98 protein-coding genes are annotated in these 108,898 nt (G+C 62.3%); 57 read left to right on the plus strand and 41 right to left on the minus strand.

Annotated elements, in window-relative coordinates; genetic code table 11:
* Positions 1 to 246: 246 nt before the first annotated feature.
* A complete protein-coding gene (locus tag ACW4LP_RS09435; protein WP_452039442.1) occupies positions 247 to 993 on the plus strand; it encodes an SOS response-associated peptidase family protein in 747 nt (248 codons plus the stop codon).
* Here the strand turns inward: ACW4LP_RS09435 and ACW4LP_RS09440 are convergent.
* Positions 990 to 1,586 carry a TetR/AcrR family transcriptional regulator gene (locus ACW4LP_RS09440; RefSeq protein ID WP_173114840.1) on the minus strand — a complete coding sequence of 199 codons (597 nt, stop codon included), beginning with the start codon at positions 1,584 to 1,586 and terminating at the stop codon, positions 990 to 992. The two genes, ACW4LP_RS09435 and ACW4LP_RS09440, sit on opposite strands and share 4 nt — an antisense overlap.
* 273 nt (positions 1,587 to 1,859) lie before the next feature.
* Here ACW4LP_RS09440 and ACW4LP_RS09445 point away from each other — a divergent pair, with 273 nt between their 5' ends.
* From ACW4LP_RS09445 to ACW4LP_RS09460, 4 genes are all read left to right on the plus strand, one after another.
* A complete protein-coding gene (locus ACW4LP_RS09445; protein WP_455803752.1) occupies positions 1,860 to 4,259 on the plus strand; it encodes a molybdopterin-dependent oxidoreductase in 2,400 nt (799 codons plus the stop codon).
* A 2-nt stretch (positions 4,260 to 4,261) separates the two neighbouring features.
* Positions 4,262 to 4,879, plus strand: coding sequence for a 4Fe-4S dicluster domain-containing protein (locus ACW4LP_RS09450; protein WP_114540571.1), 618 nt, complete (start codon positions 4,262 to 4,264; stop codon positions 4,877 to 4,879).
* A gap of 9 nt (positions 4,880 to 4,888) precedes the next feature.
* A complete protein-coding gene (gene nrfD / locus ACW4LP_RS09455) occupies positions 4,889 to 6,049 on the plus strand; it encodes an NrfD/PsrC family molybdoenzyme membrane anchor subunit (RefSeq protein WP_114549436.1) in 1,161 nt (386 codons plus the stop codon).
* Between the two features lie 397 nt (positions 6,050 to 6,446).
* Positions 6,447 to 7,256 carry a MerR family transcriptional regulator gene (locus ACW4LP_RS09460; protein ID WP_455803753.1) on the plus strand — a complete coding sequence of 270 codons (810 nt, stop codon included), beginning with the start codon at positions 6,447 to 6,449 and terminating at the stop codon, positions 7,254 to 7,256.
* A gap of 102 nt (positions 7,257 to 7,358) precedes the next feature.
* On the opposite strand, the gene thpR is transcribed toward ACW4LP_RS09460, so the two are convergent.
* The gene (gene thpR, locus ACW4LP_RS09465) at positions 7,359 to 7,919 is read right to left on the minus strand and encodes an RNA 2',3'-cyclic phosphodiesterase (protein ID WP_161128104.1); all 561 of its coding nucleotides are present in this window, start codon (positions 7,917 to 7,919) and stop codon (positions 7,359 to 7,361) included.
* Positions 7,920 to 8,018: 99 nt separating this feature from the next.
* Positions 8,019 to 8,879 carry a DegV family protein gene (locus ACW4LP_RS09470; RefSeq protein ID WP_455803754.1) on the minus strand — a complete coding sequence of 287 codons (861 nt, stop codon included), beginning with the start codon at positions 8,877 to 8,879 and terminating at the stop codon, positions 8,019 to 8,021.
* A 177-nt stretch (positions 8,880 to 9,056) separates the two neighbouring features.
* Here ACW4LP_RS09470 and ACW4LP_RS09475 point away from each other — a divergent pair, with 177 nt between their 5' ends.
* Positions 9,057 to 9,983 (plus strand): HipA domain-containing protein, encoded by a 927-nt coding sequence (locus ACW4LP_RS09475; RefSeq protein ID WP_451917825.1) that lies wholly within the window; start codon positions 9,057 to 9,059, stop codon positions 9,981 to 9,983.
* A 17-nt stretch (positions 9,984 to 10,000) separates the two neighbouring features.
* On the opposite strand, the gene ACW4LP_RS09480 is transcribed toward ACW4LP_RS09475, so the two are convergent.
* A complete protein-coding gene (locus tag ACW4LP_RS09480; RefSeq protein WP_451917824.1) occupies positions 10,001 to 10,753 on the minus strand; it encodes an NAD-dependent protein deacylase in 753 nt (250 codons plus the stop codon).
* Between the two features lie 63 nt (positions 10,754 to 10,816).
* Positions 10,817 to 11,785, minus strand: a complete 969-nt coding sequence (gene glsA / locus ACW4LP_RS09485; protein WP_455803755.1) for a glutaminase A — start codon at positions 11,783 to 11,785, stop codon at positions 10,817 to 10,819.
* Between the two features lie 203 nt (positions 11,786 to 11,988).
* Between glsA and ACW4LP_RS09490 the strand changes: the two genes are divergently transcribed.
* Positions 11,989 to 13,353: a DNA cytosine methyltransferase gene (locus tag ACW4LP_RS09490; protein ID WP_161128108.1), complete on the plus strand. Its 1,365-nt coding sequence runs from the start codon at positions 11,989 to 11,991 to the stop codon at positions 13,351 to 13,353.
* 52 nt (positions 13,354 to 13,405) lie between these two features.
* Here ACW4LP_RS09490 and ACW4LP_RS09495 read toward each other — a convergent pair whose 3' ends face one another.
* Entirely contained in the window at positions 13,406 to 14,233 is an 828-nt protein-coding gene (locus ACW4LP_RS09495) for a PmeII family type II restriction endonuclease (protein WP_161128109.1), read from the minus strand.
* Positions 14,234 to 14,405: 172 nt separating this feature from the next.
* On the opposite strand from ACW4LP_RS09495, the gene ACW4LP_RS09500 reads away from it, so the two are divergent.
* Positions 14,406 to 15,056 (plus strand): HAD family hydrolase, encoded by a 651-nt coding sequence (locus tag ACW4LP_RS09500; RefSeq protein ID WP_455803756.1) that lies wholly within the window; start codon positions 14,406 to 14,408, stop codon positions 15,054 to 15,056.
* A 245-nt stretch (positions 15,057 to 15,301) separates the two neighbouring features.
* On the plus strand, positions 15,302 to 16,711 hold the full coding sequence (locus tag ACW4LP_RS09505; RefSeq protein ID WP_455803757.1) for an MFS transporter: 1,410 nt from the start codon (positions 15,302 to 15,304) through the stop codon (positions 16,709 to 16,711).
* Positions 16,712 to 17,021: 310 nt separating this feature from the next.
* Here the strand turns inward: ACW4LP_RS09505 and ACW4LP_RS09510 are convergent, their stop codons facing one another.
* The 9 genes from ACW4LP_RS09510 to ACW4LP_RS09550 all read right to left on the minus strand — a co-directional run bounded on the left by ACW4LP_RS09510 (position 17,022) and on the right by ACW4LP_RS09550 (position 22,402).
* Positions 17,022 to 17,543 (minus strand): hypothetical protein, encoded by a 522-nt coding sequence (locus ACW4LP_RS09510; protein ID WP_455803758.1) that lies wholly within the window; start codon positions 17,541 to 17,543, stop codon positions 17,022 to 17,024.
* Between the two features lie 127 nt (positions 17,544 to 17,670).
* Positions 17,671 to 18,147, minus strand: a complete 477-nt coding sequence (locus ACW4LP_RS09515; RefSeq protein WP_455803759.1) for a GNAT family N-acetyltransferase — start codon at positions 18,145 to 18,147, stop codon at positions 17,671 to 17,673.
* Between the two features lie 96 nt (positions 18,148 to 18,243).
* A complete protein-coding gene (locus tag ACW4LP_RS09520) occupies positions 18,244 to 18,693 on the minus strand; it encodes a zinc ribbon domain-containing protein (protein WP_022741359.1) in 450 nt (149 codons plus the stop codon).
* Positions 18,694 to 19,130: 437 nt separating this feature from the next.
* Positions 19,131 to 19,841: a metallophosphoesterase family protein gene (locus ACW4LP_RS09525; protein ID WP_173114791.1), complete on the minus strand. Its 711-nt coding sequence runs from the start codon at positions 19,839 to 19,841 to the stop codon at positions 19,131 to 19,133.
* Positions 19,842 to 19,880: 39 nt separating this feature from the next.
* The gene (locus ACW4LP_RS09530; RefSeq protein ID WP_173114782.1) at positions 19,881 to 20,300 is read right to left on the minus strand and encodes a GIY-YIG nuclease family protein; all 420 of its coding nucleotides are present in this window, start codon (positions 20,298 to 20,300) and stop codon (positions 19,881 to 19,883) included.
* Positions 20,301 to 20,329: 29 nt separating this feature from the next.
* Entirely contained in the window at positions 20,330 to 21,031 is a 702-nt protein-coding gene (locus ACW4LP_RS09535; RefSeq protein ID WP_173114780.1) for an alpha/beta hydrolase fold domain-containing protein, read from the minus strand.
* 50 nt (positions 21,032 to 21,081) lie between these two features.
* Positions 21,082 to 21,522, minus strand: a complete 441-nt coding sequence (locus tag ACW4LP_RS09540; protein WP_173114778.1) for a hypothetical protein — start codon at positions 21,520 to 21,522, stop codon at positions 21,082 to 21,084.
* 230 nt (positions 21,523 to 21,752) lie between these two features.
* Positions 21,753 to 22,160 (minus strand): hypothetical protein, encoded by a 408-nt coding sequence (locus tag ACW4LP_RS09545; RefSeq protein WP_173114775.1) that lies wholly within the window; start codon positions 22,158 to 22,160, stop codon positions 21,753 to 21,755.
* A gap of 32 nt (positions 22,161 to 22,192) precedes the next feature.
* Complete coding sequence (locus ACW4LP_RS09550) at positions 22,193 to 22,402, minus strand: DUF6440 family protein (RefSeq protein WP_173114773.1); 210 nt, start codon at positions 22,400 to 22,402, stop codon at positions 22,193 to 22,195.
* A gap of 218 nt (positions 22,403 to 22,620) precedes the next feature.
* Between ACW4LP_RS09550 and ACW4LP_RS09555 the strand changes: the two genes are divergently transcribed.
* On the plus strand, positions 22,621 to 23,232 hold the full coding sequence (locus ACW4LP_RS09555; RefSeq protein WP_173114770.1) for a helix-turn-helix transcriptional regulator: 612 nt from the start codon (positions 22,621 to 22,623) through the stop codon (positions 23,230 to 23,232).
* A gap of 74 nt (positions 23,233 to 23,306) precedes the next feature.
* Here ACW4LP_RS09555 and ACW4LP_RS09560 read toward each other — a convergent pair whose 3' ends face one another.
* A complete protein-coding gene (locus ACW4LP_RS09560; RefSeq protein ID WP_114540066.1) occupies positions 23,307 to 23,678 on the minus strand; it encodes a YxeA family protein in 372 nt (123 codons plus the stop codon).
* A 740-nt stretch (positions 23,679 to 24,418) separates the two neighbouring features.
* Positions 24,419 to 25,456, minus strand: coding sequence for a helix-turn-helix domain-containing protein (locus ACW4LP_RS09565; protein ID WP_015760583.1), 1,038 nt, complete (start codon positions 25,454 to 25,456; stop codon positions 24,419 to 24,421).
* A 196-nt stretch (positions 25,457 to 25,652) separates the two neighbouring features.
* Here ACW4LP_RS09565 and ACW4LP_RS09570 point away from each other — a divergent pair, with 196 nt between their 5' ends.
* The 30 genes from ACW4LP_RS09570 (at position 25,653) to ACW4LP_RS09715 (ending at position 57,401) form a co-directional block, all read left to right on the plus strand.
* Entirely contained in the window at positions 25,653 to 26,330 is a 678-nt protein-coding gene (locus tag ACW4LP_RS09570) for an energy-coupling factor transporter transmembrane component T (RefSeq protein WP_015760584.1), read from the plus strand.
* Positions 26,327 to 27,742 carry an ABC transporter ATP-binding protein gene (locus ACW4LP_RS09575; protein WP_086414765.1) on the plus strand — a complete coding sequence of 472 codons (1,416 nt, stop codon included), beginning with the start codon at positions 26,327 to 26,329 and terminating at the stop codon, positions 27,740 to 27,742. Before ACW4LP_RS09570 ends, ACW4LP_RS09575 begins: the two co-directional genes overlap by 4 nt.
* A gap of 50 nt (positions 27,743 to 27,792) precedes the next feature.
* On the plus strand, positions 27,793 to 28,407 hold the full coding sequence (locus ACW4LP_RS09580; protein ID WP_015760586.1) for an MptD family putative ECF transporter S component: 615 nt from the start codon (positions 27,793 to 27,795) through the stop codon (positions 28,405 to 28,407).
* Between the two features lie 38 nt (positions 28,408 to 28,445).
* Entirely contained in the window at positions 28,446 to 32,132 is a 3,687-nt protein-coding gene (locus tag ACW4LP_RS09585) for an ABC transporter ATP-binding protein (RefSeq protein WP_015760587.1), read from the plus strand.
* Between the two features lie 4 nt (positions 32,133 to 32,136).
* Positions 32,137 to 32,520, plus strand: a complete 384-nt coding sequence (locus ACW4LP_RS09590; RefSeq protein ID WP_013978982.1) for a metal-dependent transcriptional regulator — start codon at positions 32,137 to 32,139, stop codon at positions 32,518 to 32,520.
* Between the two features lie 184 nt (positions 32,521 to 32,704).
* On the plus strand, positions 32,705 to 32,935 hold the full coding sequence (locus tag ACW4LP_RS09595; RefSeq protein ID WP_013978981.1) for a hypothetical protein: 231 nt from the start codon (positions 32,705 to 32,707) through the stop codon (positions 32,933 to 32,935).
* Between the two features lie 220 nt (positions 32,936 to 33,155).
* The gene (locus tag ACW4LP_RS09600; RefSeq protein WP_015760588.1) at positions 33,156 to 33,794 is read left to right on the plus strand and encodes a TetR/AcrR family transcriptional regulator; all 639 of its coding nucleotides are present in this window, start codon (positions 33,156 to 33,158) and stop codon (positions 33,792 to 33,794) included.
* A gap of 71 nt (positions 33,795 to 33,865) precedes the next feature.
* Positions 33,866 to 35,659 carry an ABC transporter ATP-binding protein gene (locus ACW4LP_RS09605; RefSeq protein WP_015760589.1) on the plus strand — a complete coding sequence of 598 codons (1,794 nt, stop codon included), beginning with the start codon at positions 33,866 to 33,868 and terminating at the stop codon, positions 35,657 to 35,659.
* Positions 35,631 to 37,406: an ABC transporter ATP-binding protein gene (locus tag ACW4LP_RS09610; RefSeq protein WP_233861616.1), complete on the plus strand. Its 1,776-nt coding sequence runs from the start codon at positions 35,631 to 35,633 to the stop codon at positions 37,404 to 37,406. The genes ACW4LP_RS09605 and ACW4LP_RS09610 overlap by 29 nt, the downstream gene beginning before the upstream one ends.
* 24 nt (positions 37,407 to 37,430) lie before the next feature.
* Entirely contained in the window at positions 37,431 to 38,012 is a 582-nt protein-coding gene (locus ACW4LP_RS09615) for an MptD family putative ECF transporter S component (RefSeq protein ID WP_013978977.1), read from the plus strand.
* Positions 38,012 to 38,707, plus strand: coding sequence for an energy-coupling factor transporter transmembrane component T family protein (locus ACW4LP_RS09620; RefSeq protein ID WP_015760591.1), 696 nt, complete (start codon positions 38,012 to 38,014; stop codon positions 38,705 to 38,707). The genes ACW4LP_RS09615 and ACW4LP_RS09620 overlap by 1 nt, the downstream gene beginning before the upstream one ends.
* A gap of 59 nt (positions 38,708 to 38,766) precedes the next feature.
* Positions 38,767 to 40,146 carry an ABC transporter ATP-binding protein gene (locus ACW4LP_RS09625; RefSeq protein ID WP_233861648.1) on the plus strand — a complete coding sequence of 460 codons (1,380 nt, stop codon included), beginning with the start codon at positions 38,767 to 38,769 and terminating at the stop codon, positions 40,144 to 40,146.
* 266 nt (positions 40,147 to 40,412) lie between these two features.
* Positions 40,413 to 40,829 (plus strand): metal-dependent transcriptional regulator, encoded by a 417-nt coding sequence (locus tag ACW4LP_RS09630; RefSeq protein ID WP_015760593.1) that lies wholly within the window; start codon positions 40,413 to 40,415, stop codon positions 40,827 to 40,829.
* A 446-nt stretch (positions 40,830 to 41,275) separates the two neighbouring features.
* Positions 41,276 to 41,500 carry a helix-turn-helix domain-containing protein gene (locus ACW4LP_RS09635; protein ID WP_015760594.1) on the plus strand — a complete coding sequence of 75 codons (225 nt, stop codon included), beginning with the start codon at positions 41,276 to 41,278 and terminating at the stop codon, positions 41,498 to 41,500.
* Positions 41,501 to 41,563: 63 nt separating this feature from the next.
* Positions 41,564 to 41,797 (plus strand): helix-turn-helix domain-containing protein, encoded by a 234-nt coding sequence (locus ACW4LP_RS09640; protein WP_015760595.1) that lies wholly within the window; start codon positions 41,564 to 41,566, stop codon positions 41,795 to 41,797.
* A gap of 20 nt (positions 41,798 to 41,817) precedes the next feature.
* Positions 41,818 to 42,279, plus strand: coding sequence for a transcriptional regulator (locus ACW4LP_RS09645; protein ID WP_015760596.1), 462 nt, complete (start codon positions 41,818 to 41,820; stop codon positions 42,277 to 42,279).
* A 358-nt stretch (positions 42,280 to 42,637) separates the two neighbouring features.
* On the plus strand, positions 42,638 to 43,030 hold the full coding sequence (locus tag ACW4LP_RS09650; protein ID WP_455803760.1) for an ATP-binding protein: 393 nt from the start codon (positions 42,638 to 42,640) through the stop codon (positions 43,028 to 43,030).
* Positions 43,031 to 43,163: 133 nt separating this feature from the next.
* Positions 43,164 to 43,682, plus strand: coding sequence for a hypothetical protein (locus ACW4LP_RS09655; RefSeq protein ID WP_015760597.1), 519 nt, complete (start codon positions 43,164 to 43,166; stop codon positions 43,680 to 43,682).
* Positions 43,683 to 43,773: 91 nt separating this feature from the next.
* Positions 43,774 to 44,322: a hypothetical protein gene (locus ACW4LP_RS09660; RefSeq protein ID WP_015760598.1), complete on the plus strand. Its 549-nt coding sequence runs from the start codon at positions 43,774 to 43,776 to the stop codon at positions 44,320 to 44,322.
* Positions 44,319 to 46,151 carry a VirD4-like conjugal transfer protein, CD1115 family gene (locus ACW4LP_RS09665; protein ID WP_455803761.1) on the plus strand — a complete coding sequence of 611 codons (1,833 nt, stop codon included), beginning with the start codon at positions 44,319 to 44,321 and terminating at the stop codon, positions 46,149 to 46,151. Before ACW4LP_RS09660 ends, ACW4LP_RS09665 begins: the two co-directional genes overlap by 4 nt.
* 192 nt (positions 46,152 to 46,343) lie before the next feature.
* Positions 46,344 to 46,559, plus strand: a complete 216-nt coding sequence (locus ACW4LP_RS09670) for a hypothetical protein (protein ID WP_015760600.1) — start codon at positions 46,344 to 46,346, stop codon at positions 46,557 to 46,559.
* Positions 46,560 to 46,577: 18 nt separating this feature from the next.
* A complete protein-coding gene (locus ACW4LP_RS09675; RefSeq protein WP_015760601.1) occupies positions 46,578 to 46,985 on the plus strand; it encodes a PrgI family protein in 408 nt (135 codons plus the stop codon).
* Complete coding sequence (locus tag ACW4LP_RS09680) at positions 46,969 to 49,479, plus strand: VirB4-like conjugal transfer ATPase, CD1110 family (RefSeq protein ID WP_015760602.1); 2,511 nt, start codon at positions 46,969 to 46,971, stop codon at positions 49,477 to 49,479. The genes ACW4LP_RS09675 and ACW4LP_RS09680 overlap by 17 nt, the downstream gene beginning before the upstream one ends.
* On the plus strand, positions 49,472 to 51,046 hold the full coding sequence (locus ACW4LP_RS09685) for a C40 family peptidase (RefSeq protein ID WP_015760603.1): 1,575 nt from the start codon (positions 49,472 to 49,474) through the stop codon (positions 51,044 to 51,046). Before ACW4LP_RS09680 ends, ACW4LP_RS09685 begins: the two co-directional genes overlap by 8 nt.
* 15 nt (positions 51,047 to 51,061) lie before the next feature.
* A complete protein-coding gene (locus tag ACW4LP_RS09690) occupies positions 51,062 to 51,769 on the plus strand; it encodes a hypothetical protein (protein ID WP_015760604.1) in 708 nt (235 codons plus the stop codon).
* A 14-nt stretch (positions 51,770 to 51,783) separates the two neighbouring features.
* On the plus strand, positions 51,784 to 52,770 hold the full coding sequence (locus tag ACW4LP_RS09695; protein ID WP_455803762.1) for a conjugal transfer protein TrbL: 987 nt from the start codon (positions 51,784 to 51,786) through the stop codon (positions 52,768 to 52,770).
* A gap of 127 nt (positions 52,771 to 52,897) precedes the next feature.
* Positions 52,898 to 53,374 carry a hypothetical protein gene (locus tag ACW4LP_RS09700; RefSeq protein ID WP_015760606.1) on the plus strand — a complete coding sequence of 159 codons (477 nt, stop codon included), beginning with the start codon at positions 52,898 to 52,900 and terminating at the stop codon, positions 53,372 to 53,374.
* A gap of 17 nt (positions 53,375 to 53,391) precedes the next feature.
* Complete coding sequence (locus ACW4LP_RS09705; RefSeq protein ID WP_455803763.1) at positions 53,392 to 56,460, plus strand: VaFE repeat-containing surface-anchored protein; 3,069 nt, start codon at positions 53,392 to 53,394, stop codon at positions 56,458 to 56,460.
* Between the two features lie 102 nt (positions 56,461 to 56,562).
* Positions 56,563 to 57,270, plus strand: a complete 708-nt coding sequence (locus ACW4LP_RS09710) for a class B sortase (protein ID WP_229026827.1) — start codon at positions 56,563 to 56,565, stop codon at positions 57,268 to 57,270.
* Entirely contained in the window at positions 57,270 to 57,401 is a 132-nt protein-coding gene (locus ACW4LP_RS09715; protein WP_013978957.1) for a hypothetical protein, read from the plus strand. The genes ACW4LP_RS09710 and ACW4LP_RS09715 overlap by 1 nt, the downstream gene beginning before the upstream one ends.
* 133 nt (positions 57,402 to 57,534) lie before the next feature.
* Here the strand turns inward: ACW4LP_RS09715 and ACW4LP_RS09720 are convergent, their stop codons facing one another.
* From ACW4LP_RS09720 to ACW4LP_RS09790, 15 genes are all read right to left on the minus strand, one after another.
* Positions 57,535 to 58,170, minus strand: coding sequence for a HEPN domain-containing protein (locus tag ACW4LP_RS09720; protein ID WP_015760609.1), 636 nt, complete (start codon positions 58,168 to 58,170; stop codon positions 57,535 to 57,537).
* Positions 58,170 to 59,549, minus strand: a complete 1,380-nt coding sequence (locus tag ACW4LP_RS09725) for an ISL3 family transposase (protein ID WP_015760610.1) — start codon at positions 59,547 to 59,549, stop codon at positions 58,170 to 58,172. Before ACW4LP_RS09725 ends, ACW4LP_RS09720 begins: the two co-directional genes overlap by 1 nt.
* Entirely contained in the window at positions 59,550 to 62,978 is a 3,429-nt protein-coding gene (locus tag ACW4LP_RS09730) for a type I restriction endonuclease (RefSeq protein WP_015760611.1), read from the minus strand.
* Positions 62,979 to 62,980: 2 nt separating this feature from the next.
* Complete coding sequence (locus ACW4LP_RS09735) at positions 62,981 to 64,168, minus strand: restriction endonuclease subunit S domain-containing protein (protein ID WP_015760612.1); 1,188 nt, start codon at positions 64,166 to 64,168, stop codon at positions 62,981 to 62,983.
* Positions 64,165 to 66,240, minus strand: a complete 2,076-nt coding sequence (locus ACW4LP_RS09740) for a class I SAM-dependent DNA methyltransferase (RefSeq protein WP_015760613.1) — start codon at positions 66,238 to 66,240, stop codon at positions 64,165 to 64,167. Before ACW4LP_RS09740 ends, ACW4LP_RS09735 begins: the two co-directional genes overlap by 4 nt.
* Positions 66,241 to 66,516: 276 nt before the next feature.
* On the minus strand, positions 66,517 to 67,482 hold the full coding sequence (locus ACW4LP_RS09745; RefSeq protein WP_015760614.1) for an Abi family protein: 966 nt from the start codon (positions 67,480 to 67,482) through the stop codon (positions 66,517 to 66,519).
* Between the two features lie 190 nt (positions 67,483 to 67,672).
* Complete coding sequence (locus ACW4LP_RS09750; protein WP_013978955.1) at positions 67,673 to 68,245, minus strand: hypothetical protein; 573 nt, start codon at positions 68,243 to 68,245, stop codon at positions 67,673 to 67,675.
* A complete protein-coding gene (locus ACW4LP_RS09755) occupies positions 68,242 to 69,492 on the minus strand; it encodes a relaxase/mobilization nuclease domain-containing protein (RefSeq protein ID WP_013978954.1) in 1,251 nt (416 codons plus the stop codon). Before ACW4LP_RS09755 ends, ACW4LP_RS09750 begins: the two co-directional genes overlap by 4 nt.
* A 1-nt stretch (position 69,493) precedes the next feature.
* Positions 69,494 to 69,913: a DNA-binding protein gene (locus ACW4LP_RS09760; protein WP_229026828.1), complete on the minus strand. Its 420-nt coding sequence runs from the start codon at positions 69,911 to 69,913 to the stop codon at positions 69,494 to 69,496.
* Positions 69,914 to 70,176: 263 nt separating this feature from the next.
* Positions 70,177 to 71,106 carry a ParB/RepB/Spo0J family partition protein gene (locus ACW4LP_RS09765; protein WP_015760615.1) on the minus strand — a complete coding sequence of 310 codons (930 nt, stop codon included), beginning with the start codon at positions 71,104 to 71,106 and terminating at the stop codon, positions 70,177 to 70,179.
* Positions 71,099 to 71,860: a ParA family protein gene (locus ACW4LP_RS09770; RefSeq protein WP_015760616.1), complete on the minus strand. Its 762-nt coding sequence runs from the start codon at positions 71,858 to 71,860 to the stop codon at positions 71,099 to 71,101. The genes ACW4LP_RS09765 and ACW4LP_RS09770 overlap by 8 nt, the downstream gene beginning before the upstream one ends.
* 171 nt (positions 71,861 to 72,031) lie before the next feature.
* Positions 72,032 to 72,403, minus strand: a complete 372-nt coding sequence (locus ACW4LP_RS09775; protein ID WP_015760617.1) for a YraN family protein — start codon at positions 72,401 to 72,403, stop codon at positions 72,032 to 72,034.
* 365 nt (positions 72,404 to 72,768) lie between these two features.
* Positions 72,769 to 73,155 carry a plasmid mobilization protein gene (locus ACW4LP_RS09780; RefSeq protein ID WP_195260090.1) on the minus strand — a complete coding sequence of 129 codons (387 nt, stop codon included), beginning with the start codon at positions 73,153 to 73,155 and terminating at the stop codon, positions 72,769 to 72,771.
* On the minus strand, positions 73,155 to 74,228 hold the full coding sequence (locus tag ACW4LP_RS09785; protein WP_015760619.1) for a site-specific integrase: 1,074 nt from the start codon (positions 74,226 to 74,228) through the stop codon (positions 73,155 to 73,157). The genes ACW4LP_RS09780 and ACW4LP_RS09785 overlap by 1 nt, the downstream gene beginning before the upstream one ends.
* Positions 74,228 to 74,440, minus strand: coding sequence for a hypothetical protein (locus ACW4LP_RS09790; RefSeq protein WP_015760620.1), 213 nt, complete (start codon positions 74,438 to 74,440; stop codon positions 74,228 to 74,230). Before ACW4LP_RS09790 ends, ACW4LP_RS09785 begins: the two co-directional genes overlap by 1 nt.
* A 139-nt stretch (positions 74,441 to 74,579) precedes the next feature.
* Here ACW4LP_RS09790 and ACW4LP_RS09795 point away from each other — a divergent pair, with 139 nt between their 5' ends.
* Together ACW4LP_RS09795 and ACW4LP_RS09800 are read left to right on the plus strand one after the other, a co-directional pair.
* The gene (locus ACW4LP_RS09795) at positions 74,580 to 74,999 is read left to right on the plus strand and encodes a helix-turn-helix domain-containing protein (protein WP_015760621.1); all 420 of its coding nucleotides are present in this window, start codon (positions 74,580 to 74,582) and stop codon (positions 74,997 to 74,999) included.
* Positions 74,993 to 76,243 (plus strand): RNA-binding domain-containing protein, encoded by a 1,251-nt coding sequence (locus tag ACW4LP_RS09800; protein ID WP_015760622.1) that lies wholly within the window; start codon positions 74,993 to 74,995, stop codon positions 76,241 to 76,243. Before ACW4LP_RS09795 ends, ACW4LP_RS09800 begins: the two co-directional genes overlap by 7 nt.
* Positions 76,244 to 76,723: 480 nt before the next feature.
* Here ACW4LP_RS09800 and guaA read toward each other — a convergent pair whose 3' ends face one another.
* Entirely contained in the window at positions 76,724 to 77,704 is a 981-nt protein-coding gene (gene guaA / locus ACW4LP_RS09805) for a glutamine-hydrolyzing GMP synthase (protein WP_455803764.1), read from the minus strand.
* 436 nt (positions 77,705 to 78,140) lie between these two features.
* Here guaA and ACW4LP_RS09810 point away from each other — a divergent pair, with 436 nt between their 5' ends.
* Positions 78,141 to 80,357 (plus strand): cation:proton antiporter, encoded by a 2,217-nt coding sequence (locus ACW4LP_RS09810; protein ID WP_157012456.1) that lies wholly within the window; start codon positions 78,141 to 78,143, stop codon positions 80,355 to 80,357.
* Between the two features lie 292 nt (positions 80,358 to 80,649).
* On the opposite strand, the gene ACW4LP_RS09815 is transcribed toward ACW4LP_RS09810, so the two are convergent.
* Positions 80,650 to 81,906, minus strand: a complete 1,257-nt coding sequence (locus ACW4LP_RS09815; protein WP_157012457.1) for an MFS transporter — start codon at positions 81,904 to 81,906, stop codon at positions 80,650 to 80,652.
* Positions 81,907 to 82,056: 150 nt separating this feature from the next.
* Between ACW4LP_RS09815 and ACW4LP_RS09820 the strand changes: the two genes are divergently transcribed.
* The 3 genes from ACW4LP_RS09820 (at position 82,057) to ACW4LP_RS09830 (ending at position 85,394) form a co-directional block, all read left to right on the plus strand.
* Positions 82,057 to 82,386 (plus strand): thioredoxin family protein, encoded by a 330-nt coding sequence (locus ACW4LP_RS09820; RefSeq protein WP_161128117.1) that lies wholly within the window; start codon positions 82,057 to 82,059, stop codon positions 82,384 to 82,386.
* Positions 82,386 to 83,876, plus strand: coding sequence for a DUF2252 domain-containing protein (locus ACW4LP_RS09825; RefSeq protein ID WP_157012459.1), 1,491 nt, complete (start codon positions 82,386 to 82,388; stop codon positions 83,874 to 83,876). Before ACW4LP_RS09820 ends, ACW4LP_RS09825 begins: the two co-directional genes overlap by 1 nt.
* 219 nt (positions 83,877 to 84,095) lie before the next feature.
* Positions 84,096 to 85,394, plus strand: a complete 1,299-nt coding sequence (locus ACW4LP_RS09830; RefSeq protein WP_157012460.1) for a sensor domain-containing diguanylate cyclase — start codon at positions 84,096 to 84,098, stop codon at positions 85,392 to 85,394.
* Between the two features lie 111 nt (positions 85,395 to 85,505).
* Here ACW4LP_RS09830 and ACW4LP_RS09835 read toward each other — a convergent pair whose 3' ends face one another.
* Positions 85,506 to 86,093: an LOG family protein gene (locus ACW4LP_RS09835; protein WP_157012461.1), complete on the minus strand. Its 588-nt coding sequence runs from the start codon at positions 86,091 to 86,093 to the stop codon at positions 85,506 to 85,508.
* Between the two features lie 275 nt (positions 86,094 to 86,368).
* Here ACW4LP_RS09835 and ACW4LP_RS09840 point away from each other — a divergent pair, with 275 nt between their 5' ends.
* Positions 86,369 to 87,391 (plus strand): VanZ family protein, encoded by a 1,023-nt coding sequence (locus ACW4LP_RS09840; RefSeq protein ID WP_455803765.1) that lies wholly within the window; start codon positions 86,369 to 86,371, stop codon positions 87,389 to 87,391.
* Positions 87,392 to 87,438: 47 nt separating this feature from the next.
* Here ACW4LP_RS09840 and ACW4LP_RS09845 read toward each other — a convergent pair whose 3' ends face one another.
* Positions 87,439 to 88,407 (minus strand): helix-turn-helix transcriptional regulator, encoded by a 969-nt coding sequence (locus ACW4LP_RS09845; protein ID WP_455803766.1) that lies wholly within the window; start codon positions 88,405 to 88,407, stop codon positions 87,439 to 87,441.
* Between the two features lie 350 nt (positions 88,408 to 88,757).
* Here ACW4LP_RS09845 and ACW4LP_RS09850 point away from each other — a divergent pair, with 350 nt between their 5' ends.
* The 3 genes from ACW4LP_RS09850 (at position 88,758) to ACW4LP_RS09860 (ending at position 93,181) form a co-directional block, all read left to right on the plus strand.
* Positions 88,758 to 90,194 carry a basic amino acid/polyamine antiporter gene (locus ACW4LP_RS09850; RefSeq protein ID WP_455803767.1) on the plus strand — a complete coding sequence of 479 codons (1,437 nt, stop codon included), beginning with the start codon at positions 88,758 to 88,760 and terminating at the stop codon, positions 90,192 to 90,194.
* Between the two features lie 20 nt (positions 90,195 to 90,214).
* Positions 90,215 to 91,336, plus strand: a complete 1,122-nt coding sequence (locus tag ACW4LP_RS09855) for an aminotransferase (RefSeq protein WP_157012464.1) — start codon at positions 90,215 to 90,217, stop codon at positions 91,334 to 91,336.
* 447 nt (positions 91,337 to 91,783) lie between these two features.
* Positions 91,784 to 93,181 (plus strand): uracil-xanthine permease family protein, encoded by a 1,398-nt coding sequence (locus ACW4LP_RS09860; RefSeq protein WP_232325637.1) that lies wholly within the window; start codon positions 91,784 to 91,786, stop codon positions 93,179 to 93,181.
* Between the two features lie 298 nt (positions 93,182 to 93,479).
* Here the strand turns inward: ACW4LP_RS09860 and ACW4LP_RS09865 are convergent, their stop codons facing one another.
* Positions 93,480 to 93,845: a DUF488 domain-containing protein gene (locus ACW4LP_RS09865; protein WP_114548547.1), complete on the minus strand. Its 366-nt coding sequence runs from the start codon at positions 93,843 to 93,845 to the stop codon at positions 93,480 to 93,482.
* A 524-nt stretch (positions 93,846 to 94,369) separates the two neighbouring features.
* On the opposite strand from ACW4LP_RS09865, the gene ACW4LP_RS09870 reads away from it, so the two are divergent.
* On the plus strand, positions 94,370 to 94,939 hold the full coding sequence (locus tag ACW4LP_RS09870) for an NAD(P)H-dependent oxidoreductase (RefSeq protein WP_114548548.1): 570 nt from the start codon (positions 94,370 to 94,372) through the stop codon (positions 94,937 to 94,939).
* 10 nt (positions 94,940 to 94,949) lie between these two features.
* Here ACW4LP_RS09870 and ACW4LP_RS09875 read toward each other — a convergent pair whose 3' ends face one another.
* The 4 genes from ACW4LP_RS09875 to ACW4LP_RS09890 form a co-directional block, all read right to left on the minus strand.
* Complete coding sequence (locus ACW4LP_RS09875; RefSeq protein WP_157012466.1) at positions 94,950 to 96,152, minus strand: excisionase; 1,203 nt, start codon at positions 96,150 to 96,152, stop codon at positions 94,950 to 94,952.
* Positions 96,153 to 96,332: 180 nt separating this feature from the next.
* On the minus strand, positions 96,333 to 97,799 hold the full coding sequence (locus ACW4LP_RS09880; RefSeq protein WP_227069438.1) for an MATE family efflux transporter: 1,467 nt from the start codon (positions 97,797 to 97,799) through the stop codon (positions 96,333 to 96,335).
* Positions 97,800 to 97,962: 163 nt separating this feature from the next.
* On the minus strand, positions 97,963 to 99,213 hold the full coding sequence (locus tag ACW4LP_RS09885; RefSeq protein ID WP_157012467.1) for an ATP-binding protein: 1,251 nt from the start codon (positions 99,211 to 99,213) through the stop codon (positions 97,963 to 97,965).
* A gap of 265 nt (positions 99,214 to 99,478) precedes the next feature.
* On the minus strand, positions 99,479 to 100,402 hold the full coding sequence (locus ACW4LP_RS09890) for a LysR family transcriptional regulator (RefSeq protein WP_173114761.1): 924 nt from the start codon (positions 100,400 to 100,402) through the stop codon (positions 99,479 to 99,481).
* A 201-nt stretch (positions 100,403 to 100,603) separates the two neighbouring features.
* On the opposite strand from ACW4LP_RS09890, the gene ACW4LP_RS09895 reads away from it, so the two are divergent.
* The 6 genes from ACW4LP_RS09895 to nrfD (ACW4LP_RS09920) all read left to right on the plus strand — a co-directional run bounded on the left by ACW4LP_RS09895 (position 100,604) and on the right by nrfD (ACW4LP_RS09920) (position 108,655).
* Positions 100,604 to 102,184 carry an FAD-dependent oxidoreductase gene (locus tag ACW4LP_RS09895; RefSeq protein WP_114548553.1) on the plus strand — a complete coding sequence of 527 codons (1,581 nt, stop codon included), beginning with the start codon at positions 100,604 to 100,606 and terminating at the stop codon, positions 102,182 to 102,184.
* 200 nt (positions 102,185 to 102,384) lie between these two features.
* Entirely contained in the window at positions 102,385 to 103,089 is a 705-nt protein-coding gene (locus tag ACW4LP_RS09900; RefSeq protein WP_173115421.1) for a nuclear transport factor 2 family protein, read from the plus strand.
* A 158-nt stretch (positions 103,090 to 103,247) separates the two neighbouring features.
* A complete protein-coding gene (locus ACW4LP_RS09905; protein ID WP_173114758.1) occupies positions 103,248 to 104,153 on the plus strand; it encodes a LysR family transcriptional regulator in 906 nt (301 codons plus the stop codon).
* A gap of 161 nt (positions 104,154 to 104,314) precedes the next feature.
* The gene (locus ACW4LP_RS09910) at positions 104,315 to 106,801 is read left to right on the plus strand and encodes a molybdopterin-containing oxidoreductase family protein (RefSeq protein ID WP_173114755.1); all 2,487 of its coding nucleotides are present in this window, start codon (positions 104,315 to 104,317) and stop codon (positions 106,799 to 106,801) included.
* 15 nt (positions 106,802 to 106,816) lie between these two features.
* Complete coding sequence (locus ACW4LP_RS09915; RefSeq protein WP_114548557.1) at positions 106,817 to 107,437, plus strand: 4Fe-4S dicluster domain-containing protein; 621 nt, start codon at positions 106,817 to 106,819, stop codon at positions 107,435 to 107,437.
* Positions 107,438 to 107,452: 15 nt separating this feature from the next.
* Complete coding sequence (nrfD, locus tag ACW4LP_RS09920; protein WP_157012473.1) at positions 107,453 to 108,655, plus strand: NrfD/PsrC family molybdoenzyme membrane anchor subunit; 1,203 nt, start codon at positions 107,453 to 107,455, stop codon at positions 108,653 to 108,655.
* Positions 108,656 to 108,898: the final 243 nt, after the last annotated feature.

A 108,898-nucleotide genomic window follows, 5' to 3' on the forward strand; every position in this document is an offset into this window, starting at 1 on the left:
GGGCGGCGGTACCAATTTATCTTACCCAGGGTACCAAGCCCGCTGACTGGCGGTACCAGATTCTGCTGATTGTTGGTACCGGAGAGGGTTACTACTCACCTGTCTATATTCAATAGATTTCGCTACAGTGCGGGTTTTGCAGATCAAGCTCACGCATATTGCAAAACAGTATCTTCCGGATAGGTCTTATTCAGCTGCGAGTTTGGGGCGAGAAAGCGTGCGGGCGCGAATCCGAAGGGGGCCGTTGTGTGTCATCGGTTTGAGATGGTGAGCGGGGAAGAGGCCGACGCGGTGCTCGGTTGGCTGCGGGCTGTGCGGCGGGCGCTGGCGAGCGGCGCGGGGGCGGCGATGGCGGTGCCCCCAGCGTTCGGGCGCCCGGTGGATGTGCCCTTCGATGCCCTCGATTGCTATCCCGGCGCGGAAAGCTCGGTTATTGTGATGGAAGGCGAACGGGCCGAAGGGGATTGGGTTTCCGACGGCGAGGGAGCCTCCTTCGTCGGTGATCGCGGTGGCGATCTGACGAGGGTCGACCTTTTGTGGGGCGTCGATGTTTCCTGGAAGCGCGGGCTCGTGTTCAACGCGCGCATCGAATCGGCGCTGTCGGGGTCGGGTCTGTGGAGTGAGGCGGTCGAGAACGGCCGCTGCATTGTGCCCGTGCGCGCCTTTTACGAGACGCGGAATGTCGATGGCGGAACAGGCGGTCGCAAGCCCCAGTATCGGTTCGCGAGTGCGGGCGGTACGGCACTTCTGTTGGCGGGACTGCGTTTGGGCGACCGCTTCGTGCTGGTCACCTGCGAGCCCGACGCCGTGGTGGGGCGCGTTCACAGCCGCATGCCCCTCTCGCTGACGGCGCCGGAAGCCTTGGCGTGGCTGGATAGCTCCACCGACGCCCGCGACCTGCTCGCCCGTCACGCGCCCGTGCCCCTGGAATCGCAGGAGGAGCCCGCTCCGACCAACCGTCCCGCCGACTCCGACCAAATGTCGCTGTTCTAATCGCTCTCGGGCCGGGGGCTCATGAGGTGCTCGACGCTGTGCAACGTCATGGAGCCGAGAATCTGGGCCGCCTCTTCCATGGGAACGACCTTTCCCGCGCGCACCCATTGGCGGTAGCATTCCAGGGCCATGTTGCGAATAAGCGCGCATATCAGTTCTTCGCTCTCGGACGTGATCCCCTCGCGCCAGAACAGCTCGTCGGCAAAGGCCCGGTAACGGTTCATTTGGGTGGCATAGATGCGCTCTCCGAAATCGTAGAAGCTCGGCGAGCACACCAGCTGCTCAATCATGGGAGGCTGGGCGGCCAGATAGCGAAAGAAACGTCGGGCGTGACCGTCCATATCCCAAGGGTCGTCCGGCGTTTTCTCGTAGTACTCGAAGAACTCGTCCATGATGCCGTTCATAATTTCGTCGTAGAAGGCCTCGATGGTCTCGTAGTGCAAGTAGAAGGTTTTGCGGTTGATGCCGGCCCGGTCGGTGAGGGCTTTCACGGTGATCTTGTCGAGGGTCGTCTCGGCGATAAGCTCCTCGAAGGCCGCGCGCAGGGCATTGCGCGTGCGCACGACGCGCAGATCGCTCTTCTTGTCCGCCATCGTCCCTCCTCGTCGTTTCATTGGCTGGTTAGCATCTTAGCGGTTTTGCGCTTGCTCGGAGGCCTACGTTAATGCCCACTTTCCGGAAAGTGGGGCTTAAGCCACGGGGTCGGGGGAGTGGGCAGTGCTTTTCCTGTTGACGCTTCGTAGACTGCACCCAGAAACCGATTCCGACGAGGGGTCGGAACGGAATCGAGGGCATCGGCTGCAGGCGGGCGACTATGCGGCGCCGGCCGAGGACGCCGATTGCGCACGAGAGAGCAGGAGGATAGTATGGAGCAGAAACCGAGGGGCGCCGTGCTCAGCCGTCGCGGCTTTCTGAAGGCCGCTGCGGCCACGGGAGCGGCTGGCTTTGCGGGGGCGAGCCTGACGGGCATCGCTGCCAGCGCGGCTCAGGCCGAGCCCGTGGCCAGTGAAACGCTGGGCTTTACGTACCACAACGAGCACTGCCTGTGCAACTGCATGCTGCAGTGCACGGTGCGCGACGGACGTTTGGCAATGATCCAGCCGCGCGAGAACGAGGACAAGCGCTTCCAGAACGTGTGCCTGAAGGGCATCTCCGAAGTGCAGAACATCTACGGCGACGCCCGCATCCAGCGTCCCATGAAGCGCGTGGGCGAGCGCGGAAGCGGCGAGTTCGAGGCCATCAGCTGGGACGAGGCCTTCCAGATGATCGCCGAGAACTTCAAGGCCATTCAGGACAAGTATGGCAAGGAGGCGCTGTGGATCCAGTTCTCCACGGAGGCCTCCCAGCGCTTCCCACCACTTTTGGCCAGCGTGCTCGGCGCTCAGGCCGGTGGCTTGAACGGTTACGACATGGGTCAGGGCAATGGCCAGATCATGGCGTTCTCGCCCTGGATCGGCATGTTCGCGCAGAATACTATGTGGGAGTGGCCCGAGGCCAACGTGGTCATTTTAGCCAACACCAATCTGGTGGAAACGAGTCTCACCTGGTCGCGCGGCATGCTTGACGCCCAGGAAGCGGGCACGAAGTTCATCTGCCTCGACCCGCGCTTCAGCCCCACGGCGGGCAAGGCCGATCAGTGGGTGAACCTGCGTGCCGGCACCGACCCGGCGTTCTTCCTTGGCATGACGAAGTACATCCTGGACGAGGAGTTGTTCGATCGCGAGCATGTGCTGGCCCACACCGCGCTGCCGTTTTTGATCGACGCCGAGACGGGCGCTTGTTTGGCCGACGTGACGGCGGATACGGATCCGGAAACCGGCGAGCCGGTGGAGCTGAAGACCTTCTATATGTGGGACGAGGCCACGAATGCGGCGGTGCCCCAGGACACCCCGGGCGCGGTCCCGGCGCTGGAAGGCGAGTTCACCGTAAACGGCAAGCGCTACGTGACCCAGTTCACGCGCCTTCGCAAGGACATGGAGCCCTATACCCTGGAATGGACCGCTGAGACCTGCGACATTCCCGCCGAGATGGTGGCCGATGTGGCCGAGCAGTATGCGGCCGGCCCCTCCATCATAGACAACGGCGTGGGCGGCATCGACAAGTTCGGCAACAACGACGTGGCCGGTCACTGCTACGCGCTCATCGCTTCGCTGACGGGCAACTATGGCAAGCGCGGCACTGGTTGCGGCATCTACGGCTACCACGTGACTCCCTACGAGGCGGCGCTTGGCGCATGGCCGCTGCCCGAGGGCATGGCGCCGGCGCCGAGCCCCCAGGGCTTCTACGACGTGGTGAAGGGCGACGCTATCCACGGCGCGATGTTCTTCGGCGATATCCCCACCCAGAAGGCCGCGAACTGGAACAAGACGCTGGAGTGGCTCGACTCGCTGGATTTTGTGTGCCTGGCCGACATCTACCACAGCTCGGTGACCGACTTCGTCGATTTGGTGCTGCCCGTGTGCAGCAAGTTCGAATGCGCCGATTCCGTGGGCGGCATCAAGTGTGCCAATGCCCACATCTTGGCCAATTTGAAGGTGCTCGATCCGCTGTTCGAAAGCAAGTCGGACTTCTACATCGAGAAGGGCATCGCCGAGGCCATGGGGCTGGGCGACCTGTTCCCGGCCGATGGCGAGGAGTACGCCCGGGCGCTTCTGACCACCGATGATCCGCAGATGGCTGGCTTCACCTTGGAGAAACTGCAGGAAGCCGGCGGCGCGCTGCGCCTCATCGGCTCGGAGGATCTCATCGCCCCGGAGGTGGGCTTCACCTACGGCACGGCTTCGGGTCGCCAGGAGCCCTATTACGAGGCGCTGCTGGAGTTCGGCCAGGCCTTCCCCGCTTGGGAGGCGCCTTGCGAGGCCTATCCGGAGAACCCGCTGCGCGAGAAGTACCCGCTGCAGTTCAACCAGGCGCGCTCTCGCTTCCGCGTGCACTCGGCCTACTCTGGTGCGAAGTGGATTCAGGAAGTGGCCGAGCCCTGCATCGAGCTGAATCCCGCGGATGCTGCCGCCCGCGGCTTGGAAGACGGCGATGCGGTAGAGGTCTTCAACGACCGCGGCTCTTTCCGCACGGTGTTGCGCGTGAACGAGGCCGTGCGGCCGGAGAGTGCCTTTATGGTGGAGAGCACCTACCGCCAGTACCTGGACGGCACCATCATGCAGAGCGTTTCCAACGACACGTTGAATCCGCGCGGCTATGCCCTGCCGTTCGGTCCCATGATCCCCTACAACGACACGCTCATCGAGATCAAGAAGGTTGGTGAATAGCCATGACGAAGCTCGCTATTGGCATTGATTTGCATCGCTGCATCGGCTGCAACACCTGCGCGCTGGCCTGCAAGATGCAGAACAACGTGCCCGATGGCATGCTGTGGAACCGCGTGCTCACCGAGGGGTGCGAGCGCTTCGATAGCGCCGAGGGCACGTATCCGAACCTTTCGCGCACCTATCTGCCGCTGGCGTGCCAGCATTGCGAGAACCCGGCGTGCGAGCGTGTGTGCCCCACGGGCGCCACTTATAAAGACGACAAGGGCCGCGTGGAAATCGACTACGACAAGTGCATCGGCTGCCGTATGTGCATGGCCGCCTGCCCCTATAACGCCCGCACGTTCAACTGGAACGATCCGGTGCGCGCCACCGGTGCCTCCTACGGAGATGCCCGCGTGCCCGAGCGCGCCCGCGGCGTGATGGAGAAGTGTACCTTGTGCAAGGAGCGTACCGACGAGGGCGACGAGCCTATGTGCGTGCGCTGCTGCCCGGCCGATGCCCGCATCTTCGGCGACCTGGACGACCCGGATTCCGCCGTGTCGCGCTTGCGCCGTGATCAGGGCGCTGAGGTGTTGTTGGAAGATAAGGGCACGCGCCCGCAGGTCTTTTACGTTCGCTAGGAGGGTGCTATGACTTCTGTGATGAAAAACCCGCTCGTGGTGGGTTCGGGCGCCATCGCCCTTGTGGGTATCGGCGTGTACGTGTACCAGCTTCTGTTCGGCCTCGGCATCACGGGCATGAACAACTCCACCAGCTGGGGGCTGTACCTTACCTGCTTCATGTTCTTCGTGGGCCTGTCGGCCGGCGGCCTCATCGTGGCCTCGTCGGCCTCTATCTTCGGCATTAAGAAGTACAAGGCCGTGGCGCTGCCCGCTGTCATCCTGTCGCTCGTGTGCATCTGCTGCGCCGGCATCTGCGTGCTGGTGGACCTCGGCGGCATCCAGCGCATCTGGCGCATGTTCACGGGGCTGAACTTCCTGTCGCCTCTGGCCTGGGACATGATCGTCATCACCTGCTACCTGGTCATCAATCTGGTGTACCTGTATTTCATGTGCTCGCGCAAGGCCGATCCGGCGAAGGTGGCCGTGGTGTCGCGCTTCGCTCTGCCGGTGGCCATCCTCGTGCACTCCGTGACGGCGTGGATCTTCGGCTTGGAAGTGGCCCGCGAGGCGTGGCACACCGCCATCTTGGCGCCGATCTTCGTGGCCTCCGCACTCGATTCCGGCCTGGCGCTTCTGGTGCTGGCCCTGCTCGGCCTGCGTGCTCGTGGCGTGTTCGAGACGACCGACGAGCTCCTCACGAGCTTGGCCGGGCTCTTGTGCACCTGCATCGCCGTGGATGCCTACTTCATCGGCTGCGAGATCCTGACGACGGCCTACAACGGCACCGAGGGCGGCATGGCCGTGATCAACACCCTGCTGTTCGGCGGCACGGCCCCGTTCTTCTGGTTCGAGGTGATCTGCGGCTTGATCATTCCCTTCTGCCTGCTGGTGTTCGCGAAGAACCGCCGCAACATGAAGGTGGTCGGTGTGGCTTCCGCGCTGGTGGTGGCCGGCGTGTTCTGCAAGCGCTGCTGGCTCATGTTCACCGGCTTCGCCGTGCCCAACATCGTGGGCGGCAACGGCATCACCTTGGGCACCACGGCCGCGCAAGCGGGCGGCGCTGCCGACATGTGGACGCTGATGGGCACCTACGCGCCGACGGTTCCCGAGATCGTGCTCACCGTGGGTATCTTCGCTTTGGGCATCTGCGCCTTCACCGTGCTCTGTCAGAAGCTGCTGAAGAAGTAGCGCTGCGCCGAAGTAGCGTTGAGCTGTGGCGCAAGAGGAGCGCTGGGAAATTTTAAGCCCCGAATCGACGGTTTTTACGGAAGAACCGTCGATTCGGGGCTATCTTTTTGCCCGTTTGCGAGAAGATGGGTCTTTTTTAGCCTCAAAATCACGGTTGTTCCGTAAAAACCGTTGATTTGCGGCTACAAAATCTTCTGAAAGCCCTTGACCCTTACGGAACGTGAGGGTTTATGCTGGTCTTGGCAAGGCGAGATGAGCGATCTCGCGAAGAAGCGGAAGCGAAGGCGCTGGGAGCAAAAACGCTGGGAGCGAAGGCGCCGAAAGCGAAGGCGCTGGAAACGGAAGCGCTGGAAGCGAAGGAAGACGAAAGGGGGGGGCGGAGGTGGGAGCGGCCAAAATGCCACGTGTGCAAAAGAAGCGAAGGACGCAAGCGGAAGAGACCTCGTATACCGTGGGTTCGCTGGCGAAGCTGGCCGGCGTGACCGTGCGGGCGCTGCACCATTACGAGGACGAGGGGCTGCTGCATCCCGAGCGCACGGCCAGCGGCTATCGCCGTTACGGTGCGGCGGATGTGGAGCGGCTGCAGCAGATTCTGCTGCTGCGGTCCTGTGGGCTCTCTCTCGGCGCCATTCGCGACGCCTTCGCTGATGACCGTTTCGACTTCCGTGCGGTGCTCACCGACCACCTTGCCACGTTGCGCGCGCGGCAAAAAGAATTGGAAACTCTGATGGGAACGGTGGAGAAGACCATCGCGTCCCTGGAAGGAAGATGCACTATGACCGATAAGGAACGATTCGAAGGCATGAAGGCCCGGGCCATTGCCGAGAACGAAGAGCACTACGGCGCCGAGGTACGCCGACGTCACGGAGATGCGGCCATGGACGCGGCCAACGAGCGCATGGCCGGCATGTCCCAGGAGGAATGGAACGATGCCAAGGCGTTGGAAGCTGCTATCCTCGACCAGCTGGCTGCAGCGAAGGAGACGGGCGACCCGACGGGAGAGGCGGCTCGGAAGTTGTGCGCCATGCACGCTCGCTGGCTGCAAATGCACTGGGGCGAGGGGACCTATTCTCCAGCGGCCCATGCCGCCCTGGCCGAGGGCTACGTGGCCGATCCGCGTTTCACGGCCTACTACGACGGCTCGGCAGGCGAAGGCGCGACGGCCTTCCTGCGCGACGCACTTGCGGCTTGGTGCGCCGAGCAATAACCTTTTGAGCGATGCGCGGTTTGCCTGGGGTTCCCTGGTGAGCTTGCCGCAAGGTACGATGGCGTCGGTCCCGGGTAGCCATGTGCGCCCGGGGCCTTTCAGCTAATTAGGGGTTGACGTCGGCATCTCTGCCGGCTCCCCCAGCTCCACTGTGTAGAGCGGCTTGTATTCGGCGCCGTCGCGGGAAAGCGTGCTCTTGAACAGTGTGACGGTGCGGGCGTGCGCCGGCAGCGGGAAGGCCAGTGGCGGTAGGGGCTTTTTCGGAATGCGCACCCGGCGCCCCAAGGTGATGTGAGGGCGGAAAGGCTTCGGGTCGAAGGGAACGTCGCGGGCGGTGAGTTCTTCGCGAACGCGTTCGGCCAGGGCCTGAAGGGCCGGGTCGGATGCGATGCCGAGCCAAAGGGTCGCGTCGGTCGGACGCCCGAACTTTCCCAGGCCGTCGGGCGCAAGCGAAACAGGAGCCGAGCCAGCGCAAGCCACATCGAGGGCGTCCATGGCCCGACTTGCTTCGGCATCATCGATGTCGCCGAGGAAGGCCAGCGTCAGATGGTAGGTGCTGCGGTCGAGAAAACGTCCCTCCAAAGACGCGCTTAGTCGGCGCGCTGCAGCCGCCGTGTCATCCGCGAAGTCGGCGGGTAGTTCCAGGGCGATGAATGCGCGCATGGCGATCCTCCGTTTCTCGATGCTGGTGCGCTGGTGTGGCGGTGTGGCAGGATGACGGGCGAGCTGCTCCGCTTCGCTCCCCCTCTCGTCCCGTACTTTCTAAGCGCTCGGCGTTTCGGTCATGAACAGGATGCCGAGGGTGCCCGGTCCGCAGTGACTCGAAATGGTGCAGCTGGCCGTGGTGGTGTAGATGGTACGGAACCCGCGCTCTTCCAGCAGCTTCCGCACGGCGGCGGCAACCTCGTCGCTCACGCCGGAATGAGTGATGAAGATCTCGTCCTTCACGATGTCGGGGTAGCGCGCCAGCGTGTCGCTTACGTAGCGCTCAAGCACCTTTTCCTGCTTGCCGCGGTAGAGCTTGCCCACTTTCATGGCGCCGCTCTGGTTGTCCACGAGGATGCCCGGCCGGCAGCTGAGCTTGCCGCCCAGGTAGGCCACCAGCGTGGGGCAACGGCCGCCGGCGGCAAGGAACTCCATGGTGTCCAGTACAAACGACGCATGGGATCGGTTGTGCAGCTCGGAGGCCTCGCGGGCGATGTCGGCGGCGCTCATGCCCGCATCGCGCATGCGGCACGCTGCGAGCACCTGTAGGCCGATGCCGGTCGAGAGACTCTTGCCGTCGATGACGTAGACGCCTTCCATGTCGGCCGCCGCTGCGCTTGCGTTTTCGTAGGCGGAGAAAAGAGCGCTGCCCAGGTTGAAGTGGACGACCTTCGAGCCGTCGGCTGTCAGCTCGGCGAAGTGCTGCCGATAGGCCTCCGGCGAGCAGGCGCCCGTTTGGGGCAGCGACTTGTCCTCGTAGAAGCCGTCGAAGAGCACCTGGGGCGTGATGTCGATGTTGTCCAAGTGGTCGCGCCCACGGAATTCGATGTGAAACGGAAAGCTGCGAACCTGGTAGTGCTCCCGCTGTTCCGGCGAGAGGTCGCACGTGCTGTCCGCGCTGATGACGACGTTAGGCATGGTCGCTTCCTTCAAAGGAGGTTGAAAAGTTGAAATGCATTGTATCGCTATTGTGGACAGTGGATGTCCTAAACGCGTCTCTGGCTTTTCTTGTAAGCGAGGCGAGCCTATGCAGGCGTTATTGCGCTCGTGCTAAAATGGCTGAACTGTTTTGCGCGAATTGAAGGAGGTCGTTTCATGGTGGAGATCGCTGATCTGCGCGATTGCGCTCCGAGCGGCCTTTTCTACGGAGGGCGCGCGGGGCAGAAGGAGGGCATTCTCATTGATGGGGAGCCCTGGATTGCCAAGTACCCGCGTACGACGCGCGATTTAGCGGGCAAGCATCTGCCGTCGTATACCTCGAGCCCTGTGTCCGAATATCTTGGTTCGCATATCTACGAGCTTTTGGGCATCCCCGTGCACGAGACGATGCTGGGGTACCGCGCCGGGAAGATTGTCTGCGCCTGTCGCGATTTCACCTTCCCGAACGCACGGCTCTTCGAGTTCAAGGAGATCAAGAACGCGCTTTCCGATGACGATGCTGGCTTCAGTTCTGCGCCATCGGACGGGGAGGTCATTTTGCTCGGCGACGTGCTCGCCGCCATCGAAACGTCCGATTTACTGCGCAGGGTGCCGGGCGTACGTGAGCGGTTTTGGGACATGTTCGTGGCGGACGCCTTCATCAAGAACCCCGATCGCAACAACGGGAATTGGGGCGTTCTCATGACGGCGCCGATGACCTACGAGCTGGCGCCGGTCTACGACATGGGCAGTTCTCTCTTCAGCAAGCGCAGTCCGAGTGTGGCGGCGCATCGCCTGGGCTACGAAGAGGCCGAGCGCGAGGACGCCTTCGGAACGAACGTCTCGTGCTATCGGCTGCCGGATGGCGAAGGCGGCAGCGTCGCGATTCATCCTTTCGAGTACATGGCGAAAACGACCAACTCCGACCTGACGGCCGCCATCAAGCGCTTTGCGGCGGCAGTGGACATGGAGGCCATCGACGCGCTCATCGACAGCGTGCCTGAAGAGGCCTACGGCATCGTTCTTCTGTCGAAACCGATGCGCGCGGAGCACAAGCGCCTCCTGAGAAAACGTCTCGAAGAGGGCATTTTGCCGCTTCTCTAGGAGCAGATCCTGGGTTTCTAGTATCCCAGTACCTTGCCGACGTTGGCGGCGATGCAGAGGTCGGCGTGGGTGTCGCGCGGAGTGGGGGTGCGGTTGATGATGGCCAAATGATCGCCGCTGAAGTAGTCGATGAGGCCCGCAGCCGGGTACACCGCCAGGCTCGTGCCGGCGATTACCAGCAGGTCGGCACTGGCGATGGCGCGCACGGCCGCGGTCACGGTGGCGTCGTCCAGCGGCTCCTCGTATAGCACCACGTCCGGCTTCACGATGGTGCCGCACCTCGGGCAGCGCGGCACACCGTCGGGGCTCTGCTTGCGCAGGGCCGTCAGCTCCTCCACGGTGTAGGGCGCGCCGCAGTCCATGCAGAAGTTGCGCCACACGCTGCCGTGCAGCTCCAGCACGTTTCGGCTGCCGGCTTTCTGGTGCAGCCCGTCGATGTTCTGGGTTACGACGGCTGAAAGCGTTCCTTCCCGTTCCAGCTCGGCCAGCTTGCGATGGGCGGCGTTGGGCTCGGCGTCCAGGGCCAGCATGCGGTCGCAGTAGAAGTCGAAGAACTCACGCGGATGGGCGTCGAAGAAGCTGCGGGATACCATGGTTTCAGGCGGGTAGGGGTAGCGCTGGGCGTAGAGCCCGTCGGCGCTGCGGAAATCGGGGATGCCGCTTTCCGTGGACACGCCGGCACCCCCGAAGAACACCATACGGCCCGGCGCGCACTCGTCAATCCACTGGCGCAGCTGCTCAATGTCGTGCTCGGTTTGGTCGCAGATCATGGTACGTCCTTTCCGCATCCAATCGCTTGGGGCCTTGGGGCTTTCCAGGAATTGTACCCGACCCTAGGCCTCGACGAGATCGAAGTGGGTGTTGGAGAAGACGTTCAGATTCAGGCTCTTCATCAGGTGCTTGAGCGCCGCCTGGGCCTTCACGGAATTGCCCGCGTCATCGAGCGGCGGCGCGAAGGCGCACACGCCGAACAGTCCGGGCATGACGCCGATGACGGCGCCGCCCACGCCGGTCTTCGCGGGCAGTCCCGTGGCATACAGCCAGTCGCCCGAGTGCTCGTAGAAGCCGACGGCGCTCATGAGCGCGACCACCTTGGAAGTGAGCTCCGCGCCGAACGCGCGCTGCTTCGTGAGGGGATTCACGCCGTCGTCGGCGATGGTGGCCGCCGAGATGGCCAGCTGCTCGGCCGTCACGCCCAGCGAGCATTGGCGCGTGTACAAATCAAGCGACATCTCGGGATCGTCGTAGATGCGGCCGTATTCTTGCAGCAGCCAGGTGATGGAGCGGTTGTCGAAGTTCGTGGCGGATTCAGAATGGTACAACTCGTCGATGAGCACCGGCTCGCTTCCCAGAAGCGCGGTCATGTTGTCGAAGATGGCCTTCCATTTCCCATCGGCATCGCCGTGGGGCTTGACGAGCGAACAGGCCGCGATGGCGCCGGCGTTCACGAGCGGCGTGGAGGGCCGGTCGTTTTCCAGCAGGATGGCGAAGATGGAGTTGAACGGCAGCCCTGTGGCGTCAGCGCCGATGTCGTCGAGGATCGCCTGCGCGCCGTGCTGTTCCAGTGCCAGAATAGCCGTGTGCACCTTCGAGACCGACTCGATGCCGAAGCGGTAGTCGGTGTCGCCCACAGAGATGAGCCGGCCGTCCGGCAGGCACAGACTGATGCCGAACAGGTCGGAATTCACGTTGGCGAGATAGGGAATGTAGTGGGCGTTCTGGCCGCCCTTGATGTCCTTGCAGGCTTCGTAGGCGTCGTGTACTGCAGTGCTGATCTGATCGAAGGTGAGACGGGTGATCATGGCGCGCTCCTCGCTTCGTGGTGAGAGTTTTCCCCATGGTACGCCGCCGCCTACGGGGCCGCCGCATTCTGACGGCGGTCGTTGGCAAACTGTGGGAGTAGAGCGAGTTCTTTCATCCGGCTGTCGCCTCCACGACTGCGCTAAAGCCGCTCTGTGATAATATGGTCTGAAAAATTTTCCAAATAGAAAGAACGTGGATATAGATGGTTTCGGAGAAGCAGGAAAGTCTTCTTTCGGTAGATGACGCAGCGGATTCAATCGGCGTTACCAAGCAGACGGTGACGCGGCTCATCCGAGAGGAAAAACTGCCAGCCCAAAAAGTCGGCAACAAATGGGTCCTTCGCGAAGAAGCGCTGCGGGACTACATGCGGGACAACAATCTCGTCCCAGAGCCTAAGGATCATGGGTGCTTGATGAGCGAAAAGCCGGGAATAGTGGCGCTCAGCTTCTTTTCGGGGGCGCTCGGCCTTGACCTGGGCATGGAAGCTGCGGGCATTGAGCCGCTTCTCTATTGCGAAAACGATCGCAAATGCAGGATGACCATTCAGGCAATGCGACCGCAAGGCGCCTTGATCGGCGACATCAACCAGTATTCGGCCACGGAGATCCTTCGGATGGCCGGTTTGGAATCGGATGCGAAGGTCGATGTCATGTTCGGCGGCCCTCCTTGTCAGGCTTTTAGCACGGCTGGCGCGCGACGTGCGTTTGACGACGCGCGGGGCAATGTGTTCCTGAAGTACCTTGAACTGGCTTCAGAAATAAAACCTACGTACCTGGTAATAGAAAATGTACGCGGGCTTCTTTCGGCTCCCTATGCTGTTGAGCGACACGGGCAGCCGGTCAAAGGGGGCGCGCTGCATGTGATTCTTCGCAAATTGGAGGAGGCGGGGTATTCCGTGAGCTTCAATTTGTATAACGCTGCGAATTTTGGTGCGCCTCAGATTCGGGAACGCGTTGTGCTTATCGGAAAGCGGGGAGAAAGCAAAGCCCCTTATTTGACGCCCACTCACGAGTGCGATGGGCAGCACGGACTTCCGCCGTGGAAAACGTTCGGCGAGGCCGTGGGGGATTTGAAGGCGCGTCCCATGCAGCATACCGATTTCCCCGAGAAGCGCCTCAAGTATTTTAGAATGCTCAAAGAGGGGGAGTATTGGAAAGATCTGCCCGTGGCTGTGCAGCGCGATGCCATGGGGAAGGCCTTTGAGCTGTCGGGTGGCAAGACGGGATTCTATCGGCGCATACGATTCGATCGCCCGTCTCCGACGCTGGTCACCTCTCCGACGATGCCGGCGACGGATCTGTGCCATCCTACGGAAGATCGCCCGCTTTCGGTGGAGGAGTACAAGCGCGTTCAGGGCTTTCCCGACGATTGGCGTATCTGCGGGAATGTTGCGGATATGTACAAGCAAATCGGCAATGCGGTGCCGGTAGCGCTCGGCGAGGCCATTGGGCGGGCGATTATCGGGGACATGAACGGGGACGAACCTGACGAGCGATTCGCCGATTTTCGCCATTCCCGCTATCGATTGACCAACGACGAAACGTGGCAGGCGCCTGTCGCACGATGATTTCCGACATGGCTGCGCCTGTTCTCTGGAGGGATATGACGCGGCTCTCGAACTAGCAAAGCCGCTGCTTGAGCAGTTGGACGTCGTTCATAGTGTTGCCAAGGGAGTTCTCCTCAAGGGCCTGGCGCATCTCTTCCTGCAGCCGGTCGATGCATTCTTGACGCGCTTGGCGGACGTCGCCGATCTCGATGCGGGAAACGTCGTCGATAAGACCCTCGACGGAGTCGAAACCGGTAAGCCACTGCCAAAAAGCCGCACCCGTTAGGTACCGGTACTGAAATCCGGCGATGTCCCGATTGGCCTGATCGCGCTCGTCGGGTTGGTACGTGCGTATCTCGTCGATAGCCTTGTTGTGGCGCAGCACGCAGAACGCTGGCAGCACTTGTTGGTTGCTGGCGCGCTTGAATCGCCTCTGCGTCTCGCACTTATCTTTCAATTCGCGGAGCTCCTGGGGGAACGACGCCGAATTGGTGGTGTTGACCTGCGATTTGAGCTCGCATACGTAAAGGGCTCCGTCGCGTACCGTCATCATGTCCCCGGTATCGAGGGTGTCGGAGGAGATTGCCGCAATCAGTGCCTGCCACAGGTTGCCCATGACCGTTTCCTCGCTGGAGCTTTCGCAGGCCCGGAATGCCTCGAGTACGAACTCTTCAGCGGTGGCAACCCCGCGGGCGGCGAACATGATGACATCTTTGCCAAGCAGTTTTTTGAGGTTGATCTTAGAGCTGTCGCGATAGTAGGCCGCTCTCTTGGCGGAGAACTCCCGCAGCATGTCGTAGGCAATGGCGCGCTGCCGGGCTACGTCGTCAGTGTAGATAACGCCGTTCTCGACGCGCTGCTCCGAAGAGAGGGTGATGGATGGGTGCGAAGGGGTGTCCATAGGGAGATGCCTTTCTCGGCGTTTGATTGCGAATGCCATTATATTGCATGCTTGGGGCCATTTCAGAAGCGAGCTTGTTTGCGAGTCTGGCTTTGCTGAAGGGTTGTGCGGTTCGCTTGCTCTACAATGGCGATAGCCTGTTTTCCAACCTTTCTGAAAGGCTTCCATGACCATGAACGACATTCAAGGTGTGCTGTTCGATGCGGATGGCACGCTGATCGACACCTACGACATCATTCTCACTTCGATGCGCTATGCCGTGAACGACGTGTTGGGTTGCTCGCTTGATGACGACGAGCTAATGGCAGGAGTTGGCACGCCGCTCTACGATCAGATGCTGCATTTCACGGGCGGCGACGCGGCTCGCGCTACCGAGATCACGCAGGTCTATCGCGATCACAACGACGGCGTCCACGATGCGCGCATTCGCGCCTTCGGCGACACGAAGGCGGCGCTCGAGCGATTTCAGGCGGCGGGTATCCCGATGGGCGTGGTCACCTCGAAGCGCCATGCCATGGCCCAGCGCGGGCTCGAAATGAGCGGTATCGCAGACCACTTCCAATTCCTCATCGGCCATGACGATTGGCCCGAGCATAAGCCAGCTCCCGGCCCCATTCTGCGAGGCTGCGAGCTTTTGGGCGTGGCGCCAGAATGCAGTCTTTACGTGGGCGACAGTCCCTTCGACATCCAAGCTGGCAACGCTGCTGGCTGCGCTACCGCCGCCGCTCTCTGGGGCATGTTCCCATGCGAGGTCCTGGCGGCCGAACGTCCCACGCTCATGTGCGATTCGCTAACAGAGCTCGCGGATCGGCTGGGCATCTAGGCCAGCTTACAGCTGCACAACCATATCGCACTCTCGGCAAGTTGCGCGAACGCTCTCTCGTACTATGACTTCTTGGTACAAAGCGCAACGTGCTTTCGGCGCGTTGGCGCGGAAGCATCTGCGACAAAGCATGCTGCGGCGAACTCGAACGTAGTCGCCGGCGGTGAAGGTGCGTCGACTGCCGGGGCGCCGCGTGTGAAGGCGCCTGGCTTTAGCCGGCCGCAACAAAGAATGGAGTTGCTGATATGGCTGTTCAAAACAAGCAGACCGCAAAACACCGCCAGGCGATGATCGTGGTGCTGTTCGCGTGCAACCTGCTTGCCTCTTTGATGCAGTCGCTCATGAACGTCGCGCTCGACTATGTTTCGGCAGAGTACCACGTGAGTCTGTCCGAGGCGAACCTGCTGGTGCTCGGCTATTCCATCGTGGCGGGTATTGTCATTGTGCTTGCAGCCCTCTCGCTCCACCGCTTCGGTTTGAGGAAGGTCATGCTCTTCGGGCTGATCGTGTCGTTCGTCGGCTCCATGCTTGGCGTGGTTGCCTGGAATTTTCCCTCCTTGGTGGCGGCGCGACTCATTCAGGCCGTTGCCACGGGCCTCTATTTCCCCGTCGTGAACGAGGCCCTGCTCAATCTTTCACCTAAAAATGGGGCTGGTCGTCTGCTTGCCGTCAATAGCGGTATTATCGGAATAGGGCTTGCGGTGGCTCCCATCGTTGCGGGCCTTGTCATTACCTATTGGGGGCTGCGGGTGCTGTTCGCCATTCCCACAGTGGCGGCATTCGTCCTCTTTTTCATTGCGCGTCGCACGATCGTCGATATTATGCCGCGTCAGAAGCTGCCCGTCGACGGACTGAGCGTCGTGCTCATTGCCGTGGGGCTTTCCGCCTTCATGATCGGTTTAAACGAGGTTACGCGCAACCCGCTGCCGATGGCGGCGCTCATGATCGCGGGAATTGCCGTGTGTGCGTGGTTCATCCACCGTCAAGGACGCCTCGCCCATCCGCTTTTGGACATGCGTCCGCTTCGCAACAAGACTTATGCTCTGGGGGAGACCCTCATCGTTCTCAGCTATATGAGCTCAATTTACCTCAGTCTGCTCATTCCGCTTTATTTGGAAGGGGTGGCGGGTTTCACGCCGTTCATTGCTGGTTGCTTGCTGGCTCCGGCGACGCTGTGCTATGCGGGTCTGTGCTTTGTCAGCGGCCGGACGCTCGGGAAGGCGGGGGTGTGGCCGCTTGTGCCCGTCGGATTCGGCGTGTGCCTTGTCGGGTTCGTGGCGCTTGCGGTGTTCACGCGGTTCGATCTTGCGCTGGCCATCGTGGGCTGCATGGCGCTTGCGTGCGCGGGGATCGGCACTGAGTATCCTGCGATTAAGAGCGTCGATCTGGAAGTGCTCGACCCTGAGCTGTCCGCGAGCGGCTCGTCGATCCATTCCACTTTGGTGCAGATCGCGGGATCTATTTCGTCGGCGCTCTTCGTCGGTCTCATGTCGGGGCAGGTTCACCGCCTGATGGCCGATGGCATGGCGAAAGCGCAGGCCTATAGCGCAGGTTTCTCGATCACCGTGTACCTGGCGGTCGCCTTTGTAGTGGTAGCGGCCATCTTATCGGTGGTTTATGCACGCCATGTGGTCAAGCTGACCCGCGGGAAATAGGGCACAGGCGCTCATGCCACGAGCGGTAATCGCTAATCCTGCGCGTTAGCGCCGCTGGCTGTTCGCGCCAGTCAGTCAAGGTACTCCATTTTGCAGCAAATCGCGAGTTATAAGCGTCTTGGGGGTGCGGTTGAGTCGGCGACTTCGAAAGAATCTGAAGAAATGCCTGGTCACAATCTTGCCTCTATCGAGAGGTTCGCAGGGCTTTCGTCGGGAGCGCCCCCGAGACGCTCATAACTGGCGATCTCATGCAAAAATCGGGGGTTCGTCGACGGAAGGTCGCCGAAGGGCTATTCCCTGCTGGGTTGCTTTACAGCAACAGGGGCAGTATGGCCGAGAAAATGCCGACGGCGCTTAAGGGGAGTGCTCCGGCGACGAAGGACGGCGTGGCGGCCAGGCGGTAATACAGAACGTAGCAGGTAAGTGACAGGGCGAACACGCAGAAGATGATCGCAACGAGACACCATGTGGCGGTAAGGCCAAGGGTACCGCCCGCTTCCAGGGCACAGGCGGCGTATAGCTCCAGGGCGCCCCATGCCACGAATAGCAGCAGCTCGGTGGTGATGGGGCGATTCCAGAAATGCGCGGTTGCCCAGGCCAAAAGTATGTAGGCGGCGATGGCGCCCAGCGCGAACCACCAGCCGTTCGGTCCTGTTCCGGCTGCGAGACCGCTTGCGCCCAGAGCGATGAAGACCGCGCCGGCAACGCCTGCGATGGCGGCCACAACGAGACATCCGGCGCCGATCCAGTACAACGGCCCCTGCACCTTCCCGGCATCAGGGCGGAAGAACACGACCCACCAGGCCAGGTAGAGCAACGCGCATAGGGCCATGAGCCCGTGGCCTCCTTGAAGTTGCCCCAGTGCGCTTTGCGCCGTCTCTTGTATCATGTCTTTGCCGCCTTTCCGCGGTCATCCGGCAGAAACATAGCACAGCGACGAAGGAGACTGCGGCCCAGCGTCAATCCGTAGCGATTTCGTGCTGTCGCGGCAAGTGCATGTGTAGGATGGGGAAGGGGTCGCCCATGGCGTCGGTTGCCGAGCGGTCGAACACCTCGAAGCCGCAGTGCTCATAGAAGCCGACGGCTTGCTCGTTCTGCTCGTTCACATCCACGAGGGTGACGCCGTGCTCGCTTATGGCATGGTCGAGCAGGAGTGGGCCCAGCCCGCAGCCGCGAAGGGACGGGTGGATGAACAGCATCTCGACCATAGCGCCATCGACACCGATAAAGCCTGCGACCTGGTCGCTTTCATTCCTGCAAACGGTGAGGTGCGCGACGGACGCAATTGCACCCGGCACATACCCTGCGATGCGCTCGATATCGTCCGGCGTGAGAAACGTGTGCGTTGCTTCAACGGAGGCCCGCCAGCAGGCGACCAGCTCGGCTAGCAGGCTCGTGTCGTCGCCAAGCTCAATGTCTTCGATGCGGAATGCCATAGCGCCCCTTCCATTCACTTGCGAAACTGTGGGGACTATAGCATACCGTGCGACAGGGGCTGATGGCGCGACGGCGAACTAGCCCTCCCCCGTGCGCTACTTCTGCCAGTGCTGCAGGTGAGGGACGAGGACGCCCATGAACGAGACGGCCTCTTCTTGCGACATGCCGGTGGCCTCCATGAGGAAGGGTGCCGTCTTCTCGATGAGTTCGTCTTCGCTCTGGTAGGCGAATTGGCCGCCGTCATAGCACCACTTGCAGTAGGCCATGTTCTCCGTGCCGTCGGCCTCGGTACCGTGGGGCATGTTGGGAACGGTGAAGGGGGTGCCACAGCATTGGCACAGCTGGCTCACGTCGATGTCGAAGAGCTGGATGACCGGCACGTCAAGCACAGCCGCGATGAGCTTGCGCATGTCCACGGACGGCTCGGTCTCGCCGTTTTCCCAGCGCGACACCGCCTGGCGCGTAACGTAAAGCTTCTCGGCCAGATCTTGTTGGGTCATGCCGCGCTGCTCCCGCGCCGCGGCAAGGGTTTCCTTGAACGCCATGTTCGTCCTTTCTTGCAGGGCCCCCGGGTGGTTGCCCGCGTTCCGCAGGGCGTCCGAGCGGTTGCGCTCATTTTTTGCATGAGCCCATTTTGCTTGGTCGTGCTTTCCCTTTCAAGCAACGTTTTGTTGCGTGCGGGCGCTCATGACTGCTCTGCAATGAGCGCGGGCTCTCGCCGGACGAGTGCTCGGTCGGCGAACACCCCGATTTTTGCATGAGATCTCGAGTTATAAGCGTCTCGGGGGTGCCTGAAGGACAAGCTTGGCAAACCTTTCGGAAAAGGCGAGGCTGCAACCAGGCGTTTCTTCGCAGCTCTTCAAAGTCAATGGCTCGAACGGGAGAGCTAGGGGCTTATAACTCGCGATTTGCTGCAGAAAAGTGCCTCTTCGCCAACCGACGCGTGCGCGGAGGGGCGTCTGGTGATGCTCGTCGCAGACGACTAGTGCTTAAGTCCGGCGGCGAACTCTTCTACGTCGCCGAACAGGAAGTCGATGCGGTCGATGTGCTTGTTGATGTGCCAGTGGCCGCAGTACCAGCGCTGATAGGTCAGCCGATCCTCGATGGTGTCCAGCCAGTTCTCGGTGGACTTGTCCACTTTACTCTGGTCGATTCCGGGGAAGTAGGTTTCGGTGGGCGTGTACTTCGCCGGGCACGTGTGGGAGAGCACCACATCCACCTTCCAGCTGCGCTCGGAGAGGACCCGCTCGGCGCGCTGCTTGGTTTGCGCGCTTGGTTGCTCGTCGGGAAACCACGGAATGCCGTTCTCGCGTCGCCATTGGGCGTCGATGCTGTAGGCTCCTCCGATAGCGATGGTGGAGAACCCTTCGATGTCGTAGATCTCGCCATCCACTGCGAAGAGGATGTTTGGGAAGGCGTCTTCCGTCATGACGGCGCCACCGAAGCGCTGCTCTTCATGGTAGAGCTCGGGAAGCGACTGCGGCCGAGCCTCGTGGTTGCCGTGGATGCATAGCAGCGTAGCGGGAATGCGCGCCGCCAGCTTCTTCGCCTTGCGGTCGCGCCCGTGCAGGTAGAAGTTGAAGCCCGTGTCGCCGAGGATGATGATGGTGTCGTCGGCCGTGAGTGAATGGGCCTCGCTAAAGCGAAGCAAATCGCGCGGATCGCCGTGTATGTCACCTGTGATGTAAACCATGTCCGCGCATTCTACCACCAGGTATCTGGCGATAGCGACTCAAAAGGCAGTTAGTTTGTGCTTTCGTAATCCGTCCCAGAATCCAAAGCAGCCTACCGGCGCCGGGCGCCGTGGGCGGCTTTCGGCTTGGTGGCTTCCGGGTGCTCGGCCAGACAGAGGTCGAGGAGCGTTTTCAAGCTCCTCGGCGATGTCCGTATCCGCGTCGCTGGGGTCGAGACGCTGCAGCACGCCGAACTCGAAGGCGTCTTCGCCGCGCTGATCCCAGAGGGCTTGCAGCCGCTTGTCCGGGTAAAGCCCCGACGACAGCTGGAAGCGCATTCGGTTGAACGCCGCCGGAGAGTCTACGACGTCCGCGAGGAACATCTCGCCGGTCGCGCCGCACGTGACGAAGACGACGCCCGCTTCCCGTGGGCGTTCCTTGTAGGCGGCGCGCAACTCCTTCTTCTTATCAGTATCCATAGTTGGGTCCTTTCGGTTGAGGGTCTATTTTAGTCGAGAGAGGGAGGGATTCTTTGCGGGGCGAAATAGTGCTCGGTGGCGTAGAGGTAGTGCTCTTCGAAATGCCGCACGGCTTCCTTCGACTTCTTCGCGAAGGGGAGCAGCATGTCGTAGGCATGGAACCAGTGGGGGTATACGTCTACGGAAGCCTCTGTGCCTGCGCGTTTGAGGTTCGCGACGTACTCAAGCGTCTCGCAATAGAACGGCTCTTCAGTGCCGACATAGGCGTAGGCAGGGGGCAGGCCCGCATAATTGGCCTCGCGGGCGGGGGCGGCGTAGCACGGGGGCGTTACGCCGCCCAAACCGCGGAGATAGTACTTCCAGGCGAACCGGTTGGTGCGCGTGTTCCACACCGGCGCATGGTTGTCTCGCGACGAGGCGGTTTCCCGGTCGTCCAGCATGGGGTAGAGAGGCATCTGGAAGGCGATGTTGACCTCGCCGATATCTCGCGCCAAAAGGCAGGTGGCCACCGTGAGGCCGCCCCCGGCGCTTTCCCCACCCACCATGATCTGCGCATCGTTGATCCCCAGCTCGTCGGCGTGGACCTTCAGGAAAAGCAGGGCGGCGTAGCAGTCTTCCAAGTCGGCGGGAAACGGCTTCTCGAATGCGGTGCGGTATTCCGGAGCCACCACCACGGCGCCGTACTTTTCCACTAGAAGGCGGGCATGGGGCAGCAGGATCTTTGGGTGCATGCCGTGAAGGTGACCCCCCTCCGTGGAGCCACAGGATGCCCGGAGTGCTTTCACGCGGTCGCGCGTTTTTCGTGGGCCGCATGATGAGAATCCGTATATCCCGATCCGAGGATGGAATCATCCTTTTCTCGATAGTATGCAATTTCCGCGTGGCCATGTTCGCCCTCCGGTGTTCCGGGGTTTTCTGTCCAGCGCAGTATACCGTCGAAGAGCAGAGGGCCCAGACGAGAAAGCCTGGGCGCGTATTCGGGCGATGCAATGTGTCCTAGGGCGGGGGGTCTGCTTTTGCCGGCCTTCCAGTCGACGAACCGCCCGGTTTTTGCAGCAAATCTCGAGTTATAAGCGTCTGCTTCCGCTTGCGGTAGAAGATGCGCTGAGAGGTCCGAGGAAAATGCCTGATCAGCGTATTGCGGATGAAGCCGATTTTGGCGGACTGCTGAAGATGGCCTCTTTCGTGTTGCAGAAGGCGAGGCCGCCTTCATCACAATCATGTGAGTGCTTTAGCAATGCAGTTGGCGAAGGCTTTCGGGTCGTCGACGCTCAGGCCGAGGGCGAGGGTCTGTTCATATATCCGCCAGCGTTGTGGTACGAAAAGGCCCTCATCGCCGGGGAACGTGTAGGGTTTTGCCGCCAGCGAAGTAACATGCGGCGCCTAAGCAGAGTGAGACCTATTCGCATGATGTCTTGTGGCCGAGTTCGCTGAGTGCTTGCAGGGTGAGGTTCACGTTTTCGGCGTGCCAGTTCTTGAAGCCACCGGCATATTGGATATGCCGGACAGGCGAATGTCGCTCAGCTCCTTTTGCTGGGTGGTGAGGCGCACGGCACCGCCACGTGTCTCGATGTCGATGATCACGTTGAGCAGGTCATCGACGAGTTTCACGGATTCGATGTCCTCATAGGGAACCACGAGCGTGACATCCCGTTCCAGCGTCGCCCAAAGGGGGCTGAACGGAAGCAGGATGAGCTCGTTCTCGCACATCTGAAGGACGGCCACATCGCACGTCTCGAAGAAGCGGACGATCTTCTCGCTCAGATCCCCCGCCGCGCCCTTGACGATGATGCACCGATCCTCCAGTGGCGTGAAGCCAGTATCCACCGCATATTCCCAAACCCTCTCTTCGCGGGCCATACTTACTGCTCCTTTCGTTGTCAGGGTTGCGTCTACTCGTTTTTCCCGACAGGGGTAACAATGGGGTTGCCGCATGAATCGACGAGGATGGTCATGCCGGTGCAGTTGACGCCGGAAGAGGCGAGAAAGCCTGCCAGAAGGTAATTCACTCCCGTCTCGCGGTCGACAAGGACGTAGGTGCGGTTCGCGAGGCCGTCCTGCTGCGCGTGAGTCTGAATGAAGCGCTTGCCGTTTTCCTTCATGGGCGTATTCCTTTCACTCGGGTTTGCGTTGGCGGGCATTATTCTGCCGATTCGTCCCTGTATCCGCAAATGGGTCGCTCTGGCAAAATCCCTGCTCAAAGGGCCTGTAAAAGACTTTTGACAGGTGCGTCTGCATCATTTTGCAAGGCTTGTGGGGCATCATTTCGGTGCGCACAAGCGGCGTGGCGCGCCAACGCGCAATCGAAAGGAAGGGATCGATGGAACTGGCTCGGCAGCTGAAGGCTAAGCGGGAGGAACGGGGGCTTTCCCAGGACGAGGTCTCGAAGGCGATCTTCGTGTCGCGCCAGACCATCTCGAATTGGGAGAACGACAAGACCTATCCGGACGTGCAGAGCCTCCTGCTTCTCAGCCAGCTGTTCGAGATCTCCATCGACGAGCTCGTAAGGGGAGACGTGGTCGCCATGCAGCAGGCCATCGCGGAGGACGCGCTCAGGATGAAGCTGCTGTCAATCGGGATGCTGGCCTTCTCGGGGCTGGCCTTCCTCTTTCTGCTTGTCTTCTCGCTTGCATGGCCGGAGCCATCGGGGTTCGCGCGCATGAGCAAGGGGAATCTCGCGGGTGCGGCAACGTTTATCGTGCTCTATGCCATCGGGTTCGCCATGGCCATCGCGGTGGACCGCCTGAAGAAGAAGCACGACGTCGTCACCTATCGGGAAATCGACCGGTTCCTCAAGAGCGGAGTCGTTGGCGAGCCCGATGCGGAAGGTCTCGCCCGCAAGCACCCAGCGCTCGGCGTCGTGGTGAAACTTTTTGCCGGCGCCGCAATCGGCCTGCTACTCGCGGGCCTTTTGCTCACCCTGGAAGGGTAGGCCGCCAATTACACTGATGTATCGGCATAGATTCAGTGTGATTGCTTAATTCTGCAGATGCCGCTTTGCGCTACCTAATCAAGGGCTTCTGCAACCTTGGGCGGAAGCGAATCTTCTGAGATTTCCGACCACCTGACGACCCCGCGAATCGGTTGAAGATCCAGCTTCAAGAAGGCGTTCTGGTGCAGTTCCCGAGAGGCGCCGAATTCAATCTCGGTCTTATCACCCGCCGCGTTGACCGCCTCAAGCTTATATAGGTACGGCTCGCTCGATCCGAGGTTGATGACCCCGCCGCTCGACTCGTTCTCGGAAATATGGGCATTGTCGATCTTTACGTAATAGTCGCCAGCTAAGAATAGATTCGTCATTGAAGCAGCAAGAATAAGGGCTGCCGCCAAACCGCACGTGGCAACTGCAGTGATCGCCATCGTTTTTCCCTTGCCCATGGGTCGCTCCTTTCTGATCTATGGGACGATGATGCCACCTCGACGCTGCAGTCGCCATCGATTCGCCTTACGGCTCTCTAACATCTTCGAAAGATACGGCGATGCGTCTCCTGCGACAATCAGCAAATCCGCTCCGTCGACGTCCTCGCTAAACTTCAAGTGCCGGTGATGCATTCGCCACAGTAAACCCGCCGGCCTCTCGTGGGGATCTGCTGGTGGGTCTTCTTTTGCCTAGAAGACTATGAGACCCTCGGGATGCAAGAAGCGCTCCCTGGCAGGTGCCGAGGAGCGCTTCGGGTTTTGCTGGTCTAATCGTGCGCTGGCGCGGAGTTTTACTCCCACTCGATAAAACAATAGTGTTTCATTTTTACGATTTTGTCCTCGTTTTATCCGTGGTTTTTTCTCGTTGTCAGCTGTATTCGGTTAGCCTCTCTCAGAGAAAACTCATCCCAAACTCAGCTCTTTTCATTTTGCCATTTCGTGAGTTTTACGCCTGAGTTTCGACGAAGGATGGATTTGGTGCGCGGCCTGCGAAAACCCGCTATCCCCGTTCGATTGAATCCTTTTCTTTCGAATGAAACACCCATCGAGAACGCGACTACGATAAGGGTTCTTGATGCCCTTCATTTCGAGTCGGCTTGCCAAGCATCATTCTGATCGAAACTCAAAGGGGGCAAGTTCGCTCTTCAGAAGGATTTCGCTGTCATTTCAGGGCAAACTCACGACGTCTCCGAAGATAGCTAAGAATGAGATTCCGCCTCGCTGACGCAGGAGCGCCCGCTTGCGAGAACACCCAGTAATTTCGATTCCGGGTCGTCATCGAAAGCGACCTTCGCGATCGATCTCCACTTGCGTGGGGGCATGCCGACCGATTTCGCGAAGAGGGCGGAAAAGCTTGTTGCTCGTGCATACCCGCAACGATGCGCTACCTCGTCTATGCTCATATCATGGTCGGTGAGCAGTCTTTTCGCCAGCTCGATTCTTTCCGAGGAGACGAACTCGGTCACTGTCAATCCCGTCACCTGCTTGAATGTCTTCTTGAATTTGGTTGACCCCATGTTCGCGGCCTCGAGCAGATCCTTCTGCCTGATCGCACCGCCTAGGTTGTTCTCGATGTACGATACGGCTCTCGCGATCGAAAGGCGGTCCTGCTCGGCCACTCCCTCGCACAGGCTCTCTCCCATCCTGAGCAGCCTTGCCATCACCAAGTTCGCGATTCCGGAATACAGGAGGCTCGCTTCCGGCCCCGGGATCTCCCTTGGAGTTATCTCGCCGAGCATCTCCGCTATTTCCGGATCCCAGGAAGCCTGGTTCCTAAGACCCTTCAGGCTGGTCGCTAGCGGTTTTAGCGCCTTGTCGATTCTTTCCCCGAAGACGCTTTGACAGTATTCGTCGTAGTACTCGATCTCCGTGTAAGAGAATCTCGCTTCTTTTGGAAGCAGGATCGAGCTTGTCTTGGGCTTTGCTTCCAGAAAGGCGGAAACGCTTGATTGCGGCATGAGGCCATGTCTTTCGCGGCGGACGGCGAAATAACCGCCAGAATCGAAACAGAAGGGCAGGGGTTCTTTCAAAGTGAAATCGCAGCAGACGACGGAGAAGAACCGCCGCGCCTCCCACGCCCAGTACCACCCCTCGCATCGGCATCCGTCGCCTTCGAAGAGGGCTCCCTCGCCGTTCCAACCGTCCGCCAAGACGAGGCCGATTGGCTCAAGCGAGGCCGCAAAGGTCTCCGCCGCGGCTTGGGCGGCGTGGGAGAACATCGTTTCCCTGTCGTACATCTTCCGATCCTTTTATTCGCGTTCGGACGCAATTCTTGCGCGCTCGGACTTTTCCCTCCAGGTGCAACCTGATTCATATTAACCAAGGCTAACATTTCTTTGTCAATTATAGCGATAAAAGAAAGGCTCTCTGGTTTTGCGAAGAAGAACACGGAAAACACTCGCGGAGGACATCGATGTCAGAACGAAGGTGGCCATGCTCGTCGTGCTCATAGCGACCGGGGCTATCGTGAAGGATTACGTTCTGGGCTCGGTCCTCTTTGCCGTCGTCGTCCTCCTCTCCTTCGCAATCGGGCGCGGAAGGATGGCGGCTTCTTTCTCTTTCGCCTATCTCTTTCTCATGGGCATCTTCTGGGTCACGACGATGCTTCCGCCGAACGCCGCCGGAGCCCTCGGCTCGTTCGCCCTGGCCTGCCGCACCTGCATGCCCATCTGCCTGTTCGCGGCGGTCTTCGCGACTACCACCAAGATCGGCGACCTCACGGCCGCCCTCTACGGGATGAGGCTGCCGAAGACGGTTGTCGTTCCGCTGGTGATAGCGGTGCGGTTCTTTCCGACGCTCAAGGAGGAGTCTTCTGCCGTAGCGGACGCGATGAGGGTGAGGGGGCTCGCCCTTTCGCTTAAGAATCTCGTTTCGAAGCCGGCGCTGATGTTCGAATCCGCGGTCGTGCCCGTGATGCTGCGCTGCGCCAAGATCGCAGACGAGCTCGCTGCTGCGGCGGTTGCGCGCGGCATCGACCGGCCCGGGAGGAAGACCTCCTACAACGCGCCCCGGTTCGGACGGGTCGATTTCCTGTCGCTCGCGTTCCTCGTTATCTGCTGCTCGCTTCTCGTAGCCGTGAAGGTCAATCAGGGGATCGGAGGCCTGCTGTGACGAAAAACGCCGTCGAGCTCAGAAGCGTCTCCTTCACCTATGCGGGGTTCGATGCCCCGGCGGTCGACGACGTGAGCCTTGCCGTCGCACCGGGCGAATGCATCGTTCTTTGCGGGGAGTCTGGCTGCGGAAAGACCACCGCGACCCGGATCGTCAACGGGCTGGCGGGAGGGTTCTACGAGGGCAGCCGGACGGGGGAGATCCTTGTAGCAAGCAGGGACATCGACGACCTGGAGGATTGGGAGCTCTCGTCTTTGACGGGCAGCGTTTTCCAGAATCCCCGCACCCAGTTCTTCAACCTCGACACGACCGGCGAGATTGCGTTTGGCATGGAGAACCTCGGCGTTCCCAGGAAGGAGATGCACAGGCGCGTGCGCGACGTCGTGCGCGAGCTCGGCATAGAGTGCCTGATGGGCAGAGGCATCTTCGAGCTCTCCGGGGGCCAGATGCAATCGGTGGCCTTCGCGAGCGCATGGGCCTGCAAGCCGAGCGTCTACGTCCTCGACGAGCCTTCGAGCAATCTGGACCCTCCCTCCATGGAGAAGCTCGCCTCCTTCATCTCGAAAGCCAAGTCGAGCGGGTCTGCCGTGATCATCGCCGAGCACAGGCTCTCCTACCTCGCGAGCGTCGCCGACCGGTACTTGCTCTTCGAAGGCGGTTCCGTCGCCGCCGAATGGGACGCGCAGCGATTCCTGGGGCTGTCCGACGCGGAGCGAGAGTCCTGCGGGCTCAGATCCTCCGAGCCGCCGAAGCTCGCCGACCTGATGCAGCGCCTTTCCCGTCCCGCCTCCGCCTTTCCCGCCGTCGAGGCGAGGGGAATCTATGCGGGGTACGAGAGGGGTGTGCCGGTCCTCGAGGGGATTACCGTCTCGTTCGACCCCGGGAGGGTCGTCGGCGTGGTCGGGCGAAACGGGGCAGGCAAGTCAACCCTGCTCAAGTGCCTGGCGGGGATCAAGAAAGAAGAGCTCGGGCATGTCCGGTTCCAAGGCTCGGTAGTCCCTCCCAAGAGAAGACCCAATCATGCGTTTCTGGTCATGCAAGACCCCGACTACCAGCTCTTTCGCCCGAGCGTGCGCGACGAGTTGGCATCCGCGGCCCCGTCTCCTTCCGACGTCGACGAACTTCGTCTCGAAGCGGTCCTGGAGGAGTTCGGCCTGGGAGATGTCGCCGACCGCCATCCCGCATCGCTCTCGGGAGGGCAGAAGCAGCGGTGCGTCTGCGCCATCGCGTCGGAATCGGGAGCGCAGGCGCTTCTCCTCGACGAGCCCACGAGCGGCCTGGACTTCCGGAACATGGAGCGCCTCGCGCTCATCTTGCGCGAAGAGGCGTCTCGCGGGAAGACGGTGGCGGTCGTCAGCCACGACACGGAGTTCCTGTCTAAGGCCTGCGACCAGATCGTGCTCATCGAGTGAGCCGGCCTGCAAAGACTGAGAAGGATTCCTATGAAAGAAAGGATTTGGAAATGACAGCAAAAGCAAAACAGAAGGAAAGCGGCAGCCTCAGCTCCAGGGACCTCATAGCCCTCGGCGTCTTCTCTCTGCTGTTCATGGTGGTGAGCATGCTCGTCGTGGGAATCACCTCCATGAGCGTCGTGGCGTACTGCGGCTGCTGCGCCATCGCGGCGATACCCGCCGGGATCGTCTGGGTCTACATGCATGCGCGCGTGCCGCGCGCAGGAACCTCGCTGATCATGGCCCTCGTCTTCGCCGTGGTCATCTTCGTCATCGGGTCGGGATGGCCCGTGGCGCTCGGCCTCGCCGTCGGCGGCGCCGTCTCCGAGCTGGCGCGGAAAGCGCTCGGGTACGGGAGGTTCGCAGGCGTCGCCGTGGGGTACGCGCTTTTCGAGACCTGCTGGGCGGCGGGCCTTTTCGTTCCCATGTTCGCCTCCCAGGACTACTACCGCGAGCTGATGGGGTCCAACAGCATCGACCCGGCCTACATGGAAGCCCTTCTGTCCACGGTGACTCCCGAGACGTTCGCGATCATCGCGGTCGTGACCTTCGCGGGCGGCATCATCGGCTCGCTGGTCGGACGGGCGGTGTTCAAGAAGCACCTCGAGCGCGCGGGAATCGCCTAGCGCCCTTTTTCAAAGCAACATGAGAGAAGAGGTATTCAATGAGCAAGGAAAGCAAAGGAAGGAAGCCGGGGGCCCTTTCCCGCTGCCTGCGGTTCGCGGGGAGAAGAAAGCCCCTCGTGTTCGCCTCCATGGCGCTGGCGGTCCTATCCGCGGCGGCGTCCTTCGTCCCATACGTGGCGATCTACTTCATGATTAGGGATGCGGTCGGGGTCTATCCGAACCTGGCCGCCGTCGACGTTTCGGCGATGACGGGCTACGCGGGCTTGGCGGTGGCAGGCATAGTCGTTGACGTGGGGTGCTATCTTGCCGCGCTGCTGTGCTCTCACGCCGCGGCGTTCGACGCGCAGTACCGCACGAAGCTCGATATCGCCGCCCATCTCGGGAGGATCCCTCTTGGGCACATAGCGCGGCTCGGCACGGGTAGGATCTCGAAGGTCATGGACGAGAGCGTCGGCGGGATCGAGCAGTTCATCGGCCATTCCATCCCGGACCTGGCGGCCACCGCCGCCGCGCCCGTCGTTTTGGCGGCGCTGCTTTTCGTCTTCGACTGGCGCTTCGGCGTCGCCACGCTGGCGGCGGTCGCCGTCGCATGCGTCGTGCAGTTCTCCGGCTATGCCGACAAGCGCGTCATGGCGAGCATGGGGCGCTACCAGGAAGTCAAGGAGCAGATGGGCAACGCCTCCGTGGAGTACGTCCGCGGAATGCGCGTCGTGAAGGCTTTCGGCCAGACGGCGCGCTCGTTCAAGCGCCTCTCCGACGCGATAAAGGACTACACCGGCCTCTCCCTCGACGTCACGCTCTTCTTCAGGAACTCCATGCCGGGCTTCACGGCGGTCCTCAACAACGCGTACCTGTTCGTTCTGCCCGTCGGCATACTCCTCGCCCCGGGCGCGCAGGACTGGCCGACGTTCGTGCTCTCGCTCGTCTTCTACCTCCTGTTCGTGCATTCGATATCGAGCGTGTTCACGAAGATCCTCTACGTGAGCGAGGACGGGATGCTCGCCCAGGCAAACATCGACCGCATCGACTCCGTGCTCGGCATCGAAGAGCTCTCTTGTCCCGAGGCGCCGAAAGCCCCGAAGGACGCCTCGGTGTCCCTTCGGGACGTGACTTTCTCCTACGAAGACGACGCGGAGCCGGCGTTGCGCAACGTCTCGCTGGAAATCCCCGCCGGCACGGTGTGCGCGGTCGTCGGGCCGAGCGGCTCGGGCAAATCGACCCTCGCGAACCTCGTCGCCCGCTTCTGGGACGTCGATTCGGGCCAGGTTCTCGTCGGCGGCGTCGACGTCCGCGAGATGGGCCAGGATGAGCTGATGGGCAGCCTCAGCCTGGTGTTCCAGGATTCCCACCTCTTTCGCGAGAGCGTCGCGGAGAACATCAGGCGCGGCAGGCCGGGGGCGACCGACGACGAGGTGGTCGAGGCCGCGAAGGCCGCCCAGGCGGACGCGTTCATAAACGGCCTTCCCCATGGCTACGCCACGGTAATAGGCTCCGAAGGCGTGCACCTGTCCGGCGGCGAACAGCAGCGGATAGCCATCGCGCGCTCGATCATCTCGGACGCGCCCATCGTGGTGCTGGACGAGGCGACCGCGTTCTCCGATCCCGAGAACGAGCATTTGATCCAGAAGGCGTTCGAGAGGCTCATGGCCGGCAAGACCGTGATCATGGTCGCCCACAGGCTCTCCACGGTCGTCGGTGCCGACAAGATAGTCGTGCTCGACGGCGGGCGCAAAGTCGAGGAAGGCACCCATCAAGAGCTCCTCGCCGCATCGGGGACGTACGCGAAGATGTGGAGGCAGTACACGGAAGCGGTCGAATGGGGCATCGAAGCGGCCCCGCGCGACGACACCCGATCCTCCGAAGCGACCGCCCCGCATGCAACGCAGGGCGTCTCCGCCGAGGAGTACGACCCTGCGGAGAAACCCGGCAAGCCGTCGAGCGGCAGGGCGCCTTGGCTTCAGAGGACGTTCAACCTTTCCGACGAGGGCTACGTCGGCCTCAAGCGCTCGGCCATTGCTTGCACCTTGAGCGATCTGGCGCTCATGATCCCCTTCGTCTGCACGGTCGCCGCGTTCGCGGCTCTCGTGGGGACCCTTGCGGGCGAGCCGTTCGACGCCGCCGCGCTCTGGTCGATCTTCGCCGTGGGGCTTGCGGGGATGGTGGTGGTCTTCGTCGCTTCGAGAAACGACTACAAGAAAACCTACGTGGCCGCGTACACCGAGTCCGAAGGCACCCGCCTGCGCCTCGCCGACCACCTGAGGAAGCTGCCCATGAGCTTCTTCAACCGCCGGGACACGACCGACGTGGCCGACCGCATCATGGGGGACGTGACGGCGCAGGAGTCCATGCTCTCGTCGACGCTCCCGCAGCTCATCGCCGGAATCGTGTCGACCGTGGTCATCTGCGCGATGCTGGCATTCTTCGACTGGCGGCTCGCCTGCTGCGTTATGGTCACGCTTCCGCTTTCGGCAGGGGTCATCGCCTTGAGCCGCCGTCATCAGTCGCGCCTTTTCGAAAGGCAGAACCGCGTCCGCCTGGATGCGCTGGCGTGCGTGCAGGACTACCTCGAGGGCATCAAGGACATGAGGGCCTGCAGGGCGGTGGGCAAGGACTCCGCCGCCATGGAGCAGGCGATGCTCGAGCTCAAGAGGGTGACGATGCGGGTCGAGCTCGCCGTCGACGTCTCCGTCTCCCTCGCGAGCGCCATCCTCCGCTCGGGAGTCGGTTTGACCGCCTGCGTCGGGGCGGTGCTTCTCGCCTCCGGCGGCGTGGACTTCATGGTTCTGCTCATGTTCTTGCTCATCGTCTCCCGCGTCTACGGGCCCATCCTCGCCCTCGTCTCGCAGCTGCCCAACCTTCTCAACCTCTCGACGAAGACCGCCCGCATCAAGGCGGTCATGGACGAGCCCGAAGCGAGGGGGTCCGCCTCGGCGGATGTGCCCGGCCACGACCTGTCCTTCCAGGGCGTCCGGTTCGGGTACGGCGACGAAGAGGTGCTCCACGGCGTAAGCTTCGTCGCGCGCGAGGGGGAAGTCACCGCGCTCGTCGGGCCGAGCGGCTCGGGCAAGTCGACCTGCGCCCAGCTGGCGGCCAAATTCTGGGAGCCCGACAGCGGCAGGGTCCTCTGCTCTGGAAAGGACATCGCCGAGTTCTCCGAGGAATCGTGGCTCGCGCACGTCTCCATAGTCTTCCAGGACGTGGTCCTTTTCGACGACACGGTTGCGAACAATATTCGCATCGGCCGCGAAGGCGCCTCCGACGAAGAGGTGGCCGAGGCTGCAAGGGCGGCGCACTGCCTGGAGTTCATCGAGAGGCTTCCCCAGGGGTTCGACACGGTGCTGGGCGAGAACGGCGCCTCCCTCTCGGGCGGGGAGCGCCAACGCCTCTCCATTGCGAGGGCTCTCCTGAAAGACGCGCCCGTGGTGCTCCTCGACGAGGCGACCGCCTCGCTCGACCCCGAGAACGAGACGCTTATCCAGAGAGCGGTCGGAACCCTGTGCGCAGGCAAAACGGTGATCGTCATCGCCCATCGACTGAGGACCGTCGCCAATGCGGACAAGATCGTCGTCCTAGACAGCGGGCGCGTGGCGGAGGAGGGGAACCACAAGACGCTGCTCGCCGAGGACGGGCTGTACGCGAGGCTGTGGAGGCTCCAGCAGGAAAGCTCGTCGTGGACCGTTCCCGCCGACAGGGGCGATGCCGCCGATGTCCCGACGGGCAGATGAGCGGATGGGCGGGCGAGAATCCTCCGAGGACTACCTCGAGGCCATCCTCGTGATCCGCCGCCTGCGCGGGTCGTGCCGCAACGTGGACATCGCCGAGCGCATGGGCGTCGCCAAGCCGAGCGTCACCAAGGCGCTCGGCAACCTGGCGCGCAGGGGCCTCGCCGAGGTGGTCGGCCGCGACGTGCGGCTGACCGAGGAGGGCGGGCGCCTCGCCGAGGCCACCCTCGACAAGCACCGCTTCTTCGAGCGGCTGCTCGTCGAGTCAGGCGTGGACGCCGAGACCGCCTCGGCGGAGGCCTGCCGCATGGAGCACTGCCTGTCAGAGGACTCCTACAGACGTTTCGCGGCCTATCTCGGGAGCCGACGAGACGAGGGCGATGGCGGGTAAACGGAGGGCGGCTTGCAGGCCAGACTGGGCGACTGGCTCAGTTTCGGATACCGCCCACTAGGCAACTCCTCGCTGAGCGAGGGGACGATATCGAGCGGCGGCGATGGCAACGAGCATCGCGCCATCGCCGCCAAGCCCCGCGACGCCGAGGTGCAGCGTCTGCCGCTCCGGAAGGAGCAGACGCATGGCAGTCGAATCAGCAGGATGCCCGTACGTCAAGATCCCCGTGCCGATACAGGACACGTACTCGGTGGCGGAGATAGCGATACTCTTACGTGTGAGCAGGAACGCGGTCTACGAATGGAGCCTCCTCGAGGACGACCCCCTGCCACTGAGGAGGATGATGGGCAGAAAGAGGGGGCGCTTCGCGTTCAGGGACGAGCTCCTCGAGTGGAGCAAACGGCACGCGACGTGATTGTAGTCAGACAGAACCTTTCAGGACGCCCCGCTTCGATTCGAGTAGAGATAGTTCCCGCCCAAATTAACTAGGCGGTTCATCGAGGCTCCTCCGTCTATCAAGCCAAGGCCGCTTCTACTGAGATATCATGAGCATAAGAGTTGACAGTGACTAACTTTGGTGGCAGAATTCCCAACACGAAAGATAGCTAAGTTATTATTGGAGGGAGGTGACTGCAGTGAGCAACGGCAACTACCAGGAGACGCACGAGCGCATCTTGAAGAGCGGCCTTGCGGCGTTTCTGGAAGAGGGGTTCGAGAAGGCGAACCTGCGCAGGATCTGCAAGGCTGCCGGCGTGACCACCGGGGCGTTCTACAAGCATTTCAAAGACAAGGAGGCGCTCTTCTCGGAGCTGGTCGAGCCGCTGGCGAGCATGATTCGCAAAGCTTACGCCCAAGGCGAGAAGCGAGGTTTCGCCGGGTACGACGAAGGGAAGCCCGTGACCCCGGAGCAGGTGCGCGCCGCGCTCGAGGCCAAGGCGGCGGGGACGCTCGCGACCACGGCGATGCTGTACTCCCATCGCGACATCTACGAGCTCCTTGTGTTCCGCTCCTACGGCACCCCCTACGAGCACTTCCTTGACTGGCTCGTCGACGAGGAGGACAGGACCACCCTCCGCGTTCTCGAGCTGATCCACGGCGCAGAGAAGGCTCGAACCGTCATCTCGAAAGAGTCTCTCCACATCGTCAACCACGCGTTCTACAGCGCCCTTTCCGAGAATATCATCCACGCGAAGAGCGTCGAGGAGCTCAACGCGACGACCGAGGTCATTTCAACGTTCTTCAATGCGGGCTGGGAGAAATATCGCACGCTTTGACGGCTCTTTCTTTTTTTGCGTCAAAGATAACTAAGTCATTATTAACCGAAACTATACTTGAGGTGGTGCCCATGGCAGAGACAAGCGAACAAGACCGGCAACGGGATGAAGCGGGGCGGGAGGCTATCAGGCGCCTGTCTTGCCCCGTCAAGGGACGCGTCATGCTGGCGCAGGCGTTCACGGTGCTCTCGGCGCTTTTATCCTTTGCCCCGTATTTGGCTTTGGTATGGCTGGGAGACCTATTTCTGGCGGGGGAAGGCCCGCTCGCGCAGGCCGATGCCTCCAAGGTGCACGAAATTGCCCTCCTCCTCGTCATGGCGTTCCTCTCGCAGCTGTTCTTTCGCGCTCTTGCGCTCATCATCACGCATTTTGCCGATATGAAACTGCGCTACGTCATTCGCAAGGGTATCGTTGAGCGGTTGAGCCGCGCGCCTCTTGCTTGGTTTAGCGCTACGGAATCCGGCAAGGTCAGAAGCGCTGTGCAGGATGACACGAAGACGGTCCACACCGTCATCGCACACGGACCGGTCGACCGTCTTAACGGCGTTTTGCAGCCGATGGTTCTTCTGGCTTTCATGTTCTGGATCAATTGGCGCTTGGCGCTCATCGGCATCGCCACGATCCCCTTCTATTTCCTGCTGCAGGCGCTCTCTATGAAGGATATGGGACCGAAAACCGCCGAGATGAACGGGCACCTTGCACAAGTGTCCTCGACGATGGTCGAGCTCGTGTCCGGCATCAAGGTGGTCAAAGCGTTCGGAAAAACAGGAGAGGCGCATCGTAATTACGCGGACGCCGCATCGGCATTCTCGCAGTCGTACTGGGACTGGTGCGCCCCGCTCATCGGGCTTTGCTCGATTGCCGGCGAGCTCATCTCCTCCCCCTTGCTGCTGCTGATCAACCTCTGCGGCGGCGCGCTTGTCATGGGGGCAGGGTTGGCCAGCCTCCCCCAGGTTCTCGCGTGCGCGCTGATAGCCATCGTGCTTCCGACCGCCATCAGCGCTGTCGCCAACAGCACGTGGTCGTACCAGATGGCCGGCGCTGCCGCAGTCAGGCTGTGCGAGATTCTGGACACGCCGTCGATTCCCGAGCCGAAAACCCCAAAGAAGCCCGACGGGGTCGTCGTTGAGGTGAACGACGTATCGTACTCCTACGGCGATACCCAGGCCTTGCGCGGTGTCAGTCTTGTCCTTAATCCCGGTACCACGACGGCGCTCATCGGCCCGTCAGGCTCGGGTAAATCGACGCTCGCCACACTCATTGCACGCTTCGACGACCCGGAAAGCGGCTCCATCCGTCTCGGCGGCGTCGATCTGAGAGACATCTCCTCCCGTGACCTCTACAACACGGTTTCGTTCGTGCTCCAGGACCCGATGCTGATCAACGCCTCCATCGGAAGAAACATTTCTTTAGCTAAGCCGGAGGCTTCCCTGGAGGAGATTCGGGAGGCTGCCCGTACGGCGCAGATCGACGATTTCATCATGTCGCTGCCCAAGGGATACGACAGCGTTTTGGGAACGGACTGCTCGCTCTCAGGCGGCGAGAGCCAGCGCGTGAGTATAGCGCGTGCCCTTTTAGCCGACACGCCGATCCTCATCATGGATGAGGCCACCGCTTTTGCCGACCCAGATTCGGAGCTCGAGATCCAGAAAGCACTAAGTTCCTTGGTCGAAGGCCGAACGGTTCTGGCCATCGCCCACCGGCTCAACGCAATCCTAGGCGCCGATCAAATTGCCGTGTTGGAAGAAGGTAAGATCGTCGCCCTTGGAACGCATGCGGAGATTCAAGACAACGAGCATTATCAGGCGCTTCTCAAGCAAGGAGGCCTCTGCGGCAGTGAAGAAGAGGGCGATGCAGATGAGTAATTCCAAACGCTTCTTACCGAGACTTCGTCGTTATATGGACGAGGGTGATAGGCGCCAGCACCGTTTGGGAACTTTGCTCTACGCCCTTTCCGGCGTGATGTGCGGCATCGGTCTCGCCATCATGATGCCGGCGACCATGGCTCTCCAGTCCGGCGACCCCCAATGGGGCTTGACGTTTTGGGGCTGGGCAGTCGCGCTTGCGGCGGTGACAGTCGTCGGCTCAACAGCCTCGTTCTTCGGTACCAAGCTCAGCTATGCAGCGGGGTTAGGCTTCATGCGCAATATGCAGGTGGTCATCGGGAACAAGGTGTCGCGTTTGCCACTTGGCTGGTTTAAGGCGGATAGTGCCGGAAGGCTTTCGCGCATGGTTACGCAGGAAATGATCTCGACCGGACAGGCCGCTGCTCTTTATGTTGGCCAGCTTATAAAAAACGCTGCCGCCGCAATCGTGTTCTGTGCTGCCGTGTGGCTTTGGAGCTGGCAAATTGGAATCATGCTGACGCTTTCCATCCCAATCCTTTTCCTTCTTCTGCGCGTTTCACAGGCATGCGTCGGAAAAGGAAACGGGTTAGAGGATTCCGCCGAGCGGGACATCGCCGCGAGGATAGTCGAGTTCGCACGATGCCAGGGAGCCCTGCGCGCCTGCCGTGCGGGTGCCGACTATGCGGAGCTTGAGGATAGTTTCGTAGAAGGCAGAAAGCGGTCGGTCCGCGGCCTGTGGTGGAGCGCCCTCGGCGAAATCCTTTCCGGGGCGAGCGTGCAGATGCTCGTTGTGAGCATGATCATCGCGGTGAGCTACTTGGGTGCAAGCGGAAGCATCGGGGCGCTTGAAACAGTGGTCATGATCGGCGTCGCACTAAGGTTCACCACGCTCCTCAACGAGATCGCCTCAGCCCTATTCGGGATGGAGGACCGTCGGGCAATGCTCGACGGCATGGACGAGGTCGTCGAAGCGGCCGAGCTGCCGGTTGTGGACGCGTCGAAAGCTTGTCCGACCGACGCAAGCGTCCGGATGGGAGAGGTTCGCTTTTCCTACGTGAAGGAGAAGCCAATCCTTCGTGGAGTCGATCTCGACGTTCCGGAAGGCAGCATGGTCGCCATCGTGGGCCCGTCTGGCTGCGGCAAGACGACCATGCTCAAGCTAATCGCGCGTTTTTACGACGTCGACGACGGAGCGGTCAGGATCGGCGGCGTAGACGTCCGCGATATGACGACAGAGGATCTTTTCGCTCGGGTGTCTTTCGTTTTCCAGGACGTCTATCTCTTTAACGACACGCTGCGAAACAACGTCCTTATGGCGAACCCGGATGCTTCGGAGGAGCAGCTTCGCGCGGTCGCTGACCTTGCCGGGGTGACGGAGGTCGTCGAGCGCCTTCCTGAGGGCTGGGAGACGCTGTGCGGCGAAGGGGGTCGCTCGCTTTCCGGCGGCGAGCGGCAGCGCGTTTCCATAGCCCGCGCGCTTCTCAAGCAAGCCCCCATCGTGCTCCTGGACGAGGCGACGTCGGCTCTCGATGCGGAAAACGAGAAGAACGTCGTTCGCTCAATAGAGACGCTCAAACGGCGCTCCACGCTCATCGTGGTCGCGCACAAGCTCGAAACCGTGCGCATGGCGGACAAGATCGTGGTCATGGATAGCTCGGGCAAGGTTGCGGAGACAGGGACGCACAACGAGCTGATCGCCCTCGAAGGAGAATACAAAGACTTCTGGGACAAGCGCAACGCGAGCTCCCAGTGGCAATTGGTCTAGCAAACAGAGCAAAAGGAGGCTCACATGAAACTGAAGGACATCGCGACAATAGCGGTACTGGGAGTGATCGGATTCGCCCTCGGGATGGGCGTCGGCATGATAACAGGCATGTTCGGCGCGCTTTCCATGTACGTCTCGGCGGGATTCGCGGCCTTCTTCGTCGGTCCCGTTTACACCATCATGGCGCGCAAGGTGCAAAAACGGGGGACGGCCTTCTGCTTCTGGTTGATCTACGGCGTGCTCTACGCGATCATGGGCTTCGCCGTCGCGACGCCCCTGTGCCTGATCGCGGGCATCGTCGCAGAGATCATCGCCGGCGACTACGGAAACAAGAAGAGGGTGTGGCTGTCGTTTTCGGCATCGATGTTCATCTACTCGATGCACATGATAGTGTTCGTGCTCGTTCTGGGATCCGATGGGCTGGCGACTTTCGTCGAGAGCATCTCGCTTGAACAGGCGCAGCAGATGGTGGCGATGTACACGGTCGATATGATGGTCATCTGCGTGCTGATCAATATTGTGACCGAGCTTCTGGCCGGGCGTTTCGGAATGTTCATCAACGACAAGTTCTTCGAAAAGGGCGCGAAGGAAAGCAGGCTGGGTTGATGGGGCGAACGGGTCTGCTCGACAGCGGGCGCGAGGGGCATCTGCACCCGCTGACGCTCTTCGCGCTGACGCTTCTGGCGCTCATCCAAGCGTTTCTCGCCAATCAGCTGGTATATGCCCTCGTTCTGGCGCTGTCGTTTCTCGTCCTTTTGGACGTCTCGCCGGCGTCCTTCTTGAGGCAGCTCGCGCTCTTTGCGGTGGCATGCGGGGTCGTGCAGCTGATCCTGCATGTCGACATCGGCTATGTCACGAGCATCTTCCTGGGCGTGGCGGTTTTGGTGGTGAGGGTCTTCCCCGTCGTCAACATCGGTTGCGCCCTCATGATGACGAGCTCCTCGAAGCTTCTGGCGAGCATGCGCAAGCTGCACGTTCCGAACAGAGCCGCAGTCGGCGCAGTCATAGGGTTGCGCTTCCTCGACGAGATGGGCGATCGCGTGAAGGAGATAAAGCGCGGGATGCGGGTTCGCGGGCTGCGCCCGAGCCCGCTTCGTCCCGTGCACGCCTTCGAGCTCTACTTCGTTCCCCTTGTGTACAAGTGCCTGCACGTGAGCGAGACGCTCGTCTCCTCCGTGATTTCGAAAGGAATCGAAGCGAATTGCGAAAAGACGAGCTACCGAAGTCTCTCCTTCGGTCTGCTTGACGGAGCCGCCTTGGGCGTCGGAGTCGTTCTCTTGGGGGTCGCGGTATGGATGTGATTGACGTCGACATTCGGTCTTTCTCATACAAGGGAGAAGATCTCGCGGCATTGAAGAACGTGCGGTTTTCGGTGGAGCGCGGCGAGCTCGTCGTACTCACCGGCAACTCCGGGTGCGGGAAGACCACTCTCCTGCGCGCCATGAACGGTTTGATTCCCGATCAGTACGAAGGCGAGCTCGATGGGAGAATCGAGCTTCTCGGGAAAAGCCTGGGAGAGTTCTCCTCCGGCGAGCTCGCCCGCACGATCGGCAACGTGTTCCAGAATCCGACCGATCAGTTCTTCACCCGCAAGGCGGCCGACGAGGTGGCCCTCGTCGGCGAGAATCTGGGCATGCCTCGCGAGGAGCTGATCGAAAGGGTCGAGTCGGCTTTCGAGAGCATGAAAATCGCGCATCTGGCGGGCAAGGACCTCATAGGCCTCTCGGGAGGAGAGAAGCAGCGCGTCGCCATAGCCTCGACGCTCGTCTACGACACCCAGGTGATTTTCTTCGACGAGCCGTCCGCCAGCCTCGACCACGAAGGGATAGAGGACTTTCGCCGAATCCTCGCCGATTTGAAGGCCCTCGGCAAGACCGTCGTCATCGCCGAGCACAGGCTTTACTTTCTGGCGGATCTCTACGACAGGCTCCACGTCATGGCGGGCGGCCAAATCGTCGATTCGTTCGCAGCGGGTCGGCTTCGCGCGGAGGATTGCGCGCGCTATGGACTTCGCGCGCTCGATCTACACGGCCTGAACCCGGAAAACCACCGTCAGCTCGGGGCGGAGGTCGCTTCAATGAAAGGCGTTTCGGTCTCCGCAGGCGGGCGAGCCCTGATCGGGCCCTTGACGCTCTCTTTGCGAGAGGGCGAGGTTATGGGCGTCCTTGGGGCAAACGGAGTCGGAAAGAGCACGCTCGCCCGGGCGATGTGCGGCCTTGCGGGCGGTCGACAGGCCTTCTCGTGGGGAGTTCGGCCTCGGCAGAGGCTTCGCCGATCGTACTACATGATGCAAGACGTCGATTACCAATTGTTCTTCGACACGGTGGAAAACGAAATCCTGACCGACCAGAAAAGCATCGACGACAACCGTCTCAACGAGGTGGCGCGTATCGTCAAGGCCATCGACCTATGGGACAAGAGGACCGAGCATCCGCAAAACCTATCAGGAGGCCAGAAGCAGCGTTTGGCGCTGGCTTGCGCCTTTCTGAGCAGCAAGGAGATTGTCGTTCTGGATGAGCCGACATCGGGACTCGACTTCATGCACATGGCGAGGATTGCCGGGCTCATCGAGGAGCTTGCCAAAGGCCGTCCCGTGGCCGTCATCACCCATGACCTTGAGTTCCTGTTCAAGGTCTGCACTTCGGCTCTGATGGTGGGGCGAGACGGCTGCGAGAAGGTCGACCTGCGGGCGCCCGGATCCAGCAAAAGCGTCCTTAGGTTCATGGGGTGCGTTCGCTAGTTGTCTTCACTCGACGTAGCGGAAGCCGATTCCACGTCCCTTCCCGGATGGCAGAAGAGGCGTGCCGCATGGAGCAGTGCATCTACGGATTCTTTCGAGAACCCCTCCTCCTGCCTGGAGCGGATCGAGGATTCTCTTCGATGAGGGATCGGCATCGCCAATCGGCCGGCCCCATCGTCTTCGCCGATGCGGGGTCGGCTCGTGCGGCGGACTGTTCGCGAAGCCGTGTCGCCTGCAGGGACTAGGCGAACGAGAGGATGATTTGAATGAGGGATGAAGCCGATGCGAGCCGCGGCTCACGGAGCAGGGCGACAACCAAGTCGTCCGAAGACTACCTCGAGGCCATCCTCGTGATCCGCCGCCTGCGCGGGTCGTGCCGCAACGTGGACATCGCCGAGCGCCTGGGCTTCTCGAAGGCGAGCGTCACCAAGGCGCTCGGCAACCTGGCTCGTAAGGGCCTTGTCGAGGTGGTCGATCACGACGTTCGCTTGACCGCAGCTGGAAAGCACCTTGCCGAGGAGACGCTATCTAAACACCGCTTCTTCGAGCGTCTGCTCGCCAACGCCGGGGTGAATGCGGAAGTTGCCTCCAAAGAGGTATGCCGCATGGAGCACTGCATCTCCACGGATTCTTTCGAGAAGCTCTCCTCCCACCTAGGGCGGATTCAGGATTCCCTTCGATAAGGGATCAGCATCACCAAGCGACCGGCCTCATCGCCTTCGGCAATGCGGAGTCGGCTTATCTTTCATGATAGCCCCGATTCATCTGGTGAGTTCCCCTACCAGCAAAGCGGCCCTCCGAATTGGACGGGGCCGCTTTGCTATGTCGTTCTCTTCTTCCTTGTCAGGTCCCCACCTCATCATCTCGATTATCTGCGGCCAAGGCCTTCAAGTTGCAGGACGCATCCCGAAAATCAAGGCACATAAAGCAAAACTACTACCTGGGTGGCGCTTGCGGCGGATTGCGCAGATTTCGTCAACGAATGACATGCAGGGACTTAGCGGGACAAGCCCGCTTTTCCCGTTTTGACCCCATTCGACTCCGGCTCGAACATGACCGAAAGGACTTTATTGGAGCTATCGGTGCTCGAAACGCTTTAAGAGCGCCTTGTGGAGACGAAAGGAAACCCATGGACGTATCGGAAGACGGCATCAGAGGCCTTCGGCGATTCGGAGGATCGAGCCAATCGCTGTCCGACCTCGTTGATGCGGAGGAAGTGTCCCGGCATCTCGGAATAACGCCCAGAAGGGTGCTGTCGATGGCCCGCAAGGGCTCGATTCCCTGCGTGAGGCTCAGCGCGAAGACCATTCGCTTCGATATCGAAGCTGTCGACCGGGCCCTTGGAAGGCGGTAGGCATGCTGACGGCGCTCTTGCGCGCGCTGCCGCGTTCCGCCGCCTTCGGAAGGAGCACTCGATATGATTTCTGATAGAAAAACATCTGGCGTCTTCGTCAAGACGCCCGTCCTTGTCCAGGACACGTATTCGGTCGAGGAGATTGCAATTCTGTTCCGCGTAAGCCGAAACAGCGTCTACGAGTGGCACAAGCGCGAGGACGACCCCCTGCCTTTGAGGCGCATGAACGGCAAGAAGCGCGGGTTCTTCGCCTATCGCGACGAGCTCCTCGAGTGGAGCAAGCGCAATGCGGTCTAGGGACGCGGGGAACGACCGGCATGGCGGAGCGTAGCGACGAGGCTTTCATCATCGTAAGGGAGTTCATGACGAGGGGGCTCGGCCTCACAGGCCTCCCCCTCCTTGTGTACGCCCGGATCTACGGCTTCTGCGAAAGCGGATCCCCCTACTTCGAGAGCAAGGCGCATCTGGGCAAGATTCTCGGAGTCGACACGCGAAGCGTTGTCCGAGCGGTGAGGAAGCTCGAGGAGGTGGGCCTTGTGTTCGAGGTAGGCCGCCAAGAGCTTTCCAAAGGGAGGGAGACGAAGGTCTACCGCATAGACTTCGAGGCGGCCCGAAGGGCGAAGGGGGCAATCGAGGGGGCCGGCCAGTCGACGCATGGCGAAATGCCATCGGATGACCGCGGGCCGCGCCCGTGCCGCCTTCTGCATGACCAGACGCCATGCCGACCCCTGACGCCTTGCCAGCTAATAACAAAGACGGAAAACAAAGATTACAGATAGGACGTGCCATGGGCGAATCGAAGCCGACGCATTCGGAGGCTTGCTGCGAATACTGCGGGCGCCCCCTCGCTCCATGCGTGGTCGAGTTCGGCGCCAGGCGGATCGTCGCGGGGTTCCGCGAATGCGACTGCGAGGGCGCACGCGGGCAAAGGGCGCGAGCCGAGAGGATGGAAGCCGCGAAGAGGGAAGCGCGCCTGGCCGAGCGCCGCAAGCGCGCGGGGATCCCGAAGCGGTTCCTCGGCGCGACCGTCCAGCACCAGGACCTCATCGACTACCTCGAGTCGTTCGAGGGCAGCGCAGGGCGAGGCCTCTACATATACGGCTCGGTCGGAAGGGGGAAAGCTATTCAGCCGCAGCCTTGGCGAACGCCTTCGTGGACGCCGGCTACCGCACGGTGTTCACAACGGCATCGGCGATGCTCGAGAGGATCAAGGCGAGCTTCTCGGGGAACGGGGAGACCGATTCGGTCATTTCCAGATACGCTGCATGCGACGTCCTCGTCCTCGACGACCTCGGCAAAGAGGATGCCAAGGAGTGGTCCTCGAACATGATGTTCCTTGTGATAAACGCCCGATACGAAAACATGAGGCCGACCATCTTCACCTCGAACTACTCGCCCCAGGCGCTATCGAAAAGGCTTGGAAGGAAGGGAGAGACGGAGACCGCCGAGGCTATCGCGAGCCGGCTCTCGGAGACCACCATCCCCATCCACCTCACGGGGCCGGATATGAGGATTGCGTCAAGGATGTGACCGACGGGACTTGCCGGGACGACGGCGCCTTCTCCCGCCGACGCCATCGGCGAGTCTGTGAGTAAATCGCGACAAGAATCGAGGGCAGTCGGCGTGCGGATGGCAGCCGACTCCGGAAGGCGATGGAGGAACGATGACGGGCAGGTTGAAGGAAGCCGACGAGAGAACCAAGCGGGAGCTCGCCGACAAATGCCAGGAGAACGGCTGGCTCAGGCGGGGCGGATACCCCTGGCAAGACGACCCCTACCTCGAGGAATACCCCTACGAGTTCGCGAAGGCCGGCAGCGTGGAAGAGCTGCGCGGCTTCTTCGCGCACGGAAACTGGGCGCTGCGCCAGGGGATCGTGTACGAGGATCTCGCCTTCGTGCAGCAGGTCGACGGCGGCGACGAGTGGTGGACGCTGAAGCGCACCGACTCCGGCTGGCTCGCCTTCGAGAGTTGGTCCTTCGGCCGCATCGTGCAGGAGCCCGAGAGGTTCTCACATGCGATAGAGTGCATGCATCGCGCAACTCCAGAGCAGTGCAAGCGCCTCGAGTACATGGAGGCGGTTCCGAGCATCGAGGATGCCGCCAGACGCGCACGCGATTCCATCCAGCAACTGAACAAAACGGCGATGACGCCCACGCGCGGCGCGCGGGCGGAGCTTCGCTGAACACACTTACGAAGGCGGGTTCACCCCGCCTTCTCTGTTTTCGGAAAGCGACTGGGACAGTCTGTCCCACCAAGAGGAAGGGACAAGAAGCATGACAAACGACTTCGGCGACGACTCCGGAGAGAAACTCGTCGACTGGATGATCCGCATAGGTCAGGATGCCGGCGAGGCGGCCATGATGGCCAGCGGCGAGCGGCTCGCATCGGCATTCAGGCGCGCCCGCGGCGAAGACGCAATCGAAGGCGGGGCCGAACCTGGCCGCAGCGTGGCCGAGTGGGCAAAGCTCGACCTGTCCGAATTCACAGCGCTTCCCGAGTACGAGACCATCCGCCAGGCCATCGACGAGAAACTCTCGCGCGAGGGCATCCGACACGAGTTCGCGCCCATGCCGGAGGGCGAGCATCTCGTCTTCATGGTCGAGGATGCGCCCGCAGTGAACGAGGCTTTCAAGGACCTCGAGAAGACCACGCGCGCATCCGCCCAGCGCGCGGGAAAGGAACTCTCGCAGATGCGCGAGCGTATCAAGGGCGAACCCATCGCGGAGAAGGCGGCGCGCGCCAGGGAGGCGTCATCCCGACTGGAGGCCGCCAAGGGAAAGTCGCGCGAGATGTCGCGCGGCGTCGAGACGAGGGCGAAATGAGGCCGCTTGCGCAGGCGCTCGCGGCGGGTGCCGCAAGCGCCGCCTGCTTCTGCGCCGGAGACGCGCTCGCGGCTGCGGCCGCCGCGTCGGGGTTCCCCGCATGCGACGCCCCAGTCCTGCTGTCGGCGATTCCCGAAACGGGGCTCGCGGCGGAGCCCATGGCGCTTGCCGTGGGCCTCATGGCCGCATGCATACCCTGGGCGGTCTGGGCGCGCAGCCTCGTGCGCGCGGGCACGTACCGCCAGGGCGAGGAGCACGGCTCCGCCCGCTGGGGAACCCTCAAGGAGGGACGAGCGTTCATGGACAGGAAAGACAAGGCGAACAACATCCTGCTCTCGAGGGACTTCGCGCTCGCGCTCAAGCCGAAGCGCTTCGACCTCAAGCACGACCGAAACCGCAACGTCTGCGTGCTCGGCGGCCCCGGATCGGGCAAGACGCGCTACTACGTCAAGCCCAACCTCATGCAGGCAAACGCCGACTTCCTCGTCACCGATCCCAAGGGAACCCTCCTCGGCGATGTCGGCTGGATGCTCGAGGACGCCGGATACGACATACGCACCTTCGACACGACCGACTTCTCCCGCTCGATGCACTACAACCCGCTTTCATACGTGAAGGACCAGGCCGACATCCTCGTCTTCGTGGAGTGCCTGATCAAGAACACCACGCCCGACGACCGCAAGGGGTCGGACCCCTTCTGGGAGAACTCCGAGCGCCTGCTCTACACGGCGCTGGTGGCCTACCTCGTCTACCACGCGCGACCCGAGGAGAGGGACCTCAACTCCCTCATGCTGCTACTGAGCCTCGCGGAGGCGCGCGAGGAGGACGAGTCCTACATGAGCCCGCTCGACCTCATATTCGAGGAGCTCGAGACGGGCATGCGCTTCATGGAGCGCGGGCGCGGGCGCGAGGCGCGGGAAGAGCGCCCCTTCGACGACGGGGGCGACTGGGGCTGGGTCCGCATCGCCGAGCCCCGCGACCCGGAGGAGGACTTCGCGCTGTCAAACTACCGCGCCTTCAAGGTGGCGGCCGGGAAGACCCTGAAGTCGATCATCATTAGCTGCAACGTGCGCTTGAAGCCCCTTTCGGTCGATGCGGTCTCCGATCTCGTCGCATACGACGAGATGGCGCTCGACTCTCTCGGCTCGGGAGAGGGCAGCCACGCCATCTTCGCGAGCATGTCGGACTCGGACTCGACTTTCGACTTCCTCTTCGCGCTGCTCATGTGGCAGGCCACGAGCGTGCTCTACAAGACGGCTCTCGCTCGCTTCGGGGGCTCGCTCAAGCGCCCCGTGCACTTCCTGCTCGACGAGTTCGGCAACATCGGCACGGTGCCCGACTTCGAGCGCGTCATCGCCACGGCCCGCTCGCGCAACGTGAGCTTCAGCATCATCCTGCAGTCGGCCAGCCAGCTCGAGCGCGCCTACAAGAAGGAGGGCGCGAAGACCATCCTGGACTGCTGCGACACCGTGGTGTTTCTCGGCGGCAAGTCCACCGAGACGAACGAGATGGTCTCGAAGATGATCGGCAAGCAGACCGTGAAGGTGCTCACGGAAAGCGACTCGAGGGGCGCGAACCGCTCCACCACCCAGAACTACAACGTGATCGAACGCGACCTCATGACGCCCGACGAGGTGGGAAGGCTCCCGCGCGACGAGTCGATCGTGCTCATCAGCGGGACCTACCCCCTGAAGGGCGCGAAGTACCGCATCGAGGAGCATCCCTCCTATCCCGAGGTGGACCCCGGGCATGCGGGCGCGAGGCACGAGGAGCGTTTCGACTTCAAGGAGTACCGGGAAAGGAGAGGCGGTGATGCGCCCATGAGATGAGAGATGGGACGGCGGGAGCCGACACTCCCTTGACAAGCGCGGCGCGGCCAGCTTCCACACAAGCCCGCCGCGCGCCGTCCCGGATGCAAAGGGGCGCGAGATGCGCTCCACGACCAATTGTACCAACCGGGGCGGCCGCCTCAAACCCAACCGTTGCGGCCGCCCACAAGCAAGACATGCAAAGGAGCCAAGATGCTCTCAAACATCATCGGACTCGTCTCCGGCTGCGTCACGTTCCTAGGGGGTTTCTTAATCGTCTGGGGCGCGGTGTCGCTCGGCCTCGCCATCCGAGAGCAGCAGGGAGGCGCTCAGATCGCCAGCGCGATCTCGACCATCGCTGGCGGGGCGATCATAATCGCCGCCGCCATCTACTTCGGCCAGCTCGACACGTCCTGGCTCCCCGCCTAAGGGAAGGAGGATGTGCAAATGCTATCCGTAAGGGTCCAGAAGGACATCGGCGAGTACACCGAGAAGATCGTGGGCAAGCTCTCCGCGCGCACGCTCGCGTGCCTCGCAGGCGGACTCGCCTCCGCCGTCGGAGCCGCGGCGCTCTGCCAGTTCGCCCTCGGCATCGAGGTGCGCGATGCAGCCTTGCCGGTCATGTGCGCATCCATGCCGTTCTGGCTCGCGGGGTTCTGGCGGCCCCATCACATGAAATTCGAGAAGTTCGTCCCGCTCTGGCTCGACTTCAAGCTCGAGGACCAGAGGATCCTCTACCGCTCCACACCCGTGCTCGAGGGTGCGCAGACCTCTCCCGTGCCGGGACGCCCTTCGCGAAAGGCCAAGCGCAAGGCGAAGAGGAAGGGGGCGGAGGCGAATGCTGCTGTTCGATAAGACCAATAAGAAACCCAAGGAAAAGGAGGCGGCGGCACGCAAGGGCAGGCTGCCCGTGCGCGGCGCGCATGCCCGCACGACGAGGCTCGAGGAAGAGGAGAAGAAAGTCGAGCAGGCGGCGCGCCGCAAGAGGCGCGCGCGAGCCGAGGCCAAAGACGTCCTTTCCGCGATCGGCTACGACGCCATGTACGCCGACGGGACCGCGCAGGTCGAGGAGGGCCTCTTCAGCCAGACCATCGAGTTCGGGGACATCAGCTACCAGTCCGCGCGCGAGGAGAACCAGCAGTCGGTGTTCGCGGCGATGAGCGAGCTCTACGACTACTTCGGCTCGGAGACCTCCGTGCAGCTCACCATAACCAACACTCCCATACCCGAGCGCGAGATCGGGCGCAAGCGCTTCTTCGAGAAGAGCGACCCGCGCGTCGACGAGTACGTCGAGGAGTACAACCGCATCCTCAACGACAAGATGCGCGAGGGGGTCTCCAACCTCGTGCGCCACCGCTATCTCACCTTCCTCGTGGGGGCGGACGACCTCGATGCCGCAGCGCCCAGGCTCGCCCGAGCCCGCGGCGACTGCATGCAGACGCTCGCCCGCATCCGCTGCGAGGCGCGCATGCTCGACGGGGCAGAGCGCCTCGAGCTCGTCCAGTCACAGCTGCGGCCGAAAGCGGAGTTCACCTTCTCGTGGGACAAACTGTCCCAGCTAAGCGGGCTTCGCACCAAGGACCTCATTGCGCCCTCGGTGCTCGACTTCAAGCCGGACGGGCGCGCCGACTGCTACCGGGCGGACGGCACCTGGTGCCGCGTGCTGGTCTTCCGCGGATTTGGCAGCGATCTCGAGGACGACTGCATCGCCAACGTCGTAGACCTGCCGATGCCGCTCAACGTCACGCTCCACATCCATCCCATGGGCAAGGCCGCCGCGGTGGCCTACGTGAAGAAGCGCATCGCCTGGATGGACAAGGAGGTCATCGACGAGCAGATGAGCGCGGTCAAGAAGGGCTACGACTTCTCCATCCTGCCTCCCGAGCTCTCGCACTCCAAGGAGGAGGCCGAAGAGCTCCTCGACCAGCTCCAGAACAAGAACCAGCGACTGTTCACCTACACGGGGCTCGTGTTCACCTACGCGGACACGGCAGAGGCCCTCGACCACCAGACCCGCCAGATCATGGCGGCGGCGCGCCAGCGCTCCATCGAGGTGGAGCCGCTTTCGTACCGCCAGCGCCAGGGCATGAACTCGATCCTGCCTTTGGGGCTCAACCACGTGGAGGTTTCGCGCTACATGACGACCGCGCAGATCGTCATACAGATGCCCTTCGCCTCCCAGGAGCTCAACCAGGAAGGCGGCGGCTACTACGGCCAGTCCAAGCAGTCGGGCAACCTCGTCATCTGCAACCGCAAGAAGCTCGCGAGCCCCATGGGGTTCGTCTGCGGCAAGCCGGGCTCGGGCAAGAGCTTCAGCGTCAAGCGCGAGATCATGAACACTATCCTGGCCTATCCCGACGACGAGGTGATCGTCTTCGACCCGGCGGGCGAGTACGCGCCGGTCGTGGAGCCCGCGGGCGGGACCTGCATACGCTTCTCGCCGGACACCGACACGTTCATGAACCCCTTCGACCTCTCCGACGTCGCCGACAAGGCCAACCAGGCGCAGCTCGCCTTCAAGATCGACGCGATACTGGCACTCTCGAGCGCGACCATGGCAGAGGGGCGCGAGGGGCTGCCCGAGGCGGACAAGTCGATCATCAGCCGCTGCGTGGAGCTTGCCTACATGCGCTGTGAGGGCAAGGGGCGCCTGCCCGTCCTCGGCGACTTCTACGAGCTGCTGCTCGAGCAGGAGGAGCCCGAGGCGCGCGACATCGCGCTTCGCTACGAGCGCTACGTGAAGGGGGCGCTTTCGTTCTTCAACCACCAGAGCAACGTGGGTTTCACCAACCGCATCACCAACGTCGACTTCAAGGACCTCTCGCAGAACATGAGGGTCTTCGGCATGCTCACGGCGCTGGAAGCGGTGCGCAACCGCATGTACGCGAACTTCGAGCGCGGCGTGACCACCTGGCTCTACATCGACGAGGTGCAGAGCCTCTTCGGGCACCCGGCGATCATCAGCTACTTCTCCAAGTTCTGGGCGGAGGGCCGCAAGTTCAACCTGATCTGCACGGGCATCACGCAGAACTCGACCTACATGCTCGAGCACGAGGACGCCCGCAACATGGTGCTGAACTCGGATTTCGTGCTCCTGCACAAGCAGAGCCACCTCGACCGCAAGAGCTGGGTCGACCTGCTGGCCCTCTCGGCCCAGGAGGAGGGCTACATCGACGACTCGATCAAGGCCGGCGAGGGCCTCCTGGTGGCGGGAGGCGTGCGCGTGCCGCTCAAGGACGACTTCCCGAAGGGCGCGCTCTACGACCTGTTCAACACCAAGCCCGAGGAGATCGCCCAGATAAAGCGCGCCCAGGCGTTCGCGCGGGCCCGGGAGGGCGGCGATGCCTGAGAGCGCGGCGACATACTCGGACGGATCGGCACGGCTCGAGGCGGCAAGCCGCGAGCAGGCGCGTGCGCTCGGGATGGACGACCGGCCAGACGCCATCTCGGCGGGGATCGTGAAAGGATCGACCGAGCGCGCGGGCGAGGTGCTCTCATCGAAGGGCGAATCTCCGGGGCGGGGCAGGGCGGACTTCGCCGAACCCTCCCCTGTCGGTGCGGGCAGGCCGAAGGTGAAATCCCGCCTCGCCGCCCAGGCCAAGGGGAACCTCAAGCGCGCGATCGCCGATGCCGCCGCGTCCGAGGCGGACGACTCCGAGGAGCTCTCCGGCATCGGACAGGCGAGCAACACCTTCCGCGGCGCACGCTCCGTCATCGCACGGCATTCCGCCTCCAAGAAGGCTACTGCCGCCTCGAAGCCTAAAGGCCCGCTGAAAGGGGCCGCAAAGCATGCCAAGGCGGGGGCCTTCGGTCAAGGCGCTGCCGCGAAGGCCCGGCATGCGGCCGTCAGCCAGGCATCTGCCGGGGCTGCGAAGGCTGCGGCATCCGCCGGCGGCAAGGGCGCGGTCGTGAGCGCGGGCTCGTCGGTTGCTGTCCCCGTGGCGGGCGTGCTCGCGGCGATCATGGCGTTTTTGCTCGCCGTGCTCGCAATCTCCCAGATCGTGAGCGCCCTTTTCGGGTTCTGGGAAAACGAGGCGTCCAAAGCCTCCCTCGAGGGGCTGCCGCCCTACATCACCTACGAGATGGTCGAGGAGGCGCTCGCGTGTCAGGAGGAGTACGGGCACCCCGCAGGATGCACGATCGCGCAGATCATCGTCGAGTCGGGGCAGGGCGACCACCTCTCGGGGCTCGCCACGCAGGACCACAACCTGTTCGGCATGAAGTGGTCGAGCTCGTATGCGCTGTGCGAGGAGGTCGCGGGGAAGAGCTCGTGGAGGACCGGCGAGGAGTACGGCGGCGAGCAGGTCACCATCACGGCGGACTTCATCAGCTTCGTCGGCGACGCGGAGTGCATCCGCTTCCGCAGCCGCGTCTTCCTGCAGGCCGATCGCTACGCGTCAAACGCGCTCATACGCGAGGCGATTGCGAACCACGACTCGGACAAGATGGCCGAGGGGCTCAAGGACGCGGGATGGGCGACGAGCTCGAGCTACGTCGAGAGCCTGAAATCCACCATGGAGACCTACAACCTCTACCGTTTCGACGGCATGAGCCTGGAGGACTTCAGGTCCGGGGCGGTCTTGGCAGATGCGATCGTCTCCGCCGCCTACAGCCAGCTCGGTGTCCCCTACGTGTGGGGCGGGACGACCCCGGGCGTCGGCCTGGACTGTAGCGGGCTCACCCAGTATTGCTACAAGCAGGCCGGCATCTCGATACCGCGCAACACCGAGGCCCAGTACGCGCAGGGAAAGAAGATCGCGCTCTCGGAGGCGCAGCCCGGCGACATCCTCTACCGCATGGGGCATGTCGGCATCTACATAGGGGGCGACCGCTACATCCACGCGCCCCATCGGGGCGAGGTCGTGAAGATCGCAAGCGGGATCTCGAGCTTCACCTGCGCCCTGTCGTATCGATAGACAAGGAGCAAGAAGATGGACAAGAAGACGAAACTGATGGCCATATGCGCCGCGGGCGCCGCAGCGATCCTGATAGGGGCAGGGCTCGCGCGTTGCGCGATAGAGCCGAGCGAACCCGAGGCCGTCGTTCCCGTAGAGGAGCGAAGCCAGAAGATAGAGAAGGCGGACGAGTCGCTCGCGGGCTATGCGGGCACCACCTGGGAAAGCGAGGACGGAGCGTGCACGCTCACGCTTTCCGACTCGACGATCGTCGAGTCTGGAGAGGCCGGGGTGCAGGTGATGTACTACGAGGTGCTCTCAGAGGAGTCCGCCGACGCTGGCGTCTCGGCGCAGATATCCTTCACGCGCTCGGCGGGTGAGGCCGCCTCCCAGACACTGCTCTCCATAAGCGATGCGGGAGGCCGAAAGAGCATCTCCTGCGACGCGTTCTCGCTGTCGAAGAACTACCTCATCGCCGAAGGCTCCGATGCCGGGCTCGAGCTTGCCGCGCACCCCTCTGAGCTAAACGACCTCCTCGATGCCGAGGATCCCGAGATCGCCTCCGCCATCGCGCAGAGGGCGTCGATCGCATCCCCGACGGCGACGCTCGCCACCTGGGACGGCGAGGTCTACATCGACTGCAACGAGGACGTCCTCACAACGTCCTTCCACCTGAACGACGCAGCATCGACGATCGTTCAGCTCTCCCTAGACCGCGCGAGCGGGGAGCTGAGCGCGCTATGAGGCGGGTGGCGACGATGATCTCAGACAGGCGCTTCCGCATCGCGTTCGCCTCCACCTTGCTCTTCGCGACGCTCATGCTCGTCCCGGCGTCTCCCGCCTACGCGAGCATCGCCGACGACGTGAACGCATGGCTCGCCGGGCTTCTGCGGGATGCGTGCAATTGGATGTTCACCAACCAGGTGGCGGTGCTCTCGAGCATCGGCTACGAGGGCATCATCGGCGCGGACTTCTCGCAGATGCTCACGACCGCAGGAGATGTCTCCATGTACGACATCGCGCGAGGGGTCTGGGACGCCGCAGTGCTTCCCATCGGATGCGGGGTGCTCGGGCTGGTGTTCACGGTGAAGCTCATCCAGATAAGCCAGCGCATGGACGGCAACGCCTCCTTCCCCGGCGTGAAGGAGGTCGTCTTCCTGCTGGTCTTCTTCGCGGTGTTCCTGTTCCTCATACAGAACAGCTTCGAGCTCATGGAGGCGATCTACTCGGTGGTGGGGCTCGCCATCGACCGCACGATGGCGCTTTTCGGCGCGGGCGGCGCGATGGACCTCTCTGCCGTGAGCGTGGTGACCGAAGACGACGACGTTCCGGCCCTCATCGCGCTGCTCCTGGTATCCGTCATCAGCTGGGTCGTGGTGCTCGGGGCCTACATCGTGGCGCTCGTCGTGTGCTGGGCGCGCGCCATCCAGCTCTACGTCATGGCGGCGTTCGGCCCGATCCCGCTCTCGCTCATGGCGCTCGACGACACGCGCCAGATAGGCATCGGCTACCTGAAGAACTTCACCGCGGTGTGCCTGGCGGGGCTCATCATCCTGATCCTGCTCGTCGCCTTCCCGCTCATCTTGGGAGGCCTCACCGGGGCGAGCACCTCGACGGGCACCCCCATCGACGGCATAGCGACGGGGCTCACCTACGCGCTGCAGTACCTGGCGATGTGCGTGCTGCTCATACTCTCCCTCGTCAAGAGCGGTGCATGGGCGCGCGACATCGTCTCGGGAATCTGATCCGGGAACTGACGTTTTGAAAGGGGGTGGTCGCCTTGGATGGCTGAGACCGAAACCGAAGGCAAGGCAATCAGGCGGGGCTTCCACAACTACGCCCGCCTAAAGGATGCAAAGAAAGGGGCATGAAATGCCTGAGAAGAAGAACACCTACCTCACGCTCCACAAGAACTTCGTGCGGACCGACATCGAGTACACCGACCGGGAGACCGGAGAGGTACGCACCTTCAACTCCGTGACGCTGCCGAAGGGCACGGTGGTCGACGGGGTTGACGTGAGCTACTACCAGTTCAGCCCGATGTTCGTAAACGAATCCCGCTACCGCGGCGAGAACTACCGCGACATCCCGCTTCTGACGGATCGCGAGGTGTGGCTCAAGAAAAGCGTGCTCGACGAGGACGGCCAGCCGGTGCTCGACGAGCGAGGAAAGCCCGCCAAGGACATCGTGCGCGTCATGCCGGCGCAGATCAAGGAGGCGCTCGACCGCAACCGCAGCGAGTACCTGCAGAGCCTCTCCGAGAAGGCGCGCGGCGCGCGCGAGGGCTCGGAGCGCCTGGGAAACGGCGATAGGCGCGCCGCCCAGAGCCGCGAGAGCATCGCGATGTAGGAGGAGGTGCGCGAGAAATGAAAGAGAAGACGATGGAGAGGATAACCTCCTCGAAAATCGTGCGGGTCGCCATGGCGATGGCGCTCGTGCTGTCCGTCGCCATCGTCCCGACCAAGGCATATGCCTCCGGGAACGTGAACGTCTCGATCGGCAAGAGCATCCCCTATGCCGGATACGAGACGACCCAGATGAGCGCCAACGGCAACGACGCCTACTGCATCGAGCCGTCGCGCTCCACGCCCGATGCGGGAACCTATCCGACGAGTGAGGCGGGAGATCTGGCGGCGGCCATGTGGTTCTCCTATGGGGCACCCGGCTTCGACGCGTCCATGTGGCCCAGCTCCTGGTACGACGGAAGCGGCATGGACGAGGACAAGTACCGCGTGGCGAGCCACATCCTGCTCTCGTACGCCAACCTGGGATCTGCCGCCGAGGCGACCTACGGCACGAGCGCCGAGTTCGCCTCCTGGGCGGAGCGCGAGATCGCGGGCGACGTGTGGAGCCAGGTCAACGCACGTGCGAACGAGGTCTCCACGGGATTCTCGGCCATCAGGATCCATGCGGGATCAGACGCCCAGACGCTCGCCAGCTTCACGTGGGAGCGCGGCGGCGTGAAGATCGCCAAGGTCGATGCGCAAGCCGGCGCAGGCGAGCAGGGCGACGCCTCGCTCGAGGGCGCCGAGTTCGCCATCGTCAACGCATCGGGGATGAACTCCTACGTGAACGGCCACAGCTACGCAGACGGCGAGACGGTCATGACCATCTCCACCTCCTGGGACGGCTCGGCCTACACCGCGCAGACCGCGAGCGACGCGCTGCCGTGCGGCACCTACCGCATCGTTGAGGCGAACGCTCCGGAAGGCTACCTTCCCTGGGAAGGCGAGCTCGGGTTCGCCATCGAGGGCGACGGCCAGGTCGTCGACCTTTCCGGCGACCCCGTGCATGACGACGCGATACGCGGCGGCGTGCAGGTGACCAAGGCCGACGCGGAGCTCGGCGAGTCCGAGGCGGTCGGCGGGAACGGGCATGCAGCAGAAGGCGTCGGCACGACGCTCTCCGGCATCGAGTTCGCCATAACGAACGCCTCCGAGAACAAGGTCCTCGTAGGCGATGCCTGGTACGAGCCGGGCGAGGTCGTCGCCGCCATCGAGACCGAGTGGGACGAGGAAATCGGCTCCTACATCGCGAAGACCGCGCCCGACGCGCTGCCCTACGGCACCTACACCATCCAGGAGACCGCGACCAACGACTCCTACCTGCTCACCGACGGCGAGCCGAAGACCTTCGAGATCCGGACCGACGGCCTTGTCGTGACGGCGGACGCGGAAGGCGGCGAGCTCACCTTCTACAACCAGGTCGTCCGCAACGACCTCAAGCTCTCCAAGAAGGCCGAGGACACCAACGCGAGCCTGCAGGTTCCCTTCGCCATCTCCAACGTGGCGACCGGCGAGACGCACGTGCTGGTCACCGACCGCAACGGCCAGGCTTCGACCGAGGCGAGCTGGAACAGGCACACCGCCAACACCAACGGAAACGACGTCCTGCTCGAAGCCGACCGCATCACGGCCGGTATGATGGACCCGTCGGCGGGCATCTGGTTCGGGCTGGGCGAGGACGGCTCGTCGGCTCCCGCCAACGACGCGCTCGGCGCGCTGCCGTACGGCCAGTACACGCTCGAGGAGCTTCCCTGCGAGGCGAACGAGGGCTACGAGCTCGTGACCAAGGCCTTCTGGATCGAGCGCGACTCCGGCGTGGCGGAGGCCGTCTGGATGACGCTCGACGACCAGGAGGGGCCGAGGATCGGAACGCGGGCAACCGAAGTGGCCGACGGTGACCAGATCGCCCAGGCAAACGAGCAGACGACGATTGTGGATACCGTCTACTACGAGAACCTCGAGTTCGGAGGCACGTACACCCTCACGGGCACGCTCATGGTCAAGTCCACCGGCGAGCCGCTGCTCGACGCCGAGGGCAATCCCGTGACCGCCACCAAGGAGTTCACGGCGAACAACACGAACGGGTCGGTGGACATCGAGTTCACCTTCGACGCGAGCCTGCTCGCGGGCGAGGACGTCGTGGCCTTCGAGAGCCTCGTGAAGGATAGCATCGAGGTAGCAGTCCACGCAGATATCGAGGACGAGGGCCAGACGGTCCATTTCGTCGACATCGGCACCACGGCGGCCGACGCCGCCGACGGCGACAAGCTCGTGACGGGCTCCGAGGTCATCATCGCTGACGAGGTGGCCTTCGAGGGTCTGACCCCTGGAGGCTCTTATACGCTCGAGGCGACGCTGATGGATGCCGAGACGGGCGAGCCGCTGAAAAGCGGCGAGGGGCTTCTCGCGACTGACGTGGCCGCGATCGTCGAGTTCACGCCCGAAGCTGCCGAGGGTACCCAGACGGTAGAGCTCTCATTCGATTCCTCCGGCCTCGGCGGTCACCGCCTGGTGGTGTTCGAGAAGCTGCTCGACGCCGAAGGCACCGTCCTCGCGGTGCACGAGGATATCGAGGACGAGGGCCAGTCCGTCACGGTCGTCGAGATCGGCACCACGCTCGTCGACGCCGCCGACGGCGACCACATGGTCGAGAACGGGACGGTCACCGTCGTGGATACCGTCGAGTACAAGGGGCTCGTCGCAGGAGAAACCTATACTGCCCACGGCACCATCATGGACAAGGCGACTGGCATGCCCCTTGAGGACTCGGAAGGCAATCCGGTGACCTCAACCGCGGAGTTCGTGGCGGAAAGTTCTGAGGGAACCGTAGAGATCACCTTCGAGTTCGATGCTTTCCAGCTCGAGGAGGGCGCCTCCCTCGTGGCGTTCGAGGAGGTGCTCGACGTGAACGGGAACGTCATCGCGGTACATCAGGACCTCGAGGACGAGGGGCAGACCGTGGTCGTCGACAACCCCGAGACTCTCGGCACCCCCTACGACAAGACGGGAGGCGACCTGCTTCCCGTATGGGTTCTGATCAGCGCCTTGATCCTCTGCGGCGGCGCTGCGGGCGCATACGCGCTTCGCGGCCGCATCCGTCGAAACGCATCAGTTGGCGAGGGATCCACTGACGAGGGTCCCGAGAAGTAGCCGGGTCCCGGTCGATCGAAGAGGGCGGGGCGGCGATGAGCCTCCCCGCCCGTCTTCCTGGAGGTTCAAGTGAGCACAAATATCAAGCAGCGATTTGCAATCATGGTGGCGGTGACAGCGCTGGTCGGTGCTGCGGCGTTGGGGTTGTGGCTCTTCAGCATCCATGACAGGGCGGCAGATGTAGACCCCTCTCCTATCTTGGCAGATGCTTCGGGAAGCGATGCGGCATCCGATGGCGCCCCGACGGTCGACTGGGAATTCTGGCTGTCGGTGAACCCCGACATCGTGGCGTGGGTGAGCGTCCCGGGGACTGATATTGACTATCCGGTGGTACAGGCGAGCGCCGACGATCCGACCTTCTACCTCGACCACGACGTCTACCGCGGCTGGAACCCCTACGGATGCCCCTACCTCGACGCCGGCTGCGCGGGGCGGGGAATCGACAGCCCGCTCGCTCTCATGTTCGGCCACCACATGAACGACGGCAGCATGTTCTCGGCATTCGCGAACTACTCGGACAGGGGGTTCGCGCAGGAGCATCAGGAGATTCTCCTGCAGACACCCGAGAGGGACATTCGCCTGAATGTCATCGCGGCGGACGTCGTGGATTCGAACGCTGAGCACAAGCGCCTGGAGTTCGCCGACGACGGAGAGCTCGGCTTTTGGCTCGAGAGGCTGCTGGCCGAAGCGGACGTCGTGCTCGACGTCGACGTTGAGGCGGATAGCGTCAAGGCGTTCTGCACCTGCAGCTACGGCAGGTGGAACGGGCACGAGAGGACGATAGTGTATGCGCGGGAGGAGGTGGTGTGATGCAATCGACCATATGCTTCTTCATCGGCATGGCGATGATGGCGTGCGCGATCGTGGGGTACGCCTGCATTCGGGTGGGCGCCATGAGCGAACGTGAGGAAATGCTCGCCGAGGGCAAGCGGGAACCCTAGGCTGCTTTCGGCAAAAAAAGGGTATGTAAAACAAGTGGTTGGAAATTGGTAAATCTCTGGTTGGTTGCTGTTGAGTCTAAATCAACTCATCCAACCATCTTTCTAACAGCTGGAGCTGCAATAATCCAACCACTTATTTAACGTCTCTATGTATCATGTCGAAGTCAATCAGCTCTAGTTGCTCTACGAACTTCTCTAGATATGAGGCGACTTCCTCGTCATTCACGAAGAGCGGCCTATCCTGCGTGAGCCTTCCTGAACTGTCCTGCGGATAGCGAAGACTGATGCCGTTGTCGTCGATGTCGGCTACGGCCTCTACGAATGCGCCCATATTTTTGATGGCCCTGTTGTCCTCACGGCACCTCTGCCCTGGGAACCTCGAGAGCAGTGAGCTCCACAGCTTCGTGAGGCTGTGCTCTCTCTTGGGCTCGACTCCGCACTTCCTAATCACCCTCTTGATAGCTAGTTCCATGCAGTGTCTCGTGAGGAACAGGACCGGGATCGCATAGGAGTGCTTCAGCATCACGTACATCCCAGGTCGGTCGATGGCCCTTCTTCCGGCGGCCGCCAGTTCCTTCGCGGCGTTGAGGAACGAGCGGATGAACTCCTCCTCGAACATCTCGCCCTTGAGTTTTTCCTTCATCAAGACGGATGAGTCGAGCAGGGAGAAATCCCTCAGGGTGGGGTCGTTAAAGCCGTTCATCTGGGGCTTCATCACTTGACGCCCCACGTATCTAGGAAATACATGCTCGGTGAATATGCTCCCCATTAATGGACCTCCCCAGTCGTTGCGTCGACCTTCACTCCCGACCTCGGGTCTATGAACTCGTCCACGGCCTCGTCCTCGCGGTCGGGCTCGGTCACGAAGAGCGGGCCGGGAGCATCGATGCGAGGGCCGATCGTGAGCCCGTTGCTCGCGATGATGCGGTCGAGGTTCTGCCTGCGGTAGAGGGTCCTTGCCCGAAGCGTCTCGAACGAGTATCCGCGCCCTCTCATGTCCGTTTCGTTGATGAGCCGGTTCGCGCACTCGGTGTAGCCGTTCGAGATGCGGCTGGGGCATTCCCAGTAGTTGAAGATGAACTCGCGGTGGTTCTGGACGGTCCGAGCAAGGGCTCTGAACGGATCGAACTCCCTGCCATCGGGAATTTCCCGAATCCAGGCGTCGAACGCCGCCTCAGCCTCCTCGCGTGAGGACGGATGGTCGTCGTAAATGCCGAAGAAGTCCTCCTTGAGGTCGTACGCGGTCATCAGCGTCGAGTAGGAGGGGTCTTCCCGTAGCGCCCTTAGGGCCGACGCCTCGTAGGGGCTGAGGTCGCGTGTCCGCTTCCTGAGGGCGTAGGCGAGGCCCTTCTTTAGCTCAAGGCGGCCCTTCCTGTCGAGGGCTCCCTGGAGGCCCTTGCGGACCGCGTCTAAGGCCTCGTTGGCTCCCCTCACGACATGGAAGTGGTCGATGACCCATGTCGCGTTCGGGGTGTACTTGGCTATGCTCCTCCAGAACGGCCGGTACATGTCGCTCGAGACCCATCGTACGCGCTCGAGGCCCTCCAACGAGGAGAAATAGGCGTCGAGGTCGGACTGCGTCCTGCCGGGCACCATGTCGAAGACCGTCCTGTGCTCGAGGTCGGTGATCACGGTCACCATGCCGACCCTCTTGAGGTTCTTCTCGTCTATGCCCAGGAACGCCGGCACCTTGAAGCGAAGCCTCGAGGCGTTCTCGCGGACGTAGTCCTCGAAGACGTTCTTCACGGTGACGTGCGAGAGCGGGTACTCCTCGGCGACCTCGCGGAAGGTGAGCCTGAGTGAGCGCTGGGCGATGTCGGCGTATGCCGCCTCCGTCATTCGGTGACCCGCGTCGACCCCGCCTATCGCCGGGCGCCACACGTAGCCGCACTCCGGGCATCGCATCCGCGGGAACCCTATCTCGAGCCTCGTCGGGATGCCCAAGTGTGGCGTCGACACAACGCCGACGGTCCTCGCGCCGTGGCTGTGCAGCGTCCCGCCGCACTCGGGGCACGATGCGGGGACGGGCCCGCGGTATCTCAGGTCGAACTGCTGGAGCCTCCTGCCGCAATCGACCTTGGTCGCACTGCCGATGAGCTCGCAGCCCCGGACGCCGAGCAGCTCCTCGACGTAGCCCGCCGCGCCCATCTATTCCCCCTTCGAGAGGTAGGAGGCGAGCTCGGCGATGTCGTAGCGCTTCCCCTGCGAGATGAGGTCGTACACCTGGTCGGCCAGGGGCTCGATCGCCTGCGGGTCGTCGAGCGCCTGCTCGGCGAGGTCTCCCAGCTCGTTGCTCATCATCGACATGAGGGCCCTGATGACGATGTTGCGCAGGCGCCCGTCCGCGAGGACAGCCTCCTTCGTGTTGCTCGTGTTCGTGATCTGCGTGTTGGTCACGGGGTCTGCCGCCACGGCGTCGGAGACCGCATTGACGGCTCGGGCCTTCACGAGGGGGTCGCCCTCGTCGCCCCACGTGCGGTTCAGCCTCTCCACGATCCTCGCCATGGTGTCGCGCTTGGGAGCGGCGCCTGAGCCGCCCGCGCCCATCGGCATGAGCTCGCCGCCCTCGACCCCCTCGGGGACCTTCTGGGCCGATATGCGGAAGTCCCGGAGCACGAGGCCGCGCACGTCGACGTCGTCGAGCGAGGTGCCCGCGATCCTGTGGCCGAGCAGCTTTGCGAAGCTGTAGAACACCTCGAGGTCGGGGTCGCCGAAGTCGAGCGCCTGGGACAGGAACGTGTAGGCGGAGCAGTACTTGGAGAGCTTCTTCCTGAAGGTCATCAGCTCCGCGACGCGTCCCGCCGCCTCGTCCGCGCTCCTCTTGGCCCTCTCCGCCTCCTCGGCCTCGCCGGCCGCCTCCGCCCGGTTGGCGCACTCCAGCCAAGTCTCGTAGGAGTCCCTGGCCGCCGCGAACCTCTCGCGGAAGATCTCGGCGGGCCCGGAGACGGCGGAGTAGAGGGCGGTCCTGTAGGCATCGCTCTCCCCGCCGGCTGCGAGGCCCTTGGACCTGTAGAGCGCCTCCTTGAACCCCTCGACGTCTCGCGTCGCGAACACGTCGGCCGCGTCGAGGGCGTCCTTCAGGTCGTAGACGACGTTCGGGTCCTGGGCCGCGCTCATCGTCGCGCCCTTGTCGTAGGTCTTGAAGGCGGCGAGAACCGTCTCGGGGTCGTTCACGAAGTCGACGACGAAGACCCTGTCCTTGCCGGAGCACGTCCTGTTGACGCGCGAGTAGGTCTGCACGATCTCGATGGCGTTGCCGAGCGGCTTGTCGACGTAGAGGGCGACTAGCTTCTTCTGGTCGAACCCGGTCTGGAACTTGTTGGCCACGATGAGCAGCCTGCTCTCGGGGCGGTCGAACGCCCTCTCGACCGGGCCCTGCCCGGTCGGGTTCATGTTGGCCTCGGTGTACTCGTATCCGCGCTCGATGAGGGCGAACGGGTTGTCCTCGAGGTACTCGTCCTCGGGCAGGACGCACCTGTCGCCCAGGACCTTCTGGGAGAAGGCGACGAGCGGCTCGCCGGGCACCTTGAAGCGCAGCCTCGGCTCGACCTTGGCGGGGTCGAGGTCCGGGCGGGCGCGGAGGTACGCCTCTATCGCGTACTTGTAGCGCACGACCTCGGGACGCCCGGAGGTGACGATCATGGCCTTGGCCTCGCCGTTCAGGAGCGGCGCCACGTTGTCGACGAAGTGGTCGATGATCCACTTGGCCTTCTCCATGACGTTCGTCGGGTGGAGCGAGCGCCACTTGGCGATCTTCCTCCTGGCGCGGCGCTCGTCGACGAGTCTCCCGTCGGCGTCCTCGGACTCGTCCTCGATTCTCGTGAGGGTCTTCAAGGGCACGTATCCCGAGAGCGGGTCGATGATGTAGCCCTCCTCGATCGCCTGCCGCATCGGGTAGAGGTGGAAGCTGCCCATGACCGGGTTGCCGTCCTCGTCCTCCTCGCCCGTCGGCGTGCCGAAGAGGGTCTTGGTCTCGGCCTTGGGGGTCGCGGTGAACGCGAGGAAGGAGACGTTCGGCGGCATGAGGTTGCTCGCCTGCATCTGGGCGAAGTAGGCGTCCATGACCGACCCGTCGTCGCCCGAGTCGTCGTCGAAGTCGAGCATCCTCTCGAACTTCAGCTTGTCCGCCGCCGCGTTGAAGGCGGTCTTGAGGGACGCCGCCGAGCTGCCCTCCTGGGAGCTGTGCGCCTCGTCGACGATCACCGCGAAGCCGGCGCCGTCGAGCTCGGGCAGCACCGCGATGTCCGGCCAGGCGTAGAGGAACGTCTGGATGGTGACCACGACGATCTCCCTCTTCTGGCGCAGGGCCTCGACGAGCTGGGAGCTCTTTGAGCCGTCCGAGACGGCGTTGCCCCTCTCGTCGCGGCCGATCATGACGACCTGTCCCGTCACCTTGGAGAGCTGGGAGATGGTCTTCTTTATGTTCTGGTCGAGCGACAGCCTGTCGGTGACCACCACGACGCTCGAGAACATCTTCTCGCCGTCCGCGCGGCGGAGCCTCGCGAGGTCGTGCGCAGCCCATGAGATGGTCTCGGTCTTGCCGGAGCCGGCCGAGTGCTCGATGAGGTAGCGGCGCCCCGCCCCGTGCTCGCGCGCGTCGGCCAGGACCTTCCTCTCGGCGTCGAACTGGTGGTAGCGGGGGAAGATCTGGGTCGCCTGTCTGCGCCACCGGCCGCTCGCGTCCTGCCTGTCCTCGACCTCCTCGAAGACGAAGCGGTCGAAGATGGACAGCCAGTTGTCGCGCTGGAGGATGGTGTCCCAGAGGTAGTGGGTCCTGTACTCGCCCTCCGGCGCGTCCGGGTTGCCCGCCCCGCCGTCGCGTCCCAGGTTGAACGGGAGGAAGCGGGGCCTCGCCGACTTGCTCGGGAAGGGGCCGAGGTTCGTGCACATCCAGACCTCGTCCTCGGAGACGGCGAAGTGGACCACGGCGCCCCTCTTGTACATGAGCAGCGGGTTCTTCCTGCCGCCGTCGGGCTCCACCGGCTTACGCTCGTCGGCGTACTCGTCGATGGCGTCACGCACGGTCTGGGTGAGCTCGGTCTTGACCTCGCCGGTGGCGACGGGGATGCCGTTGACGAACAGGACGAAGTCGAGAGACTTGCTCCCGGCGGTCTGGTAGTGGACCTGGTGCATGAAGCGCAGGATGTTGGCGTCGTAGCGCTCCCTCGCCCCGGGCACGCGCTCGTCGTCCGGGTAGCCCGCCATGCACTCGATGGTCTGATAGCCCGCCATCTGGAAGCCCTTGCGCAGCGTGAGGACGGTGCCGTTCCTCTCGAGACTCTTCACCAGGGCGCGCTTCAGCTGGTCGGCCCAGCGGGCGCCCTTCTCTCGGCGCATCTTGTCGAGCTTCTCCGGCGCGGTGGCCTCGAGCCAGGCGACGAAGTCGTCGAACACGAGTGCGTCGTTCGGGTCGAACCCCGTATCGTCAGGTGAGAGGGCCCAGCCCGAATGCTCCAGCCCTGCGACCTTGCGAGATATGTAGCGCTCGAACGGCGCCTCCTGATGGATCTTCCGGCTGCCGTCGAAACTGACGTCGAGATCGGATTTGCCTGGGATATGCATATCGACCTTTGTCATGGTTAGGCCTCCATACAGTCGATTTTGCCGGTCACGGCGTGGTGGATGACGGACTTGCGGTACTCGCCGAGCTTCTCGATGAGCTGCTCCTGGCGGGCGATTGCCTCGTCGATGGCCGCGCAGCGCTCGTCGAGGTAGTTCGCGACGGTTATTTGCGTTTCAAATGGGGGTTCAACTATGGTGATGCCCTTCATCTCTGCCCATTTTGTGGTCCAAAGGTCGTCTACTATTCCGTGACCGTTCTTATAAAACTCATCAGCAAATAGGGTCGTGTGAAACAACCAGTCATAGAAGCGTGGCTCCATATGTTCTCGGGGGATAAGTACCGTATTGATAAGGGATACGGAGCCATCTTGTCTTGCTATTCCGCATGATCCACGTCTATCTGACCTGCTGTTGATTACGAAGTCTCCCTCCATAACCAACTTCCTATCGTCATGCGCATCGGTCTTGGCAGCGCTATCAAGTTGAGGAACGATGCCTTGCATGGTTACGGACAATGGCTCGTAATCGCAATCGCTGACTTTCGTGTTGCGCAGGTCATAGACCTGTCCGATTTTCGTTAGACGCCAATTCGCCGGCACCTCGCCGATCCAGTCGACTCCGCTGTCCTTCATCTCTGTGTTCGGGTCGAGGCCCTTCGTCACGGCATGCGCAATGAGTGACTTCTTGTATTCCTTGAGCTTCCCGATGACATCGCGACGCTTCGCGACATCCTCGTCGATGGCCGCGCAGCGCTCATCGAGGTATGAGATGATTCGTCGCTGCTCCGCAAGTGGAGGGCGGGGGATTCTCGAATTGTCCCAGTCAAATTGAGTCATACTCGGCTTAGCCGTGTTGGTCATATATGGCTTAATGTCAACACAGGTTGCAGCATAGTAGAAGAACTTCAGTGAGAGCTTTTTACTTGTGATTTTCGCATCAAAAGCTGTATCGACGTTCCAGTAGAGCCCGGTAACAAGTTGGGGGCAATCTAATGTTCCCTTTCGTCCAAGAAGCACCGCTGGCCCATTCTTATGCTCGCCACAGGTTTTAAAGGGTTCGCCCCCGCTGCCCCAAACCGGAATATCACCAGGCGTTGTGGGGTCGGAGCCATGTCCAATTGAAACATCCGCCTTTATCGGAACGATTTCCCAGTTGACCGGCACCTCGCCGATCCAGTCAACGCCACTGTCCTTCGTCTCCCTCATGCCAGGAACCCCCTCATGAGCTCGCCGAGGCCGTCCTCGAGCTCGAGGATCTCCTTAGCGATGACTTGCGGGTCGCGAGGCTTCTCGTACTTGTAGAAATACCTGTTGAACGAGATGGTCGTTCCGACGACGCCAACCCCGCCGTCGCCGAGCGGGTTGGCCGTGAGCCCGCTCTTGGCGTCGTACTTCGGCTCGTCCTTTACGGACTCGTCCACCACGGCGTCGGGAGCGTAGGGCAGCACCTCGGTCGCCATGTAGTCGTTGATTTCCATGCCGATTGGAACGTTCTCCGTGTCCTTGAGCTCGGGGTCGAACACCGGATTGCCCTTCGCATCGATTGCGGGAGTCGCGGACGGGTCTCGACGTCCGAAGACCTTGACGAGGGCGTCGGCGAGGGCGGCCTTCTGTGGCTTGGGCTTTTCGATCGCTTTGTGAAGCTTCTCGGTCGCAGCCAGGACCTCGCTGTATGTGAGCGAGGCGCCCTCGTTCTTCTCAACCCAGGAGCGAATGGCGGCGCGGCTCGCGTCCGACAGCTTCTCCATGGGCTTGCTGAGGGTAAAGAGGGCATCCAGCCCATCGACCGAGGGCTCAATGACAACGCGCAGCGGGCGCTGCGTGGTCACCTTGCGGTACATGAAGTTCTCGACCGGGACGATGACCGACCTGCCGTGGTCGTGCCCGTCTACGTAGGTGCGCACGATCCACGCGGCCTGGTCCTCGCCGATCTCGTAGCGCTTGTTCCCTTGGCTCTTGCGCAGGGCGGTCTTCTCCTCCGAGGCGTCGATGAGCTGCACGTACCCCTTGCGGTTCTCCGGCTTGTGGTTGTTGAGCACCCAGATGTAGGTTGCGATGCCCGTGCGGTAGAAGATCTCGGTCGGCAGCTTCACGATGCAGTCGACGAGGTCCTCGCTGAACAGCCAGCGGCGGATGCCCGATGGCCCGCTGCCGGCATCCCCGTTGAACAGCGGGGAGCCCGAGAGCACGATGGCGGCCTTCCCGCCGCCCTCCTTGGGAGGGGCCATCTTCGCCGCGACGTTCTGCATGAAGAGCATGCTGCCGTCGTCGATGTCGGGCTTGCCGGCGCCGAACCTGCCATCGAACCCACGGCCCATCTCCTCGAGGACGGCGTCCTTCTCCTTCTTCCACTCCTTGCCGTAGGGCGGGTTCGTGAGCTGGTAGTTGAAGGTGCGTCCCTCGAACCTGTCGTCGTCGAGGGTGTCGCCGAGCATGATGCCGGCCGACAGGTCGGTCATCTGGTCGAGCACGTCTCCCGAGCCCCCGGCGATATTGCGCAGCATGAGCGCGGCCTTGCCCATGGCCCAGGTCGCGTCCTCGAGCTCCTGGCCGTAGGGGACAATCTTGGTTGGGCTCTTGAAGTGCCCCTTGTCGTGCCACTCGTCGAGCTGGTCGAGCGCGTCGCAGATGAAGCCGCAGGTGCCGCAGCTGCCGTCGTAGAGCGTGCGGATGTCGCCGTTGTCGGCGTTGAGGAGCGTGTCCTCGTTCGCGAACAGGAGCGCCGTGGCGAGCCTCGCCACGTCCTTCGGCGTCATGAAGTCCTCGGCGTCCTGCGAGATCTCCTCGCCGTATCGCTGGATGAGGTGCTCGTAGATGTCGGTCATCATGCGGTCGGAGACCGTCTCGGGCCCGAGGTCGAAGCCCGAGAAGCGTGTGCACACCTCGTAGAGCATGCCCTTCTCATCAAGCTTCTCGCAGGTCTGGCGCATCTCGAAGCGCTGCAGGACCTCGCGGGCGTTCACGGAGAAGCCGTTGATGTAGGCCATGAGGGCGTCACAGGTCTTCGTCGCCCCGAGGTTGGAGAGCGTGAAGCTCGTGACGTTGTAGAAGCAGTGGCCGGAGAGGGCGCAGTACTTCGGGTCGTCGTCGTCCCAGACTCCCTTGGCGGCCTGTCTGCTTACGGCCGCCCGCGTAGGCTCGAGGGCGCACTCGAAGCGCCTCAGCACAGCGAAGGGAAGGATGAGCTTGTTGTAGTCGGCGGGGCGGATGACGTCGCGCACGTAGTTCGCGATGCTCCATATCTCATTAACGTAGTCGAACGCGGTCTTATCGGCCATGGTCGGACCTCTCTGCGTAAAATACATTCCCAACCATGTATTTTACAACCTAGGTCCCTCATTTGGGTTAATGGCCAACCAATTGTTCAACAAATCTGGTAAGTGGTATCACCAACCACTGATTTAACGAACTCAACCAGTATATTTACATACCCCAAAAAAATAGGGCAGAAACGCTTTCGCGATCCCGCCCCGCAAACCCGAAGGTTTCTGTCTGGCTATAATTATCGTGATTGCGGCCCGTTTGTCAAATCGAGCATATAGGATTTACCAGTATCACCGTTGGCTCAGCCATGCCTGGAAGACCTTTGACAGAAAGTCGTATGCCGAGATGATAGTCGTGTTCCCCCTGTACCAATCCGAGTTCTCCTCTGCACGTTGCCTAAATGCCAGGAATCCGTCGTATGCTCTCGCCTGCCTTTCTCGGGTGACGAAACGGTTGCAGGCATAGGCGAGCACCGTCGTCTGGAGCACTCGCGGATTGCGCATCTTGGATCGTCTCAGGCGCTTCGAGACACCTGCGTCGCCGAGCGCTTTCGCGACCGATGCGGGGTATCTCGTCGACGTGGCCGAGGAGATACCCAAGCCGTTGATGATGGCGCTCGAATGGGCAGCGGCGTTCCTGAGCGAATTCGCTCGCCTGAGAAGGTAATGGTCATCTCTCATTTCCGTATCGCCCCATCGGTTTGCGCAGAAGAGGTAGAAGCTGGCAAACGCGCCGAACGACGACAGCTCCAGGAACACCCATGCCGGCATCTCGTCTAGCGGATAGCGCTCGACGAGCGGTCCGAGGTAGGCGTCGTTCTCCAAGCGCGAGATCTCGCCTTCGCGCCTGTTGCGCTCGGCGTGGTTGAGGTGCGTGAGGTAGTCGGCGAGGACGGAGTAGCCGTCCTCGTTGCGATTGTCGGTTATTTTCTCGACGAGTTTTGTCTTGGCGGCGTTCTCCACGTCGAGTGTGAGCGGCAGCAGGAACCTGCGCAGTTCCTGGTCTATCCCCGCGAGGTCGACCAGTTGCCCGAAGTCGAGCTCGGCATACTCGCCGTCGTGCTTGCCGCCCACCCGTTTGGGAAAGAGCACGCGGTACGCCGCGAGGCGGAAGTAGTGGTCCTGCTCGGAGAGGATGCGAGAGGCCTCTCCCTCGTCGCACAGCTCGAAGGTCACGCCCTTGGACTTCAGGTGCTCTATCTGCTCCTCGACGGTGAGCTTGGGCTTTCTTTTATTATCTTCTGCGATTTCGTTCATAGCTTCGATCTTTCGTGCTTGGATAGGGATCGGTCTCGAGGGACGGAATGCGCGCCGTTTCTCAATTATCCTTCTTTTCGCATGCAATTGCGCGTGAAACGGCGATTGGAAGGTGCGCCTTGCCTACATGAACCGGAACACCGCCTTGAACATCCAGCGGACGAACGCCCCGATTCCCCTGAACACCGCTTTAATCATTTCCGAATCCTTCCATCCAATCGTCTTCCATGTCGTCTGCTGGCACCTCCTGTGCCGCTTCGGCCTCGACCGCCCTTTCGAGTGTAAGCGGAGTGACGCCGACCGCCTCCGCCATGAGCGCCTGGCTTGCCGCCAGCCTCTCGTCGTCGTTCGCCAGGTAGCCGCTCAGCCTCACGATGCGGCTGGCGAGCGACCCTCCGGGCCCGACGAAGAGGGCGCAAGCGCGATCTACCCTGGCGACGTCCACGAGCTCGCCGAAGAGCCTCGCGAGCACCGTCGAGCCGTCCAGGGTGACGCTCTCGATTCCGGCGGCCTCTCTCGGGGTGGCGAGCTGGAACCTCCAGCCCTTCTCGCGCCTCGCCTCGGGGGCCTCTCCGCCGTCTGTCCGGTAGGCCTCGTTCGCGGCGTAGCAGTGCGCCGTGAGCCAGAGGCCCTTCTTCTCGACGTCTGCGTAGTCGAGCGTGAGATCGGCGAGCATGCTCTTGCCCGAGAACGGCTGCGCCTCGGTGAAACGGTCGGTGTCGAACGCCTCGATGCGCCCGCGGTAGGCGACCTCCACCCTCATCGGAGCTCCCTCCTTTCTCGCCGCCGTTCCTGCTGTGCCTGCGTCTCGCGGCTACGCGGTTTCGCGTCGCCGCGCCTGACGGGCGCTTCCTCGCCCTGCGGCTGCCTTTGCCGCCTTGTCTGCGCGGTTTCGGGCAGGAGCCTGTTCGCCGCCGCGTATGCGCGCACCTCGCGCAGCGCTTCCGCCCGTTCGGCGGAATCGCCGTCGGCGCGGCCTTCGAGCCTTTCGATCCTCCTGTCGAGGTCTGCCAGGCTGTGCGCGTTCGCGGACATGAACGCCTCTATCGCGCCGGCGAGACGTTCCAGCTCCGACAGGTCGTTCAGCTCGATGGCGCTTTCGGCTTCGGAGAGTATCCGTCGGGATGCCGCCGGGGCTGGGTGCCAGGCGGCGATCCTGTCGAAGCGCCGCCTGAGCGCCTCCTGGCCGAAGGAGAGCCCCAGCTTCTCGCCTCCGATGCGCCAGGTGGGGTGGTCTGAAAGCGAGTAGATCCAGTCACGTCGCCACGACTTCTCCGAGTTCTGCGAAACATCCACTTCGAGCGCCTCGAGCACGGCCATGAACTCGTCCTCGTTGCGGGCGAGCGCCTTGGCCACCGTGACCCGGTTGCGGATGTCTGCGACCCACGAGTAGCCACCCTCTTTCTGGATCTCCCGCTCGGCGCGCCGCATGTATACGCTCTGCAGCGTCGCGGGCGTCGCCTTGCGCGTCTGCCCCTCGTCCTCCTCCCTCACGGTGTCGTTGCGCATGAAGCGATATCCGCGTTCCTCTGCGAGATCCTGAAGGCTGCGGTTGAGCTCCAGCGGGTCGGGGGTCTGCAGCCTGCGTTCGGTGGCGAGGTTGGTGTTGTTGACGACGATGTGGGCGTGGGGGATCCTGCGCTCGTTGTCGTCGTGCAGGACAATCGCCGCCTCGAAGTCGGCGAAGTGCCTGAGCGCCCAGGCGCTCGCGAGCTCCGCCACCTGGTCTGCGGTCAAGCCGTCTTGAGGATCGGGCGACATGACGAAATGCTTGAAGGTCCTCGCCGGCTTGCCCCGATACGGGGTGTCGTTGCCGCAGGCGCGCCTCGTCGCGTCCATCGAGTCCGCCCAGTCGAACCCGGCCGGGGCGGCCGAGACGTCCTCGAAGGCGCGCTCCTCCTGCCATGCGAAGTTCATGACCATGATCCCGAGGGCGCGCCCTCCCTTCTCGAGGTAGTGCTTTATGCCGGCGCATCCCGTGTGGCCGGCTATGGGCTTCAGCAGCGGCATGCTAGTCTCCGCCCACTATGGCACGGCCTTCGAGCGAGGCAAGCTCGCCCGCCATCTCGCAGCGACCCTCGTCGACCTGCGCGAGCAGAAGCGCGCACTCGTCGAGCTTGCTGGACACCCACTCCAGGTCGCCCCTTCCGTGGTCCAGCGCGAACTTGATGGAGTTGAGGGCGTGCACGCCCTGGTTGTAGTGGTGCCCCCACCTGACGAGCTCGCGGGAGAGCCTGCGCATTGAGAGTCCGTCGAGCAGCACGCCTCCGCGCTTCGCGTTCTCGGCATCGTCCGCGACCATGCGGGCGACGTAGCGCAGGTACTCGGAGCGGGTGAGCCCCTCCTCGTCGGCGCGCTCACAGACCGCGCGGAAGTCCGCGTCGCTCACGCGGGCGGTCAGCACGTTGTCGTATCTCAAGACCTTCGTCATCTTCTCCATCCTTCGCATCCTCCGCCGCCCCGATGCGGTGGAGGCTCGGGCGGCGCTCTTTCCAGGGGCGCGGGGCATCCCCCGCATGGCGCGGGCCGGGGAGCTTGCGGCAGCTTCGCGCGCCCGGCGGCGTCGCCTCCGCTTCGGGCTCTGGGCTCCGGGGCGGGGTGCGCCGTGCGCCCAGGCCGCCATCTATCTCGTGTATACGAGATAGGCTACTTGCTGGAAACGGTGCAGGAGCCCCTTCGGGCGCCTGCATGGGACTAAATGCGTCCAAGGAGCCTGCTGGCCGTTCTCGAGATCTTCTCGAGCACCTGCCTGTCCAGCCCGCTCGGCGGGTTTTCCGCCTTCGACTCGTAGCGCCTGAGCGCGCGAAGGGCGCTTGCGAGCGCCGCCGCGGGCTTGGGCGCGGGGCCCTTCACGTCTTCTTCGGCGGCGGGCTCGGCGGTCGACTTCTTGAGGAACTCGGTCGTCTCCTTCTTGCCCAGGGGCTGCGCCCGCCATGTCGCATGGAGCCGGTCCTGCGCATCGGAATCCAGATCGGCGAGGATCCCCACGGCGTCCGCCGAGAGCGCGTCCGCGAGCGCGGCCTCGCGCCACTGGGGCGTGAGCCTCTCCTCGATCTTGCGCGCGAGCGACTCCTGGCGCTGGATGGTCTTGCCCGATACCTTGCGTCCGGTCTGCTCGGATATGATCGCCGCCTTGATGTCCTCGGTGCGCACGCCGGAAAGCTCGGGGTTCTCGGCGCGCATGCGCTCGACCTCCACGCCGAGCGCACGGCTCGCCGCCGCGCGCTCGGTCACGGTGAGGCTGCGCACGAAGTAGTTGGCGGCGTGCAGCAGCATGACCGACTGCTCGTCGGTGATGCCCCGGATGACGCGGCAGGGGATCTGGGCGTATTTCTCATCTTCTTTCGCGAGGAGTGCGTAGGCCGCCTTTCGGCGGTGCCCGCTCACCATCTGCCAGCCGCCGTCGTCGAGCTTGCGCACGAGCGGCAGGTCGGTGAGCCCCTCCTCCTCGATGCTCTTCGCGAGCTGCGCGATGCCGGCCTCGTCCATCGAGTAGGCGGCGTTGGCGGGGTGATCGGCTATCTCTTCGATGGGGATCCTCTCGACGGGGTAGTCGTTGCGGGTCGATGCGCTCCTGTCGAGCAGCCCGGAGATGGTGAACCCCGATGTCGTGGGTTTAGCCATGGAGCACCTCCTCGGCGAGCGCCTCGTAGTCCTTGGCGGGCCGGCTGTTCGGCTTGAAGGCCGCGACGGGCTGCCACTGCCAGCTTCCCTCGCAGACCTTCGAGCTCGCGTGGATGACGGTGGCGAACTGGTTGTCGGGGAAGTACGCGTCGAGCACGTCGGCCCCGGTGGCCTCCGCGTTGGTCATGAGCCCGGGCACGCACGTGCGCAGGATGCGCCATGCGGGCGTGGGCACGCGCAGCGCGTCGGAGATGGACTCGATGGCGCTGACCGTGAGGGCGGTGCCGCGCATGACGGTGGAGTCGAGCTTCACCGGCACGATCACCATGCCGTCGCCCGCAGCGGCTAGGTAGGCGTTGAAGGCGAGGCGCTTCATCGTGGGGCTGCAGTCCACGATGCAGACGTCGTAGTCGCCCGCGCAGTCGTCGAGCGCGAAGCGAAGGCGCTGCTCGCGCAGGAGCAGCTCGTTCTGGTCGACGAGTTCTATGGTCGAGGGCACGACGGAGAGCCCATCGGCCTCGGTTTCGAAGGCAACGTCGCCGACGGGCGCGTTCCCGTAGAGGAGCTCGACGGCTCCCCGACGCTCGGCCGCGGCGCGGTCGTAGAGCCCGAAGAAGTCCGTGGCCGACGCCTGCGGGTCCAGGTCTATCAGGAGCGTCCTCAGGCCCCGCCTGGCGTAGATGGTGGCGAGGTTGACTGCAGTGGTGGTCTTTCCGACCCCGCCCTTGTAGTTCGATATCGCGAGCGTCCTCATGCTTCCTCCGTCCTCTCTGCGATCGTCGATGGCGTTTACCCCGAGTATACAGAACGGAAACGTTCTGTTAATACTGACCGTTCGCCATGGGGTGGCGGTTCGCCATGGGGCGAGCCGCCTGCAAACGGCCCCCTCCGTCCGGAGGGGGCCTGCCCAGGCGGGCCGGAGGTCCTAGGCCTCGCCGAAGGCGTTGATGTGGTGCCTGAGCAGCGCGCGGTCCTCTCCGACGACAATCATGCTGATCTTGTCGAACCTCACGCCGACCGATTCGGCGAAGTCGTTCTCGACGAGCCAGGAGACCGCGAGCAGCTCCATCGTCTCGCGATCGTTCCTCCCGTCGCCGAAGCCGGCGCCGGAGTTCGGGCGCGCGGAGACGTCGACGAACACGAGGTCGTCGGACTCGGGGTCGCGTGCGACCAGGTCGATGGTTCCTCTCGTCTCGGGCGACTTCCACCCGGTCGCGAGCGTCTCGTAGCCGCGGACCTCGAGGAAGCGGGCCGCCGCCTCGACCGCCCTGTCCTGGAGAGTGGGATTGGTGTTCATGGTGACCTCCGTTCGGTTGGGGCGGAGCCCCTTGCCCCGCCTTGTGGCATCGGGGCCGCACCGCCTGCCGCGCCCCGCAAGGGAGGAAGCGAAGGCGCGTTCCTCGCCCCATCGGGCCGTTGGTTTTCCGAAGCCCGGAGGGCGCTTTGTTTTGCCGCTTTCGCCTTTTCTCTCGGGCGGCAAAAGAAATCGGAAAAGCATCGCGACCCTTGCGGGGCGCATCGGGCGGCTGTGCGAGCCTTTGATGCCCAAGGAGGAGGCAAGGCGATCCGATCGAACGGAGCCCGCCGTGCCGCGAATGCCCCCAGGAGGCTGTCTGAGGGTCGGCTGCTCGGGGGAAGCCCTTGCCGGGCCGCCCGGCGGAGCTAGCCCCTCGCCATCCTGAGAACCGCCGCGTCCTGCTGCGCCACGTCGTCCCCGACCGCCCCGAGCTCGTCGGCGCCGAGGTCGACGAACACGCGCGTCAGCACCTGCATGAGCTCGATGAGGCGCTCGTCGATGCCGTCGGCGCTCCTGAGCCTCCTGAGCTCGACGTAGACGGATTTCATCTGGTCGCGCAGCATCCTATAGACCCTCACGTTCGGGCTGACGTTTATGTCGCGGCACTCGAGCCTGGAGGTTATGTAGTCCTGCTTGGTCATGCCGCTTGCCGCGACGAGGGCGTTTATCACCTCGTCCTCCTCCGGCGAGACCCGGAACGCTATCGTCTTGGTGCGCCGGCGCCCTTTGTAGTCGACGATCGGCCTGGACATCAGGGCCTCCTTCCCTGGTCGAGCGCCGCTGCCATGTCCGACTGCTTGCTGGGGAAGAGGTGGGCGTAGCGAAGCGTCATCTCGTAGGTCTCGTGCCCCAGCCGGTCCGCTATGGCGATCGCGCTGAACCCCATCTCTATGAGGAGCGAGACGTGGCTGTGGCGAAGGTCGTGGATCCGGATGGGCTCGAGCCCGCATGCGGCGCAGCCGCGCTTCATCTCGTGGTGCAGGTAGCTTTTGGTGAAGCAGAAGATGCGGCAGGCGCGCCGCTCCTCAGGGATGGATCCGAGGAAATCGGCGAGCTCGTCCGCGAGGAACTCCGGCATGACCACATCCCTCTTCGATTTGGGCGTCTTGGGGGAGGTGATGACGTCCCTCCTCCGAATCCGCTGGTAGCTCTTGGTGACGTGGATGAGGCACTTTCCAAGGTCGATGTCGTTCGGTTCGAGGGCGAGGAGCTCGCCGACCCTCAAGCCGCACCAGTACAGGATCTCGAACGCGTAGAAGCTGGCTGGCTTGTCCATCACCTCCTCGCTGAACGCGAGGTACTGCTCCTTCGTCCAGAACCTCATCTCTGCGCCTTTCCGCTCGCCGATCTTGATTGTCGGGGTGGCGGGGCTCTTTCCCAGGCCGTAGTACTTGACCGCGTGGTTGAAGATGGCGCTCAGCTGGTTGTTTATGGTTCTCAGGTAGGTGCCGCTGTACGGCTTCCCCTCGTCGTCGTACGAGCCCACCATCCTGTTCTGCCAGTCAACCACGTCTTTGGGGGTGATGTCGCACATCCTCTTCGGCCCGAAGAACGGCACTATCTTCGTGCGGATGATGTGCTCCTTGGTGAGCCAGGTGTTGAGCTTGAGCCTTGGCCTCACGTCTTCGGAGTACCTCTTCACGAACGCCTCGAAGGGCATCGACATGGACCCGTCGGCAGAGGCCAGGAAATCAGCCTCCCACGCCAAGGCATCGCCCTTGGTCGCGAACCCCCGTTTCACCTTGTGCTTGCGGTTGCCGTCGATGTCGCTGTAGTAGCACTGGACGTACCAGGAGCCCGTCTTCCCGTTCATGTAGGCGGGCATCAGCGGGCCTCTTGTCTGGGGGCGGCGTCTCCGCAGTGGAAGCGCTCGTAGAAATACTTTCGGCTCACCTTCCCTTTGATGGTGGTGTAGCCTCTCTGCTCCATCTCGGAGTTCAGCATCCTGATGATGCGGTAGGCGTAGGGCCTGCTGATGCCGAGGGCGTGCATGACCTCCTCGACGCCCATGATCACCGGCTTAGAATTCTGCTCCATATCTTCCTCCTTCGTTCGATGAACAGAACAGAAACGTTCTGTAATTCGTGACACTAACAGAACGAAAATGTTCGGTCAAGACAAATTGAGAACGTTTTTGTTCTCTAGTATCATGGGGAAAACGATCAGAGGAGGAGAGATGACGACGGGAAGCCGCATACGGGCATTGCGCGAGTCGCGGGGGATGACGCAACGGCAGCTCGCTGAGAGGGCCGGCTGCACCGACGCGGCCATCAGAAACTACGAGGCGGGCAGGAGGGCGCTGAAGGGCTCCGCCTTGGATGCGATTGCAGGCGCCCTCGGGGTCGCCCCCGAGGCCCTCATGCCCGTCCAGGCTGAATCCGTCAGGGACGCCCTCGAGCTCCTCTTCAGGATCGAGGAGGAGTTCGGGCTCAGGCCCGTCGGCGGAGGCAGGCTCGCCGTCGCGCCCGGCGCGGAGAAGGCGCCTAAGCTCGCCGCCGCCATCAAGGCCTGGGAATCCCAGGTGGATGCGCTCGACCGCGGAGAGATAACCCCCGAGGAATACGAGTCCTGGAAGATGGGGATTGGCGGATGCTAGGCGATTCGAGGAGGATTTCGAGGGCGCGCCTTATCGGCAGCCTTCTATCAAGAATCCAAGAAGAGGCTCCGAAGCTCATCGCATTGAAGCGCGAAGGCGCCTACTGGGACTTCAAGAAGGAGTGGCACAAAGACAATTCCGAGCTGATCCACGACATACTATGCCTTGCCAACAATCTCGAGAGCGACGTGTCGTACCTCTTCATCGGCATAGACGAGGAAGAGGGCTATTCGGTGTGCGATGTCGAGAACAATGATCATGCCGAACGGAAGGCGAACCAGATGATCGTCGATATGCTCTCGAAGACAAAATGGGACAACGGTCAGCCTCCCTTCGCGGTCGTGGAGCCAATGGAGCTTGACGGGGGAACAATAGACATCCTATGCGTCGTGAGCAGGCGGGAGGATATGCCTTATTCCCTCTCGAAAGGGTCGGGGAAAGTGCGCGCGCATATGGTCCACACGCGACGCGTCGACTCGAACACGCCCATAGACGAAGGAGCGTCGTGGAACGAAGTGGAGGACATCTGGCGCCATCACTTCTCGCTCGACGAATCTCCTCTTGCGAGGGTGAAGGTGATGCTCGAAGACAAGGAGCATTGGAGGTTTCTCTCCGAGGTGGTCGGCACGGAGGACAAGTATTATCTGTACGCTCCGGAGTTTACCGTCTGCCATTATTCGGACGACGAGCGGGACGGCTACGAGTACTACATGCTGAACCAGACAGACCCTAGTCCGAGCTGGTATATGATCGAGATCCGCTATTTCCAGACTCGCATATTCGACACTCTCGGCATCGCCCTCGACGGCGGCAGGTATTTCGCGCCCGCCCCGTCGCGTTCCTTCGTGCGCTGGAATCGGCGCAGCCTGGATTTCAATCTCATGTATTGCTACTACACAAGGGATTCTTTGGATTGGAACCTGAACGAGTTCTTCTTCGACGAGAACTACGGCGATGCCAGGATAGCGCGCAGGCGGTTCCTCGAAACCGTCGTCATCTTCCAAGACGAGGAAGAACGTAAAGGCTTCGAGATCCTTCTTCGCGAACGTCATTCCGAATTCGAGGAGGAGATGTCAGAGGCCCCCGACCCGTACGGCGCAGAGCGACTTCCCGAGGACTATCCCCAGGAGGCGAAGGACCAAGCCACCCGCGAGCTGAAAGCGATTCCCATCCTCAAGCGCATGCTCGAAGAATTCAGGGACGATCTCGAAGGGTTGCGCTTGCCCACTTCCAGGGATTGGTAGTTTGGCCCGCAAGCCCTCTGCTGCTACTCGGGAGGAGTAATAGCGAAATCCGACCGTCTTCGTGAGTTTGCGAGAATGACACTTCCAGGCTCTCCGCCAGGGGCATCCGTCATTCTTGAGTTTCGTTTTTCCGGGTGAGTTTCGTTTGAGTTTCGTCGATTTTCGGCGGCACCTGCAAGCCTCCCGCCATCATTGCCTCTCGTCGGCTTGCAGGTTCTTCGGTTCGCGTCGGTTCCCTTCGGTTCCGTTCGAGTCGTTTCAGGCTCGTTCGACCCATGCCCGTTTGCCATGGGGTGACAACCGACCATGCGTCTACCTGCGGAAACGAAAAGGCTCCTCGATTCTTTCGAGGAGCCTTGTGAGTTTCTATCTGATTTCGGAATCATGCGGTTTGCAGGTGCGGACGTTCTGAAATGTCGTCATCGGTCGCCATTGGAACCGCTAGAAACCGTATGAAAATCACAAACAAATGTTCTATTACTATTCCCACTCGATAGTGCCCACGGGTTTGGGCGTGAGGTCGTAGCAGACGCGGCAGATGCCGGGGACTTCGTGGGTGATGCGATCGGTCATGCGCTTGAGGAGCGCCCAGTCCAGCTCGGGCACCTCGGCGGTCATGACGTCCACGGTGTTGATGGCGCGGATGATGGCCGGCCACTCGTAGGCGCGCACGCCGTCGCGCACGCCGGTGGCGCGTATGTCGGGCACCACGGCGAAGTACTGCCAGGCGCCCACGTTCGCCGCTTCCATCTCCTCGCGCACGATGGCGTCGGCCTCACGCAGCGTCTCCAGGCGATCGCGGGTGATGGCGCCCAGGCAGCGCACGCCCAGGCCCGGGCCGGGGAAGGGCTGGCGCTCCACCATGTTCTCGGGCAGCCCTAGCTCACGGCCGACGACGCGCACCTCGTCCTTGTACAGCAGCTTCACGGGCTCCACCAGGTCGAACTGCAAGTCCTCAGGCAGGCCGCCGACGTTGTGGTGGGCCTTCACGCCGTCCTTCGACTCCAGAATGTCGGGGTAGATGGTGCCCTGGGCGAGGAAGTCCACCTCGTCGCCCACCTTGCGGGCCTCCTCCTCGAACACGCGGATGAACTCGCCGCCGATGATCTTGCGCTTGGTCTCGGGCTCATCGACGTCGGCCAGAAGATCCAGGAAGCGGTCGGTGGCGTCTACGTACACCAAATTCGCGTCCATCTGGTTCTGGAACACGTCGATGACCTGCTCGGACTCGCCCTTGCGCATAAGCCCGTGGTTCACGTGCACGCACACGAGGTTCTTCCCGATGGCCTTAATGAGCAGCGCCGCCACCACCGAGGAATCCACGCCGCCGGACAGCGCCAGCAGCACCTTCTTGTCGCCCACCTGCTCGCGAATGGCGGCAACCTGTTCGTCGATGAACGCCTGTGCCAGCTCGGGGGTGGTGATGCGCTCCATGTCGTCGGGGCGAACGTTCTCGTCCATTGAGACCTCCTCGGTTTCAGTGCGGCTTTTCCGATGGCGAGATTATAGCGTACAGGGGCAGGGGGCGACGGAGCCTGCCCTCCGGTTTGGCGGCGAACTGCGGTCAAGTGTGCAGGATTTTGCGATAGGGAGAGTGCTTCGGAATCGTTGTGTGCAAGATTTTGCGATAGGGAGAGTATGAACGCCCTTTTTGCGCCCGTTGAGTTCTCCCTATCGCAAAATCCTGTGCGAATTCCCTGCGTGCTCTGCCGAACGGGGCAGTACGCGGATGAACGGGGCGATGGGCCTGCGATGCCTGGGATGCTTTTCCGCAGCGCGAGACGTGACGGGGGCGTGACGGGGATGAAACGGGTGCGGGACGTTGGCACCACGGAAATCGCGGCGTCGGCATAATAGAAGCCGTCAATGGGAAATTGCGTGAGGAGAAGAGGCGCACGTGGAAGTTTTGGAACTGGCGCTCATTGTGCTGGCTTGTGTCATCGGCTCGGCGGTGCTGTGCCAAGTTGTGCCGCGGCTGTCGTTGCCGCTCGTGCAGATCGCCGTCGGCGCGGTAGTGGCCCTGGCCGTTCCAGCTGTCCGCGACGTGAGCATCTCCTCCGAGCTGTTCCTCGTGCTGTTCATCGCCCCGCTTCTGTTCAACGAGGCTCGCGAGACGAACCCTCGCGACCTGTGGGAGAACAAGGGCTCCATTCTGTCGCTGGCCGTGGGGCTTGTGCTGCTCACGGTGCTTGTGGTGGGCTTCGTGTTGAACTGGTTCGTGCCCTCTATCCCGTTGGCTGCCGCCTTCGCCTGCGCCGCCGCCCTGGCCCCCACCGATGCCGCCGCTGTGGGCGCACTCGCGTCGTCGGTCAGCCTGAAGAGGCGTCAGTCGACGCTGCTCTCCGGCGAGTCGCTCATCAACGACGCGTCCGGCGTTGTCGCCTTTCAATTCGCCAGTGCCGCCGCCCTCACCGGGGCTTTCTTGGCCCTCGATGCCGCTGAGGAGTTCGGCCGCCTGTTTCTCGGCGGTATCGCTGCCGGCGTGGTCGTGGGCGTCGTGGGGCTGTACTCCATGCGGGCCCTGCGGCGCGGCGGCTACGAGAGCACCACCATCAACGTGCTCTACGAGGTATTCTCGCCGTTCTTCGTGTACCTGTTCGCCGAATGGCTCGGCACCTCTGGCATTCTGGCTGTGGTGGCCGCGGGCCTCATCATGGCCGATCGCTCCCAGCGCCTCACCTCCGCCTCCATCGCCCAGCGCCAGCTGGTGTCCCGCAGCTTCTGGCGCATCATCGTGTTCCTCATCAACTCGGTGGTGTTCGTTCTTCTGGGTATGCAGCTGCCCCAGGCCTTCACGCCGGCCATTGCCGACCACTTCTCGCTGCCGTTTCTTTTGGGGGTGGTGGCCCTGGTCACGGCACTTATCGTGGGGTGCCGCTTCGGGTGGGTGCTCGTCATGGAGGAGGTCTATCGCGTCGGCCGTCGTCGCAGCCGGCGCCGCACGCTGCGGAAGAAGGCGTCGAAGGTGGAAACGGTGGAGACGAACCAGCCTTCGCCCACGCCGCACCTGCGCCATCGCCGCCCCCATTGGCGCGAGCGCATCGGCAGCTTGCTGAAGAACGCGCTGGTGCTTACCGTGGGCGGTCCGAAGGGCGCCGTCACCCTTTCTATCATCTTTACGTTGCCGCTCACGATGCCCGACGGCGCGACGTCCTTTCCCGAGCGCGATCTTATCGTGTTCCTCACGGCGAGCGTCATCCTGTGCACGTTGCTCCTGGCCGACGGCCTGCTGCCGCTGCTCTCGCCGCGTGTGGCGGAAGCTTCCAACGAGCAGGAACTGTCCCGCGCTGCCATCCGCGTTTTGGAAGGCACCTTGCGCGAGTTGCAGGCCATGCTGGCCTCCGACGAAAACACTCAGTACGATCCGGCTTTGCGCCTGACCATCGCTCACTACTGGGTGCGCCTGGCCCGTGCGCGCGAGTCGGTGGACGATACGTGCAGCCAGCAGATCGGCGCTCTGGCGACCCAGGTGCGCGAGGTGCAGGAGAAAGCCGCCGATGCCATTCATGAGAAAGGTGGCTACGACAACGGCACGCAGGCTCCTTACTACGCCATGCTGCGCGAGGTGCGTCGCTCGCTGGGCTACGATGGTGCCGACGTGAAGGTGGGCTCGCGGTTTTCCACTCTGCGCGGCCGAGCGCGACTTCTGTGGCAGCGCACGAAGCCGCCGGCGGTGGAAAGCGACCAGGACGAGCGCGTCTACTACGACACCTGTCTGTTTGCCATCGAACTTGAGCATGCGGCCATCGATTATCTGCAGGATGTTGTCGACCAGCATGACGGCCGCCAGGGTGCCGCGCAGCTGCTTTTGGAGGAGCATCGCATGGTGCTGAACTCCCTGTGGAACCGCATCAACCACGGCCAGGACGTGAAACAGCAGGATCGCCCCGACATCACGCTGACCCACCACCAGGCCCTTCCCGACGGCATGCAGCCCCTGTTCGGCGGCCAGTTCGCCGAGGCCGCCCGCTACGCCGACGAGGTGGACGCCGACGCCCTTTCCATCGAGCTCGACCAAATCCGCCACTTGCAGGATCACGGGGAAATCTCCCTGCCCGTCGCCAACGAACTGCGCCAGCGCGTCTACGTCCTGCAGATGAGCCTGGGGGAGTAGCGTGTTCGGAGGCCGGAAATGCACTCAATGAGTGCAGTATTGGGTCAGAATGTGCACTCAGTGAGTGCAACAATTGCGCGGATTTCGGAAATCCTTCGACAAATGCCAGTTCGACCCCGTAATGGCCGATGGGCGCTGAGGCTCTCTGCCATAACTGCCTTCAAGTGGCAGAAAAATGCCAGTTGAGGGCAGTTATGGCAGAGGGGAAAATCCGAGGCTTGCCATTTCGGGGTCGAAGTGGCATCCCCCTCTCGCTTCCGCGAAAAAGCAAGGTAGGAGTCTCGCCTCGTCGCTATCCTTCATCCAATGCGCGCACGGATTTGGGGAGGTACAGCACGAGGCCGAGGGCCAGGCAGGCGAGGCCGTCTACGATGAAGAAGGGAGCGACGCCCATGGCCTCGGCGGCCACGCCGCCGATCGCGATGCCGATCGGAGTGGCGAGCCCCATGGCGGCGGTGAGCAGGCCCATGGCGCGGCCCATCTTATCGTCGGGCACGTTGCGCTGGGTGAGCGTCATGGTGGGGCCGTTGAACCAGGCGCAGGCTACGGCCATGACGGCGACGAGAACGATGAAGGCTGGGAAGGCGTCGGGCGGCAAAAACCCGCAGGCTGCCGTGGCCGCGCCCACGATGACGGCCGCCACGGCGATGAGCCCCGCCAGGCGCTTGCCGCCGCCCCAGGCGATGAGGACGCCCGAACCCACGAGCATGCCCACCCCGAAGGCCGCCTCGGCCAGAGACGCCGCATAGCCGTCGCCGCCGAAATGCTGATAGGTCATGAGCGGGAACACCGCCGACAGCGGCCCGAAGATCATCATGCCGACGGTGACGCCGCCGATCAACAGCACGAGCCCGCGCGTCTTCGCAATGGCGCGCCAGCCATCGCGCAGGTTCGCCAGTACGTGCTGACCTTCGGCCGTCGCATCCACCACCGTGGGAATCTTCGCCAGGGCCAGGCCGAGGATGGCCACGCAGGCTCCGGCGAAATCGAGGAACATCACCGAGGAGAAGCCGAGGGTGGTGTACAAGAAGATGCCGAAGGCCGGCGCTCCGATGGAGGCCACCGAGCCCAAAAGCTGATCCAAGGTGTTGATGCGCAACAGATGCTTGTCGGGCACGAGCATGGGCATGGCCGCCATCATGGCCGGACTGTGGAAGGCCTGGCCCACGGCGCGCGCGATGCACACGGCGAGCAGCAAGGGGATGGACACGTCGCCGGCCAAAATGAACACGCCCGCCACCAGCGAGATAACGCCCACAGCGCCGTCGGCCGCAATCATGATGAGCTTGCGGTTGTGCTTGTCGGCCACGATGCCGCCGAAGGGCGAGATGAGCCCCACGGGCAGCATGACGGCGATGTTCATGGCCGCCAGCATAAGCGCGCTGCCGGTGCTCTCGGTGACATACCACACCACCGCATAGCCGGCAGCGTAGCTCGTTATCATAGAGGCGGCCTGCCCGGCCCAAATGAACGCGATGATGGCGAGCCAATTCTTCGGCAGCGGCAGCCCGGCGGCACTCAAAGACGTGGCGTCGTGCAGTTCCGCCATCGAAACACCCAACCTAGGTCGATTCCAATGTCGCCCAGTGTAAGAGAGCATTTTATGCTTGTCAATCCGACTACGATGCGCGAAGGATCCGAGCGATGGAGTTCTCGCTCGCTATACTGGGCTCAGTGCAAAGCGGGGAAGGAGCGCGGCATGGTGGAACTGACGAAAGAGAATTTCGATGCGCAGGTGACCAATGCGGAAGGGATGGTGCTCGTTGATTTCTGGAGTCCGGGCTGCGGTCCGTGCCGAGCCATGGAGTCGGTGCTGGAAGCAGCGGCCGCGCGGCATCCTGAGGTGCGCTTTGCGAAGTTGAACGCGGCGGACTATCCCGACATAGCCTGGGCCTTCAAGGTGGTGAGCGTGCCCACCCTCGTGCTCTTTCGCGGCGGCGTGCCCGTGGACGACATCGTCGGCGCGGTGCCCGCCCAGCGCATCGAGGAGCTATTGGTTGAGAGCGGGCGCGAAGGGAGAGGAGCCTGATGGGCAAAAAGGCAGAGGCGCTCCACAAATCGCTAACCGGGCAAGGGCTGGCGAGCCGCGCGACGGGCTCCTCGCTCGTGCACAAGGTGGCGAGCCGCCAGGTGAAGACCCGGGAAGCGCCCGTTCGAGGGCCTGAATACGAGGCGTCCCAGCAAAAGGGGCAGGCCTGTCGACAAAAGCTGCCTCGCAGCGATCTGGGAAAATGGGAGGTACGTCCAGGCCGCAGCGAGGCGGTCGACCTCATCTTCCAGCAGGATGCCGATCGCCTGTCCTTCCTGGTGCCTGAGCGGCACCGCCGCATGGCGGCCTCGCCGTTCGCCTTCTTTCGCGGCGCGGCCCTTCCCATGGCCGCTGATTTGTCCACGCTGCCCACCACGGGGCTTTTGGTGCAGGCGTGTGGCGACGCGCACATCGCGAACTTCGGCGGCTACCGCTCCCCGGAATCGCACCTCGTGTTCGACTTGAACGATTTCGACGAAACCGCCCGCGGCCATTGGGAATGGGACGTGGAGCGCTTGGTGGCCAGCGTCGCCATTTGCGGGCGCACGCGCGGCTTCGGTGACAAATGGTGCCGCGAGGCCGTGCGTCTGGCGGCCCAGAGCTACCGGGAGTCCCTGGCGTTCTTCGCCACGCAGGGATCCTTCGATGTGTGGCGGGCCTACCTCGATGTGGCCGAGGTACTTCAGGGACTTGCCGACAAGGTGTCCAAGGCCGATCGGCGCCAGGTGGCCGACGATTTGGAGCGGGCATTCTCCAAGACCAACGAGCGAGCCTTCGAGAAACTGGTGCACATGGAAGACGGCGAGCCGCAGATGGTCTACGACCCGCCGGACATCGTGCCCCTCAGCCATTTTCTCTCCCTGGACAACCAGCGGCGCGTCCGACGCAGCCTGGTGCGTATGCTCGATGACTATCGCGCGACGGTGAGGCCGCCCTACCAGGAGCTGCTGAAGAACTACCGGTTCATCGGTGCGGCGCAGAAGGTGGTGGGTGTGGGCAGCGTGGGCACCCGCTGCTGGGTAGCGGCGTTCTCGGGCAATCAGATGGCCGACCCGCTGGTGCTCCAGATAAAGGAGGCGAACGCATCGGTGCTCGAGCGGTTCTGCGGCCGAAGCCCCTGCCTTTCCCATGGCGAGCGCGTCGTGGCGGGGCAGCGCCTCATGCAGACAACCAGCGGAGTGCTGCTCGGTTGGACCCATGCCCGGGACGAGCATGGCCGCCGGCGCGACTACTACGTGCGTCAGTTGTGGAATTGGAAGATGTCAGTCGACTTGGACCATGTCAGCGCCGATGAGCTGGAGATTTACGGCCAGTTGTGCGCCTGGACGCTCGCCCGCGCCCACGCCCGCACGGGCGAGCGTGTGGCCATGGCCTCCTACCTGGGAACGTCGGACAAGTTCGATGCGTCCATGGTGTCGTTCGCGCAGAGCTACGCCGATCAGAACGAAGCCGACTACGAGCAGTTCCTGAAGCGCATAACAGTAAGCTGAGCTCCTGTTTCAAAGCGATAAAGCATATTCCGTGGTGGATGGCCGTTTTGCTTCGGCCGTTCAGTCTGGAAAATTGTTGACAAAACTGCATATCTTCCATCCGATTTTGCAGGAGCGGCGAAAGGGCAGAGTGCTATCATAGGAACTTACCTCACGAGGATGGCAGCGTGTCTCGTTGCCGCTTCGGGCCTATGAGAGGTTGAGGAAAAGGAAGGTTTCATGGTGTCTTTGAGCCGCCTCTTTCACAAGACGGACGAACGTGAAAAACCCGCGACCGCTGCGACGGCTCCGGCGGAGCCGGCCTGCGCGCCGACGGCCAAGGCGACGGTGGCTCCCGTAGAGCTTCCGCAAGAATTTCTCGACAAGTTCCCTGGCGGCATGCTCCGTTACAAGGCCGAGGAGGCCGGCGCGATCGACCGGGTGAGCTCGGGGCTCGTGCGCCTGTTCGGGTGCTCGGATGCCGAGCAGTTCCGCGCGCTTACGGGCAATACGTTCAAGGGCATCGTGCATCCCGACGATTGGGAATGGGTCAGCGCGTCCATCAGCGAGCAGATGGAGCGCAGCGACAGCGACTACGTGCGCTACCGCATCATCCGCGCCGATGGCGAGGTGCGCTGGGTGGACGACTGGGGGCATTTGGTGGAAGACGCCTCCGGCACCCGCTGGTTCTACGCAACGATCATGGACGCCACCGAGCGCGTGCGCGAGAAGGAAGAGCTGCGTCGGGCGAACGAGCGGCTGGAAATTCTCACGGCGCTCTCCAACGACGTGCTCTTCGATATCGAGTGCGGCACGGGCAAAGCCCACGTGTACGGCGATTTCGAGGGTCGCTTCGGTCGCGCGCCCCAGCAAGAGGATTTCGTGGTGAACCGCCGCTGCCAAAAGCCGTGCGAGCTGGCTATTACTTCCCACGACCTGACGCCGCTCATGACACAGATCGGCGAGAACTCACTCGTCGATTTTGAAACCTCGGCGCCCGGTGCCGACGGGGAGCCGGTGTGGTACCGCTACCAATCGGTGGTCCTCTACGACGAGGAAGGCGGTCCGGTGCGCCATGTCGGCCGGCTGCTGGACACGAGCGAGGCGGCCATGCGCGAGAGCCAGTTCCGACGCAAGGCCGAGCGCGACAGCCTCACGGGGCTCTACAACCGCGCCGCCGCCCTCGACCGTATCGAGACCGCGCTGCGTACCGAGAACCGCCCTTGCACGCTCATCGTCGTCGACGTGGACGACTTTAAGGCCGTGAACGACACTTACGGGCATCCCGAGGGCGATTACGTCCTGAAAAAGCTGGCGATCTTCTTGTCCCAGGTCATGCGCAAGGAGGACATCGTGGCCCGCATTGGGGGCGACGAGTTCCTCATTTTTGCCCCGGGCTTGGCGACCGGTCCTGCCGCCGAGCGCGTGCTCGAGCATTTGGCTCGCGGGCCCTTCGCCGGCCAGCGGGCCACCGACGAGGTCGTCGACCCGACCTATCACGCGGCGCCCACCATCAGCGTGGGGCGGCCTGCTGCTTGACGCCGCCGATGCCCTTCGAGGTGCTCTACGCGGCGGCCGACAGCACGCTGTACCAGGTGAAAGAAGCGGGGAAGGCCCAGTACCAGTTAACGGTCATCGGCTAGCAAGCTTCTACCCTGCTTTCTGCAGCAGGGGGCCGTCGCAGCGGACGATGCGGCGCGTGCCTGCGGTGGCCAAAAGGCGCTCCAGCTCCTCCACCGAGCGCGGGAAGTGGCAGCGGTCGAGGTCGCACTGGTCGAAAAACCGGCGTTCGACCATCGACTGCAGGAACAAGCGAAGCGGGTCGTAGAACCCGTCGATGTTCAGCAGGAAGCACTCGTGGGGGCCCATATCGAGGCGCACGCGGGTAAAGATTTCCGAGATCTCCTCCAAGGTGCCCACGCCGCCCGGCAGCGCTACGAATGCATCGCCCAGCTCGATCATCTTCGATTTGCGCTCGCCCATGGTCTCCACGACGATGAGCTCGGTCAGGTCGTGCTGGGCCACGCCGGCCTCAATGAAGAACTCCGGCTCTACGCCGATGACCGGCGCGCCGCCCTCGATGGCAGCACGGGAGACGGCGCCCATGAGTCCGACGGAGCTGCCGCCGTAAACGAGGGTGTGGCCGGCGCGGGCGATCCAGGCGCCCAAGTCGTGGGCGGCCTCTTCGAAATGCGGGTTGTCGCCGAAGTTCGACCCGCAGTACACGGTGATGTTCATAGCTCTCTCCTCTACGGTGGATTTGATCTGCTCGGAGAAAGTCCCCAGCATAGCACCACCGCCGCCTTAGGGCAAATGAACCAGAACGTGAGTCAGAAGAACCGCCCCCTGGCTCATGATTCATGCCGGGCCGGTACCGGAGGAGGGAGGTGCTCCTTACGAGCTGCTATCGCTTCACTTACCTTGTTGTCACCTTTGCTGCGCTCCTTCGGCGCGTTCGCTATGCTGGCTTTGCGAGAGACAGAGAGGCACGAACATAAGCAAGGAGGGCGGCCGTGGGCGCAGTCAAGCATTTTTTAGGGAACTACAGCGAGAATTTCGCTGCGGCACTGGTGCTCTGGCCGGCGCTTTCGTTCCTGCTCACGCTGCCGATTCTGGCCTACCTCTACCATCGCGACGGCCGGTTGCGCTTCGGCACGTTCGTGGGGGCCTACCTCACGGTGCTCTACGTCTGCGGCCTCGGCTGCTTCACGCTGTACCCGTTGCCCCAAGGAGACGCGGGTCTCGGCATCGCCTACGGCGTCGCCCCCAACTTCAACCCGATGAACTTCATGAACGATATCGCGAAGGACGGCCTGAAAGCGGTGTTCCAGCTGGCCTTCAACGTAGTGTTCTTCATGCCGCTGGGCTTTATCGCCGGGCGGCTTTTGCGCCTGCGCTTCCTTCCGTCGGTGCTGCTGGGCCTGGCGGCATCCCTGCTCATCGAGGTGTCCCAGCTCACGGGCCTGTTCGGCATCTACCCCTACGCCTACCGCTGCTGCGATGTGGACGACGTGATCACCAACACCCTGGGTGCTGCCCTCGGCTGGGTGTGCGCATGGCTGCTCGGCCGCGTAGTACCTCCAGGGCAGTTGGCCGATGCAGAGCCGACGGAGCATCCCGGCTTCGTGCGTCGCTGCGTGGCCCTGTGGATCGACCTCGTCATCGTGTGGCTGGTGGCGGTCGTGCCCTACGGCGCGGTGGCCGTAGGCTTTGAGGTGGCCGGTCTAACCCCGCCGACGTTTCCGGATATGACGGCGAATCAGACGGCCGCCCTTATCATCAACGGTTTGGCGCTCATCACGCTTGTCGTGGTGGAAGTGGTCATCCCCTGGTTCCACGATGGATCCACCCCGGGCGGCTCGTTCGTGCGCATGACCTTCGAGACCCATCCCCGCACGACGGGCTACCGCGTAGCGTTCTACGCGGCGCGCTCGGCCACCCTGGTGCTCGCCTACCTTTGGGTGCCGTGGATGGTGATCATCTTGCTTGTCTTTTACCTGGTGAAACGGGAAATGCCCTACGACCTCATTCCGTAGGGGAGCGTCTTACGCCGTGTGTCAGCCTTCTTGTGGCGGCTAGGCAGCTAGGCGCTTCGCCAGAAATCCTGGATGAGGGCCTGGCGGTTCTCGCATTCCGTTTTCTGCAGAAGGCGGTGCACGTATACCTTCACGGTGCTCGGCGCGATAGTGAGCGTCGAGGCGATGTTCTGGTTGTCCTTCCCCTGCAGAATGAGGCGCAGCACTTCGCTCTCGCGGTCGGTCAGGCCGTGGCGCCGTGCGTAAATGAGCAGGTTGTCGCCGATGCGCGCGGCGCGCTCGTCGCTTTCGTCGGCCGGCGGCTTCTCGAAGCGCAGGGCCAGCGAGCGAACGGCGTAGCCGATGGCCAGAAGGGCGCCGGCGAGGAAAAGCAGGTTCTCCGCGTAGTTGCGCTCGGCGGAGACGAGGATGGGCCCCAGCATGAACCCGTCGGTGCGCAGCACGAGGAACAGCAGCGCGTCCTCGGCCACGACCAGGGCCGCCAGCACCGCCACGACGACGAAGACCACCCGGCCTCGGGCCATGCGCGTTCGCTCCGTCTCGTCGCGGCAAGCAAGGTAGCGGAACAGCCCGAAGCCGAGCATCCAGAACACGTAGATCATGCGCAGCGAGTAGAACCAGAAGCGTCCCTCTGGCGTGTCGGCGCCCATGAGCAGTCCCAGGCTCAGGAGGAGGAACGCGATGGGAGGCACCGCCATAAGGCCGCGGCGCCGCTCGCCCACGAAGTCGCAGACGAGCAGCCAGAAGAAGGTCAGGCACGCATCGCCGATGAGGATGGTGGCCACCGAGCGCATGAGCAGGTAGCCCGCGTCGGCCCCGGCATTGCCGCCGAGCACGACGGCGGCAATGCTGTCCTGCAGCATGAAGGTGACATCGAGAAAATAGCAGAGAAAGCCCCCGAAGGAGAGGATCATCGCGCGCGACCGCGATACCAGGTAAGCCGAGAAGCACGTGGCGGCGGCCAGCACCGAGGCGAGCATGACCAGAAGCGTGAAGTAGTAGGTGGCAAATTCCACGGGCATCTCCTCGGCTCTCATCAGGCGTTTATCGAAGGTGTATCGGTCTTGGCACTCCGATTACGCCCCGTTGCTTACCTCTGATACACCCATTTTACCGCTTTTCTGTTTAGTTGACCTCTTTCATAGTGGTTCGCGCGGGCGATAAGCTCGATCGCTCATAGGTCATTCGCACGGTACGGGTGCCGCCACCGTGGGACGACAGGGCGTTCGTTTTCGCCAGGCGGCTCGTTAAGGGAGAGAGCCGTCTCAAGCGCAGGGCCGCGTCGCCATGGGGCGGCCCTTGCATGGGGACACCGAGCGCACAGGGCGCTCGTGGGTATAAGACCGGCAAGAGAAGGGATTGAAGTATGGAAGAGAAAAAGAAGGGCATTGGGCTCATTGGGCTCATCGGCATGGTGATCAGCTCGTGCATCGGCTCGGGCGTGTTCGCCATCACCGGTCAGCTGGCCGGCGTCGCCTCCCCGGGAGCGGTGCTCATCGCATGGCTCATCGTGGGCGTCGGCTTCTTGGCGCTGGCGTTCTCGTTGAACAACCTCACCGAGAAGCGCAGCGATCTGCACGGCATCTTCTCCTACGCGGACGCCGGTTGGGGCCCGCTCGCCGGCTTCATCTCCGGCTGGGGCTACTGGCTGTCGGCGTGGCTCGGCAACGTGGCCTTCGCCACGATGATGATGTCCACCATCGGCTACTTCTACCCCGCGTTTCTGCCGGGCAATACCATTCCCTGCATCATCATTGCCTCCATCGTGATGTGGGCGCTCACCTACCTAGTCATTCGCGGCGTCGAGAGCGCTGCCTTCCTGAACGCCATCGTCATGGTGTGCAAGGTGGCCGCCATCGCTGTCACCCTCATCTTCGGCATCTTCCTGTTCAACGCCGGCATCTTCACGGCCGACTTCTGGGGCAACGTGTACGACAACGCCGTGGCCGCCGGCCAGTATGGCCCCGATGCGGCGCCGCTGGGAAGCGTCGGGACCCAGATCTTCAACTGCATGATCATCATGATGTGGTGCTTCGTCGGCATCGAGGGCGCCTCGGTCGTGTCCTCCCGCGCCGCCCGCAAGACCGACGTGGGCAAGGCCACGCTCATCGGCTTCATCTGCCTGATGCTCATCTACGTGGGCGCCTCCGTGCTGCCCTACGGCTACATGTCCTCCGCCGAGGTGGCCGCGCTCGACTATCCCGCGCTCGTCTACGTGTTCTCGTCCATGGCTCCTGGCTGGGGCGGCCCGTTCATCTCCATCGCTATTATCATCTCCATCCTGGGCTCCTGGCTGTCGTTCACCATCCTGCCCGCCGAGACGACTTCCGAAATGGCCGACTACAAGCTGCTGCCGGCCTCGTGGGGCAAGCTGAACAGCCACAACGCTCCTTCCATGAGTCTGCTTATCGTGGGCGCGTGCACCCAGGCCTTCCTCATCATCCTGCTGTTCTCGGCCGATGCCTACGATTTCGCGTTCTCCATGTGCACCGTGGCCATCGTCATTACCTGGGCCTTCGCTGCTGCCTATCAGGCTAAGTGGGGCGTGCAGAACAAGAACGGCGTCCAGGCCGCCATCGGTTTCGTGGCCGTGGCCTTCCAGGTGATTGGCGTGCTGTTCAACGGCTGGTCCTTCCTGCTGCTGACCTGCGTGGGCTACATCCCCGGCTTCTTCATCTACGTGAAAGCCCGCAAGGACTACGGCAACGCCATCACCATGGGCGAGAAGGTGTGCATGGGCGTCATCTCCGCTCTCGGCGTCCTGTCCCTGGTGCTGCTCGCCATGGGCGTCATCAGCATCTAGTCGATAAAGGAGCAAGTTCCATGGACATCAAGACTATCGGTGTTGAAGACTGGCTGAACGTGTGGGAGAAGAGCGCGACCTACGACATCGCGCAGTCCACGATCGCCTCTATGACGATGGGGGAGATCCTGCAGCTGGACGGCCAGGCGGGCGCCACCTTCTATGACCGCCTGAACCAGGAGAAGATGAACTACGGCTGGATCGAGGGCTCGCCGGAGTTCAAGGCCGAGGTGGCCAAGCTCTATCGCACCGAGATCGACCCGGATTGCATCCTGCAGACCAACGGCACCACAGGCGCGAATTTGATGGCGCTCATGCAGCTGGTAGAGCCGGGCGACCACGTGATTGCGGAGTACCCCACCTACCAGCCGCTTTACGAGATTCCTCGCACCCTGGGCGCCGAGGTGGAGTATTGGCACCTGCGCGAGGAGAACGGCTGGAACCCTTCCATCGACGAGCTGAAGGAACTGGTGCGCCCCGATACGAAGCTCATCTGTATCAACAACGCCTCGAACCCGCTCGGCGCGGTGCTCGATCGCGAGACGCTGGAGCAGATCGTGGAAATCGCCCAGTCGGTGGGTGCCTACGTGCTCTCCGACGAGGTGTACCTGCCGCTGGAGAACACGGAGAACTTCTGGTCCATGGCCGACTTGTACGATCGCGCTGTCGTGACCAATTCCATCTCGAAGACCTACTCCGTGCCCGGTGCCCGCATCGGTTGGACGGTGTCGAACCGCGAGCTGGCCGACAAGTTCCGCGTGTACCGCGACTACACGATGATCTGCTGCGGCGAGTTCAACGACGCGCTGGCCACCTACATTCTGCAGAATCGCGAGGCCGTGCTCGAGCGCAACCGCGAGATCGTGTTCCGTAATATGGCCATCGCCCAGGAGTGGATCGACAGCGAGCCGCGTGTGACCTGGCAGGCGCCCAAGGGCGTGTCAGTGGCCTACATCCAGTGGGATATTCCCATGGACGACGAGGAGTTCTGCATCAAGCTGCTGAAGGAAGAGGGCGTGCTGCTCGTGCCCGGCAACCGCTTCGAGCTCCCCGGCGGCGCGCGTCTGGGCTACTGCGCGCCCGAACCGGTGCTGCGCGAGGGCCTCGCGCGTCTCGGCCGAGCCCTGCGTCAGTTCGACTAGCCACCTTTGTGCTCGCCGTGGCTGGTCGGGTCGATGCGGCCAGTGCGCGATGGTCGCCATTTCACTTCCTCCGAAACGTCTGCCTTAACCTTCGTTTCCGGAGCTGACGATTTGGGCCGCCCCTCCTATCTCGGGGCGGTCCTTTGGGCAAAATAGGGCACTTCTCGTAGTCTTTCGAGCGAAAAGCCGAGAAATGCGCAGATGTCACCTGGGGAGACGCTCGGGAAGCGACGAGAAGACCCGCGAGAAATTACGAGAAGTGCCCGGTTTTGCCCATTTCAGCGAAAGAGGGGGCTCTTAACATGAGAGCGCCGGGCGGTTTGCGGGGCGCTCGGCCCCTTTGCGGGCGCGAAACCCGGCGGCAACGGAAGCCGTGCCATAATGGGCGGCGACCGATTCCCGCGAAGATTCGAGGTTTCCGTGAGCGATCCCAAGACCGTGCCCACCATGGGCGCCCCCGATGCGTCCGATGCCGTCTACGATGCCCGTACATTGGGTGCGCCGAAGATGACCGTCTTCGGCATCCAGCACATGTTCGCCATGTTCGGCGCCACCATCTTGGTGCCGACGCTTACCGGGCTCTCGGTTTCGGCCACGTTGCTGTTCGCGGGCTTGGGCACGCTGCTGTTCCATTTCCTTGCGAAGGGGAAAGTGCCGGCGTTCCTCGGATCGTCGTTTGCGTTCATTGCGGGGTACGCGGCCATCGCGCCCAACGGGGAAGCGCATCTGCTACCCTACGCTTGTCTGGGCGTGGCTTGCGCGGGGCTTCTGTACTTGGTGGTGTCGGCGCTGTTCAAGGCGTTCGGTCCGCAGCGCATCATGCGGTTCTTTCCGCCGGTGGTCACGGGCCCCATCGTCATCTGCATCGGGCTTATTCTGGCAAGCTCGGCCATTGCCAACTGCGAGACGAACTGGCCTATCGCGCTCGTGGCTATCATCATTATCGTCATTAGCAACATCTGGGGCCGCGGCATGATCCGCATCATTCCCATCCTTCTCGGTGTTGTGGGCTCCTATCTGGCCGCGGCCATCGGGGGCATCGTCGATTTTACGCCGGTGGTCGAGGCGCCTTGGATCGGTTTGCCGGTGCTGTGGGACAACACGGTGTTCGCGCTGTTCGGCCCCAGCTTCGACGCGGGGCTTGCCATCACGGCCATCATCACCATCATGCCCTTGGCCTTCGCCACCATCATCGAGCACATCGGCGACATGTCGGCCATCAGCTCTACCTGCAATCGCAATTTCATCGCCGAGCCGGGGCTGCACCGCACGCTGCTCGGCGACGGCCTGGCCACCATCGTGGCGTCGCTGTTCGGCGCGCCGGCCAACACCACCTACGGCGAGAACACCGGCGTGCTCGCCCTCACCCGTGTCTTCGACCCGCGCGTGGTGCGCATCGCCGCTGGGTTCGCCATCTTGCTGTCGTTCTGCCCGAAGTTCGCGGCGGTCATCTCCTGCATGCCGGCGTGCGTGATCGGCGGCGTGTCGCTGGTGCTGTACGGCATGATCTCGGCGGTGGGCATCCGCAACCTCGTGGAGAACCACGTGGACTTCATGCTGAGCCGCAACGTGCTGATCACGGCGCTCATCTTGGTGCTCTCGCTCGGCATCGCCTACAGCGCGGCCGGGGCCGTCACCTTCGAAGTGGGCGGCGTGACGGTGGCGCTCTCGGGTTTGGCCGTGGGTTCGGTGGTGGGCATCGTGCTGAACATCATCCTGCCGGGCAAGGCCGACTTCGACGCCTGGGACGGAGGCCTCGCCGCCGAGGCCGAAGCCGACGACGTGCCCCTGCCCCTGGAAGCGGAAGTGACCAACCTGCCCATTCGGGAGCAGAGGAGAGGATAGGGAAGATCAGGGCGGTCAATCGGCTGCCCGGTCGATCTGCTGTCCGCTCAATCGGCTGCCCGGTCGATCTGCATCCTACTTTCGGGCGAAAAATTCGAGTTGTTAGAGCTTTGCTTCACGTATTTCTGCGGAGGTTGGGGCTTCGAAGAGGTTTTCCCTGCATAGGCGTAGCGCCATGGCTGCGATTTGCGATTTTTGCGACGCTCTTTTCTGCTGCAAAGTCTAACAACTCAAAATTCTGAGCTAAAAATGTCGCTGATATTGCCTGGGAGTGTCCGAAAATCGCTTTCGCTTTTTCTTATTCGTGCGCGGGGAGCCACTTCTGAAGGACGACGGCCTCGTTCTCTTTTTCGTCGCGGGCGGCGTATATCAGGGTGACACGCGGGTATTTGGCCATTTCGGGGCTGGACAGCTTCTTCGCGAACTTTAGCGCCTCGGGGTTCGCGTCCAGCTCCGCCACATACTTTTCTTGGAAAGTGGCCCAATGGGATGGGTCGTGGCCGAAGGCCTTCCGCAATTCGGTTGAGGGCGCAAGGAACTTCGCCCATTCATCGTAGTGCACCCGGGCCTTGGTGAGGCCGCGGGGCCACAGCCGGTCGACGAGCACCCGGTACCCGTCGCTTTCTTCGTAAGGTTCGTACACGCGCTTGATGGCTATCTTCATGAGAACGCCTCCTTGGGGCATGGTAGATAATGAGCAGGACACAGTAAGCTCACCTGCGATTATCGTGCGCCATGCCCATCGTCGGCACCTGGCGCGTCTCCTGTAAGCAAAGCGCCCCTGCCTCGTTACGAAGCAGGGGCGCTTCCCGAGGGTTGATTCGACTTTGCCTGTAGTGCGCGCGAGTCGCAGGGTGCCAATCTGGCAAGTTTTCGGCGTTGTTCGACGTATTTCGCACCCCGGAGGTTCAAGTAGCTGCGAGGTCTTCCTCCAGGTATGTTTCCGACCTGGGAAAACGTAGTGCAGGCCATAATGCGTATCCCTTGCTGCGTCCCCTGATGTCGAAAACCGCCGAAAACTTGCCAGATTTGCCGATTGTTTTTGCGCGGATGCCCTGCGAACGTCTCCTGAGGCATCCGAATGAGGGTGTCTGACGCTGCGGATGTCGATTCGTGGCTGAAGGTGGCGCGAGGTGAGTGGCGGCTCGCGGTACAATGGCGTCGTTCAATGGGAAAAGGAGGAACGCCATGACCGTGCTGTTCGTGAATGCCTGCCTGCGCGGAGACGAGTCGCGCACGCTTACGCTGTGCCGCGAGTATCTGGAAGGTATCGAGGACGTGAAGGAAGTGAACCTGTCCGAGATGCGCCTCGAGCCCTACTACGGCGACTCGGCGGCCTATCGCGCCCAGTTGGAGGCCAAGGGCCTGTTCGACGACCCCATGTTCGACATTGGCAAGGACTTCGCCGAGGCGGATGAGATCGTCATCGGCGCTCCCTACTGGGATCTGTCGTTCCCGGCAGCGCTGAAGATATACATCGAGCACGCGGCCGTTATGGGCATGACCTTCCACTACACGGAGGAGGGACGCTGCGAGGGGTTGTGCCGCGCCAAGCACCTCACCTACATCACCACGGGCGGCGGTCAGGTGAGCGCCATGAACTACGGCTACGAGTACCTCTGCGGCATCGCCAGCATGTTCGGCATTCCCGAGACGCGCTTCGCCGCCGCCGAAAACTTGGACGTGGTGGGCGCCGATATCGAGGCGAACCTGAATGAGGCTCGCAAGGTGCTCAGCCGTCTGAAGGCGACGCGGTAGGGAAGAGACGCTATCGCGCGATGCGAGTGAGCAGATCCACCTTGCTGCGGACAGCGTCGACGATAGTGGCCACGCGTCGCTCGGGAATATTGGGATTCTGGGAGAGGATCGCGCCCACTTCCTCGGGGTAGCCGTCCAGCATGACCGGGTCGAACCAGTCGAAATAGCCGTCGAACAGGCGCAGCTGGTCGACCGGCTTCATGCCGTTCATTTTGAAGGGCTTGGCCATATACAGGAAATCGCCGGGCACTTCCAGGAACTCCGCGTCGGACCACAAGCACGATCCGGAGTCGAACACCGGCGCGATGCCCGTCACCTCAAGCGTCTCCACGTTGCGGATGATGCCGAAGTTGCGGTAGTGACGGTCGCGGTTGGCCAGCACGAAGTCGCCGGCGAACATCTTGGCCAGCGAGGTCATGGTGGCGTCGGCGTCAAGCCCCAGATCCTCCAGGTGCTTCACGTAGAAGCGCAGATCGGACAAGTTGTTCGGCTGTTTCACGTTGCGGATGACGTCCCAGGCGGCCACCAGTTCCTCGTCGGGCCCCAGCAGGTTCGGGCAGGCAGAGTACACCCGGCGTCCGTCCTCGAACAGCGTATAGGGAGTGAACTCGCCGGGTTCCATCAACCGACGGTGCAACGCCGTAGCGGCCACCTCGTTGTAGGGCTCCTGATTCACGAAGCCCACTCCTGACTTCAGCAGCACGCGCTCGCCGTTTACGATCTTCCACTTCTTCAGAAGGTCGCCTCCCAAGGTGCTGTTGGGGGAGGACAGGCTTACCGTGCGGTAGTCCGGCGCATCGGGGGAAGACCCCGCTAAGTCCTGGCCCAAGGTGAGAAATCCCAGGTCATCAGAGAAGTCGTTGTCGAAGAAGTTGACGGCGTCCCACGAGGCGGGATCGTCCTCGTCGTTCAGCCAGTAGCGGTCGGAAAGCGACAGCCCGAAGCTCTTCTCGGCGAGCACCAGCGTGCTTTCCAGCTGCAGGTTCTCCAGAAGACGTTTGACATGCGCACGGGAAGCAGGGATGGCGCGGTGGCGCCACCAGTAGTTCAACTCGGCCTTGGAAATGTCGCCCCGGCGATCGACGAACCCGAACGGCGCCGCCTCGGGGGCGAACACCTCGCGGATGCGCACGGCCTTGTGGTCACCCAGGTCGTAGTCGAACGACAACACGGGCGTGTTTTTGTTCATGAGCACGTAATGGGCAAGGGTCACGAGGTTCACCGCCTTTCGGAGCATGGGGCGCCGCGACTTGGGACGCGGGACGTTGGGGCTGAGGGTTCGGCGTTGAGCCCATTATACGGGAAACCGTCGACCTATGCCGACCTACGCCGCTGCGGGTTCGATGGGGCGCGACCGTCCCACGCCGCTACGGATCCAATGGGGCACGCCGTCCTACGCAGCCGCAGGCTCAATAGACCGGTAGCAGCGGCGGCGCACGATGAAATAGGAGACGAGCATGGCCACGATCATGAACGACCAGGTGACCGGATAAATCACCATAAGGGTGTCCCAGGTGCCCGAAAGCGGGAACACCCAGGTCACCAGCGCCACGCGCAGCACGCAGGAACCGAGGATGGTGATGACCGCCGGCAGGGTGGACCAGCCCATGCCCCGCATGGCGCCGGCGGGCACTTCGTAGAAGGTGGTCAGGCAGTCAGGCAGCTCCACGAACCACAGTCGCACGAGACCGAAGCTGAGGGCGGCCGCGTCTGTGGTGAACAGCCCTAGCGCCCGGGTGCCCAACGCCGTGAACGTCACGCCCAAAATAAGCGACGAGGTGAACCCGAACAGTACGCACCAGCGGAAGATGGCCCGGCAGCGGTCGGCGTTCTTCGCGGCGAAGTTCTGGCCGGTAAAGGTGACGGCGGTCTGACCGAAGGCGTTCACAAAGAAGTAGGTGTAGTACTCGAAGTTCAACGTGGCCGCCGAGCCCGCGATGGCCGCCGAGCCGAAGCCGTTAATGGTCGCCTGAACGACGGTGTTGGAAAGCGAGAACACGGCGCCCTGAATGCCGGCGGGAATGCCGATGCGCAGGATGCCGGCCAGCTCGGGGCCGCAGATGCGCAGCTCGCGCAGGTGCAGGCGGAAGGGGCCTTCCTCGCGCATAAGGAACGCCACCACGATGACGGCGCTCAGGGCAGCGGCGATGACGGTGGCGATGCCGATGCCGGCGGTGCCCCAGCCGAACAGGCGCACGAAGGCGAGGTCGAGGACGAAGTTCACCACGACGGCGGCAGCGAGGGCGTACAGCGGCCGTTTCGCATCGCCGTGGGCCCGCAGTAGCGCCGACCCGAAGTTGTAGATGGTGAGAAACGGGATGGCGCAGAAGTAAAGCCGCACATAGGTGAGCGCGTCGGCGAGGGAGTCTTCGGGCATGCCGATGGCATCTAGCACCCAGGGGGCCAGGGCGAGCCCCGCCCCGCCCAGGACCACCCCGGCGATGAGTGAGAGCGCCATGGCCGTGTGGACGCTCTTCTTGATGCTGTGGAACTCGCCGGCACCCACATGCATGGCCACCACCACGTTGGCGCCGATGGAGAGCCCCACGAACAGGTTCACGAACATAGCCGTCACCGGGTTCACGCCGCCGATGCCCGCGAGCGAGAAGCTGCTGACGAACTGTCCGGCAATGGAGGCATCCGCCGAGTTCAGCAACTGCTGGAGGATGCTGCTCAGCGCCAGGGGAATGGCGAACCGCAGAATCTTGCCCGGCAAGGGGCCGTTGAGCATATCGATGCCGTTGTCGCGCTTATCGCGTCGATTTCGCTTAGGGCGGGTGGCCGGGCTGTTTGACTTGTCGAGCTCGTCGCGCCCATCGGGCCGACGCGCGTCCCTCTCATCCGATATGTCTCGCTGCAAAGATTCCATAACGAGCGAATCATAACGCGGCCGCCACGGCCGCGCCCCACGATTATGCCATCGGCGTGCGAGACGGCTGCAATGGGATTGTGACCGTTGAGCTGCTCGTTGCGAGGAGGATGCGGTTTGGTGTTACAGAGAAATATCGAAGGGCTTTCTCCCGCTAGTTTCTCTCGTAGCGGACGGAGCGGCCTTCGCCGACCTTAGTTACGAGTCCTTTCTCAACCAATGCATTCAGAGTTCTGATAGCCTTGCTTTTCGATAGCTGCGTCTTTTCGCTTATCTGGGATCGTGTGAGAGCAGAGCCCTTGGCGAGCACGGCAAGTATGGCTTCCTCGTCGAGTGTTACGTTCTCAAGCACTGTCACGGGAAGCATCACCGTAATCGAGCTATCGCGCAGAGCGAAAGAGGGCGATACTGTTTCATGGGCGTATTCGTCCAGGATGCGCGGGATGCCCGTACCGAACCGTTCTATATGTCCCAGTCGAAAGAAAACGTTCGCAAGGATTGGGTTGCGAGCCACTGAAGGGCCTCCTGCGAGGTAGAGCTCCTCTGTGATTCCGGCAGGCAGTCCTCCTGGCGAGGTTATTTCAATGCGATCGGCAAACATGCCCACTTTTATGTTGGCGCGAACGTCCCAGCAACGGTGGACAAGCGCATTGGCGATAGCCTCCCGAAAAGCCTCCCGCGGTACGAGCGTCTTCGCTATGCGCTCGAATCCGACGATTTCTTCGTAGGCGTAGTAGGTGTCGAACACTTCTAGCGTGCGTTGCATCTGCTCAAGAACCGACATGTGCTCGAACGTGTGCCGGGCGTTGATGATGTTGATGCTCTCGCCGAAGCGCGCAATATCAATGCCAGGGAAATGATTGCTATCGGCGAGAAGGGCGGCCGCGTTGCAGTATTCGCCGGAAGGTGTCATAAGCTCAAGCGAAATAAGGGAATTTTGATCGAGGGGTTTGAGCCCCAGTTTGGAGGCGAGCTCCTTCTCGAGATGGCCAAATGCGAGGTCCTGCTCTTTTGCGACGAGGGCGTCGAAGCTGACATGCTCACCCGTCAAGACGAGCCTGCCGTACTCAAGGCGGCTCACTTCGACGGTTGAGGTGTCGGCTCTACGATAGGCGCGTCCAGAGAAAAGATAGGGTTTGTCGGGGCCTTCATGCACCGTTAGTGTGACTGTTCTTGTGTCCTCTTCGATGGACAGCTCGAAACGAGGCACTGGATCGATCGAGTCGTTAATCGCATGTTCGACGCGAAGGCAGGTGTCTTGCGGATCGGTCAATCCGACGGGCGTGCCGTCGTCTGCGATGCCGAAAATGATCTTCCCCGTGCCGTAGTTGGCATAGGCGCTGACGGTCTTCAGGTAGCTTTTCGACAGCTGCTGCTTAAACTCGAGAGTGGTTGTTTCGCGCATAGTGTCCGCCTTTTCGTCGCATCGTTGCAGACATTATGCAACGAAAACAATTTTCGTTTCAAGTGATTGCAACGAAAACAGGCAATTTGTGCCTATCGTCGCAGGGCGCGGGGCGTTTCGATGTCGTGATAAAAGGCGCCAGTCTTCCTCCTATAATCCGAAATGTCGTAAGAAACTGGGAGTTTATTGCGACATTTTCAAAAGAGTTACGCGCCACCTGCCTGAGTAACTTATCAGTTTTATGTCTAGCGCATTCAGTTAGCGCTTAGCTCGCAAGTCCGTTTTCCTTTCTGCAAGCCTCCATGCACTCGAGAACGATGGCTGCACCTTCACGAACCCAATCGCTGGCGTCAGCTGAATACGTGAGAGAGGTGGGCATGCCGAAGGGCTTTCCGTCGAGCTCTTCGAAGAGCACCACGTCGGCGCGGTCGGCGAACCAGTGGCGGTTTTCGGACAGCCCGCAAATATGCAGCCCATCGCCGTAGGTGGCGAAGGCCAGACCGCTCATGCCGTTGATAGGCTGCAGGCTGAAGTGCAGATCCAGATTGTCACCCAGCATGCGCTCGTAAAGATAGCGGATGCGGTCGTAATTGTGGGCATCGTTGATGATGATGGACGCGCCACTAAGGTCGTTGCGCGAAAGAGCGGGCCTGCTTGCCAAAGGGTTCGACGCCATCATGCTGATACTCATGCGGAAGGCCAAGCATGTTCTCGTTACCAGGTCGAGGGCGCTCGCTTCCTTTACGAGCGAGGCGAAAGGCGTGTAGTCGTAATCGAGCACGATGTCGGCCGTGCCATTGACGATGGGCTGGAAGATGGGATCCCGGTAATCGTGCTCGACGAAAGCAAAGGGCACGGATAGGCGCTCTTTGAGCTTGGCTGCGAACGAGGGCGTTGGATATTGAACAGCGATGCGAAGAGTGGCGTCGGGATCGCCCATCTCTCGGCACCGTGCCAGCGCCTCGTCGAGTCCGTCCAGCAGCGTTCGGGCGCCGTCGAGGAAAACGGCCCCTTTGTCGGTGAGTCGGTTGCCCGCTTTCCGATCGATGAGCGAAAAGCCCACGTCGCTTTCGAGCGCAGCAATATGGGTGCTTAGCGTTGATTGGGCGATGAACAACTCTTTGGCGGCTTCGGTGAAGCTTAAGTGGCGAGAGAAGACGACGAACTCTCGCAAGTACTCGGTTCTCATAGCGGACCTCCTCCCTTGCTTTTTGCATTATCGCATGTTGCGCAAAGCAGGAGCACGACGTCCGAGACGACGATATCGGATTTCACGAACAGCCATCATGAAACGTGATAGAGAATCGCGCATTTGCATTTAGCTATCGGCCTGGCGCCAGCGCACTATGGGGTCGTGCCGAAGGGCGACTAATGTAAGGAAAGGGGAAACATGAATTTGAACGAAGGTCTCAATCGCCGTAGCTTTCTGAAGGGCGCGGCCCTCATGGGTGGTGCCGCCGCTTTTGCCGGCATGGTTGGCTGCGCGCCCCAAACGTCCGCTTCTCAGGAACTGAGCTCCACGAGCGATTCGGCGTGGGACAAAGAAGTGGACGTTGTGATCGCCGGCGCCGGCGGCGGTGGCCTGGCTGCGGCCGTTGAGGCCTCTGCGGCGGGCAAGGAAGTTGTCGTGTGCGAAGTGATGAGCAGCGCCACCATGTCCAATTCAGCCCTGTGCGCCGGTATGATTCAGGGTGCTTGCACGAAGCTGCAGAAAGAGGCCGGCATCGATGATTCGGTCGAGGAGTTCGACAAGTATCTGACGGCCGTGGCCGAGGGCTTCGAGAACCCCGAGCTGCGCCGCCTGTATGCCGAGAAATCCGGCGAGACTATCGACTGGTTGGCCGAGCAGGGTGCGGCCCTTTCCACCGATCGCCTGTCGACCCAGGGAACCATGGTCGACTACTACACTGACGTGACGCCGGCTGTGGCGCGTATGCATCAGAACGCCGACGGCATCGGCGCCGGCTTCACCGAGCCGCTGCGCAAGAAGGCCGAGGAGCAGGGTGCGGAATTCATGTTCGATACCCAGGTCACGCGTTTGCTGACCAACGCTGACGGCGAGGTGGAGGGCGTTATCGTCGCAGATGGCGGCAAGGAGCAGCGCATCAAGGCGCGTCTGGGCGTCATCCTGAACACGGGCGGTTTCTCCCGCAACGCCGACATGGTGCGTAGCTTCATGTCGCCGGCCATGCCGGGCATGTTTAACGACCGCCCCGTCATGGGCTCCTATGGCTCGCCGTGGCAGCAGGGCGACGGCATTATGATGGCCTGCGCGCTCGGTGCCAAGCTGGTGAATCCTTGGTGCGCCTACAATGTGGCCCCTGGTCTGGAGCGCAAGGTTGAGGATAATTCCGCAGGCTACATTTCCATGCCGGGTATATTTGTTTCTACTGACGGCCAGCGCCACGTTCTGGAGAGCGGTCGTCCCACCGAGAACGTGGTGGGCGATGTTTGGAAGCAGCCGAACGGTTATGTGTGGAACATCTGGGATCAGGGTCTCGCGGACGCGACGGCTGATTTCGGCGGCCCTGTCATGTACTGCAGCGATGGATTCGAGGAAGAGCTTTCCGGCGGCTATATCGTCAAGGCCGACACTGTGGAAGAGTTAGCGGCGGCTCTTGATTTGGATGCGGACACGCTTAAGAAGACTATCGACGACTTCAATGAAGGTGCGGCCGCCGGTGCCGATGCCTTGGGTCGCCAGGGCGCAATGCCCCTGATGCAGCCGCCTTTCTTCGCAGGTCGCGTCATCGCCGTTTCGCCCGATACAGCTGGCGGTGTTGACGTGAACACTAACACCCAGGTGCTCAACGTGTTCGGCGAGGTTATCCCGCGCTTGTACGCGGTGGGCAACATGGTCGGTGGCTTCAAGGGCAAGGTGAACGCCGGCTGCGGCCAGGCGCTCGGCTGGACCTACACCTCCGGTCGCATCGCCGGCCAGCACGTAGTCACGCTGGAACCGCTTGCATAACTACTTCGATGCCGCCCACCAAGTTCCCCCTCCCGCTTGGTGGCGCGGCGCAATGCGAATGGGGCTGGAGATGGCATTCGCTAGCCCCATCATATCGATAGTACGAATTGACCAAGTTCGAACAAGAGTTTTTAGGGAGCAGGAGCATGGGAAGCTTGGGACAAAGGTTCCAGCAAATAACTACGAAAGGGGTTAACAAAATGGATCGTCGCAATTTCTTGGCAGGGGCTGCAGTTGCCGCAGGAGCAGCAGCATTGACTGGAATGACGGGCTGTGCCACGAACAATGATCTTCCGTCTACCGGTGACGTGGATTTGAAGGCATTGGCAAAGGAGATTGACCGCTTGGCGTCCATCGAAGAAATTCGAGCTCAGCTTTTCAACTATATTCAAGCTGTCGATCGCATCGACTACGAGCTGGGTTACAGCGTCTTCGCTGAAGACAGCTTGCTTGACTACGGTTCGTATTACTATGATATTTTCCCCAACATGACGGGTCGTCAGTTCATCGATAGCTGCTTGGGCGATCATCTTAACGGTTGCAAGTGGACTCATCACATGTACTCTGCCATGCGAATCGATGTGAACGTCGACAATGGGACGGCTGGTTCCAGCACCTATGGGCACATCAATCAAATTTTTTCGCCCGATGGCAAAGCACAGGCAACTGCCGTAAAAGACGCAAACCCAAATCCTGGTGATGTCTTGGCTCACCAACGAGTACGTTACAACGATCTTTGGGAGAGGCGCGATGGGAAGTGGGTCATCGTTAAGCGTACGGTGTCCTACGATATCCCCTATAACGAGACCATTGAAGCCAAGGCGGGCGTGAACGCGGAGAATTCCTATCGCGGAGATGAGTACAAAAAGGATCCGTCCTACGAAGCGTTTGCTTACGGTGCTTAAATAGTTTTAACACTCATATGGTCTGGGATGTTAAGCTTTAACGAGCCGGCATCAATGGAAGGTCCGTCCTTGTGCGGGCCTTCCATCGTATTGGCTGGTGGCTAAAAGCCACTCGTTTCTGAATGAGCGCTCGAGGTGTCACGACGCGAGGAGGGGCTGTGGACATTCAGCAGATCAAGTACTTTTCTCGGGTTTATGAGATGCGCAGTTTCACGCAGGCGGCCGACTCGCTGTTCATTTCGCGGCAGGCATTGCGCAAGTCGGTGGCGCGGTTGGCACAGGAGATGGGGGAGCCGCTGTTCGAGAACCGGGGTAACGTGCTCTTCCCCACGTCGGCGGCCGATCTGCTGTTCAGCGCCTCGCGTCCGGTGTTGAGTGCGTTCGCGCAAATGGAGGCCGAGTTGAACCTCGGCAAGCTAAAGAGCCAAGGGATCGTGCGTTTTGGGCAATCGGTGGAGGCAAGCGACGTTATGACCTCGGGCGAGATGAGACAGGTCATCGACTTTTCCTCGACAAGCGAGCTCGTGACTAAGGGAATGCGCTTCACCGAAGCAAACTGCGTGGAGCTGCGCCAACAAATCCTTGAGGGCGATCTTGATTATGCGAGTCTTATCGCCACCGTGGTGAACGAGTCCCTCTTTGATTACGACACGGCCATTGGGGGACGCATCCACATCGCCGTCCGTACTGATGATCCCCTTGCTGAGAAAAGCTTCATACGCCTCGAGGATTTGGAAGGACGTCCCTTCACCTCTCAAGGAGCTGGATTCGATGTGCACGATCGCCTGGTGGAGGCGACCGAAGAGCGCGGTGTCAAGCTTAACATTGTGTGCACGCGTTCGGGTTTGCACAATCGGCTCGAAATGGTGCAAACCGGGGTGACGCTCACCTATGCCTACCGCGATCTGAGGTTTCCCCGCGTTGCACCAGACGTGGTGTGCATTCCCCTTGAAGAGTCTCCCATGAAATGGTTCTACTGCACCATTGCGAAGAAGGGGCTTGGCGATCCCTATTTGCTGCGGTTTTTCAGCGGCAAAGAAGATTTCGTCCTCTGGAAGGACTGACGGCGGTTCGTCTCCATATCTAAGCGAGCTCCTTCGTAAACCAAAAGCTCCCGGCGAACAACTTAAAGATTCTCCCCTCAAGCCTCGCGCGATTTCAGAATGAGGCCAGAAGATGCCCGTCAATAACGCGACGGGTACACGAGACGAGGAAAGGGGACATCTTGGAGTCTGTTCAGAACACGACGGGAGCTCTAACGCGAAGAGGGTTCCTCAAGACCACGGCCGCGGCCGCGCTCGTTGCGGGCGGCGTTTCGGCTGCGGGGTTCGCGGCCCTTACGCCCAAGACGGCTTCGGCCCAAAGCGACGAGAAGATCTGCACGACCTACTGCAACGCCTGCATGGGTTGTCCGCTGGAGGCCGTGGTGCGCGACGGCAACGTGGTGCTCACGCGCGCCAAGGAGATCGAGGGCGCGCCCATCGACCAGAAGCGCATGTGCGCCCGCGGCGCCTCCATCCCCACGCTCATCGTGCAGGAGAAGCGCATCCAGTACCCCATGAAGCGCGCCGAGGGCACCGAGCGTGGCGCCGGTCAGTGGGAGCGCATCAGCTGGGACGAGGCCATCGACACCATCTGTACGAAGATCAAGGAGTACCAGGCAGAATTTGGCTCGGGCAGCGTGTGCTCCTTCACCTACGGCACTACCGAGCCTCGCAACATGTACAATCTCAACCGTTTGGAGAACGTGGCCCAGTTCTCGCACCAGAACCGCACCACCGACTTCGCGCTCACGCAGGGTACCATGTACACGGCGGGCGGCTTCTACTATCAGGGCGGCGTCGACATGGATCTCGTCTCCCAAATGAGCACCTTTGTCGTGTGGGGCCATAACCCCATCGTGTCCTGGCCTAACGCCTGGCACTACATCGCCGACGCGATTGAGAATAACGATTGCAAGCTCATCGTCGTCGACCCCAACAAGAACACCATCGGACAGAAGGCCGACTTGTTCGTGTCGCTGCAGCCCGGCACCGATGCCGCGCTCGCTCTCGGTTTGGCGAAGATCATCGAGGAAGAGGGCAAGACGGATGATGCCTTCATGCAGCAGAAGTCCTGCGCCCCGTTCCTCGTGAAGGAGTCCGACGGCCGCTTCCTGCGCAAGAGCGACTTGGAAGAGGGCGTGGCGGCCGATGCCGACGACTTTGCCGTGTGGGACGAGGCCACGAATGCCATGGGCTACGCCTCCACGGCGCAGAACCCCGTGCTGCGCAAGAAGGGCATCGAGGTCGCCGGCCAGCGCTGCAATACGGCCTACAGTCTGCTCATCGACCGCATCAGCGAGTATCCCATCGAGATGGTGTCCGAGGCGACCACCGTTCCCGAGGAAACCATTCGCACCTTCGCCGACCTACTTTGCCGTCCTGGCATGGCCGACATCTTCCAAGGCTATGGCATCGACCATTACGGGCACGGTTTCAATACCATTGCGGCAGTGAGTGTTTTGCGTATTATGCGCGGTATGGTGCCTGAGCCCCGTATGAGTTACCCGCTTAATTCCAGCGGCTTCGATGAGACGGAAACCGAGCATCCCGCTATCGTCCAGTCGCTGGGTACCTTTATGTTCAACGACCTGCTCGACACGGGAAAATACACATTCCCGGGCGTGACCGCGCACATGGGCGAGCAGGTGATGGAGCTTCCCGATGTCACGGTAGAGCAACCGCTCAAGATGCTCATCTCTTTCGGTGCGAACATCGTGAACTCAGCTCCCGACCGTAACAAGACCATCGAGGCGTACAAGAAGTTCGATTTCCTTGTGACTGCCAACATCGAGTGGTGCGATACGGCCGACATTTCCGATATCGTGCTGCCGGCGGCCACCATTCAGGAAGTGGGCGGCCCCATTGGCATGAACGGCTGTCTGGTTTGGGCCGATAAGGCCGTCGAGCCGAAGTTCGAGGCCAAGTCCGACTACGACATGGCGAACCTCATCGGCCGTGGGCTCGGCTTGGACGAGTGGTTCCAAGAGGAGTTCGACGAGGGCATGAAGCACGTGGTGAACACGGCCATGAGCGCCGCCATGGGCATCGATGCCGACAAGCTGAAGGAAGCCGGCGTGATGTACGTGGGCGCCGTTCCCATGCCGGCCTACATGACCATGACGGGCAAGCTGCAGTTCTATCAGGAGAACCCTGGCCCCATCGAGAACTACGGCCAGCCCATGGATCCCGCGAGCATCGCGCTGCCCCATTGGGAGCCGCCCATGGAGGCGTGGCCCGTCACAGCCGGTGGCTTCGATGCCAACCCCCTGGCCGAGAAGTACCCGCTCATCGTGACCGCCGGCACCCGTCGCTTCCGCGTGCACTCCTACTACGGCCAGAACCCGCTGCTGCGCGAGATGGAGATCAACGAGCCCTGTGTGCGCATCAATCCCGTGGATGCCGAGGCCCGCGGCATCGAGGACGGCAGCTACGTGCGCCTGTTCAACGACCGCGGCCATGCGGTGGCCAAGGCCACCTTCAGCGCCGGTATTCGCCCGGGCTGTCTGGATATCGACCGCGGCTGGCAGCGCTCCCAGTACCTAAGCGGCTGCAATAACGACCTGACGAGCAAGCAGATTGTGGACTGGACCTGCCCCACCTACGCCTACCACGATTGCCTCGTGGAAATTGAGCCGTGGGACGGCGTGGTGGCGGAGTCTCAGGAATAAGAGGAGGAGGAACCCATGAGATACGGAATGGTCATCGATCTTAAGCGCTGCTCTGGCTGCAAGACCTGCTCGGTCGTGTGCAAAGTGGCCAACAACATCCCCAACGACATTATCTGGAACCGCGTGCTCACCGAGGGCGGCAACGCGCCTGACACGGCTGGTGGCACCTGGGACAATCCCGAGATGCAGCACTGGCCCGTGGCCTGCCAGCACTGCGAGAACCCTGCCTGTACCAAGGTGTGCCCGGTGGGCGCCACGTGGAAGGACGAGCAGACGGGCATTGTGCGCCAGGACTACGACAAGTGCATCGGCTGCCGCATGTGCCTGGCCGCCTGCCCCTACACGGGTGTCCGCTCGTTCAACTGGGAGGAGCCGGCCTACTACGCCGACTTCGCCCTGGGCGACGCCGATGCTGCCAAGCACGAGAAGCACACGGTGGAGAAGTGTATCTTCTGCACCCAGCGCGTGGCCCGCGGCGAGCAGCCGGCCTGCGTGGCCGACTGCATCGGCCGCGCCCGCCACTTCGGCGACCTGGACGACCCGAACTCCGAAGTGTCCAAGCTTTTGGCCAGTCGTGAGTACACGCAGCTGCACGCCGAATTCGGCACCAAGCCCTCTGTCTATTATCTCGTCTAGGAAGGGAGATACGCTATGAACGATGCGAAAGGAAGCGCCGCGTCTCATCGCGGACTGACCGTGGGGATCATCGCTTGCGCGGTGGTGGCTGTCATCGGCGTTGCCCTGTGGATGGTGCAGCTGTCCGGTGGCATGATTCAGACCGGCATGCGCAACCTCGATTCCTGGGGCTTCTACATCACCCTGTTCATGTTCTTCGTGGGCCTGTCCGCCGGCGGCCTCATCATCAGCTCCATCCCCAACGCCTTCGGTATGAAGGGCTTCGGGGACATCTCGCGGGTGGCCATTTGGACGAGCATCTGCTGTACCTGCGTGGCCATCGGCTTTGTGGTGGTTGACTTGGGCGGTCCCTTGCGCCTGTGGGAGCTGTTCGTCTATTCCAACCTCTCATCGCCGCTCATGTGGGACATCATCGTGCTTTCCACCTATCTCATTCTCTCCATCGTGTATCTGTGGGCCTACCGGCGCGAGGATGCGGGGAAGATGTCGCACACCGCCATCCGCGTCATCTCCATCATTGCTCTGGTGGTGGCGGTGGGTGTGCACACGGTGACGGCTTGGATCTTCTCGCTGTCGGCGGCCCACGAGTTCTGGCACACCGCCCTGATGGGCCCGTGGTTCGTGGCCTCAGCGCTGGATTGCGGCACGGCGCTCGTGCTCATCGTGGTCATCGCCCTGCAGAAGGCCGGGCGTCTTACCATCGAACGCTCCTCCATGGTGAACCTGGCGAAGATGCTCGCGGTGTTCACCTGCGTCGATCTGTACTTCTTCGCCTGCGATCTGCTGACGAGCGGTTTCCCCGGCGGCGAGGGCGCCAATGTGGTGGCGATGCTGGTCACCGGCCCCTTGGCGCCGTTCTTCTGGACGCAGATCGCCTGCATGGTGCTGGCCTGCGTCATCCTGTTCGTGCCGCGCCTGCGCACCAAGGGCGGCGTGGTTCTCGCCTCGGCGCTCGTGATCGCCGGTGTGTTCTGCAAGCGCTGCGAGATCTTGGTGGGCGGTTTCCAGATTCCCAACATCGAGTTCGCCGACGTGGCCAACCATATGACCATCACGAACTGGGAGTCCGGCATGTCGCTGTTCGGCTATCAGGGCCTCGTGTACTGGCCGACCCCCTTGGAGTTCGGCGTAGCCCTGGGCGTGGTGGCTCTCGGTGGCTTCCTGCTGCTACTGGGTCTGAAGTACCTCCCCCTGCACCTTAAGGAGAAGACCGCCTAATCGGCTGCTCCGGTACAAGATAGCTCTCTCTTCGAAGAGCCGCAGGCCCCGCAGCTTGCGGCTCTTTTGTTGTTCAGGCTCGTGAGCCTGCACGGCGCGCGAAGCGCGGCGGGCAAAAAACCACCCGCTATGCGGGTGCGCGTCGAAGGCTCCGCCCTTGCGTCAAAACGCCGCCAGTCGGGATACGATACGGGTGTTCAAGTCGTATCAGCCCGGAAAGGCGGCCGTTTTGGCAAACAAGGC

The organism is Adlercreutzia sp. CNCM I-6215, from assembly GCF_977072315.1.

Excerpts from the sequence above, each read along its gene's own strand:
- ACW4LP_RS09440 (WP_173114840.1), bottom strand. The coding sequence starts at position 1,586 with ATGGCGGACAAGAAGAGCGATCTGCGCGTCGTGCGCACGCGCAATGCC.
- ACW4LP_RS09445 (WP_455803752.1), top strand. The coding sequence starts at position 1,860 with ATGGAGCAGAAACCGAGGGGCGCCGTGCTCAGCCGTCGCGGCTTTCTG.
- ACW4LP_RS09450 (WP_114540571.1), top strand. The coding sequence starts at position 4,262 with ATGACGAAGCTCGCTATTGGCATTGATTTGCATCGCTGCATCGGCTGC.
- nrfD (WP_114549436.1), top strand. The coding sequence starts at position 4,889 with ATGACTTCTGTGATGAAAAACCCGCTCGTGGTGGGTTCGGGCGCCATC.
- ACW4LP_RS09460 (WP_455803753.1), top strand. The coding sequence starts at position 6,447 with ATGCCACGTGTGCAAAAGAAGCGAAGGACGCAAGCGGAAGAGACCTCG.
- thpR (WP_161128104.1), bottom strand. The coding sequence starts at position 7,919 with ATGCGCGCATTCATCGCCCTGGAACTACCCGCCGACTTCGCGGATGAC.
- ACW4LP_RS09470 (WP_455803754.1), bottom strand. The coding sequence starts at position 8,879 with ATGCCTAACGTCGTCATCAGCGCGGACAGCACGTGCGACCTCTCGCCG.
- ACW4LP_RS09475 (WP_451917825.1), top strand. The coding sequence starts at position 9,057 with ATGGTGGAGATCGCTGATCTGCGCGATTGCGCTCCGAGCGGCCTTTTC.
- ACW4LP_RS09480 (WP_451917824.1), bottom strand. The coding sequence starts at position 10,753 with ATGATCTGCGACCAAACCGAGCACGACATTGAGCAGCTGCGCCAGTGG.
- glsA (WP_455803755.1), bottom strand. The coding sequence starts at position 11,785 with ATGATCACCCGTCTCACCTTCGATCAGATCAGCACTGCAGTACACGAC.
- ACW4LP_RS09490 (WP_161128108.1), top strand. The coding sequence starts at position 11,989 with ATGGTTTCGGAGAAGCAGGAAAGTCTTCTTTCGGTAGATGACGCAGCG.
- ACW4LP_RS09495 (WP_161128109.1), bottom strand. The coding sequence starts at position 14,233 with ATGGACACCCCTTCGCACCCATCCATCACCCTCTCTTCGGAGCAGCGC.
- ACW4LP_RS09500 (WP_455803756.1), top strand. The coding sequence starts at position 14,406 with ATGAACGACATTCAAGGTGTGCTGTTCGATGCGGATGGCACGCTGATC.
- ACW4LP_RS09505 (WP_455803757.1), top strand. The coding sequence starts at position 15,302 with ATGGCTGTTCAAAACAAGCAGACCGCAAAACACCGCCAGGCGATGATC.
- ACW4LP_RS09510 (WP_455803758.1), bottom strand. The coding sequence starts at position 17,543 with ATGGCCCTATGCGCGTTGCTCTACCTGGCCTGGTGGGTCGTGTTCTTC.
- ACW4LP_RS09515 (WP_455803759.1), bottom strand. The coding sequence starts at position 18,147 with ATGGCATTCCGCATCGAAGACATTGAGCTTGGCGACGACACGAGCCTG.
- ACW4LP_RS09520 (WP_022741359.1), bottom strand. The coding sequence starts at position 18,693 with ATGGCGTTCAAGGAAACCCTTGCCGCGGCGCGGGAGCAGCGCGGCATG.
- ACW4LP_RS09525 (WP_173114791.1), bottom strand. The coding sequence starts at position 19,841 with ATGGTTTACATCACAGGTGACATACACGGCGATCCGCGCGATTTGCTT.
- ACW4LP_RS09530 (WP_173114782.1), bottom strand. The coding sequence starts at position 20,300 with ATGGATACTGATAAGAAGAAGGAGTTGCGCGCCGCCTACAAGGAACGC.
- ACW4LP_RS09535 (WP_173114780.1), bottom strand. The coding sequence starts at position 21,031 with ATGCACCCAAAGATCCTGCTGCCCCATGCCCGCCTTCTAGTGGAAAAG.
- ACW4LP_RS09540 (WP_173114778.1), bottom strand. The coding sequence starts at position 21,522 with ATGATTGTGATGAAGGCGGCCTCGCCTTCTGCAACACGAAAGAGGCCA.
- ACW4LP_RS09545 (WP_173114775.1), bottom strand. The coding sequence starts at position 22,160 with ATGGCCCGCGAAGAGAGGGTTTGGGAATATGCGGTGGATACTGGCTTC.
- ACW4LP_RS09550 (WP_173114773.1), bottom strand. The coding sequence starts at position 22,402 with ATGAAGGAAAACGGCAAGCGCTTCATTCAGACTCACGCGCAGCAGGAC.
- ACW4LP_RS09555 (WP_173114770.1), top strand. The coding sequence starts at position 22,621 with ATGGAACTGGCTCGGCAGCTGAAGGCTAAGCGGGAGGAACGGGGGCTT.
- ACW4LP_RS09560 (WP_114540066.1), bottom strand. The coding sequence starts at position 23,678 with ATGGGCAAGGGAAAAACGATGGCGATCACTGCAGTTGCCACGTGCGGT.
- ACW4LP_RS09565 (WP_015760583.1), bottom strand. The coding sequence starts at position 25,456 with ATGTACGACAGGGAAACGATGTTCTCCCACGCCGCCCAAGCCGCGGCG.
- ACW4LP_RS09570 (WP_015760584.1), top strand. The coding sequence starts at position 25,653 with ATGCTCGTCGTGCTCATAGCGACCGGGGCTATCGTGAAGGATTACGTT.
- ACW4LP_RS09580 (WP_015760586.1), top strand. The coding sequence starts at position 27,793 with ATGACAGCAAAAGCAAAACAGAAGGAAAGCGGCAGCCTCAGCTCCAGG.
- ACW4LP_RS09585 (WP_015760587.1), top strand. The coding sequence starts at position 28,446 with ATGAGCAAGGAAAGCAAAGGAAGGAAGCCGGGGGCCCTTTCCCGCTGC.
- ACW4LP_RS09590 (WP_013978982.1), top strand. The coding sequence starts at position 32,137 with ATGGGCGGGCGAGAATCCTCCGAGGACTACCTCGAGGCCATCCTCGTG.
- ACW4LP_RS09595 (WP_013978981.1), top strand. The coding sequence starts at position 32,705 with ATGGCAGTCGAATCAGCAGGATGCCCGTACGTCAAGATCCCCGTGCCG.
- ACW4LP_RS09605 (WP_015760589.1), top strand. The coding sequence starts at position 33,866 with ATGGCAGAGACAAGCGAACAAGACCGGCAACGGGATGAAGCGGGGCGG.
- ACW4LP_RS09615 (WP_013978977.1), top strand. The coding sequence starts at position 37,431 with ATGAAACTGAAGGACATCGCGACAATAGCGGTACTGGGAGTGATCGGA.
- ACW4LP_RS09620 (WP_015760591.1), top strand. The coding sequence starts at position 38,012 with ATGGGGCGAACGGGTCTGCTCGACAGCGGGCGCGAGGGGCATCTGCAC.
- ACW4LP_RS09630 (WP_015760593.1), top strand. The coding sequence starts at position 40,413 with ATGAGGGATGAAGCCGATGCGAGCCGCGGCTCACGGAGCAGGGCGACA.
- ACW4LP_RS09635 (WP_015760594.1), top strand. The coding sequence starts at position 41,276 with ATGGACGTATCGGAAGACGGCATCAGAGGCCTTCGGCGATTCGGAGGA.
- ACW4LP_RS09640 (WP_015760595.1), top strand. The coding sequence starts at position 41,564 with ATGATTTCTGATAGAAAAACATCTGGCGTCTTCGTCAAGACGCCCGTC.
- ACW4LP_RS09645 (WP_015760596.1), top strand. The coding sequence starts at position 41,818 with ATGGCGGAGCGTAGCGACGAGGCTTTCATCATCGTAAGGGAGTTCATG.
- ACW4LP_RS09655 (WP_015760597.1), top strand. The coding sequence starts at position 43,164 with ATGACGGGCAGGTTGAAGGAAGCCGACGAGAGAACCAAGCGGGAGCTC.
- ACW4LP_RS09660 (WP_015760598.1), top strand. The coding sequence starts at position 43,774 with ATGACAAACGACTTCGGCGACGACTCCGGAGAGAAACTCGTCGACTGG.
- ACW4LP_RS09665 (WP_455803761.1), top strand. The coding sequence starts at position 44,319 with ATGAGGCCGCTTGCGCAGGCGCTCGCGGCGGGTGCCGCAAGCGCCGCC.
- ACW4LP_RS09670 (WP_015760600.1), top strand. The coding sequence starts at position 46,344 with ATGCTCTCAAACATCATCGGACTCGTCTCCGGCTGCGTCACGTTCCTA.
- ACW4LP_RS09675 (WP_015760601.1), top strand. The coding sequence starts at position 46,578 with ATGCTATCCGTAAGGGTCCAGAAGGACATCGGCGAGTACACCGAGAAG.
- ACW4LP_RS09680 (WP_015760602.1), top strand. The coding sequence starts at position 46,969 with ATGCTGCTGTTCGATAAGACCAATAAGAAACCCAAGGAAAAGGAGGCG.
- ACW4LP_RS09685 (WP_015760603.1), top strand. The coding sequence starts at position 49,472 with ATGCCTGAGAGCGCGGCGACATACTCGGACGGATCGGCACGGCTCGAG.
- ACW4LP_RS09690 (WP_015760604.1), top strand. The coding sequence starts at position 51,062 with ATGGACAAGAAGACGAAACTGATGGCCATATGCGCCGCGGGCGCCGCA.
- ACW4LP_RS09695 (WP_455803762.1), top strand. The coding sequence starts at position 51,784 with ATGATCTCAGACAGGCGCTTCCGCATCGCGTTCGCCTCCACCTTGCTC.
- ACW4LP_RS09700 (WP_015760606.1), top strand. The coding sequence starts at position 52,898 with ATGCCTGAGAAGAAGAACACCTACCTCACGCTCCACAAGAACTTCGTG.
- ACW4LP_RS09705 (WP_455803763.1), top strand. The coding sequence starts at position 53,392 with ATGAAAGAGAAGACGATGGAGAGGATAACCTCCTCGAAAATCGTGCGG.
- ACW4LP_RS09710 (WP_229026827.1), top strand. The coding sequence starts at position 56,563 with ATGGTGGCGGTGACAGCGCTGGTCGGTGCTGCGGCGTTGGGGTTGTGG.
- ACW4LP_RS09715 (WP_013978957.1), top strand. The coding sequence starts at position 57,270 with ATGCAATCGACCATATGCTTCTTCATCGGCATGGCGATGATGGCGTGC.
- ACW4LP_RS09720 (WP_015760609.1), bottom strand. The coding sequence starts at position 58,170 with ATGGGGAGCATATTCACCGAGCATGTATTTCCTAGATACGTGGGGCGT.
- ACW4LP_RS09725 (WP_015760610.1), bottom strand. The coding sequence starts at position 59,549 with ATGGGCGCGGCGGGCTACGTCGAGGAGCTGCTCGGCGTCCGGGGCTGC.
- ACW4LP_RS09730 (WP_015760611.1), bottom strand. The coding sequence starts at position 62,978 with ATGACAAAGGTCGATATGCATATCCCAGGCAAATCCGATCTCGACGTC.
- ACW4LP_RS09735 (WP_015760612.1), bottom strand. The coding sequence starts at position 64,168 with ATGAGGGAGACGAAGGACAGTGGCGTTGACTGGATCGGCGAGGTGCCG.
- ACW4LP_RS09740 (WP_015760613.1), bottom strand. The coding sequence starts at position 66,240 with ATGGCCGATAAGACCGCGTTCGACTACGTTAATGAGATATGGAGCATC.
- ACW4LP_RS09745 (WP_015760614.1), bottom strand. The coding sequence starts at position 67,482 with ATGAACGAAATCGCAGAAGATAATAAAAGAAAGCCCAAGCTCACCGTC.
- ACW4LP_RS09750 (WP_013978955.1), bottom strand. The coding sequence starts at position 68,245 with ATGAGGGTGGAGGTCGCCTACCGCGGGCGCATCGAGGCGTTCGACACC.
- ACW4LP_RS09755 (WP_013978954.1), bottom strand. The coding sequence starts at position 69,492 with ATGCCGCTGCTGAAGCCCATAGCCGGCCACACGGGATGCGCCGGCATA.
- ACW4LP_RS09760 (WP_229026828.1), bottom strand. The coding sequence starts at position 69,913 with ATGACGAAGGTCTTGAGATACGACAACGTGCTGACCGCCCGCGTGAGC.
- ACW4LP_RS09765 (WP_015760615.1), bottom strand. The coding sequence starts at position 71,106 with ATGGCTAAACCCACGACATCGGGGTTCACCATCTCCGGGCTGCTCGAC.
- ACW4LP_RS09770 (WP_015760616.1), bottom strand. The coding sequence starts at position 71,860 with ATGAGGACGCTCGCGATATCGAACTACAAGGGCGGGGTCGGAAAGACC.
- ACW4LP_RS09775 (WP_015760617.1), bottom strand. The coding sequence starts at position 72,403 with ATGAACACCAATCCCACTCTCCAGGACAGGGCGGTCGAGGCGGCGGCC.
- ACW4LP_RS09780 (WP_195260090.1), bottom strand. The coding sequence starts at position 73,155 with ATGTCCAGGCCGATCGTCGACTACAAAGGGCGCCGGCGCACCAAGACG.
- ACW4LP_RS09785 (WP_015760619.1), bottom strand. The coding sequence starts at position 74,228 with ATGCCCGCCTACATGAACGGGAAGACGGGCTCCTGGTACGTCCAGTGC.
- ACW4LP_RS09790 (WP_015760620.1), bottom strand. The coding sequence starts at position 74,440 with ATGGAGCAGAATTCTAAGCCGGTGATCATGGGCGTCGAGGAGGTCATG.
- ACW4LP_RS09795 (WP_015760621.1), top strand. The coding sequence starts at position 74,580 with ATGACGACGGGAAGCCGCATACGGGCATTGCGCGAGTCGCGGGGGATG.
- ACW4LP_RS09800 (WP_015760622.1), top strand. The coding sequence starts at position 74,993 with ATGCTAGGCGATTCGAGGAGGATTTCGAGGGCGCGCCTTATCGGCAGC.
- guaA (WP_455803764.1), bottom strand. The coding sequence starts at position 77,704 with ATGGACGAGAACGTTCGCCCCGACGACATGGAGCGCATCACCACCCCC.
- ACW4LP_RS09815 (WP_157012457.1), bottom strand. The coding sequence starts at position 81,906 with ATGGCGGAACTGCACGACGCCACGTCTTTGAGTGCCGCCGGGCTGCCG.
- ACW4LP_RS09820 (WP_161128117.1), top strand. The coding sequence starts at position 82,057 with ATGGTGGAACTGACGAAAGAGAATTTCGATGCGCAGGTGACCAATGCG.
- ACW4LP_RS09825 (WP_157012459.1), top strand. The coding sequence starts at position 82,386 with ATGGGCAAAAAGGCAGAGGCGCTCCACAAATCGCTAACCGGGCAAGGG.
- ACW4LP_RS09830 (WP_157012460.1), top strand. The coding sequence starts at position 84,096 with ATGGTGTCTTTGAGCCGCCTCTTTCACAAGACGGACGAACGTGAAAAA.
- ACW4LP_RS09835 (WP_157012461.1), bottom strand. The coding sequence starts at position 86,093 with ATGAACATCACCGTGTACTGCGGGTCGAACTTCGGCGACAACCCGCAT.
- ACW4LP_RS09850 (WP_455803767.1), top strand. The coding sequence starts at position 88,758 with ATGGAAGAGAAAAAGAAGGGCATTGGGCTCATTGGGCTCATCGGCATG.
- ACW4LP_RS09855 (WP_157012464.1), top strand. The coding sequence starts at position 90,215 with ATGGACATCAAGACTATCGGTGTTGAAGACTGGCTGAACGTGTGGGAG.
- ACW4LP_RS09860 (WP_232325637.1), top strand. The coding sequence starts at position 91,784 with ATGGGCGCCCCCGATGCGTCCGATGCCGTCTACGATGCCCGTACATTG.
- ACW4LP_RS09865 (WP_114548547.1), bottom strand. The coding sequence starts at position 93,845 with ATGAAGATAGCCATCAAGCGCGTGTACGAACCTTACGAAGAAAGCGAC.
- ACW4LP_RS09870 (WP_114548548.1), top strand. The coding sequence starts at position 94,370 with ATGACCGTGCTGTTCGTGAATGCCTGCCTGCGCGGAGACGAGTCGCGC.
- ACW4LP_RS09885 (WP_157012467.1), bottom strand. The coding sequence starts at position 99,213 with ATGCGCGAAACAACCACTCTCGAGTTTAAGCAGCAGCTGTCGAAAAGC.
- ACW4LP_RS09890 (WP_173114761.1), bottom strand. The coding sequence starts at position 100,402 with ATGAGAACCGAGTACTTGCGAGAGTTCGTCGTCTTCTCTCGCCACTTA.
- ACW4LP_RS09895 (WP_114548553.1), top strand. The coding sequence starts at position 100,604 with ATGAATTTGAACGAAGGTCTCAATCGCCGTAGCTTTCTGAAGGGCGCG.
- ACW4LP_RS09900 (WP_173115421.1), top strand. The coding sequence starts at position 102,385 with ATGGATCGTCGCAATTTCTTGGCAGGGGCTGCAGTTGCCGCAGGAGCA.
- ACW4LP_RS09915 (WP_114548557.1), top strand. The coding sequence starts at position 106,817 with ATGAGATACGGAATGGTCATCGATCTTAAGCGCTGCTCTGGCTGCAAG.
- nrfD (WP_157012473.1), top strand. The coding sequence starts at position 107,453 with ATGAACGATGCGAAAGGAAGCGCCGCGTCTCATCGCGGACTGACCGTG.